This is a genomic window from Microbacterium protaetiae (assembly GCF_004135285.1).
Lineage (GTDB): Bacteria > Actinomycetota > Actinomycetes > Actinomycetales > Microbacteriaceae > Microbacterium > Microbacterium protaetiae.
This window is the reverse complement of record NZ_CP035494.1, coordinates 632,048-745,537: the sequence shown is the minus strand read 5'-3', so window position 1 is coordinate 745,537 and position 113,490 is coordinate 632,048. Positions and strand designations below refer to the sequence as shown.

The 113,490-nt window shown below is 67.4% G+C and carries 104 protein-coding genes and 3 rRNA genes (2 of these 107 only partly in view); 73 read left to right on the top strand and 34 right to left on the bottom strand.

Features of this window, described 5'->3' with window-relative positions:
• Together ET475_RS03305 and ET475_RS03300 are read right to left on the bottom strand one after the other, a co-directional pair.
• A protein-coding gene (locus ET475_RS03305; RefSeq protein ID WP_129385993.1) for a rhamnulokinase crosses the window boundary here: on the bottom strand, positions 1–735 show its 5' portion. Its footprint begins 675 nt before the window's first position; only the first 735 of its 1,410 coding nucleotides appear in the window; it begins with the start codon at positions 733–735; its stop codon lies off the left edge, out of view.
• Positions 732–2,768 carry a bifunctional aldolase/short-chain dehydrogenase gene (locus tag ET475_RS03300; RefSeq protein ID WP_129385991.1) on the bottom strand — a complete coding sequence of 679 codons (2,037 nt, stop codon included), beginning with the start codon at positions 2,766–2,768 and terminating at the stop codon, positions 732–734. Before ET475_RS03300 ends, ET475_RS03305 begins: the two co-directional genes overlap by 4 nt.
• Before the next feature lie 104 nt (positions 2,769–2,872).
• Between ET475_RS03300 and ET475_RS18375 the strand changes: the two genes are divergently transcribed.
• Both ET475_RS18375 and ET475_RS03290 read left to right on the top strand, forming a co-directional pair.
• Positions 2,873–3,142, top strand: coding sequence for a DUF4160 domain-containing protein (locus tag ET475_RS18375; RefSeq protein WP_129385989.1), 270 nt, complete (start codon positions 2,873–2,875; stop codon positions 3,140–3,142).
• The gene (locus ET475_RS03290; RefSeq protein ID WP_129385987.1) at positions 3,093–3,332 is read left to right on the top strand and encodes a DUF2442 domain-containing protein; all 240 of its coding nucleotides are present in this window, start codon (positions 3,093–3,095) and stop codon (positions 3,330–3,332) included. The genes ET475_RS18375 and ET475_RS03290 overlap by 50 nt, the downstream gene beginning before the upstream one ends.
• Before the next feature lie 4 nt (positions 3,333–3,336).
• Here the strand turns inward: ET475_RS03290 and rhaI are convergent, their stop codons facing one another.
• Genes rhaI through ET475_RS03260 form a run of 6 tightly spaced genes read right to left on the bottom strand, consistent with a single transcriptional unit; the run spans position 3,337 to position 9,609 of the window.
• On the bottom strand, positions 3,337–4,503 hold the full coding sequence (rhaI, locus tag ET475_RS03285) for an L-rhamnose isomerase (RefSeq protein ID WP_129385985.1): 1,167 nt from the start codon (positions 4,501–4,503) through the stop codon (positions 3,337–3,339).
• The gene (locus ET475_RS03280) at positions 4,500–4,895 is read right to left on the bottom strand and encodes an L-rhamnose mutarotase (RefSeq protein ID WP_129385983.1); all 396 of its coding nucleotides are present in this window, start codon (positions 4,893–4,895) and stop codon (positions 4,500–4,502) included. Before ET475_RS03280 ends, rhaI begins: the two co-directional genes overlap by 4 nt.
• A 59-nt stretch (positions 4,896–4,954) precedes the next feature.
• Positions 4,955–5,995, bottom strand: coding sequence for a rhamnose ABC transporter substrate-binding protein (rhaS, locus tag ET475_RS03275; RefSeq protein WP_129385981.1), 1,041 nt, complete (start codon positions 5,993–5,995; stop codon positions 4,955–4,957).
• 58 nt (positions 5,996–6,053) lie between these two features.
• Positions 6,054–7,088, bottom strand: coding sequence for an ABC transporter permease (locus tag ET475_RS03270; RefSeq protein WP_129385978.1), 1,035 nt, complete (start codon positions 7,086–7,088; stop codon positions 6,054–6,056).
• A complete protein-coding gene (locus tag ET475_RS03265) occupies positions 7,085–8,107 on the bottom strand; it encodes an ABC transporter permease (RefSeq protein ID WP_129385976.1) in 1,023 nt (340 codons plus the stop codon). The genes ET475_RS03270 and ET475_RS03265 overlap by 4 nt, the downstream gene beginning before the upstream one ends.
• A complete protein-coding gene (locus ET475_RS03260; protein ID WP_129385974.1) occupies positions 8,104–9,609 on the bottom strand; it encodes a sugar ABC transporter ATP-binding protein in 1,506 nt (501 codons plus the stop codon). Before ET475_RS03260 ends, ET475_RS03265 begins: the two co-directional genes overlap by 4 nt.
• A 161-nt stretch (positions 9,610–9,770) precedes the next feature.
• Between ET475_RS03260 and ET475_RS03255 the strand changes: the two genes are divergently transcribed.
• Positions 9,771–10,775 carry a LacI family DNA-binding transcriptional regulator gene (locus ET475_RS03255; protein WP_129393607.1) on the top strand — a complete coding sequence of 335 codons (1,005 nt, stop codon included), beginning with the start codon at positions 9,771–9,773 and terminating at the stop codon, positions 10,773–10,775.
• 122 nt (positions 10,776–10,897) lie between these two features.
• Positions 10,898–13,288 carry a rhamnogalacturonan lyase gene (locus tag ET475_RS03250; protein ID WP_165310710.1) on the top strand — a complete coding sequence of 797 codons (2,391 nt, stop codon included), beginning with the start codon at positions 10,898–10,900 and terminating at the stop codon, positions 13,286–13,288.
• Positions 13,289–13,359: 71 nt separating this feature from the next.
• Here ET475_RS03250 and ET475_RS03245 read toward each other — a convergent pair whose 3' ends face one another.
• From ET475_RS03245 to ET475_RS03235, 3 genes are read right to left on the bottom strand one after another with little or no spacing between them, the layout of a single operon-like run.
• On the bottom strand, positions 13,360–14,298 hold the full coding sequence (locus ET475_RS03245) for a TAXI family TRAP transporter solute-binding subunit (RefSeq protein WP_129385972.1): 939 nt from the start codon (positions 14,296–14,298) through the stop codon (positions 13,360–13,362).
• Positions 14,295–15,701, bottom strand: a complete 1,407-nt coding sequence (locus ET475_RS03240; protein ID WP_129385970.1) for a sensor histidine kinase — start codon at positions 15,699–15,701, stop codon at positions 14,295–14,297. The genes ET475_RS03245 and ET475_RS03240 overlap by 4 nt, the downstream gene beginning before the upstream one ends.
• 2 nt (positions 15,702–15,703) lie before the next feature.
• Positions 15,704–16,360 (bottom strand): response regulator transcription factor, encoded by a 657-nt coding sequence (locus ET475_RS03235; RefSeq protein ID WP_129385968.1) that lies wholly within the window; start codon positions 16,358–16,360, stop codon positions 15,704–15,706.
• A 100-nt stretch (positions 16,361–16,460) separates the two neighbouring features.
• Here ET475_RS03235 and ET475_RS03230 point away from each other — a divergent pair, with 100 nt between their 5' ends.
• Complete coding sequence (locus ET475_RS03230; RefSeq protein WP_129385966.1) at positions 16,461–18,608, top strand: TRAP transporter permease; 2,148 nt, start codon at positions 16,461–16,463, stop codon at positions 18,606–18,608.
• A 70-nt stretch (positions 18,609–18,678) separates the two neighbouring features.
• Positions 18,679–19,686: a TAXI family TRAP transporter solute-binding subunit gene (locus ET475_RS03225; RefSeq protein ID WP_242497749.1), complete on the top strand. Its 1,008-nt coding sequence runs from the start codon at positions 18,679–18,681 to the stop codon at positions 19,684–19,686.
• A 34-nt stretch (positions 19,687–19,720) separates the two neighbouring features.
• Here the strand turns inward: ET475_RS03225 and ET475_RS03220 are convergent, their stop codons facing one another.
• From ET475_RS03220 to ET475_RS03210, 3 genes are read right to left on the bottom strand one after another with little or no spacing between them, the layout of a single operon-like run.
• Positions 19,721–21,880 (bottom strand): beta-galactosidase, encoded by a 2,160-nt coding sequence (locus tag ET475_RS03220; RefSeq protein WP_129385964.1) that lies wholly within the window; start codon positions 21,878–21,880, stop codon positions 19,721–19,723.
• 50 nt (positions 21,881–21,930) lie between these two features.
• On the bottom strand, positions 21,931–22,914 hold the full coding sequence (locus ET475_RS03215; protein WP_129385962.1) for a serine hydrolase domain-containing protein: 984 nt from the start codon (positions 22,912–22,914) through the stop codon (positions 21,931–21,933).
• Positions 22,914–24,671, bottom strand: a complete 1,758-nt coding sequence (locus tag ET475_RS03210; protein WP_129385960.1) for a glycoside hydrolase family 35 protein — start codon at positions 24,669–24,671, stop codon at positions 22,914–22,916. The genes ET475_RS03215 and ET475_RS03210 overlap by 1 nt, the downstream gene beginning before the upstream one ends.
• A 248-nt stretch (positions 24,672–24,919) precedes the next feature.
• Between ET475_RS03210 and ET475_RS18235 the strand changes: the two genes are divergently transcribed.
• The gene (locus ET475_RS18235) at positions 24,920–28,414 is read left to right on the top strand and encodes a rhamnogalacturonan lyase family protein (RefSeq protein ID WP_207205396.1); all 3,495 of its coding nucleotides are present in this window, start codon (positions 24,920–24,922) and stop codon (positions 28,412–28,414) included.
• A gap of 137 nt (positions 28,415–28,551) precedes the next feature.
• Here the strand turns inward: ET475_RS18235 and ET475_RS03200 are convergent, their stop codons facing one another.
• The 6 genes from ET475_RS03200 to ET475_RS03175 form a co-directional block, all read right to left on the bottom strand.
• Positions 28,552–29,982, bottom strand: a complete 1,431-nt coding sequence (locus tag ET475_RS03200; protein ID WP_129385956.1) for an aldehyde dehydrogenase (NADP(+)) — start codon at positions 29,980–29,982, stop codon at positions 28,552–28,554.
• Positions 29,982–31,070 (bottom strand): mandelate racemase/muconate lactonizing enzyme family protein, encoded by a 1,089-nt coding sequence (locus tag ET475_RS03195; protein ID WP_129385954.1) that lies wholly within the window; start codon positions 31,068–31,070, stop codon positions 29,982–29,984. The genes ET475_RS03200 and ET475_RS03195 overlap by 1 nt, the downstream gene beginning before the upstream one ends.
• Positions 31,067–31,966 carry a 5-dehydro-4-deoxyglucarate dehydratase gene (locus ET475_RS03190; RefSeq protein WP_129385952.1) on the bottom strand — a complete coding sequence of 300 codons (900 nt, stop codon included), beginning with the start codon at positions 31,964–31,966 and terminating at the stop codon, positions 31,067–31,069. Before ET475_RS03190 ends, ET475_RS03195 begins: the two co-directional genes overlap by 4 nt.
• On the bottom strand, positions 31,963–32,877 hold the full coding sequence (locus tag ET475_RS03185; RefSeq protein ID WP_129385950.1) for an NAD-dependent epimerase/dehydratase family protein: 915 nt from the start codon (positions 32,875–32,877) through the stop codon (positions 31,963–31,965). The genes ET475_RS03190 and ET475_RS03185 overlap by 4 nt, the downstream gene beginning before the upstream one ends.
• Positions 32,874–34,205 (bottom strand): Gfo/Idh/MocA family protein, encoded by a 1,332-nt coding sequence (locus ET475_RS03180; protein WP_129385948.1) that lies wholly within the window; start codon positions 34,203–34,205, stop codon positions 32,874–32,876. Before ET475_RS03180 ends, ET475_RS03185 begins: the two co-directional genes overlap by 4 nt.
• 69 nt (positions 34,206–34,274) lie before the next feature.
• The gene (locus ET475_RS03175; RefSeq protein WP_129385946.1) at positions 34,275–35,276 is read right to left on the bottom strand and encodes a LacI family DNA-binding transcriptional regulator; all 1,002 of its coding nucleotides are present in this window, start codon (positions 35,274–35,276) and stop codon (positions 34,275–34,277) included.
• Positions 35,277–35,346: 70 nt separating this feature from the next.
• Between ET475_RS03175 and ET475_RS03170 the strand changes: the two genes are divergently transcribed.
• The 13 genes from ET475_RS03170 (at position 35,347) to ET475_RS03110 (ending at position 52,007) form a co-directional block, all read left to right on the top strand.
• A complete protein-coding gene (locus tag ET475_RS03170) occupies positions 35,347–36,399 on the top strand; it encodes a M24 family metallopeptidase (RefSeq protein WP_340638597.1) in 1,053 nt (350 codons plus the stop codon).
• 507 nt (positions 36,400–36,906) lie between these two features.
• Positions 36,907–38,787 (top strand): alpha-amylase family glycosyl hydrolase, encoded by a 1,881-nt coding sequence (locus ET475_RS03165; RefSeq protein ID WP_129385944.1) that lies wholly within the window; start codon positions 36,907–36,909, stop codon positions 38,785–38,787.
• Positions 38,788–38,856: 69 nt separating this feature from the next.
• Positions 38,857–40,524 carry a glycoside hydrolase family 13 protein gene (locus ET475_RS03160; RefSeq protein WP_129385942.1) on the top strand — a complete coding sequence of 556 codons (1,668 nt, stop codon included), beginning with the start codon at positions 38,857–38,859 and terminating at the stop codon, positions 40,522–40,524.
• A 59-nt stretch (positions 40,525–40,583) separates the two neighbouring features.
• Positions 40,584–41,858 (top strand): ABC transporter substrate-binding protein, encoded by a 1,275-nt coding sequence (locus ET475_RS03155; protein ID WP_242497747.1) that lies wholly within the window; start codon positions 40,584–40,586, stop codon positions 41,856–41,858.
• Positions 41,859–41,879: 21 nt separating this feature from the next.
• The gene (locus tag ET475_RS03150) at positions 41,880–42,824 is read left to right on the top strand and encodes a carbohydrate ABC transporter permease (RefSeq protein ID WP_129385940.1); all 945 of its coding nucleotides are present in this window, start codon (positions 41,880–41,882) and stop codon (positions 42,822–42,824) included.
• On the top strand, positions 42,821–43,642 hold the full coding sequence (locus ET475_RS03145) for a carbohydrate ABC transporter permease (protein WP_129385937.1): 822 nt from the start codon (positions 42,821–42,823) through the stop codon (positions 43,640–43,642). Before ET475_RS03150 ends, ET475_RS03145 begins: the two co-directional genes overlap by 4 nt.
• A 6-nt stretch (positions 43,643–43,648) precedes the next feature.
• A complete protein-coding gene (locus ET475_RS03140) occupies positions 43,649–44,974 on the top strand; it encodes a glycoside hydrolase family 13 protein (RefSeq protein ID WP_129385935.1) in 1,326 nt (441 codons plus the stop codon).
• Positions 44,974–46,038, top strand: a complete 1,065-nt coding sequence (locus tag ET475_RS03135; RefSeq protein WP_129385933.1) for a LacI family DNA-binding transcriptional regulator — start codon at positions 44,974–44,976, stop codon at positions 46,036–46,038. The genes ET475_RS03140 and ET475_RS03135 overlap by 1 nt, the downstream gene beginning before the upstream one ends.
• 156 nt (positions 46,039–46,194) lie before the next feature.
• On the top strand, positions 46,195–47,715 hold the full coding sequence (locus tag ET475_RS03130) for a glycoside hydrolase family 43 protein (RefSeq protein ID WP_129385931.1): 1,521 nt from the start codon (positions 46,195–46,197) through the stop codon (positions 47,713–47,715).
• 2 nt (positions 47,716–47,717) lie between these two features.
• Positions 47,718–48,734 (top strand): LacI family DNA-binding transcriptional regulator, encoded by a 1,017-nt coding sequence (locus ET475_RS03125; protein WP_129385928.1) that lies wholly within the window; start codon positions 47,718–47,720, stop codon positions 48,732–48,734.
• Positions 48,731–49,546 carry a DUF6807 domain-containing protein gene (locus tag ET475_RS03120; RefSeq protein ID WP_129385925.1) on the top strand — a complete coding sequence of 272 codons (816 nt, stop codon included), beginning with the start codon at positions 48,731–48,733 and terminating at the stop codon, positions 49,544–49,546. The genes ET475_RS03125 and ET475_RS03120 overlap by 4 nt, the downstream gene beginning before the upstream one ends.
• Entirely contained in the window at positions 49,543–50,688 is a 1,146-nt protein-coding gene (locus ET475_RS03115) for a Gfo/Idh/MocA family protein (protein ID WP_129385923.1), read from the top strand. The genes ET475_RS03120 and ET475_RS03115 overlap by 4 nt, the downstream gene beginning before the upstream one ends.
• Entirely contained in the window at positions 50,685–52,007 is a 1,323-nt protein-coding gene (locus tag ET475_RS03110) for a serine hydrolase domain-containing protein (RefSeq protein ID WP_129385921.1), read from the top strand. The genes ET475_RS03115 and ET475_RS03110 overlap by 4 nt, the downstream gene beginning before the upstream one ends.
• Here ET475_RS03110 and ET475_RS03105 read toward each other — a convergent pair.
• From ET475_RS03105 to ET475_RS03075, 7 genes are read right to left on the bottom strand one after another with little or no spacing between them, the layout of a single operon-like run.
• Positions 51,995–52,642, bottom strand: coding sequence for a rhamnogalacturonan acetylesterase (locus ET475_RS03105; RefSeq protein WP_129385919.1), 648 nt, complete (start codon positions 52,640–52,642; stop codon positions 51,995–51,997). The two genes, ET475_RS03110 and ET475_RS03105, sit on opposite strands and share 13 nt — an antisense overlap.
• Before the next feature lie 3 nt (positions 52,643–52,645).
• Positions 52,646–53,587, bottom strand: coding sequence for a carbohydrate ABC transporter permease (locus ET475_RS03100; protein WP_129385917.1), 942 nt, complete (start codon positions 53,585–53,587; stop codon positions 52,646–52,648).
• Entirely contained in the window at positions 53,584–54,048 is a 465-nt protein-coding gene (locus ET475_RS03095) for a hypothetical protein (RefSeq protein WP_129385914.1), read from the bottom strand. The genes ET475_RS03100 and ET475_RS03095 overlap by 4 nt, the downstream gene beginning before the upstream one ends.
• Positions 54,045–55,313, bottom strand: a complete 1,269-nt coding sequence (locus ET475_RS03090; RefSeq protein ID WP_129385912.1) for a glycoside hydrolase family 28 protein — start codon at positions 55,311–55,313, stop codon at positions 54,045–54,047. Before ET475_RS03090 ends, ET475_RS03095 begins: the two co-directional genes overlap by 4 nt.
• A gap of 26 nt (positions 55,314–55,339) precedes the next feature.
• Positions 55,340–56,845, bottom strand: coding sequence for a type 2 periplasmic-binding domain-containing protein (locus ET475_RS03085; RefSeq protein ID WP_129385910.1), 1,506 nt, complete (start codon positions 56,843–56,845; stop codon positions 55,340–55,342).
• Positions 56,842–57,522: a YesL family protein gene (locus ET475_RS03080; RefSeq protein WP_129385907.1), complete on the bottom strand. Its 681-nt coding sequence runs from the start codon at positions 57,520–57,522 to the stop codon at positions 56,842–56,844. Before ET475_RS03080 ends, ET475_RS03085 begins: the two co-directional genes overlap by 4 nt.
• Positions 57,522–58,559: an ABC transporter permease gene (locus tag ET475_RS03075; RefSeq protein ID WP_277985762.1), complete on the bottom strand. Its 1,038-nt coding sequence runs from the start codon at positions 58,557–58,559 to the stop codon at positions 57,522–57,524. The genes ET475_RS03080 and ET475_RS03075 overlap by 1 nt, the downstream gene beginning before the upstream one ends.
• 234 nt (positions 58,560–58,793) lie before the next feature.
• Here ET475_RS03075 and ET475_RS03070 point away from each other — a divergent pair, with 234 nt between their 5' ends.
• From ET475_RS03070 to ET475_RS03005, 14 genes are all read left to right on the top strand, one after another.
• Complete coding sequence (locus ET475_RS03070) at positions 58,794–59,909, top strand: Gfo/Idh/MocA family protein (RefSeq protein WP_129385905.1); 1,116 nt, start codon at positions 58,794–58,796, stop codon at positions 59,907–59,909.
• Complete coding sequence (locus ET475_RS03065) at positions 59,906–60,805, top strand: DUF6807 domain-containing protein (protein WP_129385903.1); 900 nt, start codon at positions 59,906–59,908, stop codon at positions 60,803–60,805. Before ET475_RS03070 ends, ET475_RS03065 begins: the two co-directional genes overlap by 4 nt.
• Positions 60,802–61,500, top strand: coding sequence for a cupin domain-containing protein (locus ET475_RS03060; protein WP_129385901.1), 699 nt, complete (start codon positions 60,802–60,804; stop codon positions 61,498–61,500). The genes ET475_RS03065 and ET475_RS03060 overlap by 4 nt, the downstream gene beginning before the upstream one ends.
• Entirely contained in the window at positions 61,497–62,597 is a 1,101-nt protein-coding gene (locus tag ET475_RS03055; protein WP_242497745.1) for a Gfo/Idh/MocA family protein, read from the top strand. The genes ET475_RS03060 and ET475_RS03055 overlap by 4 nt, the downstream gene beginning before the upstream one ends.
• Positions 62,594–63,544 (top strand): family 43 glycosylhydrolase, encoded by a 951-nt coding sequence (locus ET475_RS03050; RefSeq protein WP_242497744.1) that lies wholly within the window; start codon positions 62,594–62,596, stop codon positions 63,542–63,544. The genes ET475_RS03055 and ET475_RS03050 overlap by 4 nt, the downstream gene beginning before the upstream one ends.
• Before the next feature lie 154 nt (positions 63,545–63,698).
• Positions 63,699–65,000, top strand: a complete 1,302-nt coding sequence (locus ET475_RS03045) for an ABC transporter substrate-binding protein (protein WP_129385898.1) — start codon at positions 63,699–63,701, stop codon at positions 64,998–65,000.
• 65 nt (positions 65,001–65,065) lie between these two features.
• On the top strand, positions 65,066–66,055 hold the full coding sequence (locus ET475_RS03040; protein WP_129385896.1) for a carbohydrate ABC transporter permease: 990 nt from the start codon (positions 65,066–65,068) through the stop codon (positions 66,053–66,055).
• On the top strand, positions 66,052–66,975 hold the full coding sequence (locus ET475_RS03035) for a carbohydrate ABC transporter permease (protein WP_129385894.1): 924 nt from the start codon (positions 66,052–66,054) through the stop codon (positions 66,973–66,975). The genes ET475_RS03040 and ET475_RS03035 overlap by 4 nt, the downstream gene beginning before the upstream one ends.
• Complete coding sequence (locus tag ET475_RS03030) at positions 66,972–67,649, top strand: hypothetical protein (RefSeq protein WP_129385892.1); 678 nt, start codon at positions 66,972–66,974, stop codon at positions 67,647–67,649. Before ET475_RS03035 ends, ET475_RS03030 begins: the two co-directional genes overlap by 4 nt.
• A 103-nt stretch (positions 67,650–67,752) precedes the next feature.
• A complete protein-coding gene (locus ET475_RS03025; protein WP_129385890.1) occupies positions 67,753–68,925 on the top strand; it encodes a Gfo/Idh/MocA family protein in 1,173 nt (390 codons plus the stop codon).
• A 1-nt stretch (position 68,926) separates the two neighbouring features.
• Positions 68,927–70,129 carry a dihydrodipicolinate synthase family protein gene (locus tag ET475_RS03020; protein WP_129385887.1) on the top strand — a complete coding sequence of 401 codons (1,203 nt, stop codon included), beginning with the start codon at positions 68,927–68,929 and terminating at the stop codon, positions 70,127–70,129.
• A complete protein-coding gene (locus tag ET475_RS03015; RefSeq protein WP_129385885.1) occupies positions 70,126–70,989 on the top strand; it encodes a sugar phosphate isomerase/epimerase family protein in 864 nt (287 codons plus the stop codon). The genes ET475_RS03020 and ET475_RS03015 overlap by 4 nt, the downstream gene beginning before the upstream one ends.
• 20 nt (positions 70,990–71,009) lie before the next feature.
• Positions 71,010–72,050 (top strand): LacI family DNA-binding transcriptional regulator, encoded by a 1,041-nt coding sequence (locus ET475_RS03010; RefSeq protein WP_129385883.1) that lies wholly within the window; start codon positions 71,010–71,012, stop codon positions 72,048–72,050.
• Positions 72,047–73,159 (top strand): glycerate kinase, encoded by a 1,113-nt coding sequence (locus tag ET475_RS03005; RefSeq protein ID WP_129385881.1) that lies wholly within the window; start codon positions 72,047–72,049, stop codon positions 73,157–73,159. The genes ET475_RS03010 and ET475_RS03005 overlap by 4 nt, the downstream gene beginning before the upstream one ends.
• Positions 73,160–73,187: 28 nt before the next feature.
• Here the strand turns inward: ET475_RS03005 and ET475_RS03000 are convergent, their stop codons facing one another.
• Genes ET475_RS03000 through ET475_RS02985 form a run of 4 tightly spaced genes read right to left on the bottom strand, consistent with a single transcriptional unit; the run spans position 73,188 to position 77,012 of the window.
• Positions 73,188–74,195: a LacI family DNA-binding transcriptional regulator gene (locus ET475_RS03000; protein ID WP_129385879.1), complete on the bottom strand. Its 1,008-nt coding sequence runs from the start codon at positions 74,193–74,195 to the stop codon at positions 73,188–73,190.
• A gap of 27 nt (positions 74,196–74,222) precedes the next feature.
• Positions 74,223–75,164: an alpha/beta hydrolase fold domain-containing protein gene (locus ET475_RS02995; protein ID WP_165310707.1), complete on the bottom strand. Its 942-nt coding sequence runs from the start codon at positions 75,162–75,164 to the stop codon at positions 74,223–74,225.
• Positions 75,165–75,177: 13 nt separating this feature from the next.
• Positions 75,178–76,557, bottom strand: coding sequence for an MFS transporter (locus tag ET475_RS02990; protein WP_129393593.1), 1,380 nt, complete (start codon positions 76,555–76,557; stop codon positions 75,178–75,180).
• A gap of 5 nt (positions 76,558–76,562) precedes the next feature.
• Positions 76,563–77,012, bottom strand: a complete 450-nt coding sequence (locus tag ET475_RS02985) for a MarR family winged helix-turn-helix transcriptional regulator (protein ID WP_242497743.1) — start codon at positions 77,010–77,012, stop codon at positions 76,563–76,565.
• A 284-nt stretch (positions 77,013–77,296) separates the two neighbouring features.
• Here ET475_RS02985 and ET475_RS02980 point away from each other — a divergent pair, with 284 nt between their 5' ends.
• A complete protein-coding gene (locus ET475_RS02980; RefSeq protein WP_129385875.1) occupies positions 77,297–78,145 on the top strand; it encodes an alpha/beta fold hydrolase in 849 nt (282 codons plus the stop codon).
• A 538-nt stretch (positions 78,146–78,683) separates the two neighbouring features.
• On the opposite strand, the gene ET475_RS02975 is transcribed toward ET475_RS02980, so the two are convergent.
• Positions 78,684–80,378: a DEAD/DEAH box helicase gene (locus ET475_RS02975; protein ID WP_129385873.1), complete on the bottom strand. Its 1,695-nt coding sequence runs from the start codon at positions 80,376–80,378 to the stop codon at positions 78,684–78,686.
• 191 nt (positions 80,379–80,569) lie between these two features.
• Between ET475_RS02975 and lplAB the strand changes: the two genes are divergently transcribed.
• Genes lplAB through ET475_RS02960 form a run of 3 tightly spaced genes read left to right on the top strand, consistent with a single transcriptional unit; the run spans position 80,570 to position 83,668 of the window.
• Positions 80,570–81,619, top strand: a complete 1,050-nt coding sequence (lplAB, locus tag ET475_RS02970) for a lipoate-protein ligase LplAB (RefSeq protein WP_129385871.1) — start codon at positions 80,570–80,572, stop codon at positions 81,617–81,619.
• Positions 81,598–82,677: a DNA-methyltransferase gene (locus ET475_RS02965; RefSeq protein WP_422879933.1), complete on the top strand. Its 1,080-nt coding sequence runs from the start codon at positions 81,598–81,600 to the stop codon at positions 82,675–82,677. The genes lplAB and ET475_RS02965 overlap by 22 nt, the downstream gene beginning before the upstream one ends.
• Before the next feature lie 4 nt (positions 82,678–82,681).
• On the top strand, positions 82,682–83,668 hold the full coding sequence (locus ET475_RS02960) for an LLM class F420-dependent oxidoreductase (RefSeq protein WP_129385869.1): 987 nt from the start codon (positions 82,682–82,684) through the stop codon (positions 83,666–83,668).
• A 504-nt stretch (positions 83,669–84,172) separates the two neighbouring features.
• On the opposite strand, the gene ET475_RS02955 is transcribed toward ET475_RS02960, so the two are convergent.
• Both ET475_RS02955 and ET475_RS02950 read right to left on the bottom strand, forming a co-directional pair.
• Complete coding sequence (locus tag ET475_RS02955) at positions 84,173–85,636, bottom strand: carboxylesterase/lipase family protein (protein ID WP_129385867.1); 1,464 nt, start codon at positions 85,634–85,636, stop codon at positions 84,173–84,175.
• Positions 85,629–86,255 (bottom strand): TetR/AcrR family transcriptional regulator, encoded by a 627-nt coding sequence (locus tag ET475_RS02950; protein ID WP_129385864.1) that lies wholly within the window; start codon positions 86,253–86,255, stop codon positions 85,629–85,631. Before ET475_RS02950 ends, ET475_RS02955 begins: the two co-directional genes overlap by 8 nt.
• Positions 86,256–86,443: 188 nt before the next feature.
• Between ET475_RS02950 and ET475_RS02945 the strand changes: the two genes are divergently transcribed.
• The 35 genes from ET475_RS02945 to ET475_RS02775 all read left to right on the top strand — a co-directional run.
• On the top strand, positions 86,444–87,754 hold the full coding sequence (locus ET475_RS02945) for an MFS transporter (RefSeq protein ID WP_242497742.1): 1,311 nt from the start codon (positions 86,444–86,446) through the stop codon (positions 87,752–87,754).
• A gap of 82 nt (positions 87,755–87,836) precedes the next feature.
• Positions 87,837–90,086, top strand: a complete 2,250-nt coding sequence (locus ET475_RS02940) for a glycoside hydrolase family 3 C-terminal domain-containing protein (RefSeq protein WP_129385862.1) — start codon at positions 87,837–87,839, stop codon at positions 90,084–90,086.
• Between the two features lie 593 nt (positions 90,087–90,679).
• A 16S ribosomal RNA gene (locus ET475_RS02935) occupies positions 90,680–92,204 on the top strand.
• A gap of 433 nt (positions 92,205–92,637) precedes the next feature.
• Positions 92,638–95,746 (top strand): 23S ribosomal RNA (locus ET475_RS02930).
• A gap of 80 nt (positions 95,747–95,826) precedes the next feature.
• Positions 95,827–95,943, top strand: a 5S ribosomal RNA gene (gene rrf, locus ET475_RS02925).
• The 16S, 23S and 5S rRNA genes sit together here, the layout of an rRNA operon.
• A gap of 453 nt (positions 95,944–96,396) precedes the next feature.
• Positions 96,397–97,254, top strand: a complete 858-nt coding sequence (locus ET475_RS02920) for a hypothetical protein (protein WP_165310705.1) — start codon at positions 96,397–96,399, stop codon at positions 97,252–97,254.
• A 541-nt stretch (positions 97,255–97,795) separates the two neighbouring features.
• Entirely contained in the window at positions 97,796–98,104 is a 309-nt protein-coding gene (gene rpsJ / locus ET475_RS02915) for a 30S ribosomal protein S10 (RefSeq protein WP_029145857.1), read from the top strand.
• An 8-nt stretch (positions 98,105–98,112) separates the two neighbouring features.
• Positions 98,113–98,772 carry a 50S ribosomal protein L3 gene (rplC, locus tag ET475_RS02910; protein WP_129385858.1) on the top strand — a complete coding sequence of 220 codons (660 nt, stop codon included), beginning with the start codon at positions 98,113–98,115 and terminating at the stop codon, positions 98,770–98,772.
• Between the two features lie 4 nt (positions 98,773–98,776).
• Entirely contained in the window at positions 98,777–99,433 is a 657-nt protein-coding gene (gene rplD / locus ET475_RS02905) for a 50S ribosomal protein L4 (RefSeq protein ID WP_129385856.1), read from the top strand.
• Positions 99,430–99,729: a 50S ribosomal protein L23 gene (rplW, locus tag ET475_RS02900; RefSeq protein ID WP_129385853.1), complete on the top strand. Its 300-nt coding sequence runs from the start codon at positions 99,430–99,432 to the stop codon at positions 99,727–99,729. The genes rplD and rplW overlap by 4 nt, the downstream gene beginning before the upstream one ends.
• 25 nt (positions 99,730–99,754) lie before the next feature.
• Positions 99,755–100,594 (top strand): 50S ribosomal protein L2, encoded by an 840-nt coding sequence (gene rplB / locus ET475_RS02895; protein ID WP_129385851.1) that lies wholly within the window; start codon positions 99,755–99,757, stop codon positions 100,592–100,594.
• Between the two features lie 13 nt (positions 100,595–100,607).
• A complete protein-coding gene (gene rpsS, locus ET475_RS02890) occupies positions 100,608–100,889 on the top strand; it encodes a 30S ribosomal protein S19 (protein ID WP_129385849.1) in 282 nt (93 codons plus the stop codon).
• Between the two features lie 21 nt (positions 100,890–100,910).
• Positions 100,911–101,303 (top strand): 50S ribosomal protein L22, encoded by a 393-nt coding sequence (gene rplV, locus ET475_RS02885; protein WP_129385847.1) that lies wholly within the window; start codon positions 100,911–100,913, stop codon positions 101,301–101,303.
• Positions 101,303–102,046 carry a 30S ribosomal protein S3 gene (gene rpsC, locus ET475_RS02880; RefSeq protein WP_129385845.1) on the top strand — a complete coding sequence of 248 codons (744 nt, stop codon included), beginning with the start codon at positions 101,303–101,305 and terminating at the stop codon, positions 102,044–102,046. Before rplV ends, rpsC begins: the two co-directional genes overlap by 1 nt.
• Entirely contained in the window at positions 102,046–102,465 is a 420-nt protein-coding gene (rplP, locus tag ET475_RS02875) for a 50S ribosomal protein L16 (RefSeq protein WP_129385843.1), read from the top strand. The genes rpsC and rplP overlap by 1 nt, the downstream gene beginning before the upstream one ends.
• Positions 102,465–102,779, top strand: a complete 315-nt coding sequence (rpmC, locus tag ET475_RS02870) for a 50S ribosomal protein L29 (RefSeq protein ID WP_129385841.1) — start codon at positions 102,465–102,467, stop codon at positions 102,777–102,779. The genes rplP and rpmC overlap by 1 nt, the downstream gene beginning before the upstream one ends.
• On the top strand, positions 102,779–103,114 hold the full coding sequence (gene rpsQ, locus ET475_RS02865) for a 30S ribosomal protein S17 (protein WP_129385839.1): 336 nt from the start codon (positions 102,779–102,781) through the stop codon (positions 103,112–103,114). The genes rpmC and rpsQ overlap by 1 nt, the downstream gene beginning before the upstream one ends.
• Positions 103,114–103,482 carry a 50S ribosomal protein L14 gene (rplN, locus tag ET475_RS02860; protein WP_129385837.1) on the top strand — a complete coding sequence of 123 codons (369 nt, stop codon included), beginning with the start codon at positions 103,114–103,116 and terminating at the stop codon, positions 103,480–103,482. Before rpsQ ends, rplN begins: the two co-directional genes overlap by 1 nt.
• Positions 103,483–103,484: 2 nt before the next feature.
• The gene (rplX, locus tag ET475_RS02855; RefSeq protein ID WP_129385835.1) at positions 103,485–103,826 is read left to right on the top strand and encodes a 50S ribosomal protein L24; all 342 of its coding nucleotides are present in this window, start codon (positions 103,485–103,487) and stop codon (positions 103,824–103,826) included.
• Positions 103,826–104,416, top strand: coding sequence for a 50S ribosomal protein L5 (rplE, locus tag ET475_RS02850; RefSeq protein ID WP_129385833.1), 591 nt, complete (start codon positions 103,826–103,828; stop codon positions 104,414–104,416). Before rplX ends, rplE begins: the two co-directional genes overlap by 1 nt.
• A gap of 101 nt (positions 104,417–104,517) precedes the next feature.
• Entirely contained in the window at positions 104,518–104,916 is a 399-nt protein-coding gene (gene rpsH, locus ET475_RS02845; protein WP_129385831.1) for a 30S ribosomal protein S8, read from the top strand.
• Between the two features lie 6 nt (positions 104,917–104,922).
• Positions 104,923–105,459: a 50S ribosomal protein L6 gene (gene rplF, locus ET475_RS02840; RefSeq protein WP_129385829.1), complete on the top strand. Its 537-nt coding sequence runs from the start codon at positions 104,923–104,925 to the stop codon at positions 105,457–105,459.
• Positions 105,460–105,461: 2 nt separating this feature from the next.
• Positions 105,462–105,821: a 50S ribosomal protein L18 gene (gene rplR / locus ET475_RS02835; RefSeq protein WP_129385827.1), complete on the top strand. Its 360-nt coding sequence runs from the start codon at positions 105,462–105,464 to the stop codon at positions 105,819–105,821.
• Positions 105,818–106,525: a 30S ribosomal protein S5 gene (gene rpsE / locus ET475_RS02830; RefSeq protein WP_129385825.1), complete on the top strand. Its 708-nt coding sequence runs from the start codon at positions 105,818–105,820 to the stop codon at positions 106,523–106,525. Before rplR ends, rpsE begins: the two co-directional genes overlap by 4 nt.
• The gene (gene rpmD, locus ET475_RS02825) at positions 106,525–106,710 is read left to right on the top strand and encodes a 50S ribosomal protein L30 (protein WP_129385822.1); all 186 of its coding nucleotides are present in this window, start codon (positions 106,525–106,527) and stop codon (positions 106,708–106,710) included. Before rpsE ends, rpmD begins: the two co-directional genes overlap by 1 nt.
• The gene (gene rplO / locus ET475_RS02820; protein WP_129385820.1) at positions 106,710–107,315 is read left to right on the top strand and encodes a 50S ribosomal protein L15; all 606 of its coding nucleotides are present in this window, start codon (positions 106,710–106,712) and stop codon (positions 107,313–107,315) included. Before rpmD ends, rplO begins: the two co-directional genes overlap by 1 nt.
• A gap of 135 nt (positions 107,316–107,450) precedes the next feature.
• The gene (gene secY, locus ET475_RS02815) at positions 107,451–108,773 is read left to right on the top strand and encodes a preprotein translocase subunit SecY (protein ID WP_129385818.1); all 1,323 of its coding nucleotides are present in this window, start codon (positions 107,451–107,453) and stop codon (positions 108,771–108,773) included.
• A complete protein-coding gene (locus tag ET475_RS02810; protein ID WP_129385816.1) occupies positions 108,770–109,372 on the top strand; it encodes an adenylate kinase in 603 nt (200 codons plus the stop codon). The genes secY and ET475_RS02810 overlap by 4 nt, the downstream gene beginning before the upstream one ends.
• Position 109,373: 1 nt before the next feature.
• Positions 109,374–110,207: a type I methionyl aminopeptidase gene (gene map / locus ET475_RS02805; RefSeq protein ID WP_129385814.1), complete on the top strand. Its 834-nt coding sequence runs from the start codon at positions 109,374–109,376 to the stop codon at positions 110,205–110,207.
• Between the two features lie 44 nt (positions 110,208–110,251).
• The gene (locus ET475_RS02800; RefSeq protein WP_129385812.1) at positions 110,252–110,941 is read left to right on the top strand and encodes a DsbA family protein; all 690 of its coding nucleotides are present in this window, start codon (positions 110,252–110,254) and stop codon (positions 110,939–110,941) included.
• A gap of 172 nt (positions 110,942–111,113) precedes the next feature.
• Entirely contained in the window at positions 111,114–111,335 is a 222-nt protein-coding gene (gene infA, locus ET475_RS02795; protein WP_116648310.1) for a translation initiation factor IF-1, read from the top strand.
• A 68-nt stretch (positions 111,336–111,403) separates the two neighbouring features.
• Positions 111,404–111,520 (top strand): 50S ribosomal protein L36, encoded by a 117-nt coding sequence (rpmJ, locus tag ET475_RS02790; RefSeq protein ID WP_129385810.1) that lies wholly within the window; start codon positions 111,404–111,406, stop codon positions 111,518–111,520.
• 264 nt (positions 111,521–111,784) lie between these two features.
• Positions 111,785–112,159 carry a 30S ribosomal protein S13 gene (gene rpsM, locus ET475_RS02785; protein WP_129385807.1) on the top strand — a complete coding sequence of 125 codons (375 nt, stop codon included), beginning with the start codon at positions 111,785–111,787 and terminating at the stop codon, positions 112,157–112,159.
• 35 nt (positions 112,160–112,194) lie between these two features.
• A complete protein-coding gene (rpsK, locus tag ET475_RS02780) occupies positions 112,195–112,593 on the top strand; it encodes a 30S ribosomal protein S11 (protein ID WP_129385805.1) in 399 nt (132 codons plus the stop codon).
• A 148-nt stretch (positions 112,594–112,741) separates the two neighbouring features.
• Positions 112,742–113,490 carry the 5' portion of a DNA-directed RNA polymerase subunit alpha gene (locus ET475_RS02775; protein WP_129385803.1) on the top strand. 247 nt of this gene lie beyond the right edge of the window, so 749 of the gene's 996 nt are visible here — the first part of the coding sequence; its start codon is at positions 112,742–112,744; its stop codon lies off the right edge, out of view.

Below are 113,490 nucleotides of genomic sequence, written 5' to 3'. Positions count from 1 at the left end.
CATGGGCACCGCCACAACGGCCGATGCTGTGTCGTGCGTGCCCACCGCGGTCACGGGCAGGCCCGAACCCGCGCCGAGAGCGGCGGCCACGTCGGGGCGCAGCATCCCGATCCGGTCCCCGGGTGAGACCAGCTCGGGCAGGATGCCGCGCGGAAACCCCAGCCCGCCGATGAGTTCGTCGTCCCATTCGCCGCCCCGCAGCAGGCCGGTGGTCGACGCGTTTGTGCGTTCGGCGACCGCGCGACCGGTGAGCCAATACGCGACCAGGTCGGGGATCAGCAGCGCCGTGTCGGCGACCCGGAGCACCGCCGGGTCTTCGGCGGCGAACTGGTAGAGCGTGTTGAACGGCAGGAACTGCAGCCCGTTGCGAGCGAACAGTTCGGGATGCGGCATCCGCTCGTGTACCTTCGCGACGCCGCGTTCGCACCGCTCGTCGCGGTAGTGGAACGGGTTGCCGAGCATGCGTCCCTCGCGCAGCAGCGCGTAGTCGACCGCCCACGCGTCCACGCCGATGGAGGCGATCTCGGGGTGCGTGCGCAACGCCTTGCGCAGCCCATCGACGGCGCCGCCGTACAGCGCAAGCACATCCCAGTGCAGGCCGTCGCCGGCGTGCACCGGGGTGTTCACGAATCGCGCGACCTGGGATGCCTCGAGCACATCGGCGCCGACGCGGCCGACGATGACCCGTCCGCTCGTGGCGCCCAGGTCGATAGCGGCGAGATCGCCCACGCTCATCGCAGGAACGCGGCGGCCACGCCCGAGTCGACGGGGATGTGCAGCCCGGTCGTTCGCGAGAGCTCGGGGCCGGTCAGCACATACACGGCGTCAGCGACGTTGGAAGGCACCACCTCGCGCTTGAGGATCGTGCGGTTCGCGTAGAACTGGCCGAGGTCCTCTTCTTTCACGCCATAGGTCGCCGCGCGCTGCGCGCCCCAACCGCCGGCGAAGATGCCCGAGCCGCGCACGACCCCGTCGGGGTTGATGCCGTTGACCCGCACGCCGTACTCGCCGAGCTCGACCGCCAGCAGCCGCACCTGGTGCGCCTGGTCGGCCTTGGTCGCCGAATAGGCGATGTTGTTCGGGCCGGCGAACACGCTGTTCTTCGACGAGATGTAGATCACGTCGCCGCCCATGCCCTGCTCGATGAGCGGCTTCGCGGCCGCGCGCGAGACAAGGAACGAACCCTTCGCCATGACGTCGTGCTGCAGATCCCAGTCCTTCTCGGTGGTCTCCAGCAGCGGCTTCGACAGCGAGAGCCCGGCATTGTTCACGACCAGGTCGATGCCGCCGAACGCAAGCAGGGTGGCGTCGATCGCGGCCTGCACGCCGTCGGCGTCGGCCACGTTCGCGGCCACGCCGATGGCGACGTCGGTGGAACCCAGCTCGGCCGCAGCCGCCTGGGCCGTGGCTAGGTCGAGGTCGGCGACCACGACGCAGGCGCCCTCGCGGGCCAGGCGCGTCGCGATGGCCTTGCCGATGCCCGATGCCGCACCCGTGACGAACGCTATGCGCCCCTGGTGCGACTTCGGCTTCGGCATCCGCTGCAGCTTGGCCTCTTCCAGAGCCCAGTACTCGATGCGGAACTTCTCTGACTCAGCGATCGGCTGGTAGCTCGACAGCGCCTCGGCGCCGCGCATGACGTTTATCGCGTTCACGTAGAACTCGCCCGCCACGCGCGCGGTCTGTTTGTTCGCGCCGTAGCTGAACATGCCCACACCGGGCACCAGGACGATCAGCGGGTCGGCGCCGCGCATGGCCGGGGAGGCGGCATCCGCGTGCCGTTCGTAATAGGCGGCGTAGTCGGCGCGGTAGGCCTCGTGCAGTTCCTTGAGCCGGTTGATGGATGCCTCGACAGTGGCATCGGCGGGAAGATCCAGCAGCAGCGGCTTGACCTTGGTGCGCAGGAAGTGGTCGGGGCAGCTGGTGCCCAGCTCGGCCAACGCGGGTGCCTTCTCGGAGGCGAGGAAGTCGAGCACCGCATCGCTGTCGGTGTAGTGGCCGACCATCGGCTTGTCGGTCGACGCGAGTCCGCGGATGGTCGCCGCCAGAGCGGCGGCCTTGGCGTGCCGTTCGGGTTCGCCCAGCGCCCCGTACCCGGGGCGGACGCCGCCGAACGGGTCGGTCTTGCCGTGCTCGTCGATGTAGGCCTGCGCAGTGGAGATGATCCACAGCGAGTTCGCCTCGGCCTCGTCGGAGCTCTCGCCCCAGGCGGTGATCCCGTGTCCGCCGAGGATGCAACCGATCGCCTGCGGGTTCTGCTTCTTTATCTCGGCGATGTCCAGGCCGAGCTGGAAGCCGGGCCGGCGCCACGGCACCCACATGACCTTGTCGCCGAAGATGGTGGCGGTGAGCTCTTCGCCGTCGGCGGCCGTCGCGATGGCGATGCCGGAGTCGGGATGCAGGTGGTCGACGTGCGCGGCATCCACCAGTCCATGCATGGCGGTGTCGATCGAGGGGGCAGCTCCCCCCTTGCCGTGCAGGCAGTAGTCGAAGGCGGCGACCATCTCGTCTTCGCGGTCGACGCCCGGGTAGATGTCGGCGAGGGCGCGCATGCGGTCCAGGCGCAGCACCGCGAGGCCCTCGGGCTTCAGGGTGCCCAGGTCGCCGCCCGAGCCCTTGACCCAGAGAAGCTCGACGGGGTGACCCGTCACCGGATCGATCTCGGTGCCCTTGGCAGAGGTGTTTCCGCCGGCATAGTTCGTGTTCGCGGGGTCGGCGCCCAGGCGGTTGCTGCGCGCGATCAGGTCGGTGACGGTGGGGTTGGTCATTGGTTCCTCCACAGGAAGGGGGTACGGGTCAGTTGTCCACGGATCGAGGCGGGCGCGGGCCGCGCCGGGCGGCAGGTGGGTAGCGTCGTCCGAATGAGGTCATCATGACGCCGACGGTGATGCGCACCGGAAGGTATCGGTTGCTCTTCCATAGTCGTGAGAACGGTGAACCGCCGCACATTCACGTGCTCGCGGATCGGTGCGAAGCGAAGTACTGGCTGGCGCAGGTCGCGCTGGCGCGGAATGATGGATTCGCCCCGCACGAGTTGCGTCGGATCCGTGGGATCATTGTCGCGAACCGCGAGTATCTGTGGGAGGTGTGGCATGAGTTCTTTGATCGAGACGATCGAGGCGGTCGATGTGCGTGTCTCTGACGATGCGCTCATTGTCACGTTGAAGGATGGGCGGGCTGTCTCGGCACCGCTGAAATGGTTCCCGCGATTGCAGGCCGCGACGCCGGTGCAGCGCAGTAAGTGGGAGATCCTCGGGCCCGGCACCACGCTCCACTGGGAAGAGATCGACGAAGACATCTCCGTGCGCTGGTTGCTCACGGGAACTGATTGATCCGTCACGCGCCCCACCCGGCTTGTACGCCGCCGACGCGGTCGGCCTCGATCTGCTCCTGGTAGCCGGATGCCGCGTACTCGGCCATCGGGTCTGCCGGCAGTCCGCGTGAGACGCGCCATTCGGCCAGTGCGGGGCGCACGTCGACCTGGAACGCGTCCATGAAGATCGCGTTGGCGGCGAGCACGTCGTTGGCCGTCTGCGCCTGCGCGAGAGCCTCGCGGTCGAGAAGCAGCGCACGGGCGGTCATCTCCTGCACGTTGAGCACCGAGCGGATCTGCCCGGGGATCTTCTTCTCGATGTTGTGGCACTGGTCGAGCATGAAGGCCACGTCGGGGTTGTTCAGCCCGCCGCCGCGCACGACCTCGACGAGGATGCGGAACAGCTGGAACGGGTCGGCGGCGCCCACGATGAGGTCGTCGTCGGCGTAGAAGCGCGAGTTGAAGTCGAACGAGCCGAGCTTGCCCAGGCGCAGCAGCTGCATGACGATGAACTCGATGTTGGTGCCGGGGGCGTGGTGCCCGGTGTCCAGGCACACCTTCGCCTTCTCGCCGAGCGCGGCCACCTGCACGTAGGAGGTGCCCCAGTCGGGAACGTCGGTGTGGTAGAACGACGGCTCGAAGAACTTGTACTCCAGCACGAGGCGCTGGTTCTCGCCCAGGCGCGCGTAGATCGTGGAGAGCGAGTCGTGCAGGCGGTCCTGCCGGGCGCGCATGTCATTCTGCCCGGGGTAGTTCGAGCCCTCGGCGAGCCAGATCTTCAGATCGCGCGACCCCGTCTGGTCCATGATGTCGATGCACGCGAGGTGGTGGTCGATGGCCTTGCGGCGAATGCGGTCGTCTTCGTGCGTGAGGGCGCCGAACTTGTAGTCGTCGTCCTGGAACGTGTTCGAGTTGACGGTGCCCAGGGCCACGCCCAGGTCTTCGGCGTGCCGGCGCAGCGCCGCGTAGTCGTCGACGACGTCCCACGGAATGTGCAGGGCGACAGTCGGCGCCAGCCCGGTGTGTTTGTGCACCTGCGCGGCATCCGCGATCTTCTCGAACGGATCACGCGGCGTGCCGGGCGTGGCGAACACCTTGAACCGGGTGCCCGAATTGCCGAATGCCCAGCTGGGCAGCTCAATGGCCTGCTTCTCGAGCGCGTCGAGGATCTCGGGGGACAGGGTGGTCATGATGCGTCGCTTTCGTCGTCGGTGGATGCTTCGCCGTGTGTGTGCTGAATGGGCACGGGTGCCGCGGCCAGCTGGTCGGCGAGATGGAAGATCTCAGTGAGGGGCGTGGCGTTCTGATCGGGGCGTCCCTCGAGCCCCTCGAAGAAGCGGGCCATCTCGGCCTCCCACTTCGCCGCGACCGGGGATGCCGCCAGGTAGGCCTGCGCCGCGGCGTCATCGTCGGTCTCGTAGTAGCCGATGAGCCGACCGCCCTCGCCGAGGAAGATCGAGTAGTTGCGGCGGCCGGCCGCCGCTATCTCGGCGAGCATCTCGGGCCAGACCGGGCTGTGCCGGGCGACGTACTCGTCGAGCAGCTCGGGCTTGACACGCAGCTCGAAGCAGACGCGGGTCATGAGGGGGTGCCTTTCGGATGGGGCCCGGCCGGCACGAGGCCGGCCGGGCCGTGGCTCGACTAGAAGTCGAACTGGTCGATGTTGTCCTTGTCGAACACGTACGGGTCGCCCAGCAGAACGGTTCCGTCGGCGCCCACCTTGTACTCGCCGAGCTTTCCGGCGGTGAAGGTGTCGCCTTCCTTACCGGTGATCTCACCGGTGATCAGCGCTTTGGCGGCGAAGGCGGAGAGATAGCCGAGGTCTTCGGGGTTCCACAGTGCGAACTTGGCGACGGTGCCGTCCTTCACGTACTCGCGCATCTGGTTCGGCGTGCCCAGACCGGTCAGCGCGACCTTGCCCTTGAACGACGAGGTCGACAGGTAGCGGGCGGCAGCGGCGATGCCGACGGTGGTCGGCGAGACGATGCCCTTCAGCTTCGGGTGCGACTGCAGCAGGGCCGCCGTCTTGTCGAACGATGTCTGGTCGTCGTCGTTTCCGTAGACGACGTCGACGAGCGAGATGTTCGGGTGGTCCGAGGCCAGCAGGCTCTTCATCTTGTCGATCCAGGCGTTCTGGTTGGTCGCGTTCGCGGCCGCCGACAGAATGGCGATCTCGCCTTCGTCACCGATCTGGTCGGCGATGAGGTCGACCTGCACCTTGGCGATGCCGTCGGCGCTGGCCTGGTTCACGAACAGGTCACGGCACGAGGCATCGGTGTCGGAGTCGAAGGTGACCACCTTGACGCCGTTCTGACGTGCCTGGTTCAGCGCATCGCAGATGGCCTTGGGGTCGTTGGCCGAGACGACCAGCGCACCCACCCCCTGCTGGGTGGCGGTGTTGATGTAGCTGACCTGGGCGTCGGGCGATGCCTGAGCGGGACCCACCTGGTTGAAGGTGCCCTTGAACTCCTCGACCGCGGCCTTGCCGCCCTTTGCCGAGGTGTCGAAGTACGGGTTGCCGAGGTTCTTGGGCAGGAACGTGATGGCGAGGTTGTCGGAGTCGCCGCCGGTGTCACCGGTGGAGCTGGTCGCCGGGCCGGTGTCGGCGCAGCCGGTGAGCGCCAGGGCGGCGGTCACCGCGATCGCGGCCAGGGCCGCGACACGCTTGTGTGCAAACGTCATTGTTCTGTTCCTTTCATCGGGATGCCGCAACTTATGTCGGCGGCGGTGGGACGGCCGGTCATCCTGCTGTGGTGGCCGTCGCGTTCGGGCGCCGTCGCTTCTTCTGCAGCCATGCGAGCACGCTCGCGGCGACGACGGAGATCACCAGCAGCACGCCGGTGATGATGTTGATGACATCTGAGGTGACATTGGCCAGGCGCAGCGCGCTGGAGAGGGCACCGATCAGAAGCACGGCGGCCACCACCCCGTACAGCTTGCCGCGACCGCCGAACACCGATACCCCGCCGAGCACCACCGCCGCGATCACCTGCAGTTCCAGGCCGGTCGCGTTGTCTCCACGGGCGCTGCCGAAGCGCAGCGTGTAGAAGATACCGGCGAAGGCCGAGACCACCCCGGTGAGCACGAACAGGATCAGCTTGGTGCGCTCGACGTTCACGCCCGAGAAGCGAGCGGCGTCTTTCGAGAGGCCGACGGCGTAGATGCCGCGCCCGAACGGCGTGAAGTGGAGCACTATCGCGAAGACGGCCAGCAGGATGAGGAACGGGATCATCACATAGGGGATAGTGGTTCCCGAGATGCGCGCCTGGGCCAGGGCGGTCCACTGCTGCGGAAAGTCGGTGACCGCCGTGGTGCCCAATGTCCCCACCGCGATGCCGCGGAACAGTGCCAGGGTGCCGATGGTGACCGCCAGCGAGGGCAGGCCGACGACGGTGACGAGCAGTCCGTTCACTGCGCCACCGAGAACACCGACCAGCAGAGCCACAAGTGCCGCGACGCCGAACGGCCAGTGCGCCTGCACCAGGGCACCGGTCACCACGCTGGAGAGTCCGACCATGCTGCCCACCGACAGGTCGATCTCACCGGTGATCATGACCAGCGTCATCGGCAGGGCGATGAGCAGGATCGGAGTGACATCCAACAGCAGGTAGGTCAGGGTGATCGGCTGACTGAATCCGCGCACCGTGGTCGCAGCGACGACGGCGACGATGATCAGCAGGCCGACGATGGCCGACTCGCGCGTGGCCAGCAGCCGACGCCAGAGGGGATGGGTGTAGTCGCGCACCGAGCGCGGGGACGCCGTCGTGGTGGTCATGATTCGTCCCTCGCTTCGATGAGGCGGCGTCTCTGCCGCACGGCCAGCACGCGGTCGAGCACGATGGCGCCGATGATGAGGGCACCCACCACGGCCCCTTGCCAGAAATCGGGGATGCCGAGCACCGGAAGGGCGCGGTTTATCGTCATCAGCAGCACGGCGCCCAGTGCGGCGCCCCAGACGGTGCCGACGCCGCCCATGATGGCCACGCCGCCGATGACGGCCGCCCCGACCGCCTGCAACTCCCAGCCCGAACCCGCCTGCGAGTCGACAGTGCCGTAGCGGGCGGCGTAGAACACACCGGCCAGCCCGGCCAGAGCGCCCGAGAGCACGAAGGCGAGCAGCACGCGGCGGGTCACGCGCAGCCCGTACAGGTGTGCGGCGGCGGGGTCCGATCCGATCGCATAGTGCTCGCGTCCGCTGCGCGCGTTGCGCATGTACCAGCCGGCGGCGACGAGCACGACCACGGCGACGATGGTCAAGATCGGGATCGACAGCAGCTGCCCGGTTCCGAGGGCCAGGAAGGAGCGCGGCAGGTCGGACGCGTTCACCCGGTTGCTGCCGGCCCAGACGACATCGATACCGCGGAAGGCGTAGAGCGTGCCCAGCGTGATCACCATCGACGGCACGTTCGCGAAGGCCACCAGGGCGCCGTTGATGAGACCGAGAAGGCCGCCCAGCACTATCGCGGCGAGCACGACGAGCACAATGGGGATGCCGGGGATGTCGCTGAACAAGCGGCCGGTGAGGTACGCGGTCAGACCGACCACCGAGCCCACCGACAGGTCGACGTTGCGGGTGATGATCACGACCGCCTGTCCCACGGCCACCAGCAGCAGGATCGACGGCGTCAGCAGCAGGTCGCGCCAGCCGTCGTGGCTGAACAGGAACGCCGGGTTCTTGATCGTGGCCGCCACAACGACCAGCACCACGGCCAGCAGGATGCCGAGTTCTCGGGCACGCCCGAGCGCACCGAGCGTCTTGGTCAGTGAGGAGGTGCGGATCGCGATGGTGGTCACTTCTGCTGCTCCGTTGCATGAGTGGCCGCGAACATGACGTTTTCGGATGTCGCCTGTTCGCGGGGGATGTCGGCGGTGATGCGCCCCTCGCGCATGACCAGCACGCGGTCGGCCATTCCGAGCACCTCCGGCAGCTCGGACGAGATCATCAGCACCGCCATGCCCTGCCCCGCCAATTCGGACAGGAGTCGATGGACCTCTGATTTCGTGCCGACGTCGATGCCGCGGGTCGGTTCGTCGATGATGAGCACGCGTGGTCCGGTGGCCAACCACTTCGCCAGCACGACCTTCTGCTGGTTGCCGCCCGAGAGTGTCGCCGCCACGGTGTCCAGTGCATGCGTTTTCACTTCGAGCCGGCTCGCCCACTCGGTCGCGGCGCGGTTCTCAATTCCGGTGGTGATCAGCCCGAAGCGCGACAGCCGACGGCGGATGGCCAGCGTGATGTTGTGCGCGACGCTGGATTCGGTCACCAGTCCTTGCTTGCGCCGGTCTTCGGGCACGAGCGCGATACCTGCGCGCATGGCCTCGGAGGGGTTGCCGGGAGCGACCCTTTTTCCCGCGACCTTCACAGTCCCCTCGTCGTAGGGGTCGACACCGAAGACGGCACGCACCACCTCGCTGCGACCGGCGCCGACCAGCCCTGCGAGCCCGACGATCTCGCCAGCGCGCACCGTGAAGCCGATGTCATGGAAGACGCCTGGGCGGGTGAGTCCTTCGACCTCGAGCAGGGGCTCGCCGATCTCGGTCTGCTGCTTGGGGAACAGCTCGGTGATCTGCCGGCCGACCATCTGGCGCACGATCTGGTCGGGATCGGTGTCGGTGATGGCGCTGGTGGCGATGTATGCGCCGTCTCGCATGACGGTGACGGTGTCGCAGAGAGCGAAGACCTCATCGAACCGGTGTGAGATGAAGATGAGCGCGCGCCCCTCATCACGCAGGCTGCGTGCGATGGCGAAAAGTCGCTCGACCTCGGTGCCGGACAGCGCGGCGGTCGGTTCATCCATGATCAGCAGCGAGGCATCCAGCGAGACCGCCTTGGCGATCTCGATGACCTGCTGGTCGGCGATCGACAAACCCTCGGCCGGGCGGTCGGGGTCGATGACCACACCGAGCCGGGTGAACAGCTGCTCGACCTCGTGACGCATCGCTTTGCGATCGATTCTGCCAAGGCGGCCGGTGGGCTGGCGGCCCATGAAGATGTTCTCGGTGACGGACAGATCGGGAAAGAGCGTGGGCTCCTGGTAGATGACGGCGATGCCCGCTGCCTTCGACTGCGCCGTGGAGGTGAAATCGACCTCTTCGCCCTTCAGCCGGAAGGTTCCGCCGTCGCGCTGGTAGAGCCCGGCGACGATCTTGACGAGGGTGGACTTGCCGGCGCCGTTCTCGCCCACGAGGGCATGGATCGAGCCGGCATCCACGCGAATGGTGGCCGCGCGCAGCGCGATGACGGCACCGAACGCCTTCTGCACGTCTTGCAGTTCCAGCACCGGCGTGCTGCTCATGGGCGCCCCTCTCCGTTGAAGGAAATGAATCGTTTCAGAAGATCGGGTCTCAGAATATGTCGGCGGTCGATTTGCTGTCAAGCGAGTATGCGGCGTTGTGATGCAATCGAAATTGATTCGTTTCAGTGGCGTCCAGTAGAGTATTCGCCAAAGGGGGCGCGATGACGGCGAGCGTGCGCGATGTGGCCGAGGCCGCCGGTGTCTCGGTGGGTACGGTCTCCAACGTGCTCAACGCGCCCGACAAGGTGTCCGAGGCGACCGCGCAGCGGGTTCATGCCGCCATCGAACGCCTCGGCTTCGTTCGCAACGACGCTGCCCGCCAACTACGCGCGGGACGCAGTCGCGCGATAGGCATGGTGGTGCTCGACCTGCGCAACCCGTTCTTCACGGATGTCGCCCGAGGCGCAGAAGACCGGGCGGCCGAGCGCGGGCTGTCGGTGTTCCTGGCCAACAGCGACGAGCGGGCCGAACGAGAGCAATCCGCGCTCGAGCTGTTCGAGCAACAGCGTGTGTCGGGAGTGCTCGTGACGCCGATCGCCGAAGATCTTCCGGTGTTGCGCCGCATGCGCGATCGCGGCACGCCTGTCGTGCTGGTGGACCGCGAGTCGCAGCAGAGCCATTTTCCGTCGGTCGCCGTCGACGATGTCGAAGGCGGCAGGATGGCGGCCGAGCACCTGCTGGCCATCGGTCGGCGCAAGCTCGGTCTCGTGGGTGGGCCGACGACGCTTCGCCAGGTGACCGACCGGCTCGACGGGGCGCAGCAGGCGGTCGCCGCCGTCGCAGACGCCACCCTCGAGTTCATCGGGACGGCCGCACTTACGGTGGATGAGGGGCGCGCTGCAGGTCGACGCATCGCTCAGCGGGCTCCCGCACAGCGTCCCGATGCCATCTTCGCCGCCAACGACCTCGTGGCGTTGGGACTTCTTCAGGGATTCGTGATGGCCGGGGCTGTGCGCGTTCCCGACGACATCGCTCTCATCGGCTATGACGACATCGATTTCGCGGCAGCCGCCGTGGTGCCCCTCAGCTCGGTGCGTCAGCCGGCGCGACTGATCGGCTCCACGGCCGTCGACCTGCTCTCTGCGGCATCCGACGGCGGGGCGGCACGCGAGCAGGTGCTCTTCCGCCCCGAGCTCGTGGTTCGGGCATCCACCGTCTCTGTGTGACGGAGAGGAGACATCGCAGATGAGCGATGTCTCATGCGGACACCGTTGACGCTGGGTCGCCGCAGTCAATAGGCTCGCTCACGCTGCTGGGAAAACGCTATCCCTATGATTGGAACGATTCAATGCTGAAGAGATCCCCTGTTCGCCTGCGCAGGACGCTCGCCGTCCTCACGACCGGTGCGTTGCTGGCCGGCGGCTTCGCGTTGACCGCGACCACCGCCGCACGTGCGACCACCAAGGGCGGGTCGTCGCATGCGCAGACCCCGACGATGGAGAAGCTCGACCGAGGCCTGGTGGCCGCCCAGACCGGCAACGGGGTGTTCCTCAGCTGGCGGCTGCAGGCATCGGAGGCCACCGGAGCCACAGCATCCGGGCTCACCGGCACCGACTTCGCGGTGTATCGCAACGGTCGGCGCATCGCCACGGTCACCGACAGCACGAACTACCTCGACGCGGCCGGTGACAGCGGCGACCGCTACCGTGTGGCGCCGGTGACCCGGGGCAAAGTCGGCAAGGCCAGCGAGACCGTGAAGCCGCTCGCTGAGAACCACATCGACATCCCGCTGCGCAAGCCCGCCGACGGCGTGACGCCGGCTGGTGAGAGCTACACCTATTCGGCCAACGACACCTCGGTGGGCGATGTCGACGGCGACGGCGAGTACGAGTACATCGTCAAATGGGACCCCTCGAACTCCAAAGACGTCTCGCAGGTCGGCTACACCGGCCCGGTCTACATCGACACCTATGAGCTCGACGGCACGCTGCGCAGTCGCATCGACCTCGGGGTGAACATCCGGGCAGGTGCGCACTACACCCAGTTTCTCGTCTACGACTTCGACGGCGACGGCCGCGCCGAGATCATGATGAAGACCGCGCCCGGCACCAAGACGACGCAGTACGCGGCCAACGGCAAGGTGAAGTCGTCGTCGTACATCACGATGCTGCGCGATGACGTGAAGGCCGGGTACTCCAACACCGATGACTATCGCCTGAGCGCCGATGACTATGCGGCGCACCTGGCCGATGTGTTCCAGGGATGGAGCACGCGCGACGAGGTGACCTCGGGCCAGTGGCCGGCCACGATCGAAGAGGCGCTCGGGATTCCCGTGACGCACGAGTACCCGCTCTCGCGCGCAGACGCGGAAGACCTCGTCGACTACTTCATCGACGTGTATGCGCCCGCACGCAGCGCGAACAACAAGCTGCGCAACTTCGAGGGCTTCATCATCGACGGCCCCGAGTACCTCACGGTGTTCGACGGCGCCAGCGGCAAGGAACTCAAGACCGTGCGCTACCAGCCGGGACGCACCGACGACGGACTGCTGTGGGGCGACTACGCGATGTCGCGCATCGAGCCGGGCAACCGGGTCGACCGCTTTCTCTCGGGTGTCGCCTACCTCGACGGTGAGCACCCCTCGGCCGTCTTCGCCCGCGGCTACTACACGCGTGCCACGATCGGCACCTACGACTGGGACGGCAAGAACCTGACCCAGCGCTGGTTCGTCGACAGCGGCTGGGTGCCGATGACGAACCCATTCAACGACTCGCCACATGGGCGTGATGGCACCGACCCGGTGTATGGATCGATCACGACGCAGGGCTTCCACAGCCTGAGTGCAGCCGATGTCGACGGCGACGGCAAGCAGGAGATCGTCTATGGTTCGGCGACGCTCGACGACGACGGCAGCCTGCTGTATTCGTCGTTCGACACGCTTCCCGCCGGCAGTGCCGACCCGGGCGCCGACGCGCGCCTCGGGCACGGCGATGCCATGCACGTGGCCGACATCGACCCTGACCGCCCGGGGCTGGAGATCTTCACCGTGCACGAGGGTGCCAGCGGCGCGCCGTACGGCACCGCGATGCGCGACGCGAAGACCGGCGAGGTGCTGTTCGGTGCGTACTCGGGCAAAGACACCGGTCGCGGCATGATCGGCGACGTGCGTCCCGACGTTCCCGGGATCGAGGTGTGGTCCAGCATGCCGGCGGGAACGGATGCCTCGGGCCTGCTTTCGGCGAAGGGCGAGGTGTTGTCGGCGACGAATCCGGGCACGAACCAGTCCATCCGCTGGGCCGGTGACATGACCACGCAGATAGTGAACGGCGCCGGAGATGTGACCCCGACGATCGACGACTGGACGCGTGGCACGATGCTCACCGCGACCGGAACGCTGACCAACAACGGCACGAAGGGCAACCCGAGTCTGGTCGCCGATGTGCTCGGCGACTGGCGTGAGGAGATGCTCGTGCGCACCGCCGACTCCAGCGCGCTCCGGCTGTATGTGAGCACCGAGCTGACGACGCACAAGCTCTACACGCTCATGGCCGACCCGCAGTACCGGGCCGAGGTCGCACGTCAGCAGACGACGTACAACCAGCCGAGCTATACGAGCTTCTACCTGGCCTCGGACATGGACTTCCGCAACGTGCCGCTGTACGCGTCGCGCAGTGACCAGTGTCAGAAGAGCGGCTCGGGCCACGGAAACGCTTCGGGCTCGCACTGCCGATTCCGTTGACCGCACGGGGCGGGGCAGGGTCACACCTGCTCCGCCCCTGCGCGTGACGGCGTTGCGCCGTGCTGTTCGAGTCAGCCGTAGCGTTCCAGATAGCGCCGCCGGGCGGCGGGGTGCAAGGGCATCGCCCCGGTGTCGATGAGGCTCGACGGCGTCAGATACTGCAGGCCCGCTGAGCGCTCGGGAACGAGTCGCACCGCGTCGTCGATCAGGATGTCCACGAGCGCGGTGGCGATGGCATCGGGAAGATCTGCGCGGGAGAGGAGAAAATTGGGAACGCCGATCGTCGGCATCGGCTCTGCCAGCCCGTACATCCCGGCCGGAACGACGGTCGGCTGGTACGCGGGGGAGGTGGCCCCCAGCCGCGCCATCGCCCCGCTCAGATCCACGAGAGTCACCGGCATGACGCCGTCGAGCCGGTCGAGTTCGGGCACGGGGATTCCTCCCGACCACATCAGGGCATCGATGCGACCGGTCTGAAGTGCGGTGACCGCATCGGCGAGGTTGAGCTCCACCACTGTGGCGGCGTGTTCGCCCGAGGTCAGGCCGAGCGCATCAAGAACCCGGCGCGAAGTCTCGGCGGTTCCCGATTCCGGGGCGCCGATCGACACGGTACGCCCGGCGAGATCGGCGGCCGCTGTGACGGGACCCCCGATCGGCACTATGCACTGGAGGTAGTTCTGATAGACCCGACCGATCGAGACGAGTCCGTGCGGGTCGATCGCCGCTGAGTCGGCAAGGGCGATCGCCAGATCGACATCGCCGGCACGAAGCAGGGCGATGTTCTCGATGCTGCCGTCCGTGGGCACCGCCGTCATCGATCGGGCCACGCCTTCGGCCACGACGGCACTGCCCAGGAGGTGGCCGAAACGGATGTAGGTGCCGCCGGGTTCTCCGCATGCCATGCGCATGTTGGTCGGTGTCTCACCCGGGCCGCACCCGGTCAGAACGACTGCCGTGGCCCCGACGAGAGAGAGCAACAGGGCGCGACGTGACAGGAGCACACCCGTCATACGATCGCCTCGAATCGCATGACGATACGCAGCCCGCCCTCGGCAGCCCGGTCGATGCGCAGTGTTCCGCCGTTCGCACGCACGAGTTGTCCGACGATCGCCAGGCCGAGTCCGGTCCCGGGCTGCCCGCGGTGCCGCGCTGAGCGCCAGAACCGCGTGCCTGCCTGCGCGAGTTCGGCGTCGTCGAGCCCCGGCCCGTCATCACTGACACTCACCGAGACGACATCGCCGTCGGGATGCGACTCCTGGGCAAGGCAGAGTCGCACGATGGCGCCCTCGCCGGCATATTTGCCGGCGTTCTCGAGGAGGGTCGCCACGATCTCTTCCAGATCCGATCGCCGGCAGGCCAGGCGCACCTCCGTTGTGCCTTCGGTGATGAGCGTCTGACCCGCGGCGTCCACGAGCGGCCGGAACGGTTCGGCCAGCGCAGCCGCTGACGGTACGGTGTGCTCGCGGAACGAGGCGTCGATGGTCGTCGTGTCACCGCTCGCGCGCGCCGTCGCCCGATGTTCGACATCGGCGAGCACCAGCATCCGTCCGACCGTCGACTCGAGGCGATCAAGATCGGCGTCCACCGTCTCGAGGCTGCGGGCACCGTGGCCAACGCCTGCCAGCGCGTCAATGCGCAGGCGAATGGCCGCGAGCGGGTTTCGCAACTGGTGGGAAGCATCGGCGACGAAGTTGCGCTGCTGCACGAGGGTCTCTTCGATGCCGCGTGCCATGCGTGAGAAGGATGCCGCGAGTCGGCGCAGCTCGGGTGGACCGGTCGCGGCGACCAGTCGTACGTCGTGATGCTCGCCGAACGCGTTCGTCGCTTCATCCAGCGCCCGCACCGGGCGCAGTACCCAGTTCGTCCACCACAGCGAGGCGCCGACGAGCAGACCGATGACCAGCAGCGCAACCAGGGCGACCAGCAGCCAGGCTGCGGCGACATCGTGACGTGCCGCAGTCGTGTTGACCTGCAGCACCACGACACCCATGCTGAGTTCCCCGCTGCCGAGAATCGGCTTGGACACCAGGGGTGCACCCACACTCCACGGTGTGAGCGTCGGCAGTTGCCACTGCGGCAGGTTGCGTGAGGACGCGAGGGCATGAGAGCGCACAGCGGGATCGTCTGCCGAGAGCACGCCGACCTTCGCTATCTGGTCGCCTTCGCCGTCGAGGACGATGACCGACTCGTGAGAAACGCTGCCGAAGCGCGCGAGGTAGCGCGCGAGTGATGTGGTGTCGCCGGAGGTGAGCGCATTCTCTCCGAGCCGCACGATGTGGTCCATCGAGGATGCCCGCGCGAGTTCGAGTTGCTGGGTGCGTGAGACAGCTATCGACTCGCCCACCGGAATGACGATGGCGAGCACCGCCAGCAGGCTGAACAGCACGAGCGGCAGCAGCACCTGGACGCGCATCGCTACCGTGCTTCCAACCGGTACCCGTAGCCGCGAATAGTGGTGATGACGTCGGCCTCGGGCAACTTCTGACGCAGCTGGGCGAGATGCACGTCGAATGCCCGCGACGTGGCGGCATAGGCGTCTGCCCACACTTCGTCGAGTATCTGCTCACGGCTCACTGCTGCACCGACTCTGCGGGCCAGAACACCCAGCAGCGCGAACTCGGTCGGAGTCAGCGCGAGTTCCTCGCCTGCCGCGCTCACGCGCCGCGCCACGAGATCGACTTCCAGCGTGCCGGTGCGCACGAGCGCGGGTGATTCCGTGTGGTGTCGCCGGCGTGCTACCACATCCAAGCGCGCCAGCAGCTCCCGTAGGCGCACGGGCTTGACGAGATAGTCGTCGGCGCCCAGGCGCAGCGCCAGCACTGTCGAGCGCTCATCGCCCCGTGCCGTGACCACGAGCACCGGCAGATCGGTCACGAGCCGGAGACGCCTGATGACGTCGAATCCGTCGGTGTCTTCGAGGCCGAGGTCGAGCATGAGCGCGTCGAAGTCGTGATGGCGCAGCAGCACATCGCCGCCGCGCGCCACCGGCTCGGCCCGGTGGCCGCTCTGCGTGAGCGCTGCCGCCAGCGCCGTCGCGACCGAGGCGTCGTCCTCAGCGATGAGCACCCGCATCCTCGCAGTCTATTGATCAGGATCGGCCCGAATGTAAAGGGGATGTAAGGATTGCACCCGACCGGGGTGCGGCATCCTGCCCCCGGCCTACCGTGTCGGCATGTCCTACGACGAAGTAGAACCCACGACCGCCACGGCGGCCACGACCGGCACGCACGATGTCGCATCACCGACGGCGGTCCCCGACGACATCATCGCCGAGTTCGATGAGGAGCGCCCGGCGCGACGCCTGCAGGCACGCCTTGACCGCGCGATCACGGCGTACTGCTTCGTCGTGTCGCTGTTCGTGCTGTATCAGGTGTTCTATCCGCTGCCCCAGGGAAAGCAGTTCTCGCTGATCGTCTTCCTCTCGGTCACGCTGCCGCTGACCTTCCTTCTCTATCGAGGGCGCAAGCATCGTCGGAACCCGCTGCGCTCCGACGCGCCCACCGGGTGGGACTGGGCGCTCACGGCGGTCACCCTCTTCGTGTGCACGTACCCGATCCTTCCCCTCGTGATCGGCGATGGCGGTGGTGGGTTCGACGCGTTCCTGAATCGTCAAGGCATGCTCGGGGTCGTCGATGTGATCGCTGGCACCGCGCTGACCGTGCTCATTCTCGAGGCGACCCGCCGCACCACCGGCCTCGTGCTGCCGATCTTCTGCATCGTGTTCTTCCTCTACGCGTACTATGGCGGATTTCTGCCGATGGACTGGGCCATCAGCCACGCCGGCGTGGACTTCGACCAGATCATCAACGGGTTCTACAACGACCAGTCGGGATTCTTCGGCACGCCGCTGGGGGTGGCCGCCACCTACATCGTGCTGTTCATCATCTACGGCGCGGTGCTCTCGGCGACCGGGGCGGGGCGCTTCTTCATCGACTTCTCGTTCTCGCTGTTCCCCAGTTCGCGGTCGGCCTCGGGGCGAACCGTGGTCACCAGCGGCTTTCTGCTGGGCACCGTGTCGGGATCGGGCACGGCGACGGCCGTGACCCTCGGGTCTCTTGCCTGGCCGATCCTGCGCCGTGCCGGATATCCCCGCAACAATGCGGGCGGCATGCTGGCGGCTGCGGGCATCGGCGCGATCCTCTCGCCCCCGACGTTGGGGGCGGCCGCTTTCATCATCGCCGAGTACCTGCAGGTGTCGTATCTCGAGGTGATGATCTGGGCCATCATCCCCACGATCCTGTACTACGTCGGCATCTTCTTGGCCGTCGAGATCGACGCCCGGCGCTTCGCGACCCAGGCGGTGGACGTGCCGCGTAAGCATCTCGGCAAGCTGGTCGCCCGCTTCGGGTACCACTTTCTGTCGCTGGCGGTGATCATCTTCTTCCTGGCGGTCGGGCTGCCGCCGTTCCGGTCGATCGTGTATGCGACGCTGGTGGCCGCGTTGTTCGGGCTGGTCGAGCGCACGGTGTCGCGGCGTGATCCGCTCGACGACGACGCAGTCGTCCAGCGACTTCCCGCGGCGGTGCTCAGCTACCTCGGCGAGCTGTACCGCAGTCTCGCCAGCGGCATCCGCAGTGCGATGCCGGTGGTCGCGGTGTGCGCGGCAGCCGGCATCATCACGAGCGTCATCGTGAAGACCGGCATCGGACTCACGTTCGCCCGCCTGCTCGTCTCGCTCGCCGAGGCCATCAGCGACGAGCCGGCCGTCACCCTGATCATCACCTGCGTGCTCGCGGCGATAGCGATCATCCTGCTCGGCCTGGCCGTGCCGGTGACCGCGTCGTTCATCATCTCGTGGGTGATCATCGGCCCGGCGCTTATCACGCTGGGCGTGGCGCGGCCCGAAGCGGCGATGTTCATCTTCTACTACGCGGTGCTCTCCGAGGTCTCGCCGCCCACCGCGCTGGCCGCCGTCGCCTCGGCGGCGATCACCGGCGGAGACACGATCAAGACGATGTGGCAGGCGGCCAAGTACACCCTGCCGGCGTTTCTGGTGCCTTTGGCGTTCGTTCTTACCCCGGCCGGCGGTTCCCTGCTGCTCAAGGGTGCACTTGTCACCTCGCTGTGGACCGCTGTCGTCTCGCTCATCGCCGTCGCAGCCCTTGCCGGCGCCACCGGTGGGTGGGTGCTGGGTCCCGCCTCGTGGCCCGAGCGCACTCTGCTGCTTCTGGGTGCGCTGTGCTGCCTGTACCTCGTGCCGGCCTCGATCGGCATCGGCCTGGTCTTCATCGCTGCGGCCGTGGTTCTCAACGGGCTGCGTCGGCGCCGTGGCCGTCGGCGGCTCGATTCCCCGGCGGGCATGATCGCGTCGGCGTCGTGAGCAGTTGCCGCGGCATCCCATCCGCTTCTGACCGCGTGACAGTCCTGACCATCATCGAGAGGAAAAACAGATGACCACTTCCAAACTCCGGATCTCAGCGATGTTCGCCGTCGCGGCGGCGTCGGCGCTGCTGATGACAGCGTGCGGAGGCCAGCAATCGCGCGAGCCGGTGGCAGCCGGCTCGGGCGAGGCCTGCGTCGCCCCAGCCCAGCAGCTGACGATCGCCACCGGTAACTCCACCGGCGTGTACTACGTTCTGGGCGGGGCGATCTCTGACGTGCTCAGCACCGAGACAGATCTGCGTGTCACCGCCGCCGAGACCGGAGCCTCGGTGCAGAACATCGAGCAGCTCGTCGCGGGTGATTACGACATCGCGTTCTCGCTTGCCGATACCGCATCGGACGCGGTCAACGGCACCGGATCATTCAGCGAACCACAGCCGGTGAAGGCGCTGGGGCGAATCCACTCGAACTACACGCAGGTGATTGTGCGAAAGGACAGCGGCATCCATACGGTCGCCGACATGGCAGGCAAGACGGTTTCGACCGGGTCGCCGAAGTCAGGCACCGAGGTGATAGCTCTTCGACTGCTCGAGGCCGCGGGCCTTGACCCCGACACCGACGTGACGACGCAACGGCTCGATCTCGCCACGAGCGTCGATGAGCTGCGCAACGGCACTCTCGATGCCATCTTCTGGTCGGGGGGACTGCCCACCCCCAATCTCACGGAGCTTTTCACGATGGACGCCGGCACGGTCGAGTTCCTCGATGTCACGCCGGAACTGGCGGGAATGCAGAAGATCAGCCCGGTCTATCAGAAGGGGGCGATTCCGGCCGACACGTACGGTCTTGACGCCGATGTGCCGACGATCATCGTGCCGAACATGTTGCTGGTGCGGGGCGATATGGACGATGCGACCGCGTGCGACATCACCGACACCATCTGGAGCAACGTCGACAAGCTAGCACAGGTGCATGCGGCCGCAAGCGAGTTCGATGCCGCCACGGCGACACAGACCGATCCGATCCCCCTGCACCCGGGTGCCAAGGAGGCCCTGGAAGCGCTCGCCGGCAAGTAAGGCTGATCGGGGGTGGAGGCAGCCCCGGTCGTTCTCAGCCGGCGGGCACCTGTTCCCATGCGCCCCTCCGGCGCAGCGTGGCCCCGCGCAGCTCGACGAGCTGCGCGGGGCCACGCTGCCGGTGGGCGGCAGCAGGCAGCCAGGTGGTCGCGTCGGGCGAGAGGGGCAGGATGTGCACGGTGACCCGGTCGCCCGGGCCGATGCCGACTTCCCGCACCGCCACTGACCAGCGCGTGCCGTCCCAGAACCGATCGTCGACGATCCGGTCGTTCACACGCAGCTGTGCGACATCCCCCGCCCAATCGATGTCGATGACGGCATCGGCCTCGAACGCGGCCGCCGGGATCGACAGGGTCCAGACACCGGCGAGGGACTCGAAGCGCGCTGCCGTGGGCGCGGAATGGCGGCGCCCGCGCAAGCCGTAGTCGGGCGGGACGATGCCCGGCTCACGCAGCGGCTGCGCGGCGAGTTCCTCGACGGGGTCAGCGCCCCGGCCGGCTCGCAGCATCCGCCATTCGCCGGCTTCGTACGCCTCGATCCCATCGCCGCCGCGGGCGAAGAGGCATCCCGTGCCGTCCCACGCCAGCTCGGCCGAGGACAGCAGCAAGCGCCGCTGCCCGCCAGCGCAGGGCTGCACCCACGGCTGCGCGTCGTGCGGCAGAGTGAGCACGGCCAGGCTGCCGAACACCCGGGTTTTCCGGCCCGGCGTCAGGGGGTGGGTGACGCCGTCGATGCTGATGCGCGCGGGGATTCCCGCATCTTCGACGAGCACGAGGGTCGGTCGCCGGCCCGGTATGACGGTGAGGGCGGATGCCGTGGCCCAATCCACTATCGCGTCGCCGAGCGGCAGCCGCACCGGCCAACGCGCGAGCGTTCCCGCCGGAACCGTCATCGCCGGAAAATCGACCGTCGCCTCGTCGAGCTCGACGCGCAGCCGTACCTCGGGAACATCGGCGAGCTGTGAGTAGGGCTGATGATGCGAGACCACCACAAAGCCGCTGGCGCCGTCGGAGCGCAGCGCCCAGCGCAGGGTCGTACGGTCGTCGACGCCGTCGGGTCGCGTGTCGGGCAGCGTCGATGACATGTCGCCGAGCAGCGGGCCGAAGGCGTCGAGGAACGCATGCTGCATCCGCAGCAGGCCGGCCGAGGCTGCCAGATCACCGGACTGGGCGATGGGGGCGTGAAAGTCGTATCCGAGCTGCGGCAGATCGTTGGGATACCCGGTGTCGTGTGATTCCTGCAGTCCGGGCCCGGGGTTCACTCCGCCCGCATACATGTAGTAGCCCTGCCACGCCGATCCGTTGCCGATCTTCACGTGCGCGAGTGCGGCGATGTCGCGCGCTGCCAGCACCGGTCGCCGGTGATAGGCCGCGGCCATGCCGCCGCCCAGTTCGCAGGTGGCCGGAGGGAAGCCGGCCAGCCCCGCGCTCGCCGTGGATCCGAATCCCTGCGCCCGGCGCACGTCGATGCCCACGCCCGGGTCGTCCCACTGGTGGGAGGGGAGGAAGTGCGCGCGGAAGTTCGGCTGCCAGCCGTCATCGGGATCGACCCAGAAGCCGTCGGCGTAGCCGCCCCAAAGGGGGAAGACCTCGCCATCGGGCAGCTCGGCGCCGCCCCAGGCCGTGGCGGTCCACAGTGGGGCGGCGATCCCCGCCTCCTGCGCGAGACGCTTGAGAGTGCGCAGGTGATCGGGGCGGTCGTACAGTTCGTTCTCCAGCTGGATCGCCAGCACGGGCCCACCGGGGCGGGCCCTGCCGTCAAGAGCCTCGGCGAGCTGCGCGAACCATTCGCGCACCAGCGCGAGATAGCCCGGGTCATCGGTGCGGTGTGCCACCGGGGTGCGCTGCACCCAGTCGGGGAATCCGCCGTTTCGGGCCTCGGCATGAGCCCAGGGACCGATCCGCAGGGCGACCTGAAGACCGGCATCCGCGCATTCGTCGATGAATGCGGCCACATCGAGATTGCCGTCGAAACGTGGATGCCCGCGCTCGGCGACATGATGCAGCCAGAGCACATAGCTCGAAGCGACGGTCACGCCGTTCGCCGTCAGTTGGCGCAGTCGTTCCCGCCATCGGTGACGAGGCACGCGACTGAAGTGGATCTCACCCGAGATGGGAATCCACGCGGCATCTCCCCGCCGCAGCGCCCGGTCGGTGACAGTGAGCGCGTGCGCGGCCTCGGCGGCGGTCGGCATCGGTGCCGTGTGCGGGGGATGATCCCACCCGCGGTGACGCACCCGGTGGCTCACCTCGCCCCGACGATCGCGTTGTCGAGTTCGTCAACGTCGACGCCCGGGCGCATCGCCTGGTTCGTCAGCAGCACCCAGGCGATGCCCGCCGTCGGGTGCACCCAGAACTCGGTGCCCGACCAGCCGCCGTGGCCGTAGGTGTCACGGTCGATCAGACCCGGTGCGCGCGAGCGCAGATTCCAGGTGAAGCCCCAGTCCTGTCCGCGGGCGGCCGGGTATGGTTCCAGGCGCGGGATGTCGCCGGTCAGCGGGCGTCGCATCATCTGAAGCGTTGCCGGCTTGACGATGCTGTCGGCCGCGCCCGCGCCGATGCGCAGCAGCTCGCGTCCGACACACAGCAGGTCGTCGGCGCGACCGGCGAGTCCGGCGCCGGGGGAGCGGGTCGCGCGGAAGCGCGCCATGTCCAGACCCGCCTGTGCCGCATCGATGACCGGGACGGGATGCTCGGGGTCAAGGGTCAGGCCGCCGGCGCCGATGCCGGCCGCCCACTCGCCGAGTGCGGCATCCCAGGTTCGTCCTTCGGCGTGCTCGATCAGCGCGGCGATGCCCTCGGAGGCGAGGGTGGAGTAGCGTGACGCGGTGCCTGCGACGAAGTCACGCCCGCGGGTGAGCAGTTCTTCGCGCAGCGGCAGCGGGGTGTCCAGCGGCGGCTCGGAGATGCCCGAGGTATGGCTGCCGAGGTGCCACAGTCGTACGGTGTCATCTCGAGCGACGCCGAAGCCCGGCAGGGCATCGGACAGGGGCGTGTTCAAGGTCAGCAGCCCGCGTTCGACAGCCCGTGCGGCGGTGATCCCGGTGAGCACCTTGGTGATCGAGAACAGCGGGTAGACATCGTCGGTGCGCGTGGCACGACCGTGCACCTGGCCGAACGCCTCGAGCGCGGTCGCACCGTGCGCGTCGGTCACGCCGAGCACGGCACCGGGCAAGCGCCCCGCGTCGATGTGCCGGCGCACCCATGCGAATGCGGCGTCGAACACCATCACTCCACCTCGTGTCCCAGATCGGGGCGCGCGACGAAGCGCGCCGTGGCGTCGGTCATCGTCTCCAGTTCGACGATGACGATGTGGTTCTGCCCCGCGCGCGTCGCGGGGACCGGAACGTACAGCGTACGCTGCGGGCCCCGCCGCCAGTAGCGTCCGAGGAAGAATCCGTTGACCCAGGCGTATCCCTTGCCCCAGCCTCGGGTGTCGAGGAAGAGATCGGCCGGCTCGTCGAGCGCGAAAGTGGCGCGCAGCCCCGCCGGGCCGGCAATCGGGCCGCTGGCCGCGGCATCGTCGGCTGCGGCATCCCGCACCGCACTCTCGAGAGCGAAGACATCGATCGTGCGCACCCGCCAGGGGCCGTCGATCGGCTCGCCGTTCAGCCGCGGGGTGCCGATGAGCCCCTTCGGCTCGCCGATCTTGGTGTCGTAGTTCACGCGGCCGGTCTCTTCGACGCGCAGGGTGAGCGTGTCGCCGGCCGGCAGCGCCAGGCTGTGGTCGCCGAGCGTGCGCTGCAGGGTGCCGACCGACGTGCCGTCACGCGAGATCCACGCGATGTCGCGCACGTCGGCGGCGAGCACGCCGCTGCCGGGAACGGATGCCGTGTACTCGGCGAGCGCGATGTCGGGGCCGAGCTCGTCGAAGGTCGGGGGAGCGGGGAACTCGCCCCGGTCGGTCGTGGCGTCGGCCAGCGGGTTCGAGACGAGATGCAGGGCCGCAGCCAGCACGGGTGCGTCGTGCGGCTCGGGCAGCGGCTCGTCGGGCACCGGCGCGTGCCGGGCAATCACCTCGCGGAAAGCGCGGAACTTCTCGGTGATCTCGCCCGCCTCGCTGATCGGGGCGTCGTAGTCGTAGCTGGTGGTCATCGGCAGGTAGCGCCCCGAGTCGTTCGCGCCGGCGGTCAGGCCGAAGTTGGTGCCGCCGTGCACCATGTAGATGTTCACCGAGGCGCCGGCGGCCAGCAGCAGTTCGAGGTCGGCGGCGCTGTCTTCGGCCGAGGTCGTGTGGTGCTTCTCGCCCCAGTGGTCGAACCAGCCGCACCAGAACTCCATGCACATCAGCGGGCCGGTGCTCTGGTGCTCGCGCAAAGTGGCCAGACGTTCGTGGATGCGGCCGCCGAACGAGCCGGTCTTGTGCAGGGCGGGGTGGGCGCCGTTCTCGAGCATGTGCGCGATGGGCTGGTCGACCTGGGTGAGCGGCACCGTGATGCCCGCGGCCCGGGTGAGGCGCACGAGGTGGTCGAGGTAGGCGGTGTCGCTGCCGTAGGCGCCGTATTCGTTCTCGATCTGCACGAGGATCACCGATCCGCCGGTGTCGATCTGGCGTGGCGCGATGATCGCGTTGACCTTCTCGAGGTATCCGGTGATTTCGGCGAGGTAGCGCGGGTCGGAACTGCGCAGGCGGATGCCGGGCTCGGCCGTGAGCCAGGTGGGCAGGCCGCCGTTGTGCCACTCGGCGCACACGTATGGGCCGGGGCGCACGATCGCGTGCAGTCCCTCTTCGGCGACGATGTCGAGGAAGCGGCCGAGGTCGACGTCACCGTCTTCTCGCCACTGGCCGCGCACCGGTTCGTGGGCGTTCCAGGCGACATAGGTCTCGATGGCGTTCAGGCCCATGAGCTTGGCTGTGCGGATGCGGTCGCGCCAGAGGTCGGGGTGGATGCGCGGGTAGTGCATCGCGCCGGAGATGATGCGGTGTGCGCGGCCGTCGAGCAGGAAGTCGGTCTCGCCGATCCGGAAGCGTGAGGTTTCCGTCATGTGATCACCCTATCCGGCAAGCGCTTTCCCCGCCCCTCCCGCTCCGCGGGTGCCGGGGAAATTCGATATGGAATTCGCGAGACCACATCAATTTTCCGGCAGTTTGATGTGGGTTGGGAAATTCCATATGGAATTTCCCCGCTGGACCGGTGTCTTGAGCGGAGGGTTGACGCGACGCGGCGGGGTGGGGAAAAATAGAGATGCGCGTCTGGTAAGCGCTTTCCCATCCCATGATCGAAGGAGATCTTGTGCGAGATCAGCACCGCCGCATCCGGCCGCTCGTCGCGGCACTGACGAGCGTCGTCGTCGTCACCGGAGGGCTCGCGCTGGCAGGCCCCGCCGCAGCAGCCGACGACATCGACCTCGCGTTCGACTTCGGCGGGCCCGCCTCGCCGATCGCCGACGGATGGATCGGCGTCAACCCCGGCACGACGTACTCCGCCGACGCCGGCTACGGGTTCACGGTCGCGCCGGCCTCGAACGGCTTCCGCGACCGCGGCGGTGACGACGCGATGAAGGGCGACTTCACGATCAGCGCGAACCAGTCGTTCGCCGTCGATGTGCCCGACGGCACCTACGAGGTCACCGTGTGGGCGGGCGACCTCATCGCCGGCAACACCACGAGTCTCGACGTCGAGGGCACCGCCTATGCCGGGCCGCGAACGAACTCCGGTGTCATCAATGAGAAGTACTTTCCCGCCATCGAGGTGACCGATGGGCAGCTGAACGTCACCGTCACCGGAGGCGACGGGCGCATCAACGGCCTCACGGTGCAGACGCCGTTGGCCGCTCCCACCGCGCTGCATGCCGCCGTTGCGGCATCCGTTCCGGCCGTGGATCTGAGCTGGGATGCCGCGGCCGACGCGACCGGATACGCGGTGTACCGCGCCGACGGCGACGACCTCACCGAGATCGGCCGCACCACGGGGGAGCTCGCGTTCCGCGACACCGATGTCGAGATCGGCGAGAGCTATGACTACGCGGTGGCGACGGTGAAGGGGGCGCGGGTCTCGCAGCCGAGCGAGCGGCTGACGGTCGATGTCATCGACGCGAGCGTGGCCAAACCAGTGGTGCCCACCGGTGTCGCGGCATCCACGGTCGAACGCAACAGCATCACCCTCACCTGGGATGACGCCGGCGACGCGCGGCAGTGGAAGGTCTACCGCAGCACCCGTGCCGACATCGCCTACGACCTCGTCGGAACTGTCTCGGCGCCGACGTTCACCGATGACGACGTGCTGACCACGCGCCCCTACCTGTACCGGATCGCCGCGGTCAACGACGGCGGCGTCTCGGAGCGCTCCGCTGTCTTCTCGACCCCCGTTGCGACCACCCTCGTGCGTCAGGTGGAGTACCTCGACCGGGCGCCGGTGGCCGTCAAGGTCGACGACGGCGTGTACCTGAGCTGGCGGCTGCTGGGTCTGGATGATCGCAAGCTGGGCTTCAACGTCTACCGCGACGGCGTGCGGGTCAACGACAAGCCGATCACCGACTCGACGAATCTTCTCGATGCGGGCGGTACCGCCGATTCGACCTACTTCGTGACAGCTCTCGTCGACGGTGCCGAGGTGCCGGCCACCGACGAGTTCGCCGTGCACCCCGATCAGTTCTTCGACATTCCGCTGGACAAGCCCGCCGACGACGTGCTGCCCGACGGGCAGACGGTGACCTATGCGCCCGGCGACGCGAGCGTGGGCGACCTCGACGGTGACGGCCAGTACGAGCTGGTGTTCTTGTGGAGCCCGTCGATCTCGAAGGACAATTCGCAGTCGGGCTACACCGGAAAGGTGTACATGGATGCCGTCGAGTTGGACGGCACGAAGCTGTGGCGCATCGACCTCGGGGTGAACATCCGTGCCGGAGCGCACTACACGCAGTTCGTGGTGTTCGACCTCGACGGCGACGGCAAGGCCGAGGTGCTCTTCAAGACCGCCGACGGCACAGTCGATGGCACCGGCACGGTCATCGGCGACAAAGACGCCGACTACCGCAACGCCAGCGGATACATCCTCGACGGTCCCGAGTACCTCACCGCCTTCGATGGGCGCACCGGCGCCGCCATCGACACCGTCGACTACGACCCCGGTCGCGGCGACGTCTCGGCGTGGGGCGACTCGTACGGAAACCGCGTCGACCGGTTCCTGGCCGGCGTCGGCTACTTCGACGGCGAGCACCCGAGCGCCGTGTTCAGCCGCGGCTACTACACCCGCACGGTCATCACGACCTGGGACCTCATCGACGGCAAGCTCGTCGAGCGCTGGAAGTTCGACTCGAACGACGCGGGCAAGCAGTACGAGGGGCAGGGCAACCACCAGCTGGTGACCGCCGATGTCGACCGCGACGGCCTCGACGAGATCGTGTTCGGCTCGATGACGATCGACGATGACGGCACTCCGCTGTACAACACGAAGCTCGGGCACGGCGACGCCCTGCACGTGGGTGACTTCGTCACCGATCGCCCCGGTCTCGAGGTGTTCGCCGTGCATGAGGATGTCTCGGGCAACGGTGGCATCGGCGCCACGATGCGCGACGCCGAGACCGGCGAGGTGATCTGGCAGACCGCTGCCACCGACGACACCGGGCGGGGCGTCGCCGGCGACATCGACCCGACAAGTCCGGGTGCCGAAGCGTGGAACGTGGGCGGCAACGTCTGGAACTCGCCGACCGGGTCGCTGAAGTCAGAGCACGGCGAACTGCTGTCCACCAGCATCCCGGCAGCGAACTTCGTCATCAACTGGGACGGCGACCTCTCGCAAGAGATCTTCGACCACGACTACGACGAGGCCAGCGCGGCCGGCGTGCCGACGATCTCGGAGTGGAACCCTGCCACGCAGAGCTCCGACCAGCTGCTGCGGATGGATGGAACCCTCACGAACAACACGACCAAGGGCAACCCGTCGCTGCAGGCAGACCTGCTCGGCGACTGGCGCGAAGAGGTCGTGGTGCGCACCGATGACGGCAACGCGCTGCGCGTGTACACGACGACGGATGTGACCGATCAGCGGATTCCCACCCTGATGCACGACTCGCAGTACCGCCAGTCGGTCGCGTCGCAGAACAGCGCGTACAACCAGCCGCCGCACACCAGCTATTACCTCGGCGCGGGCATGGACGAGGTTCCGGCGGCGAGCATCGCGTACACGAACGCGCCCTCGAGTGCGGTCGCGGCTGCTCCGTCGGCGGCGACGCTGTCGAACACCAGCGGATGGGCGAGCGGGCTGCACGACGGAACGTACGACGTCGACATGAACCTGTGGTGGGGCACGCCCGGGTCGTTGTTCCGGCTGTATGAGAACGGCGCGCTGGTGGCGACGCGGCTGCTGGATGCCTCGGGCACATCGCAGAGCGCGACCGTGTCGTTCAACGGCAAGAAGAACGGCACCTACGTCTACACGGGCGAGCTCGTGAACGCGAAGGGCGTGACGAAGACCGGCTCAACGACCGTGAAGGTGACGGATGCCGCACCCGGCAAGGTCGTCGTCTCGCACGACAATTGGGACGGAGATGGATCGTTCACCGCGACCGCCGATCTGTGGTGGGGGACGAACGCCACCTCGTACCGGTTCGAGCTCGATGGCGAAGTGGTCGGCTCGGGCGACCTTGTCGCGGCGTCGCCGAACGGGCAGCGGGCGAGCGTGTCGCTGACCGGTGTCTCGCGCGGCACGCACACGATCGTCGCTGTGTTCGCGAACGCGGCGGGCGAGACGACCTCGGCCCCGGTGACGGTGAAGGTCACGAAGTAGCGCCGAGTGGTTTCGGCAATTCCCTGTGGAGGAAATTCCATATGGAATTGCCGAAACCACACCAATTTGCCGGCGGTTTGATGTGGCCTGGGAAAATCCATATGGAATTTCCCGAGGCGGGGCGGGCGCGACAGGGGTCAGGGCGCCACGAGGATGCCGTTGCGGCGGTGCGGCAGCCGCGCGAGCGCCTCGTCGCGCAGCACCGGCGGCAGCAGGCGGGCCGGGGCGTCCTGATAAACGACCGGGCGCAGGAAGCGGCGGATCGCCGTGGCGCCCACCGAAGTGTGCAGCGAAGTGGTGGCCGGCCACGGTCCGCCATGGTGCTGCGACCACGTCACGGCGACGCCGGTGGGCCACCCCGCGAAAAGCACGCGACCGGCCCGCTGCTCGAGCAGCGTGAGTGTGGCGGCCACATCGTCGTCGGGCTCGGCGTGCAGCGTGGCGGTCAGGCTTCCCGGCACCGCGCGCAGGGCCGCGTGCAGCTCGTCCTGCCCCTCGTAGCGCACCAGCAGCGTGACCGGGCCGAACACCTCGGCCAGCAGCACCTCGGGGTCGGCGGCCACAGCGGCGGCGTCCGTGGCCAACACGACCGGCTGCGCGCCGTTCTCGGTCGGCGCCCCGCGCCCGACAAGTTCGACCGAGGGCTCGGCCACCAGCGCATCGACTCCGGCGGGGAAAGCGTCGGTGATCCGATCGGTCAGCAGCGGGCCGCCGCCGGCCTCGGCGACGGCGGCGGCGAGGGATGCCTCGAACCCGGCGCCGCGCGGAATGAAGACCACGCCCGGCTTGGTGCAGAACTGGCCGACGCCCAGGGTGAACGATCCGGCCAGGCCCTGTGCGAGCGCGTCGCCGCGGGTGGCGGCCGCTGCCGGGGTGATCACGACCGGGTTGATGCTGCCGAGCTCTCCGTAGAACGGGATCGGGTCGGGCCGGCCGCTGGCCAGATCGAACAGGGCGCGGCCGCCGGCGAGCGACCCGGTGAACCCGGCCGCCTGCACGACCGGATGCTGCACGAGCGCGTTGCCGGCCTCGCGGCCCTCGACGAGCGCCAGCGATCCCTCGGGTGCCCCGGCCGCGGCCAGCGCCTCGACGGCTATCGCAGCCGTACGGCGGGAGAGCTCGGGATGCCCGGAGTGCGCCTTCACTATCACCGGGTTGCCGGCCGCCAGCGCCGAGGCCGTGTCACCGCCGCACACCGAGAAGGCGAACGGAAAGTTCGAGGCCGAGAACACGGCGACCGGTCCGACGCCGGTGAGCATGCGCCGCAGTTCGGGGGCAGTGGCCGAGGCGTCGTCGACGATGAGCTCGAGGTACGAGCCCTCTTCGACCACGTCGGCGAACAGCCGCAGCTGCCCGGTGGTGCGCCCGACCTCTCCGGTCAGGCGTGTGGTGCCCAGCCGGGTCTCGCGGTCGGCGATCGCGACGAGCTCGTCGCGGTGCGCGTCCAGGGCGTCGGCCAAGGCCCGCAGCCATCCGGCGCGGGTGGCGGCGTCGGCGGCACGCCACACGGGTGCCGCGGCAGCCGCGGATGCCGCAAGCGTCTCGAGCTGTTCGGCGGTGGTGGTCATCACGATGTCCTTTCGTCGCGGAAGCGCATGCCCAGACCGAGGTGGTCGTTCTCGGTCAGGCGCCCGTCGGCGATGGCGACGGGGCTGAGGCCGGTGAGCGCGCCCAGAGCGGCGAACCCGGCGTCTTCGACATCCTCGACGAGCGCGTCGGAGTCGAGGGTGAGGGCGAGTTGGCCCGACAGTTCGGGCAGCAGGTGCGGGTGCACGCCGACGCCGGCGGCGGACAGGGATGCCGCAATCCGGCGGAACGGCGTGATGCCGCCGACCCGCACCACATTCGGCTGCAGGATCTGCGCCGCACCGGCGCGCAGAAAGTCATCGAACCGGTACCGGTTGTGCAGGTTCTCGCCGAGCGCGATCGGCACGCCACTGGAGGCGCGCAACCGGCGCGCCAGCTCGGTGTGTCCGGCCAGGTCGTCGGCGCGCAGCGGCTCTTCGATCCAGGCGAGGTCGAACGCGGCGAGGGCCTCGATCGATCGGGTGGCGCGGTCCAGGTCCCAGCGCTGGTTCGCGTCGATCATCAGTGCGCGGTCGGGCCCCAGCGCGTCGCGCACCGCAGCGATGCGCTCGAGGTCCTCATCGAGCGAGGGCTTTCCGACCTTGACCTTCACGGCGTCGAACCCGGCATCCACCCAGCGCCGCACCTGGGCGACGAGGTCGTCCTGCGAGTAGTGCAGGTTGACGCCTGACCCGTAGGCGCGCACCGCCGTGCGGCGGCGGCCGAGCAGTTCCGAGACCGAGGTGTCGGCCGCGCGGGCCGCGGCATCCCACAGTGCAAGGTCAAGCCCCGCCAGCGCTATCGTCGTGATCCCGCCGCCCCCAGCCTCGTGCAGGTGCTCCCACGCCGGCTGCCACAGCTGCTCGGGGTCGGCGGTGCGCCCGACGGTGAATGCGCAGATGTCGTGCTGCAGCAGCGCGAGCACGGCCTCGGCGCCGATCTGCGGCGTCCACGAGAAGCCCCACCCCTCGGCACCGTCGCTGCGCACGACGTGCGTGGCGATCACCCCGAGCGCGGTGACGTCGGCGCCCCACGGCCGCGTGAGCGGCACGCGCAGAAGGCGGGCATCGAAGGCCGCGATGGTGGTCATACCAGCGCGCGCCCCGCCTCGAGGATCGCCGCCAGCCGGCTCTGCTGCTCGGGTGTCGGGTCGACCAGCGGCGGCCTTACCGACCCGACCGGCACTCCCGAAACGCGCAGGCCGGTCTTCACGAGCGAGACGCCGAAGCCGGGCGTCTCATCGCGCAGGGCCACCAGCGGGGCGTAGAACCCGTCGAGCAGCCGCAACCGGCGGTCTTCGTCGCCATCGACGTAGGCGCGGTAGTACGCATTGGCGACATCGGGCGCCATCGCGAACGTCGACGACGAGTACAGCGGAATGCCGATCGCCCGGTACGCGGCCTGGGTCAGCTCGGCGGTCAGAAGCCCGTTGAAGAACGCGAAATCATCGCGGCCGGCTGCGGCCACCGCCCGCACGATCAGCTGCGCGGCCCCGATGTCGCCGGCGCCGTCCTTGAAGCCGACGATCTTCGGGTTCTCGGCGAGCCGGCGCATCGACGCGGCTGTGAACTGCGCGTTGGCGCGGTGATAGACGATGACGGGAAGATCGGATGCCGCAGCCACGGCCTCGATGTAGGCGATCAGACCCTGCTGCGGGGCGCCCACGAGATACGGCGGCATCACGAGCAGTCCGTCGGCGCCAGCATCCGCCGCCTGCTTCGCCACGTCGATGGCGTGCCCGAGCGGTCCGCCCGATCCGGCCACGACCGGCACCGCGCCGCGCACGGTCTCGACGGTCGTGCGCACGACGGCGGCGTGCTCGGCGACGCTCAGAGCGTGGAACTCTCCGGTGCCGCAGGCCGGGAACACCCCGCCGGCCTCATGCGCGAGCCCGTTCGCCACGTGCTGCGCGAGCAGCTCGGTGTCGACGGCTCCGGCCGTGTCGAACGGGGTGACGGGGAAGAACAGGATGCCGCGGAAGTTCATGCGAGCTGCTCCTTTCGAGCTGTCTGCAGCTGGTCGCGCCAGAGGTACTGCGGGTGCCAGCCGAGCAGTCGCCCGGCCTTGGCGTTCGAGAATGCGGGGGAGGTGCCGGTCAGCACGGCGGCGACCTCGTCGGTGCCGGGGAAGAACCGCGGCACGAGCTCGGCGAGCGGTTCACGGGCCAGGGCGTCGTCGGCGCCGACGAAGAACGTCTCGCCGTTGGGAATCTCGCCCAGCGCCGCCAGCAGCGTGTCGACGAAGCCGGCCACATCGCGGGCGTCGACGTAGTTGAACACGGCGGGTGCCGACAGGGCCGGGTCGTCGAGCCGTTCGTGCACGGTGTGTCCCTGCTGCGTGGGCGCGCCCGCCCATTCCTCGGGGGCGATCACGTAGCACGGGCGGAACGCCGCATAGCGCACGTCGTCGCCGGTCTGCCGGCGCAGCATCGCCAGGGTGTCTTCGATGACGAGCTTCGAGAGCGCATAGGCGTTGCCCGGCTGCGGCGGCGTCTGCTCGTCGAGCGGAAAACGGTCGGGCACCCACCCGCGGTTGCCGTAGCCGAGCACGGTCGGGCTCGAGGCCGCGACGATGTTCGGGATGCCGGCTGCCACCGCTCCGCCCAGCACCGACACCGCCAGCCCCGCGTTTGTCCGCATGATGACGTCTTCGGGGGCACTGAACGGCACGGCTATCGCCGCCAGATGGATCAGCGCGTCGGCGGCGGATTCTGCCAGCGCCTGAGAAGTGGCATCCGCGTCGCAGAGGTCGATGGCGCGCTGCTGGGCGCCGCGCAACTCTGGCGCGGCCGAGAGGGCACGGTCGAACGAGAGCACCTCGTGGCCGCGGGCGGTCAGACCCGCCACGAGACTGCGGCCCAGGCGCCCGGCGCCCCCGGTGATGACGATGCGGGTCATGATGCCTCCAGCAGCCGGATGCCGAGCCCATCCACGCGCTGCGGCAGGCCGGTCTGCAGTGATCTGTTGCCGGCGATGCCCACGGCGATCGAGCGCATGCCGTCGGTCCAGTCGGCGGGGCGGGCCAGCGGGTCATCGCCGGGTCCGACGAACACGTCACGCAGCAGCAGCGCATCACCGCCGCCATGGCCACCGGCCGCGTCGACGATGGGCACCTCGACCGGCTGCTCCCAGTGTCGCTGCACAAGCAGGCGCTCACCGATCGGCCGTAGCGCGCCCGCGTCGTCGGCGGCGACGGCGCTCGGGTCGAGCACGGGATGCAGACCCTCGTCGACCAGCACCGCTCCCCGCTCGACGACGTCGAGCTCGGCGCGACCTTCGGTGCCGTTCACGGCGACCCGGTAGCCCTCCCACGGCGAATGCGCATTCAGTGAATACGACAGCGTGGCGCCCGAGGCGTAGTCGACGACCAGCGCCAGGTTGTCTTCGATCGTGATGCCGCTGCCGAACACATCGCGGTCGCGCAGGTAGCCGTCGTGCTGCTCTGCGTCGAGGTAGAGCTCTTTCAGACCAAGGTCGTCGCGCAGGTCGAGTTCGAACGGACCGTGCGCGCCGTCGTGCGTGCCCCGCGTCGCGCGCTCGCCCAGTCCCCGCTTCGCGGCGTTCTCGTCGCCGTAGAACCGCAGCCCGCCCGACGCGAACACGCGCGTGGGGGTGGAGTGGATCCACCAGTTGACCAGATCGAAATGGTGGCTGGCCTTGTGCACGAGCAAGCCGCCGGAGTTGCGCTTCTCGCGGTGCCACCGGCGAAAATAGTCGGCGCCGTGCTTGGTGTCGAGCATCCAGTGGAAGTCCACCGACGTGACCTCGCCCACGGCCCCGTCTTGGATGAGGCGGCGCAGGGCGCTGTTGCGCGGCGAGTAACGGTAGTTGAAGGTGAGCACGACCTCGCGCCCGGTGCGCGCCACGGCGTCTTCGATGGCTGCGGCGCTGGCGGCGTCGATCGTCAGAGGCTTTTCGACCACGACATCGGCCCCGGCCTCGAGTGCCCGCACTATCAGCGGTGCGTGCTGATCGTCGCGGGCGCAGATGATCACCCGGTCGATGCGCTCGTCAGCGATGAGCTGTTCGAGCTGCTCGGGCTGCCACAGCGAGGGCGCCGGCAGGCCGGCGGCGGTGACCAGGTTCGCGTGGTGCGCGGCACGCACCGGGTTCGGCTCGCAGATGGCGGCGAGCTCGGCGCGGTCGGCATAGGTCGACACAAGGGCGCCCACGTACAGGTGTGCGCGCGCGCCGGCGCCCACGAGGGCGTATCGGGTGCGGGGCATTGCTCTCCGAATCTCAGGAAACGTTTTCTCAGATTAGCACGCGCCGAGACGACGGGTGCCGTCCATCCCTCAGTGCGACGGCGCGGGGCCCGTGCTCTCGCGCACGACGAGCTCGGGGGTCAGCACCGCCGAGGCGGGCTCATGGTCGTGAAGCAGCGCCCGCATCGCCGCCCAGGCGCGCTGCCCGAGTTCGGCGGCCGGCACCGCTGCGGTGGTCAGCGGCGGGGTGGTGTATCGGGCGAAGGGGATGTCGTCGAATCCGGTCACGGAGATGTCGTCGGGCACGCGGATGCCGCGCTCGGCCAGCGTGGAAAGGAGCCCCATGGCGACCAGGTCGTTGAAGGCGAGCACGGCGGTGGCGCCGGTGGCCAGCACGTCGTCAGCGACGGCGGCGCCGCTGTCGAAGCCCACGCCCGCTGCCAGCTCGACGATGTCGAGGTCGCCGTGCCGCGCGCGCGCTGCCTCGAGTGCCGCTCGACGCGCGCTGCCCGAGGCACTGCCTGCGACGCCGGACAGATACGCGACCCGACGGTGCCCGAGCCCGTGGATGTGCTCGATGATCTGGGTCATAGCGGTGCCGTAGTCGGCCGAGACCGTCGGGGCGGCCTCCTGCGGCAGCCTGTTGATCACGACGGCGGGCGTCACCGACGGCAGCAGTGCGGCCAGGTCTGCGGCAGACATGCGCGGCGCGCACAGCACCACCCCGTCGGTGCGACGCCGGGTCGTGCCCACCAGGCCCACCTCGACATCGACCTGTTCGGCGCTGTCGGCGATGAGCACGTGATAGTCGTCGTCGGCGGCCGCGCGGCTGAGCCCGCGCAGAATGCCCTGGAAGGTCGGGTTGGCGAGGTCGGGGATGACCACGGCGACCGTCTGCGTGCGGCCGAGCACGAGGCTGCGTGCGACGGGATCGGCCGTGTAGCCGAGATCGGCGGCCACGGCGCGCACCCGGGCGGCCAGCGTGGCATCGACGGTGGGATTGCCGTTCATCACCCGCGACACGGTCGCCAGTGAGACCCCGGCGACCCGCGCGACGTCGGTGATCCGCGCGCGAGAAGAGGACTTGGTCATCGGCACCGCCTTCCGATCTGGTCAATACTATCCAGAAAGCGTTTTACGAGAACTTTTCCGGGGGAGAGCCATGTCATCGAGTCCGCACGATCGTCGCATCAAACGTGAACGTGTCGCAGCCGTGCGGCGTCAGGTCGGCGATGCGCCGCTGCTGCTGACCTCGCACGAGGCGGTGAGCTGGTATCTCGACGGCGTACGCACGCACGTCTCGCTGGCCGGCCCGCCCGTTCTGGCCGTACGCGTCGACGACCGGGGTGACACCCTCTACGTCGCGGTCAACGAAGCCGAGCGGCTGATCGCCGAAGAACTGCTGCCCGACGACGCCGATAGCATCGTGCGCGTGCCCTGGCAGATTCCGCCCGCGGTGGCAGCGGGGGAGGCCGGGCCCGCGGCATCCGAATCCGAGCTCGCAGGTGCCCTGCGGGCCGCGCGCGCCGCCCTGCTGCCGGCCGAGACCGATCGCTATCGTGCGCTGTGTCGCGAGACCGCCGAGGCGATGACGGATGCCGCAGCCTCCCTGGGCCCGCACAGCACCGAGCGCGACGCGGCGGCGGCGCTGGCGGCGGGGCTGGTCGCGCGCGGCATCGATCCGCTTGTCGTGCTCGTGGCCGGCGCGCAGCGGCTGGGCTTTCGGCATCCCCTGCCCACCGATGCCCCGCTGGGTGAGCGGGCGATGCTCGTGGTGTGCGGGCGGCGGCACGGGCTCATCGCCAACGCGACGCGATGGGTGGGGGCAGCCGGTGACGACGACGAGAAGATTCTCGCCCTAGAGGCGGCATTCTTCGCCGCCACCCGGCCGGGTGCGCGCCTCGACGACGTGTTCGCCGCCGGGTGCGCCGCCTATGGCGCCGCTGGGTTCGATGTCGACCAGTGGCAGCGCCATCACCAGGGCGGACCGACCGGTTATGCCGGCCGCGACCCACGGGCGACCGGTGACAACGGCGATCTCGTGCACGAGAACCAGGCCTTCGCGTGGAACCCGAGTGCGCCCGGGGTCAAGGTCGAAGACACCGTGCTGGTCACGTCTACGGGCATCGAGGTGCTCACCGTCGACTCGCGGTGGCCGGTCGTTGAGGTCGCAGGCCTGAGCCGGCCGGACGCGCGGGCCTGGTCCGAGGGCTGATCCTCCGGGGCGCTCAAGCTCACGCCTGTTGGAGTCGGCCTTGACAACGCGAGGGTTTAGCGATTTGGACCACGTCATTGTGTGGGCCGCATGGGGCGAACGGCTTTGACCCAGTGCACACCGATGGCGCGGTCAGGCCGCCGCGTACACGTGCCATGATGCGTCGGTTCACGTGGCTGTCGAGTGGGGCGTCCGTGTGGTCCGCACGCGTCCAATGAGGTGAATCCACAGCGCCGAGGATGTCGTGAGCGCAGGAAGGCGGGTGCCCCGATCGCCGGTCATCTCCGCAGGACATCCTGCGTCCCGCGATAGAGACGTCGATCGTTGATGGCGCCGGTCCGGAGCAGGATCTTGCTAAGCAGATGCGCGACGGCGCCCAACTTGCTACATGCTCCATCGCACAAAGACGCTCTTGACAAGTCGATCGGGTCACTGTTGGATCGGTCTAGTAAACGTGCTACTAGGCGGCAGATGCACATCAAGACAGAGAAGTCAGGATGGAATCTCATGGGTACGACACTCTCGACGATCGCACGATCCACGGTCGCCCGGCGAACCGTCGGCGCGCTCGGCGGTGCCGGTCTGCTGGCGAGCCTTCTGTTGGCACCGGTCCTCGCCGCGCCAGCGGCGCATGCGGACCCGCCGCCCTCCCCCGGGCCGCTGGAAGAAGGCGATGTGATATACCAGGTGCTTGTCGATCGCTTCTACGACGGAGACCCGACGAATAACGACCAGGGCGACGGTGAGTATGACCCCACGGATCTTGGGTTCTATCACGGGGGTGATTGGGCAGGGCTGAGCCAGAAGCTTGAATACATCGCAGATCTGGGCGTTACCGCGATTTGGATATCGCCGGTGTCACACCAGGAGCCCCTCTCTCGTGACGGCAACGAGGCGAGCTATCACGGCTATTTCACGAATGAGTTCGCCACGCCCAACGAGCACTTCGGCGACGCGACCGAGCTGCAGGACCTGATCGATACCGCCCACGGTCTGGGCCTGAAGATGATCCTCGATGTCGTTCCCAACCACACCGCTGACTATCTAGCGGGGACGTCGACCACCTACTCGCCGACCACGTACAAGCCGGCAAGTCCCCTCGACAACTCCGCGTACTTCCACCATGACGGCGACTGCTTGTTCGATGGGTCTGAGACGCAGGCTCAAATCGAGAGCTGTGATCTCGGCGGGCTCGACGACCTCGACCAGTCCAACGCGACCGTCTCGGACTATCTCACCGACACATACAAAGACTGGGTCGGCATGGGTTTCGACGGGATTCGTGTGGATGCGGCTCGCTCGATCCCGAAATCGTGGCTCGAGGACTTCGAAGACGAGATGGGCGTGCCGACGTTCGGCGAAGTCTTCGTCGGTGATGTCGACTACGTGTCCGACTATCAAGATTACGAATGGGGTGTCCTGGACTTCCCGTACTTCTTTACGGCTAGGAGCGCGTTCGCGGCCGACACGGATATGAACGCGCTCGGCGACCTCTTCGATCAGGATTACAAGTACGCGAACCCGAACCGGCTCGAGACCTTCCTGGACAACCACGATCGCGCACGATTTCTCACCTGGGCGGATGACAACTACCAGAGGCTGCGCTCGGCACTGACGTTCCTACTGACATCTCGCGGGGTCCCCGTGATCTACTACGGAACCGAGCAGGCCGACGACGGCAACGGCAACGCGAGCGAGGTGCCTATAGCCAACAAGGATAATCGCAAAGACATGTCGTCCTTCGACGAGAACGCACCGATCTACAAGCACATCCAGCGGCTGACCACGATCAAGAAGGCCTACCCCGCGCTCCAGATCGGTACCCAGCGCGAGATGTGGTCGGACACGAACGTGTATGCGTTCTCGCGCCGAGTGGACACCACCGGCGCCGAGGCGATCACGGTTTCGTCCAACTCATGGGATACGCAAACGCGGACGATTCCACTGCGCGCCGAGAGCAGTATCACGATTGGTGCGACGCTGACCAACCTGATGAACACCGGCGATACGGTGACCGTCGCCTCAGGAGGCGTCACCGGCAAGCAGATCACCGTCGCGATGGGAGAGCACGAGAGCAAGGTCTATGTGACCGGGACCCCGGTCTCGACCTACACGCCGGTGGCGCGCAACACGACGAAGATCCGGGTGCACTACGACCCCGGCTACGGACACTCCATTTCCCTTCGCGGGGATGAGTATCCGTTCAGCTGGACCGCCGGTCGGGGCGCCCGCAACGTCGCCAGCGACGTGTGGGAGTTCGAGGTAGAGCGGATCCCCGACGGCGAGACGTTCGAGTTCAAGCCGCTGATCGACGATGCGACGTGGTCCACCGGGAGCAACTACACGGGCACCGGCGGCGACGTCATCGACATCTACCCGACGTTCTAGCGGCAATCGAGGTCCGGGCGGTGCGGCCGCCATGACACCGCCCGGATTTCCCCATTGAAGGAGCAAGGAATGACCGTTAGTCGAACGGATCTAGCGCGGACTGACATGGCTTCACCCAGGTCATGGGAGGAGGCGGTTGTGTACCAGGTGTACCTCCGTTCGTTCCGCGACGGCGATGGAGACGGAATCGGTGACCTCGCGGGGCTCACCGCCGGCCTGCCGGAGATCGCGCGCCTGGGCTGCGATGCGGTTTGGCTGAACCCCTGCTATGTCTCGCCTCAGCGCGACCACGGCTACGACATCGAGGACTACTTCTCGATCGATCCTGGCTACGGATCGCTCGCCGACTTCGACATGATGATCGCCGAGGCCCACGGGCTTGGGCTGCGGGTGCTGATGGATATGGTTGCCAATCACTGCTCCATCGCTCATCCGTGGTTCCGCGAGGCACTCACGTCCGGGCCGGGCAGTGAGGCGCGAGAGCGTTTCCTGTTCCGTGACGGCCGCGGCCCCGCGGGCGAAGAGCCTCCGGGCAACTGGCAGAGCGTGTTCGGCGGTTCGGCCTGGACACGCGTTGTCGAGTCGGACGGGGCGCCGGGACAGTGGTACCTGCACTCTTTCGACGCTGGCCAGCCCGACTTCAACTGGCGTAATCCCGAAGTTGCTGCATACTTCCTTGACGTGCTTCGGTTCTGGTTCGACCGGGGAGTGGACGGGTTCCGCATCGACGTCGCACACGGCCATGTGAAGGCCGAGGGGCTACCCGATAACCACGTCGCGGGCGGGAACGGTCACAACGCCGCGATGTGGGACCAGCCGGAGGTGCACGAGATCTACCGTGCTTGGCGCCGGTTAGGGGACGCGTATCCAGAGCCGAAGTTCTTCGTGGGGGAAGTCTGGGTTCCCACGGCTGAGAGTCTCGCGCGCTATCTGCGCCGGGACGAGTTGCACCAGGCGTTCTGTTTTGACCTGCTCGTCCAGCCCTGGGATGCAGCCCGGATGCGCGCGGCGATCGACAGGGGGTTGGAGACCGGGGACGGGGCGCCCGCATGGACGCTCGCGAACCATGATGTCCACCGCGCGGTGACGCGCTACGGACAGCAGCAGTCGTTCGACGCACCCTCACCTACCGACATGATCGCGGCCGCGCGACAGAACGGCCCCGTCGACGTCGCCACGGGGATGCGGCGCGCTCGCGCGGCTGCGGCGTTGCTTTTTGCTCTTCCTGGCAGCGCCTACCTCTATCAAGGGGAGGAACTGGGGCTGCCCGAGGTGCTTGACCTTCCCGCCGAGGCCCGTCAGGACCCGATCTGGCATCGTTCGGGAGGATCGACGCTCGGGCGCGACGGATGCCGTGTCCCGCTGCCGTGGCAGGCCGAGGCGCCAGCCTTCGGCTTTGGCGGCGACCCGGCGATGAACTGGTTGCCCCAGCCCTCCTGGTTCGGCGACTTCGCTCGCGACCGGCAGCAGGAGGATCCGCACTCGATGCTCACGCTCTACCGCGAGTTGTTGGCCGGGCGAGAGACATTCGCCGCGGGCGAACCATTGCAATGGCTCGATACGCCGCGGGATGTCCTCGCTTTTTCCCGGGCAGATGCCGTTTGCGTCGTTAACCTGGGGCCCGAGCCGTTCATCATCCCGTCCCGTTGGGGCCCGGTCGACGAGACGGTCTCGACGGCCCCGCATTCGCCTGGCTGCGTCCCCCCTGACTCGGCGACCTGGCTGCGCCGTTCATGACTTCTCACCTGGTTCACCACCCGCCGGCGCTCCAGCGTCGCCAAACACAGCAAGGAGCAATGATGCACCGCAAAATCCTCGTCCTCACCGCAGCCGGCGCCGCCGGACTGTTGGGCATCTCCGGATGCACATCGTCCGGGGGCGAAGCGGGCGGTTCGAGTCCCATCGAGGTGTCAGTCTGGCACTATTGGGACGGCACTAACGCCGACACGTTCGATGCGATGGTCAAGGACTACAACTCGTCGCACCCGGATGTGAAGATCACCACGTCCAACGTCCCGAACGCCGACTTCCTCACCAAGCTGCGAGCGGCAGCGACATCCAAAACGCTCCCCGACATCGCCATCGGCGATCTCGTCTGGGTTCCGCAGATCGCGCAGATCGGCACGCTCGCAGATCTGGCGGGAAGCATCCCCGAGAGCACCCTCTCGGATGTGAACCCGGCCCTCACCTCGTTCGGCACTATTGCCGGCAAGCAGGTGTCCGTCCCCGTCTCCGCCAACAACCTCGCCTACATGTACAACAAGACGCTTTTCGAACAAGCCGGACTTGACCCAGAAGACCCGCCGACGACATGGGACGAGTTGATGGCAGACGGTAAGAAGATTCTGCAAACGACGGGCAAGCCCGGCTACGACCTGTATACCGAGGCGGGCGACAACGGCGAGGGGTTGACGTGGAACTTCCAAGTCAACCTGTGGCAGGCGGGAGGTGAATTCCTCTCGTCCGACAATTCTGCGGCGGCCTTCAACACTACGGAAGGGAAGAAGGCACTGCAGTTCTGGGTCGACCTCATCAACTCGGGCGTCAGCCCGTACGCCAAGTGGGGCGAGTTCGAAAAGGGTCAGGGGGGGTCCGCTCAGGAGGGCTCCTGGATGGTGGGTATCTGGGCGCCTGATCCTCCGTTCGAGTTCGGTGCGGCTAAGGCCCCCTATCCCGCGGATGGCGTGCCGGCGACCAACCTTGGCGGCGAGCAGGCCATGGTCTTCGACAATTCGGACGACACTACCGAGGCCGCCGCGGACTTCCTCACGTGGTTCCTTCAGCCTGCGCAGGTCACTAGCTGGAGCGAGACGACGGGTATGCTGCCGGTGCTCGACTCCGTTGCAACCGGGTCCGAGTACCTCGACTGGGTGAAGTCAACCGAGCCCCGTCTGCTACCGTTCGTGGAGCAGATGGCCGATGCACACGCCCGGCCCAATACCCCGCTCTACCCGAAGATCTCACTCGCGTTCGCACAGCAAATCGAGAAGGCTCTCGCGGGCGAGTCCAGTGTCGACGATGCACTTGCCGCCGCGGAAGCCGCGGTCAACGACGTGATCGCCAAAGGCTGAACGGGTGCACGATTGACTATCATGCACAGCACGGTCCGGCCGGGGCGCCACGCACCGGCCGGACCGGCCCCGTACGCCGAGCGCAAGCACGCACGCTGGGACAGGGAGCAGGTGCTGACAGCGGCGGCGTTCCTGACTCCTGCGCTTTTGATCCTTGGTGTATTCGTCCTGTATCCAATCGTCAATGCCGGATACATCAGCCTCACCTCCTGGAACGGGTTCGACCCTGTCAAGCAGTTCGCTGGCCTCGACAACTACGTCCGGCTCGCCTCTGACCCTGAGTTCTGGAACAGCCTCCTCGTCACGGCGGTCTACGCGACGGGGGTCTGTGTACTGTCGGTCGTCTCCGGCCTGGCGATCGCTCTCTTGCTGGACGCACCGCTGCGCGGTCGTGGCTTCTATCGGGGAGTGTATTTTCTCCCGGCGGTGACCTCCTCGGTGGCCGCGGCCATTGTGTGGAAGTACATGCTCGATCCCGCCGGCTTCGTCAATGCCGTCCTTGCGCAGTTCGGCATCGCCGGTCCGGACTGGCTCCAGGATCGCTGGCTCGCGCTCGGCGCGCTGACTCTGCTCACGGTATGGAAGAACATCGGGTTCAACGCAGTCCTTTACCTTACGGCGATGCAGGCGCTGCCAGTCGGCGTATACGAGGCAGCCCAGCTGGACGGAGCATCGTTCTGGCAGCGGTTGCGATACGTGACAGTGCCGTTGCTTTCGCCGATGACCTTCTTCGTGGTCGTGCAGGCCTTGATCACCAGTTTTCAGGCGTTCGACCTCGTCTACGTCCTCACTGGGGGTGGGCCGCGCGGAGGCACCGAAGTGCTGGGCATGTTCACCTACCGCACAGCCTTCCGGATCGGCGACTTCGGCTACGGTACCGCGATAGCATTCGTGACGCTCCTGCTCGTCCTCGGAGTCACGCTCGTGCAGTGGCGGGCATCCGGATCAGGGAGGGCGGACCGATGAGACAGCCCCTCGCCACGCGCGTTGGACGCCACGCGATCCTGCTGATCGGGTCGGCGGTCGTGATTTTGCCGTTCCTATGGATGTTCACGACCTCATTGCAATCCAGGGCAGAGACCTACACCAACAGCTCAGTGCTTCCCACCTCGTGGCATTGGGAGAACTATGTCCATGCGTGGCAGGCGGCGCCATTCGGGCAGTACTACCTCAACAGCATCGTGATGGCCATTGGCATCGTCGGAGGCCATCTCGTGTTCGACTCACTTGCCGCCTACGCGTTCGCCCGGCTACACTTTCCGCTGCGCAACACGCTGTTCGTCGTGCTCCTTGCGGCACTGATGATCCCTACGTTCGTGACCATCATCCCCGCCTACACGATTGTGGCGAATCTCGGATGGATCGACTCCTATGCGGGCCTGATCGTGCCCCGCATGGCCGACGTATTCGGTATCATCCTCCTGCGTCAGTACTTCTCGTCGATCCCCGTTGAGCTCGACGACGCGGCGCGTATCGACGGGTGCAGTCGAGCAGGGACCTTCTTCCGTATCATCGTCCCGCTGTCCCGACCTGCCTTCGCGACGTTGGCGATTTTCAGTTTTCTCTTCGCGTGGAACGACTTCCTCTGGCCGCTGTTGGTGACCAACACCGATGACGTTCGGACGATCCAAATCGGTCTGTCTGCCTTCGTCGGCCGCTATGGGACGAGCTGGAACTACCTCATGGCCGGTACCCTCACCGCGACGATCCCGAGCATCGTCGTCTTCCTGTTCTTCCAGCGCGCCCTCGTGCGCGGCATCGCCACCACCGGACTGAAAGACTGATCGCCGATGACCGCACCAGACTGGCTCGCCGACGCCATCTTCTATCAGATCTTCCCCGAGCGCTTCGCCGACGGTGATCGCTCCCTTGATCCGCTCGATACTGTGCCATGGGACTCGGAACCTACGCCTGAGAACTTCTTCGGCGGCGATCTTCAGGGCATCATCGACCATCTCGATCACATCCAGGATCTAGGCGCCAACGCCCTGTACCTCACTCCAATCTTCGAAGCTCAGACCAACCACCGCTACGACACCGTGGACTACTTCTCGGTGGACCACCGCCTCGGAGACCTCGGCACCTTTCGCCGACTACTCTCGGAGTGCCATGAACGTGGCATGCGTGTCGTGCTCGATGCCGTGCTCAATCACTGCGGAGATGGTCATCCTGCCTTCCAAGACGTCGTCGCGCGTGAGGCGGAGTCGCCCTACGTGAACTGGTTCTCGGTAGAAGGCTTCCCCGTGGTGGCTGCGCCGGAGCCGAACTACCGCACGTGTTCCGGCTGTCACTACTTGCCCAAATGGAACGTCTATAACCCGGAGGTACGTGCGCATCACTTCGACGTGGCACGCTATTGGATCGACCAGGGCATCGACGGGTGGCGTCTCGACGTGCCATATTTCATCAACCGTACTTTCTGGAGGCAGTTCCGCGACGTGGTGAAGTCTCGCAACGAGCAGCTATACATCGTCGCCGAGGAGTGGCACGAGCCGGAGCAGTGGCTCCAGGGGGACACGGCGGACGGCACGATGAACTACACGCTGCGGGACTTGGTCCTGGGCTTCACCGCTGACCGGACTCTCGACGCGGCGGATTTCGCTGCGGGGATGAACGACCTCTCGGCCCGGATCCCGCATGGCTTCCACCCCGGGATGCTGAACCTTCTGAGCAGCCACGACACCGAACGGGTCCTCACCCGACATGGTGGCGATGCCGACGCGACGCTCCTGGCATACGCGCTGATGTACGCCGCTGAGGGTGTGCCGATGGTGTACTACGGTGACGAGGTTGGCATGACAGGGGAAAATGACCCTGGATGCCGAGCTGGGATGGTGTGGGATCGCGCGCGATGGAACGCGGCCTTGTTTGAGGGGCTGCGGGATCTCGCTCGACTGCGCAGCGGCAGCCCCACGCTGCGCCGAGGGACGCAGTGGGTGACCGCCCTCGATCCCGATACAGCGCTTGTCATTCGTACGCTCGGTGGTGCGTCCACCGCGATCATTGTGCACCGGGGTGCTGGCGTTGTGCTTCGTCCTGACACCCATGACCTGCCAGAGGGAGTCGGTGAGCTTGTCCTAGGACCGCGCCAGCATCTCGTGATTGAGTGCGCCTGATGCCCGCGCGCCGCCGTGCGACTATGCAGGACGTTGCTCACAAGGCCGGCGTGTCGAAGTCAGCTGTCTCCCTGGCGTACAACGACTCGAAGAAGCTGTCGGATGCAACACTCCAGCGCATCCTCCGTGTCGCTGACGAACTTGGCTTCAGCCAGGATCCCGCTGCGCGGATGCTGCGCACCCGCCGGACCGACAGCCTTGGACTCCTCCTGCCACAACAACTCGACAAAGTGCTCGAGAACCCGTACTACTCGCTGTTCCTCCAGGGAATCGGGCAGACCTGCTACCAGGAGGGCTTCACGCTCCTGTTGGCACCGCCGTTGAGGGGGTCCATGCTCAAGACGATCCCGTATGCGGCAGTCGACGGATTCATCGTCTCGGGACTGGAGTACGACAGGGGTGAGGTCACAGCGCTACGGCAGCGCGGAATCCCTTTCGTGCTCGTTGACAGCGAATGGCATGAAGGCGTGCCGAGTGTCGATATCGACGAAAGCGAGGGGATCGCGGAGCTCGTCGAGCACCTGCTTCGTCAGGGACACCGCCGGATCGCTATCGTCGCGTTCGAGACGGGGGTCGACGGCGGATACCGAAATTGGAAGGGCCCCGTTCTGCGGCGGATGCAGGGTGCCACACGGGCTCTGGCGGCCGCGGGACTCGCTCCCGACAGCGACGGCATTACCATCCTCGAGGTGCCGTGCACCCGGCCGGGTGGCGCCGATGCGTTCAAAACGCTGTGGGGACTGCCTGAGCGTCCGACCGCAATCGTCGCATTCAGCGACATCATCGCCTACGGGGTGCTCGACGCGGCGCGCGAGGCGGGTCTCGTCGTCCCAGATGATCTCTCCGTCTCGGGCTTCGACGATCTCACCGAGTCGAGCTGGACGACCCCAACGCTCACCACGATCCGCCAGCCCATCGCGACCAAGGGCCGTCTGGCCGCCGAGTATCTCATCGAGGCGATCGCCGGCTCGGGCGCGGGGCACCCGCATCAACAACGTCTGAGCACCGCACTGCTCATCCGTCACTCCACCGGTCCCGCACCCACGCCCGGCCCGCGTTCGTAAAGAAACTGCATTCGCGCCGAATACCCTGCGAGGCATCCAGGCCGGTGGTGCGGGCCTGGTCGAGGTGCTGATCCACCCTCAGAACTCGCGTGCGAGCGGTGCGTGACGGCGCGGCGCAAATGGACAGGAACCGGTTTCTCACCTAGGCTGAAAGCGATGGAACTCGTCGCCGAAGCGAGCATGTATCGCAACCCGATCATCGATGCCGATGTGCCGGATCCCGATGCCATCCGCGTGGGAGACCGGTTCTACCTCGTCGCATCGAGCTTTCATCGCGCCCCCGGTCTGCCGATCTTCGCCTCGAACGATCTGGTCACGTGGGAGCGCATCGGCTATGCGCTCGAGCGCAACGAGCCCGCTGCGTGGTTCGCGCTGCCGCGGCACGGCGGCGGCGTGTGGGCGCCATCGATCCGTCATCACGACGGCCGGTTCGTCGTGGTGTATCCCGACCCCGATCAGGGCGTGTTCGTCGTCACTGCCGAGGACGCGGCCGGCCCCTGGTCGGCCCCGCACCTGCTGCTGCCCGGACTCGGGATCATTGACCCGTGCCCGCTGTGGGACGACGACGGCGCTGCGTATCTCGTGCACGGTTGGGCGCGTTCGCGCGCGGGCCGCAAGAACGTGCTCACCGTCGTTCCGGTCGATGCCGGGCTGCGGCATCCCGCGGGCTCTGCCGTCGACGTCATCGACGGCGACGCGCTCGAGGGGTTCACCACGCTGGAGGGCCCCAAGTTCTACAAACGCGACGGCGCGTACTGGATCTTCGCACCCGCCGGTGGCGTGGCCACCGGGTGGCAGACGGTATTCCGTTCCGACACCCCGTACGGCCCGTACGAACATCGCGTCGTGCTGGCGCAGGGCGAGAGCCCGGTCAACGGTCCGCACCAGGGCGCCTGGGTCGACGACGGCGCCGGGGGCGACTGGTTTCTGCATTTTCAGGACCGCGGGGTGTATGGCCGGGTGCTGCACCTGCAGCCGATGGCGTGGGGCGATGACGGCTGGCCGCTCATGGGCGCGGCCGTCGACGGCGGGCCGGCGCAGCCGGTGCTCGCGCACCGCTCGCCCCGGGGCCGCTTGCAGGGCGCCCGCACTCTCGCGCGCTCCGATGACTTCGCACAGGGGCGCCCGGGCATCCACTGGCAGTGGGAGGCAGACCCCGACCCCGGGGTCGTGCTCGGCACCGGGCCGGGGCTCGCACTGCGTGGCGGCTGTGACGGGGGCAGCATCCGCACTCTTCCCACCGTGCTCTCCCAGGCCCTCCCCGGCCAGCCGTGCACGGCCGCCGTCGACATCACCTGGGATGCCGCAGCCCCCGGCGGCCGCGCCGGGCTGGCCGTGCTCGGCCGTGCCTACGCCTGGGCCGGACTGCGGCGCACCGCCGAAGGGGTCGAGGCCGTCGTCGCGGTGCGTGGGGCAGACGAGCAGCACGAACGCGTCGTGGCGGCGGTGCCGCTGAGCGAGCCGCGCGTGCACGTCGCCGTCGCCGTCGACGCCCAGGCCCGCGTGCGGGTGCAGCTGACGACGGCGCAGGGCATCATCGACGTCGACCCGGGATTCCACGCTGTCGAGGGGCATTGGGTCGGGGCATCCCTCTCCTTGTTCGCCGCCGGCCGGTACGGGGCCGAAGAGACGATAGCGCGGTTCGAGCGGTTCACGGTCGACGTGAGGAATGAGTGACCATGGCAGCCAGACGCGCGCGCACCACCCACACTCGTGACACGACGATCAACGACATAGCGAAGGCGGCCGGGGTCTCCAAGGCCACCGTCTCGCGGGTGATCAACGGCGTGCCGACCGTGAACGAGCAGATCGCCCAGCGTGTACGCGATGTCATCGACGAGCTCGGGTACACGCCGAGCCAGACGGCGCGTTCGCTCTCGCTCGGGGTGAGTCGCACGGTGGGTGTTCTCGTGCCCGACCTGGGCAACCCGATGTTCCACCAGGTGCTCAACGGCTTCAACCGCGCGGCGGCGCGCGACGGCTACCACGTCGTGGTCACCGACTCGTTCGAAGACGCCGACCGTGAAGCGGCGCTGGCCAAAGACCTGCGCGATCGTACCGATGCGGTGGCGCTGTTCGCCCCGCGCATGACCCGCGAGAACCTTCTGGCGCTGCTGCCGAAGGTCGCCCCGGTCGCGGTGTTCAACCGCACCACCGGCAAGAACGCCGGTTCGGTGCTGATCGACTACCACGAGGGCATCCTGCTGCTGGCCCGTCACCTCATCGACCTCGGCCACCGGCGCATCGCCTTCTTGTCGGGCCCCGCTTACGCCCGCTCGAACTGGGAACGCGAGCGCGGGCTCGCCGAGATGCGTGAGGCCGTGCCCGATGTCGAGATCATCGACGTGGCCTGCGGGCACTCGTTCGAAGACGGGTACAACGCCTGGCCCGCGGTTCGCGAGATGGCTGCCACTGCCGTCATAGCGTTCAACGACGTGGTGGCGCTGGGGCTGCTCGGCCGACTGGCCGAAGAGGGCGTCTCGGCGCCGGCGCAGCTGTCGGTGGCCGGGTTCGACGACATTCCGTTCTCACGGTATTCCTCGCCGTCGCTGACGACGGTGACCTCGCGGCTGAGCGAGATCGGCACCCGCATCTGGGAGGTCTTGCGTGCCGAGATGACCGATACGCCGATTCGCGAACCGATCATGTTCTCCCCCGAACTGGCAGCCCGGGGCAGCACGAAGGAGATCCGATGATGATCGACCTGTTGCGCAGCGGCGAGGCGCAGGTGGTGTATCACGACGGTGCCGGGCTCGACCGGGTGCTGGCCCCGCGGCCGTTCCTGACGGCGAGTTCCCCGTCGGGGGTGGCCGTCACCGAGGTGAGTCCCGACGATCACCCCCATCACCTCGGTCTGAGTCTGGCGCTGCCCGACGTGAACGGCGTGTCGTTCTGGGGCGGCAACACGTTCGTGCGTGGGCACGGACCGGCACTTCTCGACAACCACGGGGTGCAGCGGGTCGACGAGCGCGAGATCAGCGAGGGACGCATCGCCGAGCGGCTGTCGTGGCTCGACCCGAAGGGCGCCGTGCTGCTCGACGAGGAGCGCGTCATCACCGCGCGTGCGGCCGACGAGGGGTGGGAGCTGGTCTGGACGACGCGACTGACCGCTGTCGCCGGCTCGGTCGGCTTCGGCAGCCCGCAGACAAACGGTCGCGTGGGCGCTTTCTACGGGGGCCTCTTCTGGCGCACACCGTTCGCCGACGCGCGCGTGCGCACCGCCGATGGCGAGGGCATCGCCGCGGCGCACGGGTCGGACTCGCCGTGGCTGGCAGTCGACACGCCCGCGGCATCCCTGGTCGCTGCCTCCACGACGCGGATGCCGTGGTTCGTGCGGCACCGTGGCTACGTCGGATTCGCCCCGGCCGTGGCCGTCACCGGGCGGCGCACGCTGGCCGCGGGCGAATCCTTGCATCTCGACCTGGCCGTCGCCGTGCGCGACCGGCCGGCGCCTCATCCGGCCGAGATCGCCGACGGCCTGTTGGCCGGCGTCGGAGACGCGGTATGAACGCGCCGCGCCTGGCCGTCATCGGCACCGGCGGACACGGCGGCAAGCACCTGGCCCGGGCTGTGCGCCTGCACGAGGAAGGGCGGGTTCGGCTTGTCGCAGTGGGCGACCCGAACCCACCCGGGCCCGAGCTGATTCCCGCCGACACCCGGTGCCACCCCGACGGCCTGAGCCTGCTCGCTGCCGAAGACGTCGATGTCGTCATCGTGTCCACGCCCATCCACACGCACTTCTCGATAGCGGCGGCGGCGGTGCGCGCCGGCGCCGATGTGCTGCTCGAGAAGCCGACCACGGCCACTCTCACCGAGTACGACGAACTCGTCGCGCTGACCGCTGCCCACCGTGCGCGGGTGCAGATCGGCTTTCAGAGCCTCGGCTGCGCCGCCGTCGACGTCGTGCGCCGGCGGATCGCCGAGGGTGTGATCGGCGAGGTCATGCGCTTTTCGGCCACCGGCGCCTGGGTACGCGATGAGCGGTACTGGGCTCGGGCACGCTGGGCGGGACGGCGCACTCTGGACGGCGTGGTGGTCGCCGACGGCGTGCTCACCAATCCGCTGGCCCACGCCACCGCCACTGCTCTGGCCCTCTCGGGTGCGACCGGTCGTGACGCCATCGCAGAGATCGAGCTCGATCTGCACCGGGCCAACCCCATCGAGGCAGACGACACCTCGGTCGCGATTCTGCGGCTGACCGACGGGCGCCGGCTGACCACGGCGGTCACGTTGGCCGCTGCCGCGACCCACGAGCCCTTCGTCGAGGTCGTCGGCGAGAGCGGCACCCTGCGCCTGTACTACAAGACCGGAAAGCTGGTCACGCTCGACGTGCACGGCACCGTGCGTGACGAACAGACCTTCGGCTTCGGCGATCTGCTCGACGATCTGCTGTCGGCGCGCGCGAACGGGCACCCGCTTTTCGCGCCGATCGAACAGACCGGCGCCTTCATGCGCCTGGTCGATGCGGTGGTGCGTGCACCCGTACCGCGGGCCATCGCGCCCGAGCACATCGAACGCCATGACGACGCGGCCGGCGTGCACCTTGTCGTGCGCGGTGTCGAAGCGGCCATCGATCGGGCTCTGCGTGCGCAGAAGACATTCACGGCGTTGGGTGTGCCCTTCGCCGCCCCTGTCGCCGCCGCGCGATGAGCGGTGCGCTGCACGATTTCACCGCGCAGGCGAGCGCAGCCGGCATCAGCCTGCATTCTCTCGAGGTCAGCGTCGAGGGGCACACCATGGTCCGCAGCGGCGTCGCGCCGTTCGGAGTAGAGGTGCCCCACCGCCTGTACTCGGTGTCGAAGTCGTTCACGGGCCTGGCGATCCTGCTGCTGGCACAGGAGGGGATGCTGCGCCTGACCGACGGCATCATGCAGTATTTCCCTGAGATGGCGCCGGTGCACCCCTGGCTGGCGCAGACCCGTATCGACGACATGCTGGCCATGACCGGTCCGCACAGCCGCACGAGCTATGTCGAGGGCGCGGGCGACTGGCTCGCCTCCTACTTCCGCGTGCCGCCCACCCACAGACCGGGCACCCTCTTCACCTACGACACGAGCGCGAGTTATGTGCTGGCCGCGCTCGTCGAGCGGCTGAGCGGCACGGCGCTGCTGGACTATCTGCGCCCGCGCCTGCTCGACCCGCTCGGCATCAGCGGCGGCGCGCGCATGCTCACCGGTCCCGAGGGCATCGCTCACGGGGGTTCGGGGTTGATAGCGGCACCGGCCGGGATGCTGCGCCTCGCCGAGACGCTCAATGGCGCCGGCCTGTGGCGGGGCAAGCGGATTCTTCCCGCAGCAGTCGTCGACAGGCTGCGCGAACCGCGCAGCGACCCGGGTCTGCAGACCTGGGGTGCACCGTTTCGCGCGGGCTACGGGCGGCAGCTCTGGCTGCCCGGCGGCGACAGCTGGATGATGTTCGGTCTGGGCGGTCAGGTGGTCTACGGCGACCCCGCCCGTGCGCTGGCGGCCGTGGTCACCGCCGACACCACACCGCTGGCCAGTGGCGACCAGCGGTTGGTCGAACTGCTGCTGCGCGCTCTGTCTGTCGACGAGTTCGGCGCACAACCGCACGCGGCCCTCACGCTGCAGCCGGTCACGCCCGCCCATCGGGTCTCGCACGCCCGCACGCTGGCCGGTCGGTACGCCGCCGTCACCGGCGAGCGCGCCCCCGCGACCCTCGAGCTCGCGGTCGACGCCGCGGGAGGAAGCGTGCGGACGGCAACGTACACGCTGCCGTTCTCGATCTCTGCCCCCACGATCACCACACTCAGTCTCGGCGCGGCGGTGGTCACGGCGGGCTGGTCATCGCCCGGGGTGCTCGACGTGCAGGTCAGCGCGCTCGGCGATGACATCGCCTCGGTGCGTCTGCGGCTCGTGGCCACCGATGACGAGGTCGTCACGGTGCAGTCGCAGGGGTTCGGCCCCGCGATCGACGCGTCGTGGTCGTGGCGGGGCAGCTACCGAGCCTGAACCACCGCGGTCTCGATCAGGCCGGCGTGCACGATGTCGGCGACCAGGGCCGCTCCTGCCGCCGACAGATGAGTGTCATCGTGCGCGCCCGCCGGATGCCCGGGCCACTGGCCGGGCTCGAGCCAGAGGAACGATGACTTGCTGCCTTCCACACCTTGGCGCTGCCACACCTCGGCGGTCGCAAGCGTGAGATCGATGAGCGCTGTGCCTTCGTCGCGGGCCACCGCGCGGGTCTGGTCGGGATACCGCCCGTGCGTGGAAACCAGTCGCCCGTCGACAAAGTGGCGTCGCTCGATCGGGGTGAGCAGCACCGGTGTGGCGGCGCGCTCGCGCGCGCCGGCGACGAAGCGCCGGAGGTTCGCCGGGAACGCGGCATCCGGGTCGCTGTACCGCTCATCGGGTTTGCCGTCGTTGTGCCCGAAGCACACCAGCAGCAGATCATCGGGGCCAAGATCGCCCAGGGCGGCATCGAGAAGACCGGCCGCGATGAAGCTGCGGGTGCTGGCCCCCGACAGCGCGTGATTGACCACATCGAGACCCTCATGGGTCGCCAGCGCCTGGCCCCAGCCGGTACGCGGCGCCAGCTCGGCAGGGTAATCGCAGGCCGTCGAGTCGCCGGTGATGACGATGCGCACCGGTCAGCCCTTGACCGAGCCGACCAGCGCGCCCTTGACGAAGAAGCGCTGCACGAACGGGTAGACCAGCAGCATCGGCATGGTGGCCACGAAGATCACGGCCATGCGCACCGATTGCGCGGGCGGCACGACTTCGACCGCCGACTCGTCGGCGTTCAGGCCACTGGCCACGATCACTATCTGGCGCAGCAGCACCTGGATCGGCCACTTCTCAGAGCTGTTGATGTACAAGATCGCGCTCTGGTAGGTGTTCCAGTAGTACACCGCGTAGAACAGCCCGATGGTGGCGATCGAGGCCAGCGACAGCGGCAGCACGATGCGCCAGAACACACCCAGTTCCGAGCATCCGTCGATGCGAGCTGCCTCTTCGAGACTGTCGGGAATGCCCTGGAAGAAGCTGCGCATGATCACGAAGTTGAAGGCGTTGATGGCGACCGGGATGATCAGCGACCACAGCGAGTCGATCATTCCGAGGCTCTTGACCACGATGAACGTCGGGATCATGCCGCCGCTGAAGAGCATCGTGAACACCACGAGGAAGTTGATGACGCGTCGGCCCTTCAGGTGTCGCTTCGAGAGCGCATAGGCCATGAAAGCCGTGAGGATCAGGCTCACCAGCGTGCCGCCCACCGTGACGATCGTCGAGACCCCGAGCGCGCGGAAGATCGTCGGCGTCGAGAGGATGTAGCGGTACGCCTCCAGCGAGAACGTGCGCGGCCACAGGACGAACGGGCGCGTGGCCAGTTCGCCGGGGGTTGCCAGCGAACTGGCGAGCACGTTGACGAACGGCAGCAGGCACACCAGCGCGAACGCCGTGAGCACCACGACGTTGACGACGGTGAACACCCGGCGGCCGGGTGTCATGCCGCGCTTGGCGCGCGAGACGCGACGCAGCTGGATCGGGATCGTCTCGTTGGTGACCGGACCTGATGTCGTGCTGCTCATGTCGAACTCCGGGGGTGAGGCGGCCGCACCGCGAACAGCGCTGCGGAGAGGAAGAAGAAGAACGCTATCGGGTACAGGATCAGCTGCGTGCCGAACAGGCACACCAGGCCCGCGGCCAGAAACCACCATCCGGTGCGGCGCCGGCGCGGACGGTGTGCGGCGAAGAAGAATCCGATGGCGCACAGCAGTGCGGTGAGGATCAGCGAGAATCCGAACCAGCCGGCCAGAGTGCCCAGGATCACCTCGGCGTCGCCGGCGGCGAAGTTCAGGCCGGCCGCGCGCAGTCCCGGAACGATCGTGGATTGCAGGGTCGCCTCGTCGCTGCGCGTGACCACCAGCACGAATCCGCCCTGCAGCACGGCCGCGCCGGCCATGCCGATGCCGGCGATCCACCGTTCCGCACGCCGGCGCACGGGTGCGGCATCCCGGCTCTGCACCTGCTCGGTGCCCACGGCGCTCACCCCGACACTCCCTCGTGCTGCTGCAGGCGGGCGGTGTCATCGATGACCAACGCCGGACCCGAGGCCCCCGTCACCCGCACGTCGGTCAGGCGCAGTCCCGTCGTGAAGCGGGCGTGGATGCCGGCGCCGGCCATCATCGGCACTCCGTCGGCCATCGCGGGGACCGCCGCGGTCGGATCGGGCGCGAACGAGACAGCGACATCGTCGAGGGTGATCTCCTCGAGCGGGGCCTCGGGAAGTCCCGAGACCCATGCGGCGCACGCGTGCACATTCGTCGCGGTGACGTGGGAGAGATGGATGCCGCTGATGCGCGGGGTCCCGGCGTCGACAGGATAAGCTGCGCGGTCTGAGACGGCGGGCAGCTTGCCATCGGGGCCGCAGAAGTAGAACGGGTTTATCACCAGGGGGCACGAGACCTCGTCCATGACGATGTTCGACCCCCGCACGTCGGAGACAGTACCGCCGCGCCCGCGCCGGGTCTTGATGCGGATGCCACGGTCGGTGCCGGCGAAAACACAGTTCGAGATGACCACCCCGCGCACGCCGCCGCTCATCTCGCTGCCGATCACCACGGCGCCGTGCCCGTGGATCATGGTGCAGTTGGTGATGGCGATGTTCTCGCAGGCCACGCGCTGCGGCGAGCGCTCGCTGCCGGCCTTGATGGCGATGCAGTCGTCGCCGACGTCGATGTGACAGTCGCTGATGCGCACGTTGCGACACGACTCGGGGTCGATGCCGTCGGTGTTGGGCGATGCGGGCGGGTTGAGAATGCGGATGCCGCTGATGCGCACGTCGTCGCACAGCAGCGGGTGCACGGTCCAGGCGGGGGAGTTGCGCAGCGTCACTCCGGTGATCTCCACGCGTGTGCACTCGTGCAGACCGAGCAGGGTGGGACGGGGGTAGGCGAGCGCTCCGTCTCGGAACCGGCTCCACCACCATGCGCCGCCGCCGTCGATCTCGCCGCGACCGGTGATGGCGATGTCGTTCTCGCCACGCGCATAGACGCACGGGGAGTGGATGGTGGTCGAGGCGCCCTCCCACCGTGCACCCACCGGGGGATACAGCGCGGGGTCGGCGACGAATCGCAGCACCGCCCCCGCTTCGAGGTGCAGCTCGACGCGGGAACGCAGGCGCAGAGCGCCGGTTTCGTGCACGCCGGGCGCGACCGACACGCGCCCGCCGCCGGAATCGGCCGCCCGGTCGATGGCATCCTGCAGCGCGCGGGTCGTCCGCTTCGCCTCAGAGGTGTCGCTCCGGGTGATCATGCTCTGCACCTGCGTCCCGCTCTCACTCACTTGCTTGCGTTGTACGACGCGGTGAACTCATCGATCACCTTGTCCAGGCCCTGCCCGTGCAGTTTCTCGATCGCCGCGTTGTAGCCGTTCATGTCGAGCTGGCCGACCATGAACTTGTTGTAGGCGTCGGTTGCTCCCTGAAGGATCGTCGACCAGTCGCGGTCGAAGGTCTCCGACGACAGCGGAAGGGAGGGGTCGACCACCGCGTACTGGGTGTTCTCATCCATCAGCTTCTGTGCTTCGTCGACGTAGGGCGTGGTGCTCTTGAACGTCGTGACGATGTCGGAGGGACGCGACGACGAATACGGCTCCACTTCCTGCTCCCACAGTGACTGGTCCTTGATCGTGACGACGCCCTGATCGTCGAGCGTGTAGTGCGTGCCTTCGATCCCGTTCGTCATGAGCGAGAAGGCGTCCTTGTCCAGCAGCTTGTCGATGAAGCCCAGGATGGATTTGAGTTCGTCCTCGCTCTTCACCTTCGAGGTCGAGATGGCCAGCCACCCGCCGAAGCCGCCGTTGGTGTCGGACAGAATGCGACGCGGAACACTGCCGTAGGTCATGTCGTTGACCAGCGCCCACGCCATCGGCGTGTTGGGGTCGGCGCTCTGGGCCAGTGCCATGTAGTTCTTGGCCTCGAACAGGCCGGTGACCACGATGCCGCCCTTGCCCTGGGCGATGGCATCCTGCTGGTTCTTCTTCTGCACCGTGACGAACTCGTTGTTCACGGCGCCCTGCTCGTAGAGGCCGTGGTACCACTGCATGGCCCGCCGGAAAGCGTCGGTGTCGAACGACGGCACGATCTTGCCCTCATCGTTGAGCTCGAAGTTGTTGCCGGCGCCGAAGTATCCGGCCAGCATCTTGAAACCGAGGTTGAAGCTCTCGGCGCGGTCGAGGAAGCCGGTCGTGTCGTCCTTGCCATCGCCGTCGGGGTCGTCGTTGGTGAACGCGACGGCGACCTTCGCGAGATCCTCGATGGTGTGCGGCACCTCCAGGCCCAGCTTGTCGAGCCAGTCCTGACGGATGAGCACGCCGTAGCGGGCCATCTGCTTCTGGAACGGGATGCCGTACAGGTGCCCGTCGACGCGGGCCGAGGCGATGGTGTCCTGATTGATCTTGGCGAGGTTGGGATAGTCCTTCAGGTACTTCTCGACATCCCAGAACTGCCCCGACTTCAGCGCCTGGCGCACCGAAGTGTTGGTGATGTTCGTCAGCGAGGTGATGTCGGCGAGCGAGTCAGACGCGAGGGCGGCGTTGATCTTCTCGTCTTTGGAGGCGTCGGGCACCCACTGGAAGTCGACGCTGCGACCGGTGTAGTCCTCCAGAGCCTTTTGGACCGGCCCGTCGGCTTCCGGTGTGGTGGCGGTGTGCAGCATCGCCATCCACGTGATCGTCTTATCGGTCTTGCCGGTCGCGTCGTCGTCCGACGACCCGCACGCGGTGAGCGCGAGCGCGGCGACGGCGACGGAAGCGACGGCGATTCCGAGCCTGCTGTGGTTCCTCATTCTGTTGTTCCTCTCGCAAGGTGGAGATGGGTCCGCGAGGTTTCGCGCGCCCGGGGGGAAGGAGAAGTCTGTGCATCACTCGCGCTGAGCTGCCCGAAGACGATGCGGGTCACGAACCCGACGGCGGCGGCGGGGATGCCGACGCCGAACAGCACGAGCAGGGGCAGCGCGCACGCGTACAGCAGCCACACCAGGCCCGCCACCACGGCGCCGGCCACGATCGTCCAGTGCAGCGAGCCGACGCCGAGCATCAGTGCCGCGGCGATCTGGCGGGGGATGCCGCGTACGTCGGTGGCCGCCATCACCGGGAACACATAGGCGGCGATGACGGCGATGACGGCGAGGGCGACGATGTTCGCGAACTGCAGCAGCCAGGTGCCCACCGAGAAGATGTTCGTGACGACGATCACGGTCGCGCCCGACAAGATCACCCCCATCGCCACCGAGCGCCAGTACTGCGTGCGCACGTGGCCGAAGAAGGCACGGGTCACCGGCGGCGTCTGGCCCCGGCGGAACCAGCCGTCGATGTAAGCGGCCATCGCATACGACGCGGGGCCGATGCCGAACACGACCAGCCCGAGCACCGTCGTGGCCAGCCACAGTAGGTTCAGATAGGCGAGGCGATACACGCTGCGCAGAGCGGTGTTGATGCGCATCATGCCCTCGTAGGAGAACATCAGAACACCCCCTCCTCGCCGAAGCGCTTGGCGAGTCTGTTCGCCGCGACGACCAGCACGAGCCCCACCAGGCCCTTGAACATGCCGACGGCTGCGGCGTAGCTGAGCTGCCCGTTCTGGATGCCGGCGGTGAACACATAGGTGTCGAAGATCTCGCCGACCTGTCGGTTGAGCGAGTTGAGCACCAGGAACATGTGCTCGAAGCCGAGTTCGAGGAAGTCCCCGATGGCCAGGATGAACATCACGATGATGGTCGGGCGAATGGCCGGCAGGGTGATGTGCCAGGTCTGCAGCCAGCGTCCGGCGCCGTCGATCTCGGCGGCCTCATACAACTGCAGGTCGACGGCGGTCATCGCGGCGAGGTAGATGATCGTCCCCCATCCGGCGGTCTTCCATACCTCTTGCATCACATACAGGGGACGCAGCCACGTCGGATCGGTGAGGAACGGGATCTTGCCCAGTCCCCACGACTGCAGAAGGTTGTTGATACTGCCGCCGTCGGTGGTCAGCAGTACATAGAACAGCGAGACCACGATGACCCACGACATGAAGTGCGGCAGGTAGATGATCGTCTGCACACTGCGCTGGAACATCTTCGTGCGCACCTCGTTCAGCAGCAGCGCGAGGATGATCGGCACCGGGAACGAGAAGACCAGCAGCAGCAGCGACACCGTGACGGTGTTGCCCAGCAGCATCAGGAAGGTGTCTTCGGTGAAGAACCGGATGAAGTGCGCGAACCCGACCCAGGGGCTGGCCAGGATGCCGCGGAAGGGCGAGTAGTCCTGGAACGCGATGACCAGGCCCCCCATCGGCAGGTACTTGAAGACGAGGAAGTACACGATGCCGGGCAGGGCCATCAGGTACAGCGCCCGGTGGCGCCAGAGTGCGTGCCAACGAGAATGCTTGCGGCGCGGCGGCAGGGGTGCCGCGGGCAGGTCTGCGACCGCCTCGGGCGGTGAGGCCAGCACGGTCATTCCGCCGCCTTCGCGGTCGCGATATCTGTTGCCATCGGCATGCTTCTTCCTGTAACTCCTCATCGAGTCCGAGACCACGGAAGGTCAGCGTCGACCCGTTCGGTAACCGGTTTCTCACGAGGGTAACACGCAAGCTCTACCGCGACAAGCACTGATTGGACAACGGTTTCCCATAGATGCCGACAGGGCTTCGCGGTCAGCGGGGGTGGCCCTTTCCACCTCGGGGCTCGTACGATGGACAACGGACGGATAGCGCTTTCCCACCTCCGTCATCGTACGTCGCCTCAGGAGGACCGCATGCCTCATCCACCCGCCCACCGTGCGCGCACCGCCATCATCGGCACCGGCGCGATAGCCCACGCACACGCCGAGGCGCTGCGGGTGCTGGCCGACCGCGCCGAGCTGGTCGCGGTGGTCGACGTCGACGTCGACCGCGCGCGTGCCTTCGCGGCGCAGTTCGGTGCGGCCACGGTGTACGAGAACGCGGGGCAGCTGCTGGCGCACGAGCGACTCGACCTGGTGCACGTGTGCACGCCGCCGCAGACGCACGCGCCGCTGGCGATCCAGACGCTGCACGCGGGCGTGCCGGTGCTGGTGGAGAAGCCGACTGCGCTCAGCCTGCGCGAGATGGATGAGATCATCGCCGCCTCGGATGCGACCCGCGTTCCCGCCCTCACGGTGTTCCAGCATCGCTTCGGCGCGGCCGCGCAGCGGCTGAGGGGGCTCGTGGCGCAGGGCGCGTTGGGCCGCCCGCTGGTGGCCACGTGCGAGACGCTGTGGCATCGCACCGCCGACTACTTCGATCTGCCCTGGCGCGGAAGGTGGGACATCGAGGGCGGCGGACCTACGATGGGCCACGGCATCCATCAATTCGATCTGCTGTTGGCGGTGCTGGGTCCCTGGCGGCGCGTGTCGGCGTTCGCTGCGCGGCAGGTGCTGCCCACCGACACCGAAGACGTCTCGACCGCGGTGGTGGAGTTCACATCGGGAGCGTTGGCCACGGTCGTGAACTCGATCGTCTCGCCACGTGAGACCTCACGTCTGCGCTTCGACTTCGAGTACGCCAGCGTCGAGGTGGAGCATCTCTACGGCTACACCGACGCCGATTGGCGGTTCACCCCGGCTGCCGGCCACGAGGCGCTCGCCGCGCTCTGGGAGGGGCCTGCCGCCGCGCATCCGAGCGGGCATCGTGACCAGCTCGCGGCCATTCTCGACGCCCTCGCCGACGGTCGCGTTCCCGCCGTCGATGCGCACGAGGCCCGGCGTACGCTCGAGTTCGCCGCGGCGACCTACGCCTCGGCGTTCCGCGGCGAGATCGTGCACGCCGGCGACATCGCCGGATCCCACCCGTTCGCCTCGTCGATGCACGGCGGCGCCGTTCCCTGGCAGCCCCACAAGGAGATAGTCCGATGACCCTCGTCCTGGCCCCCAGCGATGGATCGTTCGGTGTGGCCGACGGCGACATCGAGCTGTTCCACTATGTGTACCGGCCCGACACGCCGCAGCTCGAGTCACCCAAGCCCTATCTGCACCCGATCCGCACGCGCGCCGGGCGAGAGCTCACTCTCTTCCGGCCGTGGGACCACGTGTGGCACAAGGGCCTGTCGTGGTCGCTGCCGGTCGTCGACGACGAGAACTTCTGGGGTGGACCCACCTTCGTGCGCGGTCAGGGGTACGTGCAACTGCCCAACGACGGCTCTCAGCGGCACCGCTCGATCGTGCGGTGCGACCTCGTCGACGGTGTGGTCACCTTCGCCCATGACCTGGACTGGATCACCCAGGACGGCCGCACGATGTTCGACGAAAGACGCACGCTGACCGCACGCGTGCTGGGTGACCGGGCCTGGGCGCTCACCTTCGCGACGAAGATGACCAACACGACCGACGCCGACATCACGATCGGATCGCCGACCACCCGAGGTCGTGAGAACGCCGGCTACGGCGGGCTCTTCTGGCGCGGGCCGCGCTCGTTCACCGAGGGACTGCTGGTCACCCCCGACGGCAGCGGCAGCGGCGACGAGGTGCGCGGTCAGCGTCACGAATGGATGGGGTTCGCCGGGCGCCACGACGTGATCGACGCCTCGTCGCTGGTGGTGATGGTGGATGCCGCGGACAACCCGCAGCATCCGCCGCAGTGGTTCGCACGCTCGACCGAGTTCGCCGCGCTGAACCCAGCCCCCTTCTTCAGTGATGAGATCGTCGTCCCCGCCGGTGGCACGGTCGGGTTCCGCTATGCGGTGGGCCTGGCCGATGCCGACGCCGGCGCAGCTGCCGAGCTCGCTGGCGTGCTGCGGGAGGTGCTCGGATGAACTCCTTCCCGGGCGGTGTGGCCGTCACCGACCTCGAGGTGTACGACACGGCGGCCTGCGATGGCCGCGTGGGCGGCAGCCCACACCTGCACACCGCTTCGAGCGAGGCGTACATCGTGATCGCCGGCACCGGGGCGGTGCACACGCTCAGCGCCCAGGGTTACGCCGAGCATTCTCTCGAGCCCGGCGACACGCTGTGGTTCACACCGGGCACCATCCACCGCCTGATCAACGGCGGCGGGCTGCGACTGCTGGTGGTGATGTCCAACGCCGGACTTCCCGAAGCGGGCGACGCCGTGTTCACCTTTCCCGCGCACGTGCTCGATGACCCCGACGCGTACCGGGCGGCCGCGACGCTGCCCGACGGACCCGATATCGCCCAGGCCGTACAGGTGCGGCGCGATCTGGCCGTCGAGGGTTTTCTCGCACTGCAGCGCGGCGGGGCCGAGGCGCTGGCTGCCTTCCACACGCAGGCGGCCCGGCTCGTGGGCGGCCGGATCGCGCGGTGGCAGAAGATCTGGGAACGGTCCGTCGCGGCGCCGGCCGCGGCGACCCGGGATCAGCTGACCGCGCTCGCCGCCGGTGAGCCGGGAGCGCTCGGTGCGGCATCGGTCACCCGCGCGGTGAGGGAGCCGGGGGAGCGTGCATGGGGCATGTGCGGCCGGTTGCGGACGTGGAGCGAGGACGTGCGATGATCGAGACCATGCCCGAACGACTGCGCTGCGCGATCGTCGGCACCGGAGGGGTCGCGCAGCTGCATGCCCGCGCGGTGGCCGCGCATCCGCGCGCCGAGCTTGTCGCCGTCACCGACCTGAGTCGCGAGCGCGCCGACGAGTTCGCCGCCCGCTGGAGCGTGCCCGCCGTCTACGACACCCTCGACGAGCTGCTGGCCACCGAACACCCCGACGTCGTGCTGGTGTGCACCCCGCCGGTCGCCCACCACGACCAGACGCTGGTCGCGCTGGCCGCCGGCGCCCACGTCGTGGTCGAGAAACCGCCGGCGTCGTCGCTGGACGAACTCGACGAGATGCGCCGTGCCGCCGACGCTGCCGACCGGCGCCTGGCGGTCGTCTTCCAGCAGCGCACCGGAACGGCCGCCGCGCACGTGAAGCGGCTGCTGGCCGACGGCGCTCTCGGCCGTCCGCTGCTGGCCGTGTGCCAGACGCTCTGGTACCGCGGCGACGACTATTACGCGGTGCCCTGGCGGGGCAAGTGGGCGACCGAGGGCGGCGGGACCACGCTGGGTCACGGCATCCATCAGCTGGATCTGCTCGGATACCTGCTGGGCGACTGGGCGAGCGTGCAAGCGCGGCTGTGGCGCCTGGACCGTGACATCGAGGTGGAGGATGCTTCGACGGCCACGGTGACATTTGCAAACGGCGTCGTCGCCCAGGTCGTCACCAGTGCCGTCTCGCCCCGCGAGGTGAGCGCCATCCGCATCGACACCCAGAAGGCGACAGTGACCGTCGAGCACCTCTACGGGCACGGACACGAGAATTGGAAGATCACTCCCGCGCCGGGGTTCGAGGCCGAGGCCGCCGCCTGGGCGCTGCCCGAGATCGAGGAGCGCAGCGACCACGCGCCGCTGCTGCGTGACGTGTTCGATGCGCTGCTGACCGGGGCCCCGCTGCCCGAGACCGCCGACGAGCCGGCCCGTACCTTCGAGCTGGTCGCGGGGATCTACGCGTCGGCCGCCGCCGACGGCGCCGTGCTGACCCCGGCCGACATCGCCGTCCATCCCACGCACCGCCGGGGCTTCGCAAGCCCGGTCACCGACATGCGCGAGGGATGAGTGTGCACGAGCTGTATCGCGACCCGGTCTATGACGGAGCGACCGATCCGACCGTCGTGATCGCCGACGACGGGTGGTGGATGTTCTACACGCAGCGGCGTGCCGGCCACCCCGATCCGGGACCGGGGGTGAGCTGGGTGCACGGCAGCCGCATCGGCGTCGCGCGCTCGGCCGACGGCGTCGCGTGGTCGTACGCGGGCACGCTGGAGCCGGATGCTGCGGGGCTGAGGCTGAATGCCGACGGTCCGCCGGTGGTGGTGGATGCCACACACTGGGCGCCCGAGGTGGTGCACGACGGTGCCCGCTGGCGGATGTACCTCACCGAGATCGACGGCGTTCCCGACCGATGGCCCGGCCATGCCCGGCGCATCGTGGAGTACTCCTCGGCCGACCTGCGCGACTGGCGTCGCGTCGCAGAGCTTGCGCTGGACAGCGACCGCGTGATCGACGCCGCCGTGACGCGGTGCCCCGACGGCCTCTGGCGGCTGTGGTACAAGGATGAAGCGGCCGGCTCGGTCACCAAGGTGGCGACCTCGACCGATCTGCGTCGGTGGGATGCCGCGGGCACAGCGATCGGCGGCCGCGCGCATGAAGGCCCCTTCGTGTTCGCGCTGGGCGGCTGGTGGTGGATGATCACCGATGAGTGGCGGGGTCTTGCTGTGCACCGCTCGCCCGACGCGGTGACCTGGGAGCGGCAGGGTGGACCCGACGATGTCATCCTGGCCGGCGACGACGGCGCACCGCGTGCCCACCATGGCGCAGCCGTGCGCGAGGGCGACCGGATGTGGTTCTACTGGTTCGGGCACCCGCTGGCCGCACCCGACCGCGGCGCCGAGGCGACCTCGCTTGACGACCGGCGCAGCGCCGTCTATCGCAGTCGGCTGACGGTGGTCGACGGTGTGCTCACCGCGACCGTTATTGAATCGTCTCAAATTGATGACCGCTGAGTGTTGCTATTCGCTTGCCGGTGGATTAGTCTGACCGGGCAAGCGCTTTCCCACACCCGGTGTCCCACCTCGGAACCGTGAGCGCCTGCATCCCTCGCACGACCGACAAGGGCGTCCCGCAGGATCACGCGACGACGCACAAGAGAGGACAAGGATGTTCAGCAAGAGAAAGCTCGCGGGCGCCGTCGCCATGGCGGCCAGCGCTGCGGTATTGCTCGCCGGATGCGCCGGCGGCGGCGGTGGCGATGACAAGGGCGCTGCCACGCTCGACCCGAACGAGAAGGTCACGCTCGACCTGGCCTTCTGGGGCAACGACGTTCGCGCCAAGCTCTACGACCAGGTGATCGCCGAGTTCGAGAAGAAGTACCCGAACATCACGGTGAACTCCACCTTCTTGGACTTCCCCGCCTTCTGGGAGAAGCGCCAGACCGAGGCCGCCGGCGGCGGCCTGCCCGACGTGATGCAGTTCGACTACTCGTACCTGCGTCAGTACTCCGAGAACGGGCTGCTGCTCGATCTCGACCCCTACCTGGGCAACATCATCCAGACCGAGCCGCTGGGAGACAACATCCTCTCGATCGGCGTCGTGAACGACACCACCTACGCGATTCCGACCTCGACGAACGCGTGGGGTCTGTTCACGAACCCGAAGCTTCTCGAGCAGGCCGGTGTCGACGACTTCGCCGGTGGCAGCTGGGCCGACTACACCGATTGGATGGGCAAGGTCACCACGGCCGCCGACGGCGAGTTCTACGGTGGCAGCGACTACACGGGGCGCATCCAGAACTTCGAGCTGCAGCTGCGCTCTGAGGGCAAGAACCTCTTCAACGACGACGGCACCGCCGGTTTCGACGAGGCCCGCCTGAAGCAGTTCTGGGAAGAGGGCGCCACAGCCCGCGACGGCATCGTCGTTCCGCAGAAGACCGTGGAAGAGCTCTCCCCCCTCGGCCCCTTCGACACCGCCAAGACGGCGAGCGAGCTGACCTGGGACAACTTCGGCGCCGGCTACCTGGCAAACCTCGGTGAGGACTTCACCTCGCTGAACCTGATCGCCCCACCGGTCACGAAGGAGGGCGCGAAGGACCTCTACCTGAAGCCCTCGATGCTGCACGCCATCTCGGCGAAGACGAAGCACCCCGCCGCGGCGGCGACGCTGGTGGACTTCCTTATCAACTCGCCCGAGTCCGGCAAGATCTTCGGCACCAACCGGGGCCTGCCGGCCTCGACCACGGCCCTCGAAGCCGCCGAGCTCGACCCGCTGAGCCAGCAGATCAAGGACTACGAGGCATCCATCCAGGACCGCCTGGGAGATGCGCCGCCCGTGCCGATCGTCGGCTACGGCACGCTCGAAGAGAAGTTCCGGGTGCTGGGCACCGAGCTGAACTTCGGCACGATCTCGGTCGATGACGCCGTCAAGGAGTTCTTCTCCGAGATGGACGTCCAGCTCAACCAGTAGTGCACCGTCTCCGGGCCGAGGGTACCCTCGGCCCGGAGACCGCGAGCCCAGCGAGGGGAGAGACCGTGAGCACCACGGCCACCAGGGTCATCGTCACCGACAAGCCGGCGCGCCGGCTGTACCGCCGGCGTCGACCCGAGTACAACAACCGTCCGCAGCAGCGGGCGCGCGCACGACGCGAGACCCTGGCGGGGTACGGCTTTCTCATCCCCTGGCTGGTGGGCTTCTTCGGCCTGACGCTCGTGCCGATGGTGTACTCGCTCTACCTCTCCTTCACGAAGTACAACCTTTTCGCGGCGCCGAAATGGATCGGCCTGGACAACTATGTGCGGCTGTTCACGAACGACCCCAACTTCGTCCAGTCCGTGTGGATCACGCTCATCTACGTGTTCATCGGCACCCCGATCAGCCTGGCCGCCGCACTGGCGGTGGCCATGCTGCTGAACTACCGCGACCGCGGCGCCGGGTTCTTCCGCTCGGCCTTCTACGCCCCCTCGCTGATCGGCGCCTCGGTGTCGGTGGCCATCGTGTGGCGGGCGATGTTCTCCACCGACGGCCCGGTCGACGCCGCGCTGAACTCCATCGGCATCCATCTGGGCGGCTGGATCGGGAATCCCGCCATGGTGCTGCCGATGATGATCCTGCTGCACGTGTGGCAGTTCGGCTCGACGATGGTGATCTTCCTGGCCGGCCTCAAGCAGGTTCCCAAAGAGCTCTACGAAGCCGCCGAGATGGACGGCGCGGGCGCCTGGCGCCGCTTCACGGCCGTGACCATCCCGATGCTCTCGCCGGTCATGTTCTTCAACCTGCTGCTGGGCCTGGTCGGCGCCTTCCAGGTCTTCGCCTCGGCCTACATCATCTCCAACGGCACCGGGGGCCCGGCCGGCATGACGAACTTCCTCACCGTCTACCTCTACAAGCGCGGCTTCTCCGACGGTCAGATGGGCTACGCCGCCGCCATCGCGTGGGTGCTCCTGGTGGTCGTCGCGCTCATTGCCTTCATCCTCTTCCGCACTCAGAGATCGTGGGTGCACTACGCAGGAGACGACCGATGACCACTGCATCGCTGAACGAACCCGGCCTGGACATCGTCGCGCAGCAGCTCGAGGGTGCCGGCCCCCGCCGCCCCCGTCGCGTCACGCGCAAGACGTGGCAGACGGTGATCTGGCTGGTCGGCCTCCTGGTGCTGACCGTGATAGTGCTGTATCCGCTGGTGTGGCTGTTCCTGTCGACGTTCAAGCCGAACGCCGAGTTCGGGCAGAACCCGGGCCTGCTGCCGCAGAACCCCACGTTCGAGAACTACGGCAAGGTGATGGAGGGCATCGCCGGGGTGCCGATGTGGCGGTTCTTCGCGAACTCGCTCATCCTGGCCGTCTCGGCCGTGGTCGGCACGGTGTTCTCGTCGGCCCTGGCCGCCTATGCGTTCGCGCGCGTGCAGTTCAAGGGCCTGGGCATTCTTTTCGCGGCCATGATCGGCACGCTGCTGCTGCCCGTGCACGTGCTGATCATTCCGCAGTACATCATCTTCAACAAGCTCGATCTGATCGACACCTTCGTGCCGCTGATCCTGCCGAAGTTCCTGGCCACCGAGGCGTTCTTCGTCTTTCTCATCGTGCAGTTCATCCGTCAGATGCCGCGTGACATGGATGAGGCGGCACGTATCGACGGCGCCGGGCATTTCCGCATCTTCTGGTCGATCATCCTGCCGCTGATAAAGCCGGCCCTGATCACCTGCGCGATCTTCGCCTTCATCTGGACGTGGAACGACTTCCTCGGCCCGCTGCTGTACCTGACCAGTCCCGACAACTATCCGCTGCCCATCGCACTGCGGCTGTACAACGACCAGACATCGTCGAGCGACTACGGTGCGACGGTGACCGCGTCGTTCATCGCGCTGATCCCGATCCTGTTGTTCTTCATCGTGTTCCAGCGCTTCCTCGTCGAGGGCGTGGCCACGCAGGGGCTGAAGGGATGAGCCTGGCCACGGCTCGCCGCCGCGAGCGCACCGCCCGCCGCCGCGATCGCGACGGCAGCGGGCCCACCGTCGGCGACGGCCCGATCGCCCGCTTCCCGGGGGCTACCGGGGCCTTCGCGTTGCTCGGCGAAGTGCTGATGACGGGCATGCTCATCACTCTGGTCGCTCTGCCGATCGTCACTGCTCCCACGGCGCTGGCCGCCGGCATCCGCCATCTGCGGCGCTACGTCGCCGCCGATGACTCCCGCCTCGCGCACTTCTGGGCCGATGTGCGCTCAGGCATCGTGCCCGGTCTGGGCGTCGGCGTCGGCGCGGTGGTGATCGCCGTGCTGCTGGCCGCCGACATCCGCGTGGCGACGATCGCCGAGCTGCCGGGAGCCTGGCTCGTCGGCGCGTTCGGCTGGGTCGCCCTGGCCGTGCTGGCCGGTGCGCTGCTGCTGATCGCCGGTGCCTGGTCGCCCGAACTCGGCTGGCGCGGCGCCGTGCGCGTCGCACCGCGGCTGGTCGCCCGCGACCCGCTCGGTGCCGTCTATCTGCTGGTGACGGTGGGCGTCGTCGCCGTCGTCACGTGGATGCTGACCCCGCTGCTCGTCGCGATCATCGGTTGCGCTGCCCTGGCGGTCGTGGCCGTTCCGGTGCGCGGTCGGCGCCGCGGCGCCGATGCGAGCCGGTGAGTGTGGCCGGCTCGTGCCCGTGACTGCTTGCGCGGGTGGGCATCGCATGGCACGATAGACGGGAAAGCGCTTACCGCCCGCACTCATCGATCCGAAGGAAGACATGTCAGAGTCGACAACACCGACCGTCCGCGAAGTCGGCATCATCATGAACGGCGTCTCGGGCCGCATGGGCTACCGCCAGCACCTGCTGCGTTCGATCCTCGCGATCCGTGAGCAGGGCGGCATCGAGCTGCCCGACGGCAGCCGCCTCACCGTCAAGCCGCTACTGGTGGGGCGCAGCGAAGCGAAGCTCGCCGAGATCGCCGAGCGGCACGGCATCGCCGACTACACCACCGACCTCGACGCGGCTCTGGCCGACCCTCGCTGGGAGATCTACGGCGACTTCCTGGTCACCAAGGCGCGCGCGGCGGCGCTGCGCAAGGCGATAGCTGCGGGCAAGACGATCTACACCGAGAAGCCCACCGCCGAGACCGTCGACGAGGCGCTCGAACTTGCCCGCCTCGCTGCCGAGGCCGGGGTGAAGACGGGGGTCGTGCACGACAAGCTCTACCTGCCCGGCCTGCTCAAGCTGCGCCGGCTCATCGACTCGGGCTTCTTCGGCCGCATCCTGTCGGTGCGCGGCGAGTTCGGCTACTGGGTGTTCGAGGGTGATTGGCGCCCCGCCCAGCGCCCCAGCTGGAACTATCGCGCCGAAGACGGCGGCGGCATCATCGTCGACATGTTCCCGCACTGGAACTACATTCTCGAGAACCTGTTCGGCGGTGTGCGCAGCGTCTACGCCCAGGCATCCATTCACATCCCCGACCGCTGGGACGAGAACGGCGAGCACTACGACGCGACCGCCGAAGACGCCGCCTACGGCGTGTTCGAGCTCGACGGGGGAGTGATCGCCCAGATCAACTCGAGCTGGACGACCCGGGTCAACCGCGACGAGCTCGTCGAGTTCCACGTCGACGGCACCCACGGGTCGGCCGTGGTGGGACTGTTCGGCGCGAAGATCCAGCATCGCAACGGCACGCCGAAGCCGGTCTGGAACCCCGACATCCCCGACGAACACGACTACGACGCGTTCTGGTCGCAGGTACCGGTCGACGACGTGTTCCAGAACGGCTTCCGTCAGCAGTGGGAGGAGTTCCTCACCTCTTACGCGACCGGCACCGACTACCCATACGACCTTCTCGCCGGCGCCCGTGGGGTGCAGCTGGCCCAGGCGGGCCTGCAGTCGGCGCGCGAGGGACGCAAGGTCGAACTGCCGACGCTGAGTCTTCACTGACATGGCATGGCTGACACTCCTGGGCGCCGACGGCGCCCTCACCCGCACCGAGCTGGTCGACAGCTCAGGCTACACGCGGCCGACCGCGCCGCTGCGCAGCCGGGTCGCCTACGCGGCCGCGCACGTCGTACCGGTCGCGTGGGGCCAGAACACGCCCGGCCAGCCGGCGCAGATCGACTGGGACGCCACCCTCGCCTTTCGGCGCAACGTGTACTCCTGGGGGCTGGGCGTCGCCGACGCCATGGACACCGCCCAGCGGAACATGGGGCTGGATGCCGCAGCCACCCGTGAGCTCATTTCGCGGTCGGCGCAGGTGGCCCGTGAAGAGGGCGGCTCGGTGGTGGTCGGGGTCAACACCGACCACATCGACGACGAGCACCTGAGCCTCGAGCAGATCATCGACGCCTATAAGGAGCAGCTGCATTTCACCGAGGAGCAGGGGGCCGGCCCCGTGCTGATGGCCTCGCGCCACCTCGCGCGTACGGCGACGAGCCGCACCGACTATCTGCGCGTGTATGCGGCCGTGCTGCAGTCGGCGAGTGTGCCGGTGGTCATCCACTGGCTGGGCACAGCGTTCGACCCTCAGCTCGAGGGGTATTTCGGCTCGTCCGACTGGCGCGAGGCCTCTGAGACGCTGTTGCGCATCATCGCCGAGAACCCGGGCAAGATCGCCGGCGTGAAGATGAGTCTGCTCAACGCCGAGTCCGAGGTGGCAGTGCGCGAGCGCCTTCCCGAGGGCGTGCGCATGTTCACCGGCGACGACTTCAACTATGTGGGCCTCATCGGTGGGGCGGACGTGCCCGACGCGCCGCAGCCGGCGCGGGATCCGGCATCCCCGCGCCAGCACTCCGACGCTCTGCTGGGTGCCTTCGCAGCGATCACCCCGGTGGCCTCGGCGGCGATCCAGGCGCTCGATGCCGGCGACCCGGCGCGCTACCTCGAGATCCTCGGGCCGACCGAGCAGCTCTCGCGTCAGGTGTTCGCGGCGCCCACGTTCTACTACAAGACCGGCGTCGCCTTTCTGTCGTGGCTGAACGGACACCAGAGCGCCTTCCAGATGGTGGGCGGACTGCACTCCGCACGCAGCCTGCCGCACCTGGCACGCATCGTCCAACTCGCCAACGCCGCCAAGGCGTTCGAGCGCCCCGAGCTTGCCGCCGCCCGGTGGCACGCACTCCTGACCCTGAACGGAGTCGACGCATGACCGCTCCCGACCCGCGCCTGTCGATCAACCAGGCCACGATCAAGCACGCCGATCTGGCCACCGCGCTGCGGGTGACCGCGCAGGCAGGCGTGCAGGCGATCGGACTGTGGCGCGAGCCGGTGCAAGAGGTGGGGCTGGATGCCGCTGCCCGCATGCTCGCCGATTCGGGCCTGCGCTTCTCGACGCACTGCCGCGGTGGCTTCTTCACCGCGCCCGAGGGGCCGGCCCGCCGCGCATCGCTGGATGACAACCGCGTCGCCATCGAAGAGACCGCGACACTGGCCACCGCCGGGGCACCCGGCTCCACCGCCGTGCTGGTGCTGGTCGCGGGTGGTCTGCCCGAAGGCTCGCGTGACTTGGCCGGTGCCCGCGAACGTGTGCACGATGCCATCGGCGAACTCGCACCCGATGCCGCCGCCGCCGGCGTGACGCTGTCGATCGAGCCGCTGCATCCCATGTATGCGTCCGACCGCTGTGTGATCTCGACCCTCGGGCAGGCCCTGGATGTCGCTGCCGACTTCGATCCGGCTGTGGTCGGGGTCACCGTCGACACCTTCCACATCTGGTGGGATCCCGACGTGCTGCCCCAGATCGAGCGTGCCGGCCGCGAGGGGCGCATCGCCACCTACCAGGTCTGCGACTGGCAGACGCCGCTGCCGGCCGATGTACTGCTGGGCCGGCATTACCCGGGCGACGGAGTCATCGATTTCGGACCGATGACCCGGGCCGTTCTCGCGTCGGGATACGACCGCGACATCGAGGTGGAGATCTTCAACGAAGACGTCTGGGCCACCGATCCCCTCGAGGCGGTGCGACGCACCGCGGCCGGTTTCGGCGCGGCCGTCTCGCCGCATCTGTGACCGACCGTAGACTTCCAGAGATGTCCGATACCAGGGTTGCTCGGGTGCGCACCGCGGCGCCGACGCTGCATGATGTCGCGCACGAGGCGGGCGTGTCTCTCGCCACAGCGTCGCGGGTGCTGAACGGATCGACCCGCAAGGTCGCCGAGTCATACCGCGAGCGGGTGCAAGATGCGGCATCCCGCCTCGGCTACACGGCCAATCTCTCCGCCCAGGCCACCGCGCGGGGCACGAGTGCGATCATCGCGCTGCTGGTGGCCGATATCGCCGACCCGTACTTCGGCCAGATCGCCGCCGGTGTCGCCCGCGGCGCCGACGAGGCCGGGCTGGTGGTGACGATCGCCACGACCGAGCGCGACGCCGAGCGCGAGCAGCGGGTCATCCACGCGCTGCGCGGACAGCGCCCGCGGGGCATCATCCTCGCGGCATCCCGCACCGCAGAATCGGCGCGCGACGAACTGCAGGCAGAGCTCGAGGCCATCGCCGATGCGGGCAGCCGCATTGTGGTGGTCGGGCCTCCGGCCGACGGCCTGCGGGCGGTCACCGTCGACAACCGCGGTGGCGCCCGCGCCCTGGGCGCGGCCCTGGCCGAGCGCGGATACCGCGAGGCCGTCATCCTCGCCGCGGCAGAGGGCGTGCGCACCTCCGACGACCGCATCGTCGGGTTCACCGAGGGGTTCACGGCCGAAGGCGGCACCGTGGCCCGCATTCACCGGGGCGACTTCAGCCGCGAAGCCGGCGAACGGCTGGCCGCCGAGGCTCTCGCGGCGGGTGTCGCCCCCGGCACCGTGCTGTTCGGCGTGAGCGATGTCGTGGCCATCGGGGCGATGTCGGGCATCCGCGCCGCCGGGCGCGAGGTCGGCGCCGATGTCGCCGTGGCCGGCTTCGATGACATCCCGACCGGCCGCGACGTCACCCCGTCGCTGACCACGGTGCGGGTTCCGCTCGACGCCCTGGGATTTGAGACGTTCCGTGCGGCCACCCTCGACGACTGGAGCGGCCAGGCCGCGTTCGACCTCGAGGTCGTGGTGCGCGAGTCCACGCCCACGCGCGCGGCATGACCCAGATACTGCTCGCGCCCGACAGCTTCAAGGGATCGATCACGGCTGCTGCCGCCTGCGATGCGCTCGCCGCCGGGTGGCGCGAGGTCGCCGGCAACGCCCGGCTCGTGGCCCGCCCGATGGCCGACGGGGGCGAGGGCACGCTCGACGCCTTCGCGGCCGCCGTGCCCGCGGCGCAGCGCATGCCGGTGGTCGTCACCGGCCCCGACGGGCGTGAGGTCGACGCCGCCTGGATGCTGCTTCCGCCCACCCCCGAGGCCCCCGGCGGCACCGGCGTCGTCGAACTCGCCTCGACGAGCGGCATCGAGCTGCTCGGCCGGGCCCGTCTGCCCTTCGACGCGCACACGATCGGTTTCGGTCAGGCGATCGCCGCCGCCCTCGACCGGGGCGTCTCACGGCTGGCCCTCGGCATCGGCTCGAGCGCTTCGACCGACGGCGGTGCCGGAATGCTGCGGGCTTTGGGGGCGCGCTTCGACGCCGCCGACGGCCTGCGCTCTCTCGCGAGCGTCACCACCGTCGATGTCGCCGACCTGCGCCCGCCCCCGTCTGGCGGGGTGATAGTGCTCTGCGACGTCACCAATCCGCTTCTCGGACCCGCCGGCGCCGCCGCGGTGTTCGGCCCGCAGAAGGGCCTGAGCCCCGACGAGGTGCCGGGGGCGGATGCCGCGCTGCGGCACTGGGCCGACGTGCTGGCCACCGCGCTCCCGGCCGCCGACCCGAACGCTGTGGGTGCGGGCGCCGCGGGCGGCACGGGTTTTGCCCTGCAGGCGTGGGGCGCACACATGGTCTCGGGCTCGGCCGAGGTCGCCGAACTCATCGGACTCGCCGACGCGGTGGCTGCGGCATCCCTCATCGTCACGGGGGAGGGGTCGTTCGACGCGCAATCGGCCGGCGGAAAGGCGCCGGCGCAGGTCGCGGCATTGGCCACCGCCGCCGGCGTGCCGGTCGCCCTCGTGGCCGGGCGCATAGCGCCCGACGCCGATCTCGCGGGGTTTTCGGCCACGGTGTCGCTCAGCGAGCTCGCGGGGAGTGCCGCGGCTGCGCTGGCCGATCCGGCGCGCTGGCTGCGCGCGGCGGGCCGGGTGCTGGCCGCCCGCAACGCCGTGTGACCCGGCTCGAGCGCAGAGGGCGCGCCGCTCAGTCTGCGCGCGGCGGCGGTGCGGTCGACTCGCGCACCTCGAGGCGCGGCTGGAACAGCACGTCGTGTTTGGGTGTGGTCCCCTCGATGAGCGCGCGCATGCGCTCCCAGGCCAGCACGCCGAGTTCTTCGTGCGGCACCGAGACCGTCGTCAGCGACGGCGACATGAACTGCGCGAAGGCGATGTCATCGAATCCGGTGACCGAGATGTCGTCGGGCACGCGGATGCCGCGGCCCAGCAGCCCGTGCACGAGCCCGATCGCCACCAGGTCATTGAAGGCCAGCACGGCGGTCACCTCAGCCTCGGCCACCGCGGCGGCGGCATCCAGCCCATCGCGGCTGCCGGCGCCCCCGGCGATCCGGACGATCTCGATGCCCGAGGTGGCCTCGGTGACATCGGCGATGCCCTTCAGCCGGTTCGCGTTGGCGACGCCGGCCGGTCCCTCCAGGTAGGCGATGCGGCGGTGGCCGAGGTCGTACAGGTGGCGTGCCAGGCGCTCGATGCCCGCATGGGAGTCGACGGCGATGGTGGGGGCGCTGACGCGGGGGCTCGAGCGGTTCAAGAGCACGACCGGGGCGAGCTCTTCGGTCACCCGCACGAGGTCGTCTTCGTCCATGCGCGGGGCGCACAGCACGAGCGCATCGCAGCGCCCGCGCAGCTCGGTGGCCAGCAGTCGCTCATCGTCGGCCGACTCGGCCGAATCGGCCACCAGCGCCCGATACGCGTCTTCGGCGGCCGCCGAGCTGAGCCCGGTCAGGGCGGCATGGAACGCGGGGTTGCTCAGGTCGGGCACGAGAAAAGCGACGGTGTTGGTCTTTCCCAGCGCGAAGCTGCGCGCGCGAAAGTTCGGCCAGTAGTTCAGCTCTTGGGCGACCGAGCGCACCCGCTGCTCGACATGCGGCTCGCCCAGGAACCGACCGTTCATCACTCGAGAGACGGTCGCGGGAGACACGCCTGCCTGGCGTGCGACTTCGGCGATGGTGGTCGCCCGAGACCCCGTGCTCATCGACACTCCTTATCGATGTCTCCCATGCTAGTGATCGCCGAAGGCGTCGATCCACGCGCGGATGCGCGTCAGGCTGCGCTGGGCCGAGTTCGCCTCGGGGTGGTTGAGGTACCCGTGCGTGGCACTGCGCTCGGCGAACAGCTCGACCCGCACGCTGGCGTCGCGCAGCTGGCGGGCGAACATGTCGCCCGACGAGCGCAGATCGTCGATGGCGGCCACGAGAATGTAGGTGGGCGGCAGCCCGCGCAGATCCTTCGCGACACCCGCGAAGGCGTATGGGTCGCGCAGTCCGGCCCGGCCCGCGTAGTGCTTCGCGAGCGCGTGCACGACCGAGGGGTGAAAGCGCAGCCGGGCGGGCATCTTGGCCATGAGCTCTTTCGTTGCGGCGGTGTTCGGTGGCAGGTCGGGGTGCATCAGCGGGTAGGCGAGCACGAGGGATGCCGGCATCCGGCCGCCGTCGTCGCGCAGGCGCAGGCTCACCCCGGCCACGATCGCGCCACCGGCGCTGGCTCCGCCGAGGTGCACGCGGTCGGATGCCGCGCCGAAGAGCGCCTCGGCATTGCCGGTCGCGTGCTCCCACGCCGCCTGCACGTCGTCGATGGGAACGGGATGCCTCACCCCGCGCAGCGCCTTGCGGTAGTCGACGGCGAGGGTGGGGATGCCGTGCGCGGCCAACTCGAGACCGACCCAGTTCGACTCGGGCATGTCGAGCGTGCCGCCGAAGAAGGCTCCGCCGTGCACCCAGACGAACGCGTTGCGGGCCGGCTGGGCCGGGTCGCGGTACAGCCGGGCCGGCACCGCGCCGTGCGGACCGCTCACCGGCACGTCGGTCACCGCCACCGGTGCGAGATGCGCGAAGCGGCGCTGCAGCGATGCCGTATCGACGTCGGGTCGTGAGTCGGCCGGCTCGCCGCGCCGCGCGATGTACCAGGCGGTCGCCCGCACACCGATGTCGGCGGGGGTCAGCATCCGCCCTCCGGCGTCATGAGAGCTGGTCCTCCACCCGGCGACGCGGCCGCGCCGCGGCATCCCGTTCCTCGTCATCGGACGGAAGAGCTATCGGCGTCGTCTGCGCGATCTCGTCGCTGAACTCCTCGGGGATCTTCGGCTGCACCACCTGGATGGGGCGCGTCTCGTCGAGGGTGAGCGTGAACCGGCTCGACTCACTGCGATGCACCCGGCCCGAACTGATGAACCACGCGGCGCCGATCGCGCACGCGATGATCCCGGCGGCCGCGCCCACGTCGATGGCCGTACGCGGGCCGAAGGCGGTGGCCACCCACCCGACGATCGGCGCGCCGATGGGGGTCGACCCCATGATCACCGCCATGTAGAGGGCCAGTACGCGCCCGCGCAGTTGCGGGTCGGTGGTGGTCTGCACATAGCCGTTCGCCGTGGTCAGCATCGACACTGTCGTGAAGCCGACGAACACCACGACCACGCCGTACATCCAGTACTGCGGCATCAGGGCCGAGACAAGTGAGGCGATGCCGAATCCGCCGGCGGCATAGATCACAACGCGGATGCGGGCGCGCTCGCGCCGCGCAGCCATGAGCGCGCCCGCCAGTGAGCCGATCGCCAGCAGCGAGCTCAAGGCCCCGTAGCCGTCGGCCTTCATCCCGAACTCCAACGCCATCGTCGAGGCGAAGATCGGAAAGTTCATCCCGAACGCGCCGATGAGGAAGACCATGACGAACAGCACCAGCAGATCTTTGCGGCGGGCGACATAGCGGAAGCCGTCGGCCAAACGTGTGGCATCCGTCGCCTTCACCCGGGGCTCGAGCTCGTCACGGCGCATCATCGAGAGGGCGACGAGCATCGCGATGAAGGTGACCGCGTTGATCATGAACATCCAGCCGGTGCCCACCAGCACGATCATGATGCCGCCGACGGCGGGACCGATCAGGCGTGCGGTGTTGAAGGATGCCGAGTTCAGGGCGACCGCGTTGGCGGCGTTCTCGCGCGAGACGACGTCGGAGACGAACGCCTGGCGAGCCGGGCTGTCGAACGCGTTGGCGATGCCGAAGAGTCCGGCGAACATCCACATCAGGGGCAGCGTCATGACGTGCGTGAGCAGCAGCACGCCGACGGTGATCGCCAGCAGGCCCAGCGCCGTCTGCGTGCACATCAGCAGCTTGCGCCGATCGAAGTGGTCGGCGACCCAGCCGGTGAAGCTGACCAGCACCAGGGGCGGACCGAACTGCAGCGCCATCGTGACGCCCATCGCGGTCGCGTCGTTGTTCGTCAGCTCGGTGAGCACGACCCAGTCCTGGGCCGTGGACTGCATCCAGCCGCCGATGTTGGAGATGAGGGCGCCGATGAACCAGACGCGGTAGTTGAAAAGGCCCAGGGAGCGGAACATCGATTTCATCGGGTGGCCACCTCGTTCATGATCGCGGCGGCTTCGGTGAGCGTCTTGCGCTGCCGGGGGGTCAGCTCGGCCATGGCGGCGGCCAGCCACCGGTCGCGACGGCGCAGCGCGGCGGTGACGAGGGCCTGTCCCTCGTCGGTGATCTCGATGTTGACCTTGCGGCGGTCGACCTCGTCGGGCGTGCGGGTGACCCAGCCTTCTTCTTCGAGGCAGTTCACCGTGCGGTTCATCGAGGGCGCCGTCACCCGCTCGCGGTCGGCGAGCTCGCCGAGCGTGTGCGGACCCGATGCCTTGAGCGTGTGCAGCACGGTGAACTGGCCGTCGCTCATCGAATCCAGGGCGCGCTCTGAGCGCAGCCTTCTGCCGAGCCGGAACGTCGCCATCCGCAGATCGCGAGCGGTTTCAGCATCCTCTTCCGTGGGGGTGGTGTCTCTGTCGTCAGCCATACAGATCGTTAGTTTAGCTTATTAGCCTCGCTAAGTAAATATCGCGTGCGCGGTGCGGGCGCGGTGCGGGCTGGCGCGGGTGCGGGTGCGGGTGCGGGTGCGGCAATTCCATATGGATTTTCCCCGTCCACATGAAATTGCCGCAAAAATGATGTGGGCTGGGAAGTTCCATATGGAATTGTCGCTGGTCGCGGGCGGGCGGGCGGGCGGGCGGCGGCGCGGCGGAGCGGTGTGGACGCCGCGCACCCAGGCGAACCGGCGCGCCGAGCGGCTATGCTCCGGGCATGCCCGAGTTCATCGACGCACACGGCGTCGCCATCGTCTACGACGTGCATCCCGCACAAGGCACCGCCCGCGCGGTCGTGCAGCTGCTGCACGGCGTCGGCGAGCACGCCGGCCGCTACGGCGCCCTGATCGCCGCGCTCACCGCCGACGGCTACACCGTCTACGCCGACGACCACCGCGGCCATGGCCGCACCGGCATGAGGCAGCATGGCGACGCCGCACGCCTGGGCCATCTCGGACCGGGCGGGCACCCCGCCGCGGTCGACGCCTGCTGGAAGTTCACCGAACTCATCCGCGCAGAGAACCCCGACCTGCCACTGGTGATCCTGGGCCACTCGTGGGGGTCGTTCCTCACCCAGATCCTCATCAACCGGCATCCCGAGGCCTATGACGCGATGATCCTGTCGGGCTCGGCCCTGCGCCTGCCCGGAACGCTCAACGCCGGCGACCTCAACGCCCGGTGGAAGACGAAGGATGCCTCGGGCCTGGAATGGCTCTCGACAGATCCGCGCGTCGCTGACGAGTTCCACGCCGATCCGCTCACGGTCGATGTACCGCTGCTGCGGCTGTTCGGACCACTCGATGCGGCGCGACTGTTCGGTCGGCCGCGCAAGGACCCTGGCCGCGACATCCCGACTCTGCTCATCGTCGGCCGCGATGACCCGGTGGGCGGACCGCGCAGCGTGCACAAGCTCGCCGACGCCTACCGCCGCCGCTCGAAGTTCACCGACGTCACGACTCTCGTCTACCCCGACGCCCGGCACGAGCTGTTCAACGAGCTGTGCCAGGCCGACGTGCGCGCCGACGTGCGCGCGTGGCTCGACGCGCGGTTCCCCCTGCGCGACTGAGCGACGGGATGCCGCGGCCCGGCGCCGGCCGGTCCTGCGCCCCCGCTCGCCCGCGCTTCGCGCTCCGCCGGGCCCTGCGCTCCGCTCGCCCCGCACCGCGCTCGCCCGCGCTCCGCCGCGTCCCGCTCGCCCCGGTGCCGGCCGGTCCTGCGCCCCCGCTCGCCCTCGCTTCGCGCTCCGCCGGGCCCTGCGCTCCGCGCGCCCCGCACCGCGCTCGCCCGCGCTCCGCCGCGTCCCGCTCGCCCCGCCCCGGCGCCGGCCGGTCCTGCGCCACCGCGCGCCCTCGCTCGGCGCTCCGGCGCATCCCGCGCTCCGCTCGCCCCGCCCCGGCGCGCACCGAGCCCATCTCTCGTCGAGACAAGGGATTCGCGGCGAAACAAGTGGCGTGGCCCCTTGTCTCGACGAGATTCCCTTGTTTCGGCGGCGAAGAGCCCGGCGTAGAGCTCGGCGAAACGCTCGGCGAAGAGCTCGGCGAAGAGCTCACTGAGCGGTGCCGGGCAGCGGCGCGGCCGATGCGGTCGGGGTGAGCGGCGTCGGCTCAACGACCGCCAGGGTATGACGCGCGACGCGAGCCCTGACCACGGGCACTGCCGACCGTGGCACCGATCGTCGGCTTGCCCGATGCCGTGCGTCCGCTCTGCGGCGTGGCAGTGCCTTGCCCGCCGTGCTGCCCGCCGGAACGCTTCTGACCATCGCGCTGGCCGGCGGCGCGCTGCTGCCCGCCGCTGCGGCGCGACGCATTCGCTCGCTCGCGCCGGGCCTCACCATCTGAACCGCTGGGCGAATCAGATGGTGAGGCGCCGGAGCGCTGGTTCTGGCTGCGCTGGGTTCGGTTCGACGATTCCGCGCCGCCGGCCGACCCGCGACCGCCCTGCGACCCGCGACCGCCCGCCGACCCGCCGGCCCCGCGACCGCCCTGCGACCCGCCGCCCCCGCGACCGCCGGCCGACCCGCCGCCGGCCCCGCGACCGGCTCGGGAACCGCCTCGGCTCGAACCCCCGCTCGCGCCACGGCCGCTTCCCGAGCTGGCCGGCGCGGCCGGCGCCGGCTTCACATGCGGGGCGGGCTCGCCCACCAGCTCCGACACCGTCGCGTCACCGGCGGCGACCGACTCGAACGGAACCTTCAGCTTCGCGCTGCGCAGCAGATCGACCACGTCACGGCGCTGCTCATCGAGCGCGACCGTGACGACAACTCCCTCGGCGCCGGCACGGGCGGTGCGGCCCGAGCGGTGCAGGTATGCCTTGTGCTCCACGGGCGGGTCGACGTGCACGACCAGCTCGACGTCATCGACGTGCACGCCGCGGGCTGCGACATCCGTCGCCACCAGCACGCGCACCCCGCCGGCAGCGGGGTCGGCGCCGAACGCGGCGAGATTGCGCTCGCGGGCGTTCTGCGACAGGTTGCCCTGCAGGTCGACAGCGGGCACGCCCGAAGCCGTCAGCTGCTTGGCCAGACGCTTGGCCTGGTGCTTGGTGCGGGTGAACAGGATGCGCCGTCCGTGCCCCGAGGCCAGGTGACGCACGAGCTCGGTCTTCGCGCCGCCATCGGGCACCAAGAACACCCGGTGCGTCATCATGCCCTGCGGCACCGAGGCCTCATCGACCGAGTGCGAGACGGCATCGTGCAAGAAGCGCTGCACGAGCTTGTCGACACCGCGGTCGAGCGTCGCGCTGAACAGCAGGCGCTGCCCGGTCTGCGGCGTGGCCGCGAGAATCCGGGTGACGCCGGGCAGGAATCCCAGATCGGCCATGTGATCGGCCTCATCGAGCACGGCGACCTCGACACCGCCCAGGTCGATCACGCCCTGGTTCTTCAGATCTTCGAGTCGGCCCGGGCAGGCGACGACGATGTCGACGCCGCGCCGCAGCGCCTGCTCCTGCGGTTTCTGGCTGACACCGCCGAAGATCGTGGTGACGGTCAGGCCGGCGGCATCCGCCAGCGGCTGCACGGTCGCGGCGATCTGCGACGCCAGCTCGCGGGTCGGGGCGAGCACGAGGCCGCGCGGGCGACCGGCGCGGGTGGAGGTACGGGATGCCGCGAGCCGGGCCACCAGCGGCAGCGCGAACGCGATCGTCTTGCCGCTGCCGGTGCGGCCGCGGCCGAGCACGTCGCGCCCGGCCAGTGAGTCGGGCAGCGTGTCGCGCTGGATGGGGAACGCCTCGGTCTTGCCATCAGAGGCGAGAACAGCGGCGAGGGGCTCGGGCACGCCGAGCGAGAGGAAGGAAGTCAAAGGGATGCTTTCAGCAGGGCGCACACGAAGCGGTGCGCGGGGCGGCGGCGCCGGATGGCGCATGTGCGGAACTGCACGGGATCGCCGTTCGAGGAAGAATCGCGGCGGGCTGGGGCCCGGGCCGCAAGAGCGCATCGACGACGCAGCGGCCTGAGCCGCAGCATCCACACTACCGGTCATAGGCTGGGAGCATGCACGGTGAGTACAAAGTCCCCGGCGGAAAGCTCGTCGTCGTCGACCTCGAGGTGCGCGACGGCCGCATCGCCGACTTCCATCTCGCAGGCGACTTCTTTCTCGAACCCGACGATGCTCTCGCCGACATCGATGCGGCCGTGAACGGCCTGCCCGACACCGCCGACACGACAGCGATCGCCGCGGCGGTGCGCGCGGCACTGCCCGAGGGGGCGACGCTGCTGGGGTTCACCCCCGAGGCGGTGGGCGTCGCCGTGCGCCGGGCGTTGATCACGGCACCGGGCTGGCGCGATTTCTCGTGGGAGGTCGTGCACGACAAGCCGGTCTCGCCGCGCATGAACCTCGCCCTCGACGAAGTGCTCACCACGCGCGTGGGCGACGGGCGACGCAATCCGACGCTGCGCATGTGGGAGTGGAACGAGTCGGCCGTCGTCATCGGGTCGTTCCAGTCGGTGCGCAACGAGGTCGATCCCGAAGGCGCGCGCGCACACGGCTTCGACATCGTGCGTCGCATCTCCGGTGGCGGTGCGATGCTGATGGGCGCGAACTCGATCGTCACCTATTCGCTGTACGTGCCCGCTTCGCTCGTGGCGGGCATGACGTTCGCCGACTCGTACGCCTTCCTTGACGACTGGGTGCTGCAGGCGCTGCGCTCGCTCGGCATCGACGCCGTCTACCAGCCGCTCAACGACATCACCGGACCCAGCGGCAAGATCGGTGGGGCCGCGCAGAAGCGCCTGGCCAACGGGGGAGTGCTGCACCACGCAACCCTCAGCTACGACATGGACGGCCAGGTCATGAGCGAGGTGCTGCGCATCGGGCGCGAGAAGCTCAGCGACAAGGGCACGGTCTCGGCGGCCAAGCGCGTCGACCCGCTGCGCAGCCAGACCGGGCTGCCCCGCGACGCCATCATCGACCGCTTCATCGACACCTTCACACACCTGTACGGGGCTGTGACCGGGCATATCACCGATGAGGAATACGCCGAGGCCGAGGCGCTTGTCGCGTCGAAGTTCGCGACCGACGCGTGGCTGTATCGGGTGCCGTGACCGGAACGGATGCCGCACCCCGAGGCCGCGTCGAGATCCACCACGGCGACAACCTCGCCGTGGCCGCAGCACTGCCCGACGCATCGTTCACGCTCGTCTATCTCGACCCGCCGTTCAACACCGGACGCAAGCGGCAACGCGCCGTCGAGACCGCCCGCACCGCGGCATCCGCGTTCAAAACTCAGCCAAAATCGTCGCTCGACGTCGAAACCGGGCCGATTCAGGCGGTGGGGAGCCCAGAAGGGCTGAGTTCTGAACAGCTTCGGCCCGAGCCGGCGTGGCCCGAGCCGGCGCCCACACCGCCGGCGCCCGAGCCGGCTCCGACCGAGCCAGCTACCGAGCCGGCTCCGCCCGAGCCGGAGCCCGCGCCGCCGGTGCGGCGCGGCTTCCACGGCCGCGAATACGCGCGGTTGCGCGGCGACCTGCGTGCGTACGACGACCGGTTCGACGACTACTGGGGTTTTCTCGAACCGCGCCTGCGCGAGGCGTGGCGGCTGCTGGCCGATGACGGCACGCTGTATCTGCATCTGGATTTCCGTGAGGTGCACTACGCGAAGGTGCTGATGGATGCCCTTTTCGGCCGTGAGCGCTTTCTCAACGAGATCGTCTGGGCCTACGACTACGGTGCCAAGACGCGGCGCCGATGGCCCACCAAGCACGAGACGATCCTGGTGTATGTGAAGGATCCGCAGCGTTACTGGTTCGACTCGTCGGCCGTCGATCGCGAGCCGTATATGGCGCCGGGGCTCGTCACGCCCGAGAAGGCCGCCCGCGGCAAGCTGCCCACCGATGTGTGGTGGCACACGATAGTGCCCACCACGGGCAGCGAGAAGACCGGATACCCGACGCAGAAGCCCGAGGGCATTCTGCGGCGCATCGTGCAGGCCTCGAGCCGCCAGGGCGATCGGGTGCTCGATCTTTTCGCCGGAAGCGGCACCACCGGCGCGGTGGCCGCCGCTCTCGGCCGCCATGCGGTTCTCGTCGACGACAACCCCGACGCGATAGCGGTGATGCGGGCGCGGATGCCATACGCCGTCGTGCACTCGCCCCTAGGCTGAGCGCATGCGATTCGGAACATTCCTTCCTCAGGGCTGGCGCTTTGACCTCGTTGGCATCGACCCTTCTGAACAGTGGAACACCATGCGCTCCCTCGCGCGGCGGGCGGATGCCGGACCCTGGGAATCGCTCTGGGTCTACGACCACTTCCACACGACGCCGGTGCCCAGCCAAGAGGCCACGCACGAGGCATGGACGTTGATGTCGGCCTTCGCCGCGTCGACCGATCGCATCCGACTCGGGCAGATGTGCACGTGCATGGGCTACCGCAATCCCGCGTATCTCGCGAAGGTCGCCGCCACGGTCGACCACGTCTCGAACGGCCGGCTCGAGATGGGCATCGGCGGCGGATGGTACGAGCACGAGTGGCGCGCCTATGGTTACGGCTTTCCGGAGGTGCCGCAGCGCCTGCGGATGCTGCGCGAGGGCGTGGAGATCATGCACCAGGCATGGACGACCGGCACCGCGACCCTCGATGGGCGGGAGTACCAGGTCGACGGCGCGATCGTGCAGCCGCTGCCGGTGCAGTCCGGGGGCGTGCCCATCTGGGTCGCGGGCGGTGGCGAGAAGGTCACGCTGAAGATCGCCGCGCAGTACGCGTCGTACACGAACTTCGCCGGGTCGCTTGAGGAGTGGGACCGGAAGGATGCCGCGCTGCGCGCGCACTGCTCCACGCTCGGGCGTGATCAGTCCGAGATCGTGCGGTCGTCGAACTTCAACACGATCGTCGCGCCGACCGAGGCCGAGGCGCACGAGCGCCTGGCCGCGGTGAAGGCGCGGCTGCTGCCGCACCTCGGTCAAGAACGCGCGGACCGGGCCGAGCGGGAGTATCTGACCTCGCCCGCCTTCGGCACGCCCGAGCAGATCGTCGAACGGCTCGGTGAATATGCCGCGCACGGCATGGGCTACAGCATCCACTACTTCCCGGAGCTGGCCTACGACATCACCGGCTGGGAGCTCTTCGAGCGCGAGGTCATCCCCGCCCTGTCCTGACCTGACCCCTCGCCCCGCGAGTTGTCCCCGCCCTACGCCGAGTTGTCCCCGCGTTGCCCGAGTTGTCCTCGGGTTGCCCGAGTTGTCCTCGGGTTGCCCGAGTTGTCCCCGGGTTGCGCGAGTTGTCCTCGGGTTGCCCGAGTTGTCCCCGAGTTGTCCTTGGGTTGCCCGAGTTGTCCCCGAGTTGCCCGAGGTGTCCTGCCGTTGCGCGGGTTGTCCTTGGGTTGCCCGAGTTGTCCCTTTGTTCCCCGAGTTGTCCTGTCGTTGCCTGAGTTGTCCTCGCGCGCCCCGGGTAAAGTCGCGCAACGCGAGGTAAAGTCGCGCAACCGGGGGACAACTCGGCGAGGAGAGCGTGGCACCCGGTGGCACCGCACCCGGCGGCGCACCCCGGGTAAAGTCGCGCAACTCGGGGTAAAGTCGCGCAACTGGGGGACAACTCGGCGACGAGAGCGTGGCACCCGGCGGCACCCCACCCGGCGGCACCCCTCCCGAGGGCAGCGCGCGTCAGGGGGCGACGAGCGGCTCGACCGCCGCGTACCCGTCGGGCACCACGTCGCGCGCCGACGGCCCCGCGCCGAAGAGTCGCGTCGTGCCCGGATGCGCCGACCACGGCGTCCATCCGACCTCGCCCGACCGCACGAACGACACGGCGGCGCCGTGCAGCGCGTCGGCCAGGGCGCGCGGCGGGTTCGCTCCGGCGAGGGAGGCCACTCCCACCAGAGAATCAAGCCAGTCCCACCAGAACGGCACGTCGAGACAATGGCACGCCCATCCCACCGTGGGCGAGGCCCAGACGAACCGGTAGACCCAGGTCGCGGCATCCCCCCGCGCCTGCACGACCCGCACCGTCGGCGCGCGGAAGATCGTGTCGGTGACGAAACGTCCGACCACCGCGGCGGTCCCGCGCACGCGGTTCGCGGCCAGGTACGCCGACCGCCGGGCTCCGCGCAGACCCAGCCCGCCCAGCGCCAGCGCGGCCGGCACGAACCGCAGCTTCGCGCGCATCGAGTCGGTGGCCATCGTGAATTCGTCGTCGGTCGTGCCGATCACCAGCGGCTTGTCCGCGCCGATGCCGGCCGTCAGCGCCTCCAGCGTCGGGCGCTCCAGCACCTCGCCGTCGAGCATCGGGCCCCACGACAGCCCGTCGGTGAGCAGCTCGACGATGCCATCGAGTGGCTTGCCGGATGCCGGTTTCTCGGCCTGCTCGCGCAGCTCGAGCAGCCGCATCTCGTCCACCGAAGCCAAACCGTCGCGCGTCGCCGGCACTCCGGCGAGCCGTGCGAGCTTCGCCGACAGTGTGCCGGCCCGCTCGACGGAGACGTTCACCAGCGCGGGCGAAAGCGCCCACACCGCATGGAACAGATGCTGGGCCTGCGGCATCCCGAGCAGTGTCAGCACGGCTCCGCCACCGGCCGACTGTCCCGCGATCGTGACCCGCGACGGGTCGCCGCCGAACGCCGCGATGTTCTGCTGCACCCATTCCAGACCTGCGAGCCAGTCGCGCACGCCGCGGTTCGACATGGCGCCGTCGATCAGCCCGAACCCGTCGAAGCCGAGTCGGTACGACAGCGTGACGGTCACGACGCCGTCGCGGTTGAACTTCTGCCCGTCATACCAGGGGCTGGCCGGCGACCCGGCGATGTACCCGCCGCCGTGGATCCACACGAGCACCGGCAACGCGGCATCCTGCCCCGGCGCCGGCGTGAACACGTTGACATTGAGGGTCGCCTCGCCGGGCACCGACGGCTCAGGGATCAGTGTCTGCCCGGGGTCTCCGCGCTGCGCGGTCGCGCCGTACTCGACGGCATCGCGCACCTCGGTCCACGGCTCGGGCGGCACGGGTGCGCAAAAGCGCAGCGCGCCGACCGGCGCCTGCGCGAAGGGAATGCCCAGGAACGCCGCCGACGAGTCGCGCCACACTCCGCGCACGGGGCCCGATGCCGTGTGTACCACGGGCGCCTCACTCATCGCTGTCTCCTTCTGTCGTGCTCAGCCCCCGGAACAGCGCCTCGACGATAGCCGCCATGTCCACGTCGGGCTCCAGCATCCACTGCACCTGCAGCCCGTCGGCCACCGCCTGAAGAATGCGCGCGAGCGTGTCGGGGTCGATGGCGTCGGTGAGCCGCCCCGCGCTTTGTGATTGCCGGACGACGTCGGCGAACACGCCGCGCAAGGCGCGGTTGCGATCGAGGAAGAAGCGGTGGGCGGGATGCCGCGGGTCGGCCGCTTCCACGCTCAGGCGCGAGAACAGCTCGACGACGCCGGGCACCTGGCTGTTGTGCCGGATGACCTGCAGATATCCGTCGCGCACCGCCTCGACGTCGGTGGACACCGCCTCGACGCCGCCGAACGCTGCCATGTCGATCTCGTCGCGCTTGCGCAGGATCTCGGTGAAGAGCTCCTCTTTCGAGTCGAAGTAGTGCAGCAGTCCGGCCTGGCTCAGCCCGACCGCGGCGGCGAGCTCTTTCACCGACGCGCCGCGATATCCCTCCCGGGCGATGACCTCGAGCGCGCGGGTGAGGATCTCCTCGCGCTTGGCGATGCCCTTGGCGTAGGAACCACGGCGTCCCTCTTGGTTCTTCGGCATGAGATCACGATAAACCGAGTAACGCTTGATTTCTCAAAACCAACTGTCGTATGGTTTCTGCACCGCCACGCACCGTCACGCACCGTCACGAACCACCACACGCACTATCACCCACCACGCACCACCCACACACACCGCGTGCACCGGGACTCAACGCCGAGCATCCCTTCACCCGACAGGATCCGCCCATGACAATGTCGTCAGAATCTCCGACTCCACCCGCAGCGCCGATCACCGCGAACACGTTCGTCGCGACCGCCGCCGGCAACATCGACCCGCCCGCCCCGCTGACCGGACTGCGCCGGTTGATGACCTGGATCATCCCGGCAAACCTCGGAATCTTCCTCGTGTGGGGCGCCGTGCCCGGCATCCTGCTGCCGCAGCAGATCACCCAGCTGGTCGGCAGTGCCGACAAGAGGGATGTCGCGGTCTTGGCGATCGTCTCCACGATCGGTGCGTTCGCCGCGATGGTGGCCCAGCCCATCGCGGGGCAGATCTCCGATCGCACCCGCTCGAGGTTCGGCCGACGCACGCCATGGATCGTCATCGGCGCGCTCGCCGGGGGTCTGTCGCTGACCGGCCTGGCCTTCGCGAACTCGGTCGTGGGCATTGTCATCGCCTGGACCCTGGTGCAGATCACTCTCAACATCGCCCAGGGGCCGCTGTCGGCGATCATGCCGGATCGCGTTCCGATCGCGCGGCGCGGCACCTTCGCCGCGCTGTCGGGCATCGGACTCATGGTCGGGTCGCTGGGCGGGGCGATGCTCGGCTCGCTGTTCTTCCACAGCATCGCCGCCGGCTACCTCGTGTTCGCGGTCGTCGCGATCGTGATCCTCTGCCTGTTCGTGCTGTTCAACCCCGATCGGCCCAGCAGCGGCATCCCGCTCGAACCCTTCCGCCTTCGCGAGTTTCTGGGCACCTTCTGGATCAACCCGGTCGCCTACCCCGATTTCTTCTGGGCGTTCACCGGCCGTCTGCTGCTGTACACCGGCTACTTCATCGTCGTCGGTTACCAGCTCTATCTGCTGCGCGATTACTTCCACGTCGCCCAGCCCGAGACGATCATCCCGGTGCTGAGCCTTCTGAGCATGGTCGGCCTTGTCATCACGACGCTCATCGCCGGACCCCTCTCCGACAGAGTCGGACGCCGCAAGCCGTTCGTCTTCGCGTCGGCCGTCGTGATGTCGCTGGCCCTTCTGCTGCCGTGGTTCTGGCACGACCTGACCGCCTGGTATCTCACGGTCGTCATCGTCGGGTTCGGGTTCGGCATCTTCCAGGCCGTCGACCAGGCGCTCATCAGCGAAGTGCTGCCCTCGGCGCGCTCGTTCGCGAAAGACCTCGGCGTCGTCAACATCGCAGCGACGCTTCCGCAGACTCTCGCCCCCGGCGTCGCCGGTGTCATCGTGCTCAGCTTCGGGTATGCGGGCCTGTTCCCGGTGGGCATCGTCCTCGGTATCCTCGGCGCGTGCGCGGTATGGCCCATCACGGCAACCCGATGAACGGCGTCGAGACGTCGACGAGGAAGGATGCCGCGGCCGCGGCATCCCCTCGCTTCAGAACTCCTCCAGAAAGGTGATCCCCATGACTGACACGACCGACCTGACTCTCGAGCAGAAGGCGGCGCTGACCAGCGGCGCCGACTTCTGGACCACCAAGGCGGTGCCCGACGTCGGCATTCCCGCACTCATGCTCACCGACGGGCCGCACGGACTGCGCAAGCAGGCGGGCGCCAGCGATCACCTCGGCCTCGCCGACAGTGTGCCGGCGACGTGCTTTCCCCCGGCGGTGGGACTCGGCGCCTCGTTCGACCCCGAACTGGCCGAGCGGGTCGGTAAGGCGCTCGGCGTCGAGTCGGCGATCGAAGATGTCGCTGTGATCCTCGGCCCGGGCATCAACATCAAGCGGTCGCCGCTGTGCGGGCGCAACTTCGAGTACTTCTCTGAAGACCCGATCGTCGCCGGAGTCATGGGTGCGGGGCTGGTCCGCGGCATCCAGTCTCAGGGCGTGGGCTCGTCGCTGAAGCACTTCGCGGCCAACAACCAGGAGTTCGACCGCATGCGCGCCTCGAGCGACATCGACCCGCGGCCGCTGCGCGAGATCTATCTGCGCGGGTTCCAGCGCGTGGTCCAAGACGCACAGCCGTGGACGGTCATGTGCTCGTACAACCGCATCAACGGCGTGTACGCGTCGGAGGACCCGTGGCTGCTCACCACTGTGCTGCGCGGGGAGTGGGGCTTCGAAGGGCTGGTCGTCAGCGACTGGGGCGCGGTCAATGACCGGGTCACCGGGCTGGTCGCGGGACTTGACCTGGAGATGCCCGGTGGCGGCGGCCGCACCGACGCGCAGCTGGTGGCGGCGGTGCGCAGCGGCACGATGGATGAGAAGGCGCTGGATGTCGCGGCCGGGCGCATGCTCGACCTGGTGCGCAAGGCGCAGGCCCGTCCGGTGATCGCCGGGCCGCTCGACGTCGATGCGCACCACGCGCTGGCACGTGAGGTCGCCGGTCGTTCCATCGTGCTGCTGCGCAACGAAGGCGAGCTGCTGCCGCTGCGTCGCGACGCGAAGCTGGCAGTGGTCGGTGCCTTCGCCGCGCAGCCGCGGTACCAGGGGGCCGGCTCGTCGCTGATAAACCCGACGAAGCTCGATACCGCGCTCGATGCGATTCGGGATGCCGCTGCCGGCGAGGTCGCGTACGCAGCAGGGTTCGCCCTCGACGAGGCGGGCGACACCGCGGCTCTGCGCGACGAGGCCGTGGCCGCGGCATCCGCCGCCGACGTCGTCGTGGCGTTCCTCGGCCTGCCCGCCGCAGCAGAGTCGGAGGGATACGACCGCGAGCACATCGATCTGCCGGCCGTGCAGCTCGAACTGCTCGAGGCGGTACTCACCGCCAACCCGAACACCGTCGTCGTGCTCTCGAACGGCTCGGTTGTCGCCCTGCCGTTCCGCGATCGGGTGCCGGCGATCGTCGAGGGGTGGCTGCTGGGCCAGGCCGGCGGATCGGCCACCGCCGATGTGCTGTTCGGCGACGTGAACCCGTCGGGCAAGCTCACCGAGACGATTCCGCTGCGGCTGGAGGACAACCCGTCGTTCGGCAACTTTCCCGGATCGTTCGGGCATGTGCGCTACGGCGAGGGGATCTTCGTCGGATACCGCTGGTATGACGCGCGCAAGATCGAGGTAGCCTACCCGTTCGGTCATGGCCTGTCGTACACGAGCTTCGCCTATGGGGATGCCGCAGCCGCCGTCGATGCCTCCGGCGACGTGGTGGTCACCGTGCCGGTGACAAATACCGGAGAGGTGCCCGGGCGTGAGATCGTGCAGGTGTACACGGCACTGGCCGACTCGGCCGTCGAGCGCGCCCCGCGCGAGCTGAAGGCGTTCGCCTCGGTCGAGGTGCAACCGGGCCAGACCCGCGATGTCGAGCTGGTCGTGCGTCGAGCAGACCTTGCGTACTGGGACGTGCGCGTCGACGCGTGGATCGTGGAAGGGGGCACCTACACCGTCGATGTCGCCGCCTCGAGCCGCGACATCCGCTCCACCACCACCGTGACGGTGACCGGGGATGCCGTGAACCTGCCGTTGACGATGCAGTCATCGATCGGCGACCTGATGGCAGACCCGGTGGCCGGGCCCGTCGTGCAGCAGGCGATCGCCGCCATGATGAGCGATGCCGGCGGTGATGCCGCGGGGGCCGGCATGATGGCCGACGCAGACGGGCTGCAGAAGATGATGGCGTCATTCCCGGTGGGGCGGCTGGCCGGCTTCGGATCTCTGCCGGTGTCGATGGAGCAGATCGAGGGACTCATAGCGATGGCCAACGCCGCGCGGTGACCGGGGCGTTGATGCGGCGGCGCGGGCTCTCGCGGGCGTGCTCAAGCGCGTCTTTGCGGGCCTGCGCCGTCGCCGCCGTGCCGGGCTGAGGGTGCGACGCGCCCGGGATGCACAAAATCGGCCTCCGAATTTGGCGGCCGCCGCGATCTCGCGTACAGTATTACTTGTTCGCCCCAAAGGGTTGAGCGAAGAGCCGAAAGGCCATCGCCCCCCTCAAGCAGCGAACCGCCTCCCACCTCAGGACCTCTTCAGAGGGCCGCGGGGGAGAACCTTTCCGATCGGCAGTCGCCGAGTGGATGTCACGGCCTTCGGGACGGTCCGCTCCGGTTTGCACGAAAGATCGGATCGGGTATGATTGTGAAGTTGCCCTGTGTGCTGGCCTTGGTTGGTTGGTTGGTGTGTGGGTGCGTCCGATCCTTGAGAACTCAACAGCGTGCACTTGTCAAATGCCAAATAACCTCGTCCTGACCTTTTTGGTTGGGTGAGATTCCTTTGGATCAATTTATGGATTGTCAGTGATGGCATCCTTTTTGGTCATGGTTGAACTCGCTGCAGCTTTCACTTTTTTCCGGTGTGGTTGTGGCTTCTGTTTTTTTACGGAGAGTTTGATCCTGGCTCAGGATGAACGCTGGCGGCGTGCTTAACACATGCAAGTCGAACGATGAACCTGGTGCTTGCACTGGGGGATTAGTGGCGAACGGGTGAGTAACACGTGAGCAACCTGCCCTGGACTCTGGGATAAGCGCTGGAAACGGTGTCTAATACTGGATATGAGATGTGACCGCATGGTCGTGTTTGGAAAGATTTTTCGGTCTGGGATGGGCTCGCGGCCTATCAGCTTGTTGGTGAGGTAATGGCTCACCAAGGCGTCGACGGGTAGCCGGCCTGAGAGGGTGACCGGCCACACTGGGACTGAGACACGGCCCAGACTCCTACGGGAGGCAGCAGTGGGGAATATTGCACAATGGGCGCAAGCCTGATGCAGCAACGCCGCGTGGGGGATGACGGCCTTCGGGTTGTAAACCTCTTTTGGTAGGGAAGAAGCCTTTGGGTGACGGTACCTGCAGAAAAAGCACCGGCTAACTACGTGCCAGCAGCCGCGGTAATACGTAGGGTGCAAGCGTTATCCGGAATTATTGGGCGTAAAGAGCTCGTAGGCGGTTTGTCGCGTCTGCTGTGAAATCCCGGGGCTCAACTTCGGGCGTGCAGTGGGTACGGGCAGACTAGAGTGCGGTAGGGGAGATTGGAATTCCTGGTGTAGCGGTGGAATGCGCAGATATCAGGAGGAACACCGATGGCGAAGGCAGATCTCTGGGCCGTAACTGACGCTGAGGAGCGAAAGGGTGGGGAGCAAACAGGCTTAGATACCCTGGTAGTCCACCCCGTAAACGGTGGGAACTAGTTGTGGGGTCCTTTCCACGGATTCCGTGACGCAGCTAACGCATTAAGTTCCCCGCCTGGGGAGTACGGCCGCAAGGCTAAAACTCAAAGGAATTGACGGGGACCCGCACAAGCGGCGGAGCATGCGGATTAATTCGATGCAACGCGAAGAACCTTACCAAGGCTTGACATGCACCGGTAACGGCCAGAGATGGTCGCCCCTTTATGGTCGGTGCACAGGTGGTGCATGGTTGTCGTCAGCTCGTGTCGTGAGATGTTGGGTTAAGTCCCGCAACGAGCGCAACCCTCGTTCTCTGTTGCCAGCACGTTATGGTGGGAACTCAGGGGATACTGCCGGGGTCAACTCGGAGGAAGGTGGGGATGACGTCAAATCATCATGCCCCTTATGTCTTGGGCTTCACGCATGCTACAATGGCCGGTACAAAGGGCTGCGATACCGTGAGGTGGAGCGAATCCCAAAAAGCCGGTCCCAGTTCGGATCGTAGTCTGCAACTCGACTACGTGAAGTCGGAGTCGCTAGTAATCGCAGATCAGCAACGCTGCGGTGAATACGTTCCCGGGTCTTGTACACACCGCCCGTCAAGTCATGAAAGTCGGTAACACCTGAAGCCGGTGGCCCAACCCTTGTGGAGGGAGCCGTCGAAGGTGGGATCGGTAATTAGGACTAAGTCGTAACAAGGTAGCCGTACCGGAAGGTGCGGCTGGATCACCTCCTTTCTAAGGAGCTACTGAGCTGCTGGGTTCGCCTGGTGGTTTTAGTGCCCGGTTCCACACCGAATGTGTGTGGTCGGGGCTCATGGGTGGAACGTTTGACATGGCATCTGGTTGGTTGGCTCTCGTTAGTACGCCGTTTTTGGACGGTGGGAAGGTGGGGGTTGGTTGGCGGGGGTGTCTGCACGCTGTTGGGTCCTGAGGGACCGGGTGTCCTTCCCTTTTGGGGGAGGGTGGCTGAACCTCTGGGCCTTTTCTGTTTGCTGGTGTTGTGCTGGCAGGTGGGGGAGGTTCCGCCCGTACTTTGAGAACTACACAGTGGACGCGAGCATCTTTGAATCAGTCTTTTTGGCTGGTTCTTGATGATCTTAAAGATCATTTTTTGTCAGCATTGTGCCGGGTTTTGCCTGGTGTGGTGTTGGTGATGAAACTCATGTGATTTCAAGTCTTTAAGAGCAAACGGTGGATGCCTTGGCATCTGGAGCCGAAGAAGGACGTGGCAATCTGCGATAAGCCTCGGGGAACTGGTAAGCGAGTTTTGATCCGAGGATTTCCGAATGGGGAAACCCCGCCAGGCGGCGTGCTGACCTGGTGACTCCCGCCTGAATGTATAGGGCGGGTAGAGGGAACGTGGGGAAGTGAAACATCTCAGTACCCACAGGAAGAGAAAACAATAGTGATTCCGTGAGTAGTGGCGAGCGAAACCGGAAGAGGCTAAACCTAGTGTGTGTGAGAGCCGGCGGGCGTTGCATGCTGGGGGTTGTGGGACTTTCTTGACTGTTCTGCCGGACAGTCGGCGTGACAAGAGCGTATAGGCGAATCGTCTGGGAAGGCGGGCCGTAGCAGGTGATAGCCCTGTAGCCGAAATGCGTGTTCTTGGCGTGGAGAGTATCCCGAGTAGCACGGGGCCCGAGAAATCCCGTGTGAATCTGTCAGGACCACCTGATAAGCCTGAATACTCCCAGATGACCGATAGCGGACAAGTACCGTGAGGGAAAGGTGAAAAGTACCCCGGGAGGGGAGTGAAATAGTACCTGAAACCGTTTGCTTACAAACCGTTGGAGCCTCCTTAGTAGGGGTGACAGCGTGCCTTTTGAAGAATGAGCCTGCGAGTTAGTGATACGTGGCGAGGTTAACCCGTGTGGGGGAGCCGTAGCGAAAGCGAGTCTGAACAGGGCGTTCAGTCGCGTGTCCTAGACCCGAAGCGAAGTGATCTATCCATGGCCAGGCTGAAGCGACGGTAAGACGTCGTGGAGGGCCGAACCCACTTAGGTTGAAAACTGAGGGGATGAGCTGTGGATAGGGGTGAAAGGCCAATCAAACTTCGTGATAGCTGGTTCTCTCCGAAATGCATTTAGGTGCAGCGTTGCGTGTTTCTTGCCGGAGGTAGAGCTACTGGATGGCCGATGGGCCCGACCAGGTTACTGACGTCAGCCAAACTCCGAATGCCGGTAAGTGAGAGCGCAGCAGTGAGACGGTGGGGGATAAGCTTCATCGTCGAGAGGGAAACAACCCAGACCACCATCTAAGGTCCCTAAGCGCGTGCTAAGTGGGAAAGGATGTGGAGTTGCCTTGACAACCAGGAGGTTGGCTTAGAAGCAGCCACCCTTGAAAGAGTGCGTAATAGCTCACTGGTCAAGTGATTCCGCGCCGACAATGTAACGGGGCTCAAGCACGCCACCGAAGATGTGGCATTCACACTTGCGATAGGCCTTTGTGGTCCAGTCGTGTGGATGGGTAGGAGAGCGTCGTGTGCCGGGTGAAGCGGCGGGGTGACCCAGCCGTGGACGGCACACGAGTGAGAATGCAGGCATGAGTAGCGAAAGACGTGTGAGAAACACGTCCTCCGGAAGACCAAGGGTTCCAGGGTCAAGCTCATCTTCCCTGGGTAAGTCGGGACCTAAGGCGAGGCCGACAGGCGTAGTCGATGGACAACGGGTTGATATTCCCGTACCGGCGAAGAACCGCCCCAGTCAATCCAGTGGTGCTAAGAGTCCTAGCCAGGACGTGCCGGATCCCTTCGGGGTGATGGTGTTTTGGTGAACGCTCGACCCCATGCTGGTGCGGCTAGCGTATTAACAGGTGTGACGCAGGAAGGTAGCCCAAGCCAGGCGATGGTTGTCCTGGTGCAAGTGCGTAGCCCGACTCCTAGGCAAATCCGGGAGTCATTGAGGGTGAGACACGATGCGGATGAAAAGTGGGTGATCCTCTGCTGCCAAGAAAAGCATCGACGCGAGGTTCTAGCCGCCCGTACCCCAAACCGACTCAGGTGGTCAGGTAGAGAATACCAAGGAGATCGAGAGAATCGTGGTTAAGGAACTCGGCAAAATGCCCCCGTAACTTCGGGAGAAGGGGGGCCATCCACTTATTAGGTTTTACACCGAAAGGGTGTGGTGGCCGCAGAGACCAGTGGGTAGCGACTGTTTACTAAAAACACAGGTCCGTGCTAAGTCGCAAGACGATGTATACGGACTGACGCCTGCCCGGTGCTGGAAGGTTAAGAGGAGCGGTCAGCCTTTGGGCGAAGCTGCGAATTTAAGCCCCAGTAAACGGCGGTGGTAACTATAACCATCCTAAGGTAGCGAAATTCCTTGTCGGGTAAGTTCCGACCTGCACGAATGGCGTAACGACTTCCCAACTGTCTCAACCGCGAACTCGGCGAAATTGCATTACGAGTAAAGATGCTCGTTACGCGCAGCAGGACGGAAAGACCCCGTGACCTTTACTATAGCTTGGTATTGGTATTCGGTGTGGCTTGTGTAGGATAGGTGGGAGACTGTGAAGCCCGGACGCCAGTTCGGGTGGAGTCATTGTTGAAATACCACTCTGGTCACTCTGGATGCCTAACTTCGGACCGTAATCCGGTTCAGGGACAGTGCCTGGTGGGTAGTTTAACTGGGGCGGTTGCCTCCCAAAGAGTAACGGAGGCGCCCAAAGGTTCCCTCAACCTGGTTGGCAATCAGGTGGCGAGTGTAAGTGCACAAGGGAGCTTGACTGTGAGACTGACAGGTCGAGCAGGGACGAAAGTCGGGACTAGTGATCCGGCAGTGGCTTGTGGAAGCGCTGTCGCTCAACGGATAAAAGGTACCTCGGGGATAACAGGCTGATCTTGCCCAAGAGTCCATATCGACGGCATGGTTTGGCACCTCGATGTCGGCTCGTCGCATCCTGGGGCTGGAGTAGGTCCCAAGGGTTGGGCTGTTCGCCCATTAAAGCGGTACGCGAGCTGGGTTTAGAACGTCGTGAGACAGTTCGGTCCCTATCCGCTGCGCGCGTAGGAAGTTTGAGAGGATCTGACCCTAGTACGAGAGGACCGGGTTGGACGAACCTCTGGTGTGTCAGTTGTTCCGCCAGGAGCACCGCTGATTAGCTACGTTCGGGATGGATAACCGCTGAAAGCATCTAAGCGGGAAGCCGGCCTCGAGATGAGACTTCCATCCCCGTGAGGGGGAGAGGCTCCCAGCCAGATTACTGGGTTGATAGGCCGGATGTGGAAGCACGGTAACGTGTGGAGCTGACCGGTACTAATAAGCCGATGACTTGATAACACTTCAACGTTTTTGATGTACGCGTCCACTTTGTGGTTCTCGATGTGCGGTCGGGAATCTGATTGACATATCCATATTGTTTCGGCGGCCATAGCGAGAGGGAAACGCCCGGTGACATTCCGAACCCGGAAGCTAAGCCTCTCAGCGCCGATGGTACTGCAGGGGGGACCCTGTGGGAGAGTAGGACACCGCCGAACACTTTTCACAAAGAGACCGACCCTTCGGGGTCGGCCTCTTTGCGTTGCCCGACTTGTCCCGCCGTTGCGCGAGTTGTCCCCGCGTTGCGCGAGTTGTCCTCGGGTTGCGCGACCTGCCCCCGGGTTGCGCGAGTTGTCCTCGGGTTGCGCGAGTTGTCCTCGGGTTGCGCGAGTTGTCCTCGGGTTGCGCGAGTTGTCCCCGCCCCAGCGCCGAGTTGTCCCCGGGGTGCGTGAGTTGTCCCGTCGTCGTTTCCTCCCCAACGGGGGGAGGCGGTCGAGTTGTCCACAGAACTGGATGACGCCGGCTGAAAGCTACCGATGATGCATCACAGTGGGGACATGCAGCATGAGACGGCCCACGCGCAGATCATTCGCTCCGACCGAAGCAGCGCGTTCTCCCGGCGAGTCGATCACGACGAGTCGCGGTTTACGATGCTCGGTCGCGGAGCATACGTGCGCAGCGACGAGTGGAACGATCTGTTCAGCGAGGCTCGGCTGCGCACTCTGGCGTCTGCGGTGCATGCCCGGAGCACAACGCCAGAGCGATCGACCGACTCCCACTGCACTGCTGCGGCATGGCATGGCCTACCGCTGTATATGATCCGTGACTCTCGCGTCGACGTGATCGTGTCGGGCCGTCATCCGCGACGGAGCAGCGCCGACATCCGTCGACACTATTGCCCGCTGCCCGAGAGCGATGTCGTGGTGATCGACGGTATGCGCGTGACCTCTCTCGAGCGCACGGTATACGACGTGGTCCGAACGGTGTCGTTGGAAGCAGCGGTCGTCGTCTTCGACGCGGCGTTGCGGTCGGTGGCATGGGACGACGAGACCCGGACGTACGACGAAGCAGCTGCAGAGCGCTTCCGTACAGCGATTCGCGAGCGAGTCCGTGCGCATTCGGGGGCGCGCGGCATCCGACAGGCGCGCTTCGTGACTGAGTTCGCTGATGGGCGCGCGCAACTGGCTGGCGAGAGCATCATTCGTCTCTGGTGCTATCAGCTGGGGCTTCCGGCTCCCGAACTGCAGTACCGCGTGAATTTTGCGGACGGGGGATACGCTCTGCTCGACCTGTGCTGGCCGGCGCTTCGGCGGTGGCTCGAGTTCGATGGGCTCTTCAAATACACCGACGCCGAACTCATGGCTGGCCGCAGCGTCGAGGAGGTGTTCGCGGACCAGAAGTCTCGTGAGTTGCGCGTCCGTGCCGCCACGGGCTGGGACTGCGATCGGTGTGGTTTTGCGGAAGCGCGGACCATCGCCGACTTCGCCGACTTTCTGCGCGGCATCGGCATGTACCCGTTTATCGGTTGAGTCGTCACCCTTGGCGGGGACAACTCACGCAACCCGAGGACAACTCGGGCAACCCAGGGACAACTCGGCGTTGGCGTGGGGACAGGTCGTGCAACGCGGGGACAAGTCGGCGTTGGGGCGGGGACAGGTCGTGCGACGCGGGGACAAGTCGGCGTTGGGGTGGGGACAGGTCGCGCAACGCGGGGACAACTCGCGGGGCGAGGCGGGGTGCGGTGGGGCGGGTGGATTTGCGACACGCCCGGGATGCACGTAGACTGTTGAGGTTCCACATTCCGGCGAGCGCGCTCAGGTGCGCCCCGGATCACTACCAGGGCAGTGCATAGGCGAGATCCTAGGCCGCGGGTAGCAGAACGAACATCCCACACACCATCTTCCTCCGGGGGAGACGTGCGCGTGGGAGCCGGATGCCCGGCATCCGGCCTGACAGAAGAACAGTGGTGCAGCATCACCGGAACAGCCGGTGCACGTGCCAAGGCGCGCAAGCGTCGTCGTGCGTCCAATGCGCGAAAGCGTAAGACGCGAGAAAGAGAGTGAGCAGACAATGGCGGGACAGAAGATCCGCATTCGCCTGAAGTCGTACGATCACGCGGGGCTGGACAGCTCGGCGCGCAAGATCGTCGACACCGTGACCCGAGCCGGCGCCTCCGTCGTGGGCCCTGTGCCGCTTCCGACCGAGAAGAACGTCGTGTGCGTCATCCGGTCGCCGCACAAGTACAAGGACAGCCGCGAGCACTTCGAGATGCGCACCCACAAGCGTCTGATCGACATCATCGACCCGACGCCCAAGGCCGTCGACTCGCTGATGCGCCTTGACCTGCCGGCCGATGTCAACATCGAGATCAAGCTCTGAGGTTCGACATGGCTGACATCAACAACAAGACTTCCAAGGGGTTGCTGGGCACCAAGCTCGGCATGACCCAGGTGTGGAATGACCAGGGAAAGCTCGTTCCCGTCACCGTGATCGAGATCGCGCCCAACGTGGTCACCCAGGTCCGCACGCCCGAGAAGGACGGCTACAACGCCGTTCAGATCGCCGCCGGCCAGATCGACCCGCGCAAGGTGACCAAGCCGCTGGAGGGCCACTTCGAGGCCGCCGGCGTGACGCCGCGTCGTCACGTCACCGAGATCCGCACTGCGGATGCTGCTGACTACTCACTCGGTCAGGAGCTCACCGTCGACGGCACCTTCGAAGCCGGCCAGCTGGTCGACGTCGTGGGCACGAGCAAGGGCAAGGGCACCGCCGGTGTCATGAAGCGCCACAACTTCAAGGGCGTCTCGGCCTCGCACGGTGCGCACCGCAACCACCGCAAGCCCGGTTCGATCGGCGCCTCGTCGACCCCGAGCCGCGTCTTCAAGGGCATGCGCATGGCCGGCCGTATGGGTGGCGAGCGCGTGACCGTCCTCAACCTCACGGTGCACGCCGTCGACGCCGAGAAGGGTCTGCTGCTCGTCAAGGGCGCCGTCCCCGGCGCGCGCGGCCGCATCGTCTACGTCCGCAACGCAGTGAAGGGTGCCTGAGTCCATGGCTGAGAAGACCCTCGACGTCCGCAAGGCGGATGGCAAGAAGGCAGGCGCCGTCGAGCTGCCCGCCGCCATCTTCGACGTCAACACCAACATCCCGCTGATCCACCAGGTGGTCGTCGCGCAGCTCGCCGCCGCCCGCCAGGGCACTCACTCGACCAAGCGTCGTGGTGAGGTTTCGGGCTCGGGCCGCAAGCCGTTCAAGCAGAAGGGAACCGGTAACGCCCGTCAGGGTTCGATCCGGGCCCCCGAGCACACCGGTGGTGGCATCGTCCACGGCCCGAAGCCGCGCGACTACTCGCAGCGCACGCCCAAGAAGATGATCGCCGCCGCCCTGCTGGGCGTGCTCAGCGACCGTGCGCGCGGCGAGCGTCTGCACGTGGTCGAGTCCTTCGGACTGAAGGATGCCCCGTCCACGAAGAACGCCGTCTCGGTGCTCAACGACCTGGGCGCCGTCAAGAACGTGCTCGTGGTCGTCGACCGCGACGACGAGGTGACGGTCAAGAGCGTTCGCAACCTCACCGAGGTGCACGTGCTGACCTTCGACCAGCTCAACGCCTACGACGTGGTCGTCTCTGACGACATCGTCTTCACCAAGGCCGCCTTCGACGCCTTCGTCGCGTCCAAGAGCGGTGCCACCGAGGAGGTCTCGGCATGAGTGCCGTCAACAAGGACCCGCGCGACATCATCCTGAAGCCGGTCGTCTCCGAGAAGAGCTACGGTCTGATCGACGAGGGCAAGTACACGTTCACCGTGGACCCCCGCGCGAACAAGACCGAGATCAAGCTCGCCATCGAGAAGATCTTCGGCGTCAAGGTCGCTTCGGTCAACACGCTCAACCGCGTCGGCAAGGCCCGTCGCACCCGCTTCGGCACCGGCAAGCGCAAGGACACCAAGCGCGCCGTCGTGACTCTGAAGTCGGGCACCATCGACATCTTCACGGCAGTCGGCTGACGGCCGGAACGAAGGACGAGAGAACATGGCTATTCGCAAGTACAAGCCCACGACTCCGGGTCGCCGCGGCTCGTCGGTGGCCGACTTCGCCGAGATCACCCGATCGACGCCGGAGAAGTCGCTGCTGAAGCCGCTCGCCAAGACCGGTGGTCGTAACAACCAGGGCCGCATCACCACCCGCCACATCGGCGGTGGGCACAAGCGCCAGTATCGCGTGATCGACTTCCGTCGTAACGACAAAGACGGCGTGAACGCCAAGGTCGCCCACATCGAGTACGACCCGAACCGCACCGCGCGCATCGCACTGCTGCACTTCGTCGACGGCACCAAGCGCTACATCCTGGCGCCGAACAAGCTGTCGCAGGGTGACATCGTCGAGTCGGGTCCCTCGGCTGACATCAAGCCCGGCAACAACCTGCCGCTGCGCAACATCCCCACCGGTACCGTGGTGCACGCCATCGAGCTGCGCCCGGGCGGTGGCGCCAAGCTGGCCCGCTCGGCCGGTGCCAGCGTGCGTCTGGTCGCCAAGGACGGCCCGTATGCGCAGCTGCGTCTGCCCTCGGGCGAGATCCGCAACGTGGATGCACGTTGCCGCGCCACGATCGGCGAGGTCGGCAACGCCGAGCAGTCGAACATCAACTGGGGCAAGGCGGGCCGCAACCGCTGGAAGGGCATCCGCCCGACCGTGCGCGGTGTCGTCATGAACCCGGTCGACCACCCGCACGGTGGTGGTGAGGGTCGCACCTCTGGTGGTCGTCACCCCGTGACGCCGTGGGGCAAGCCTGAGGGCCGCACCCGCCACGCGAACAAGGAAAGCGACAAGTACATCGTGCGTCGTCGCACCGCCGGCAAGAAGCGCAAGTAGGTAGGAACAGAAGATGCCACGCAGTCTTAAGAAGGGCCCCTTCGTCGACGAGCACCTGCTTCGCAAGGTCGCTACGCAGAACGAGGCGGGTACGAAGAACGTCATCAAGACCTGGTCGCGTCGCTCGATGATCGTCCCGGCCATGCTGGGTCACACGATCGCCGTGCACGACGGCCGCAAGCACATCCCCGTGTTCGTCAGCGAGAGCATGGTGGGCCACAAGCTGGGCGAGTTCGCGCCCACCCGCACCTTCCGCGGCCACGAGAAGGACGACAAGAAGGGCCGCCGTCGCTAAGGCGCCGGCAGAGGAGAAGAAATGGTGGAGTCCATCGCACGTGTGCGACACATCCGCGTGACCCCTCAGAAGGCTCGTCGCGTCGTCGCACTCATCAAGGGCAAGCAGGCCGAAGAGGCCCTTGCCATCCTGAAGTTCGCCCAGCAGAGCGCCAGTGAGCCGATCTACAAGCTCGTGGCATCCGCTGTGGCCAACGCTCGCGTGAAGGCCGACCAGAACAACGAGTTTCTGGACGAGCAGGATCTGTACGTGAAGAACGCCTTCGTGGACGAGGGGACGACGCTGAAGCGTTTCCAGCCTCGTGCGCAGGGTCGTGCGTTCCAGATCAAGAAGCGCACCAGCCACATCACCGTCGTGCTGGCGACCCCTGAGGTCGCCGAGGCCGGCGCAGCAACGAAGAAGGCGAGCAAGTAATGGGACAGAAAGTAAACCCGTACGGCTTCCGCCTCGGCATCACCACCGACCACGTGTCGCGGTGGTTCTCCGACTCGACGAAGCCGGGTCAGCGCTACGCCGACTACCTAGCCGAGGACATCAAGATCCGGCAGCTGCTGACCAAGCAGCTCGACCGTGCCGGTGTCAGCAACATCGAGATCGAGCGCACCCGTGACCGCGTTCGCGTCGACATCCACACCGCCCGTCCGGGCATCGTGATCGGTCGTCGTGGCGCCGAGGCCGAGCGCATCCGTGGCGAGCTCGAGAAGCTCACCGCCAAGCAGATCCAGCTGAACATCCTCGAGGTGAAGAACCCCGAGGCCGATGCTCAGCTGGTCGCCCAGGGCATCGCCGAGCAGCTCTCGGCGCGCGTGGCCTTCCGCCGCGCCATGCGCAAGGGCCTGCAGGGTGCCCAGCGCGCCGGCGCCAAGGGCGTGCGCGTGCAGGTGTCGGGCCGCCTCGGCGGCGCCGAGATGAGCCGGTCGGAGTTCTACCGCGAGGGCCGGGTGCCGCTGCACACGCTTCGCGCGAACATCGACTACGGCTTCTACGAGGCCCGCACCACCTTCGGCCGCATCGGCGTGAAGGTCTGGATCTACAAGGGTGACCTGACGAACAAGGAGCTTGCCCGCGAGCAGGCCAATCAGAAGTCGTCGCGCGGCGACCGTCAGCGTCGTGCCCCGCGCAGCGAGGCGCCCGTCGCAGAAGGAGCATCGGCGTAATGCTTATCCCCCGTAAAGTCAAGTTCCGCAAGCAGCACCACCCCGGGCGCAGCGGCCAGGCCACCGGTGGCACGAAGGTCTCCTTCGGCGAGTTCGGCATCCAGGCGCTCACCCCGGCGTACGTGACGAACCGGCAGATCGAGTCCGCTCGTATCGCCATGACCCGTCACATCAAGCGTGGCGGAAAGGTGTGGATCAACATCTACCCCGACCGTCCGCTGACCAAGAAGCCGGCCGAAACCCGCATGGGTTCCGGTAAGGGCTCGCCCGAGTGGTGGGTTGCCAACGTCAAGCCGGGCCGCGTCCTGTTCGAGGTCGCGGGCGTCGACGAGCAGCTTGCTCGTGAGGCGCTGACCCGTGCGATCCACAAGCTGCCGCTGAAGGCACGCATCATCAAGCGCGAGGAGGGCGACGCGTAATGGCGATCGGCACCAAGGAGCTCGCCTCAAGCGAGCTCGACACGTTCGAAGACCAGCGCCTGACCGAGGAGCTGCGCAAGGCGAAGGAAGAGTTGTTCAACCTGCGCTTCCAGTCGGCTACCGGTCAGCTCGAGAGCCACGGCCGCATTCGTGCGGTCAAGCGCGACATCGCGCGGCTGTACACCGTGATCCGCGAGCGCGAGCTCGGCATTCGTGCCACGCCCGCTCCGGTCGAGACGGGCAAGGCGAAGAAGAGCAAGGCGAAGAAGGCGGATGCCGCTGACTCCGCCGAACCGAAGGAAGAGGCGCAGTAATGGCCACCGCGAAGAAGGCCGAGGCCGAGGTCGCTCAGACCTCCGGTCACGAGCACGCCGAGCACGATGTCCGTGATGCGGGCACGCGCGGCTACCGCAAGTCGGCGCGCGGCTACGTCGTGTCCGACAAGATGGACAAGACGATCGTCGTCGAGGTCGAGGACCGCGTGAAGCACCCCCTCTACGGCAAGGTCATCCGTCGCACCGAGAAGCTCAAGGCGCACGACGAGAACAACACGGCGGGTGTAGGCGACCTCGTCGTCATCCACGAGACCCGACCGCTGAGCGCCACCAAGCGCTGGCGTCTGGTCGAGATCCTCGAGAAGGCCAAGTAATGATTCAGACAGAATCCCGACTGAAGGTCGCCGACAACACCGGCGCCAAGGAGCTGCTCACCATCCGTGTGCTCGGCGGATCCAACCGCCGTTACGCGGGCCTGGGTGACACCATCGTCGCCACGGTCAAGGACGCCATTCCCGGCGGCAACGTCAAGAAGGGCGATGTCGTCAAGGCCGTGATCGTGCGCACCGTGAAGCAGACCCGTCGTGCCGACGGCTCGTACATCAAGTTCGACGAGAACGCCGCCGTGCTGCTGAAGAACGACGGGGAGCCCCGCGGCACCCGCATCTTCGGCCCGGTCGGTCGTGAGCTTCGTGACAAGAAGTTCATGAAGATCGTCTCGCTGGCCCCGGAGGTCATCTGATCATGGCGAACATCAAGAAGGACGACCTGGTTCAGGTCCTGTCCGGCAATGACCGCGGCAAGCAGGGGAAGGTCCTTCAGGTCATCCCCGAGACCAACCGCGTCATCGTCGAGGGCGTGAACTACGTCACCAAGCACACCCGCGTGGGTCAGACCCAGCGCGGTACCAAGACCGGTGGCATCGAGACGATGGAAGCTCCGATCCACATCTCCAACGTCGCCGTCGTCGACCCCTCGAGCAAGAGCGCGAGCCGTGTCGGCCACCGCATCGAGGAGCAGATCAAGAACGGTGAGAAGCGCACGGTTCGCGTGCGCTACGCCAAGAAGAGCGGTAAGGACCTCTGATGAGCACCACCACTGCTGCGGAGGCTGGCAAGATCCAGCCCCGCCTGAAGCAGAAGTACAAGAGCGAGATCCAGCAGAAGCTGCAGGAGGAGTTCGGGTACCAGAACGTCATGCAGATCCCCGGCCTGGTCAAGGTCGTGGTCAACACCGGTGTCGGCGAGGCAGCTCGCGACAGCAAGGTGATCGATGGCGCGGTCGACGACCTCACCAAGATCACCGGCCAGAAGCCGGTCGTGACCAAGGCCCGCAAGTCCATCGCGCAGTTCAAGCTGCGTGAGGGCCAGGCCATCGGCGCGCACGTCACGCTGCGCGGCGACCGTGCCTGGGAGTTCCTGGACCGCCTGATCAGCCTCGCGCTGCCGCGCATCCGCGACTTCCGTGGCCTGAGCGACAAGCAGTTCGACGGCCACGGCAACTACACCTTCGGTCTCGAGGAGCAGTCCGTGTTCCACGAGATCGACCAGGACCGCATCGACCGCGTGCGCGGCTTCGACATCACGGTCGTCACCACCGCGAACACCGATGACGAGGGGCGTGCGTTCCTGCGTTACCTCGGCTTCCCGTTCCGTGCCAAGGATGCCGCAGCCTGATCTGCGGCATCCCGCACGGTCCTACAACTGAAGATCGTCGTCATAGAAGGTCGGCCGTCGTGTAACGGCGTTCGAAACCTTATGAACAAAGGAAGAACCACATGACAATGACAGACCCGGTCGCAGATATGCTGACCCGTCTGCGCAACGCGAACTCGGCGCACCACGACTCCGTGTCGTTGCCGAGTTCGAAGCTCAAGAAGAACATCGCCGAGATCCTCAAGCGTGAGGGCTACATCGCCGACTGGGCCGTTGAAGACGCCCGCGTCGGTCAGACGCTGACCCTCACGCTGAAGTACGGTGCGAACCGCGAGCGCTCCATCGCCGGCATCAAGCGGGTTTCCAAGCCCGGTCTGCGCGTGTACGCACGCTCGACCGAGCTGCCGAAGGTCCTCGGCGGCCTGGGCGTTGCCATCCTGTCCACCTCCTCTGGGCTCCTCACGGACCGCCAGGCTGAGCAGAAGGGCGTGGGCGGGGAAGTTCTCGCCTACGTGTGGTGACCCGCCATGTCACGAATCGGACGTCTTCCCATTGACATCCCTGCCGGTGTGACCGTCACGGTCGCCGGGCAGGAGGTGCAGGTCTCCGGCCCCAAGGGTGAGCTCTCGCTCACCGTGGCGCGCCCCATCGAGGTCAAGGTCGAGGAGGGCCAGGTTCTGGTCTCCCGTCCCGACGACGAGCGCGAGTCGCGTTCGCTGCACGGCCTGACCCGCACCCTCATCAACAACAACATCATCGGTGTCACCCAGGGCTACACCAAGGGCCTTGAGGTCGTCGGCACCGGCTACCGCGTGGCGCAGAAGGGCGGCTCGGTCGAGTTCGCCCTCGGGTTCTCGCACCCGGTGCTGGTAGACCCGCCGGCCGGGATCACCTTCACGGTCGAGGGCAACAACAAGCTCACCGTGAGCGGCATCGACAAGCAGGCCGTCGGCGAGGCGGCAGCGAACATCCGCAAGATCCGCAAGCCCGAGCCGTACAAGGGCAAGGGCGTGCGCTACGCCGGCGAGATCGTTCGGCGCAAGGCCGGAAAGGCTGGTAAGTAAGCATGGCTGTGAAGTCGAAGTCCGACGCCCGTGCGCGTCGCCACGCCCGTCTTCGCAAGAAGGTCGTCGGCACCGCCGAGCGTCCGCGCCTGGTCGTGACCCGCTCTGCGCGTCACGTCTTCGTTCAGGTCGTGGACGACAGCAAGGGCCACACGGTGGCAAGTGCCTCCACTCTCGAAGCCGACCTGCGTGCGTTCGATGGTGACAAGACCGCCAAGGCCCGCAAGGTGGGCGAGCTGGTCGCCGAGCGTGCCAAGAGCGCCGGCGTCGCCGAGGTCGTGTTCGACCGTGGCGGCAACCGCTACGCCGGTCGTGTCGCGGCCATCGCCGAGGGCGCCCGCGAAGGAGGGCTCAACCTGTGAGTGACAACAAGGAGACCGAAGTGACCGCCGACCAGGCAGCGCCGGAGCAGGCCACCGAGGCCACCGAGGCGAACACCAACGAGCGCGAGCAGCGCCGTGGCGGTCGTGGTGACCGCAACTCGCGCAGTGGCGGTCGTGACCGCAACTCGCGTGACCGCGGCGACAACCAGTTCCTCGAGCGCGTCGTCACCATCAACCGCGTGTCGAAGGTCGTCAAGGGCGGCCGTCGCTTCAGCTTCACGGCCCTCGTGGTCGTGGGCGATGGCAACGGCGTGGTCGGTGTCGGCTACGGCAAGGCCCGCGAGGTGCCGCTGGCGATCTCGAAGGGCGTCGAAGAGGCCAAGCGCAACTTCTTCCGCGTGCCGCGTGTGGGCAAGACCATCCCGCACCCGGTGCAGGGTGAGGCTGCCGCCGGCGTCGTGCTGCTGCGTCCGGCTGCCGCCGGTACCGGTGTGATCGCCGGTGGTCCGGTGCGCGCCGTCCTGGAGTGCGCCGGCATCCACGATGTGCTCTCGAAGTCGCTGGGTTCGTCGAACACGATCAACATCGTGCACGCGACCGTGGCGGCGCTGAAGAGCCTCGAGGAGCCCCGCTCCGTTGCCGCCCGTCGTGGCCTGGACTTCGATCAGGTCGCGCCGGCCCGTCTTGTGCGTGAGGAGGCCGCTGCGGCGGCCGCCGCGCGTGAGCAGAAGGTAGGTTCCTGATGGCGTCCCGACTGAAGGTCACGCAGATCAAGTCCAAGGTGAGCGAGAAGCAGAACCAGCGTGACACGCTGCGCAGCCTCGGCCTGAAGCGGATCGGCGACTCCGTCGTCCGTCCCGACGACGCGCAGACGCGCGGTTACGTGAAGGCCGTCGCCCACCTCGTCCAGGTTGAGGAGATCGACTGATGGCTGAGAACGCCGAGAAGACAGAGGCCGTCGAGGCGGAGAAGGTCGAGAAGAAGGCCCCCGCCAAGAAGGCCGCCGCCAAGCCCGCCGCGAAGGCCGACAAGGCCCCCGCGAAGAAGGCCGCTGCGACCAAGGATGCCGCACCCGCGCGTCCCGACGTCGTCAAGGTGCACCACCTGCGCCCGGTTCCCGGCGCCAACACCGCGAAGACCCGTGTGGGTCGCGGTGAGGGTTCGAAGGGCAAGACCGCCGGTCGTGGCACCAAGGGCACCAAGGCCCGTTACCAGGTGCGCCCCGGCTTCCAGGGCGGTCAGCTGCCGCTGCACATGCGCGCGCCGAAGCTGCGCGGGTTCAAGAACCCGTTCCGCGTCGAGTACCAGGTCGTGAACCTGGGCAAGCTCGCCGAGCTCTACCCGCAGGGTGGAGACGTCACGGTCAGCGACCTCGTCGCCAAGGGTGCGGTTCGCAAGAACGAGCGTGTCAAGGTGCTGGGCACCGGCGACATCGCCGTGAAGCTGAACGTGTCGGTCGACAAGATCTCCAGCTCTGCCGAGCAGAAGATCGTCGCGGCCGGCGGCACCGTCGCGGTCGCCACCGCGGAGTAATCAGGCAGACGGGGCCGGGGGAGAACCTCCGGCCCCGGCTCGCATCCCGGCCGTCCCGCCCCGTGGGCGCGCTGAGATACGCTGGTTGTCTGTGCGCACCGCGTGTGCGCCGGGAACCCTTCTGGAGGAATCCACTTGTTCAGCGCCATCGTGCGGGTCTTCCGCACCCCCGACCTGCGTCGGAAGATCGGCTTCACCCTTGCGATCATCGTTCTGTATCGCCTGGGCGCTCATATCCCGACGCCGTTCGTCGACTACTCGAACGTGCAGCAGTGTCTGAGTGACAGCAGCGGCACGCAGGGTCTGCTGTCGATGGTGAACCTGTTCTCGGGCGGCGCGCTGTTGCAGCTGTCGATCTTCGCCCTGGGCGTCATGCCCTACATCACCGCGACGATCATCGTGCAGCTGCTGCGTGTGGTCATCCCGCACTTCGAGACCCTGTACCAAGAGGGGCAGGCCGGGCAGGCCAAGCTCACGCAGTACACGCGCTACCTCACCATCGCGCTGGCACTGCTGCAGTCCACCACTCTTGTCACGGTCGCCCGCAGCGGTCAGCTGTTCGGTTCGTCGGCTGCGGCATCCTGCCAGCAGCTGCTCACCAACGACGTGTGGTGGGCCCAGCTGCTGATGATCCTCACGATGACCGCCGGTACCGGCCTGATCATGTGGTTCGCCGAGCTGATGACCGAGAAGGGCATCGGCAACGGCATGTCGATCCTTATCTTCACCTCGATCGCGGCCACCTTCCCGTCGGCCATGTGGGCCATCAAGCAGGCCCGCGGCCTCGAGGTCTTCTTGATGGTGCTCTTGGTGGGCATCGTGATCATGGTCTTGATCGTGTTCGTCGAGCAGTCGCAGCGGCGCATTCCGGTGCAGTACGCGAAGCGCATGGTGGGCCGGCGCACCTATGGCGGAACGAACACATACATTCCGATCAAGGTGAACATGGCCGGTGTGATCCCGGTGATCTTCGCCTCATCGCTGCTGTACATCCCCGCGTTGATCGCGCAGTTCAACCAGCCCGCCGCCGGCGAGTCGCCGGCCGGATGGGTCACCTGGATCAACAACTATCTGGTCAAGGGCGATCACCCGCTGTACTGGCTCTTCTACTTCCTGCTGACCATCGGCTTCACCTACTTCTACGTCGCCATCACGTTCAACCCGACCGAGGTCGCCGACAACATGAAGAAGTACGGCGGGTTCATCCCCGGCATCCGTGCCGGCCGGCCCACCGCCGAGTACCTCGACTACGTGCTGACCCGCATCACGCTGCCGGGTTCGCTGTACCTGGGTCTGGTGGCGCTGATCCCGCTGATAGCCCTGGCCACCGTCAGCGCGAACCAGAACTTCCCGTTCGGCGGCACGTCGATCCTCATCATGGTGGGTGTCGGACTTGAGACGGTCAAGCAGATCGACGCCCAGCTGCAGCAACGCCACTACGAAGGACTCTTGCGATGACCTCATCCGCTCGCCTGTTGATCGTCGGACCCCAGGGATCGGGCAAGGGCACGCAGGGCGCGCGCATCGCGCAGGCGCTCGGCGTTCCCGCCGTCTCCACCGGAGATGTGTTCCGTGCGAACATCCAGGCGGGTACGGCTCTGGGCGAGCAGGTCAAGGCGATCACCGCGGCGGGCAACCTCGTCTCCGACGAGCTGACCGGGCAGATCGTGCGCGACCGGCTGAGCGAGGCGGATGCCGCGACCGGCTTTCTGCTCGACGGCTACCCGCGCAACATCCAGCAGGTGAACGATCTCGACGCGTTCCTGACCGACCGCGGCGAGAGCCTCGACGCCGTCATCGAGCTGAGCGTGCCGCGCGAAGAGAGCATCGCCCGGCTGGCGCTGCGTGCGCAGGAGCAGGGCCGCACCGACGACACCGACGAGGCCATCGCCAAGCGTCTGGCCATCTACGAGAGCGAGACAGCGCCGATCCTGGACGTGTATCGCGAGCGCGGCATCGTCGATCAGGTCGACGGCGTGGGAACTCTCGACGAGATCACCGAGCGGATCACCGCGGCCCTGACCGCGCGCGACATCACCCGCCCGGCCACGGTCTGACGTGGGTCTTCGACGCGGCATCTACAAGTCGCCCGCGCAGCTGCGGGCGATGGTCGAGCCCGGCCAGATCACCGCGGCGATGCTCGAGGCGGTGCGCGCGCTGATCGTTCCCGGAACCACGACTCTGCAGCTGGATGCCGCAGCCGCCGCGGTCGTGAAGAGCCGGGGTGCGCTCTCCAATTTCCAGATGGTGCGCGGGTATCGGCACACCATCTGCGTCTCGGTGAACGACGAGGTCGTGCACGGGATCCCGGGCGCGCGCGTGCTGGCACCCGGCGACATAGTGTCGGTGGATGCAGGGGCCGAATACCGCGGCTGGAACGGCGACTCCGCGATCACGGTCGTGGTTCCCGACCCCACCCGGCCCGAGCTGGTCGCCGCCCGCGAAGAGCTCTCCCGCGTCACCGAAGGCTCGCTGTGGGCCGGTATCGCCGCGCTGGCCACGGCGAAGCACCTGGGCGAGGTCGGCGGGGCGGTACAGGATTTCATCGAGGCATCCGGCCACGGCTACGGCATCCTTCGTGACTATGTCGGCCACGGGATCGGACGCCGCATGCACGAGTCACCTTCGGTGTTCAACTATCGCGTGCCCGCCCCTGGGCCCGAGGTCAAGCCGGGACTGGCCGTGGCGATCGAGCCGATGGTCGTCGGCGGCAGCGACGAGACCGTCGTCGGCGATGACGACTGGACCGTTTCGACCGTCGACGGCACCGATGGTTCACATTGGGAACATAGCGTCGCCGTGCATGATGGCGGTATCTGGGTGCTCACCGCGCCCGACGGAGGAGCCGCGGGGCTGGCGCCGTTCGGCATCACCCCCGTTCCCCTCACATAGAGTCCCCTTCACGAAAAGCTCCGATCGACAAGAGCGAGGAATCAATGGCCACCGCTGTGCGCAAGACGAACTGGTTCGCCATCTGGGTGAGCATCGCGGCCGTCGTGGTGCTGGTCGCCGTGACCGGCATCGTGATCGCCATCAACAACAAGGCATCGGCGCCCGGTGCCGCCCCTTCGGGCAGCATCATCGACACCGACGCAGGCGCGGTGGTCTTCGGTGACACCGGGGCCGCCAACGTGATCGAGACGTACGTCGACTTCCTCTGCCCGTTCTGCAACCAGTTCGAGCAGAGCGAGGGCGAGCAGATCAAGCAGCTCGTCGACGACGGCACTGCCGTGCTCAAGGTGCACCCGGTCACCATCCTCGACGAGTACACCTCGCCGGCCGGATACTCCAGCCGTGCGGCCAGTGCGTTCTTCGCGGTGGCCGCCGCCGACCCCGACAATGCCTACGCGTTCATGCAGGCGATGTACGAGAACCAGCCCGAAGAGCAGTCGGCGGGCCTGACCGCTGACCAGATCGTGCAGGTCGCCCAGAACGCCGGCGTGAACGTGACCAGCGACCTGAAGACGGCGATCACGAACAACAGCTACCAGTCGTTCGCGCAGTCCAAGGGGCTGCCGGCCGACGCGCAGGGCACGCCGACCGTCATCGTCAACGGCACCTCGGTGAAGTGGGCGCAGGGCGCCGGCTTCGACTTCGCCACCGACATCACGCCGCTGTTGAAGTAGCCGCACCGCCCGGCTCGGGATGCCGCTCAGCGGCCGAGTTGCCGGGTGGCGCCGAGGCGCATATACTAATTCTTTGGTGCCTTGCGCCTGTTCTCGGCGTGTCTCCTTGCGAGTCCGGCACCATCATCCCACCCACGCAGACCGACCGGTCCGCAGAATCGATAGCGAGGCTATGGCGAAGAAAGACGGTGTCATCGAGATCGAGGGCACGATATCCGAGGCTCTGCCCAACGCGATGTTCCGCGTTGAGTTGACCAACGGACACAAAGTGCTCGCCACCATCTCGGGCAAGATGCGGCAGAACTACATCCGCATCATCCCCGAAGACCGCGTGGTCGTCGAGCTCAGCCCGTACGACCTGACCCGTGGTCGCATCGTCTACCGCTACCGCTAGACCGGTCGAGAAGTAACGCCCCGGGCACTGTCGTGCCCGCCCGGCGAAGACAGCGAACAGGAAAAATCATGAAGGTTCAGCCGAGCGTCAAGCCCATCTGCGATCACTGCAAGGTGATTCGCCGCCACGGGCGTGTCATGGTCATCTGCAAGGCCAACCCGCGCCACAAGCAGCGTCAGGGTTGACGTGATGCGGATCAATGCGGCGAAGCCGTGTTGATGCGCATCAGGTCAAGGTTGAGCGAGGCGGCGAAGCCGCCGAGTCGAAACCTGCACGACAACACAACTCAATATCGCCGGTCGAGTGGCGCGCGTTTCGACTCGCTTCGCTCGCTCAACGACCGGCATCCCGAACAGGCAGCATCAGAACCTTTCACGAGGGGACACCCCGGGGCGGAGGCCCGGGCACCGATTCTGCTCCACACCTCCACCAACTCCTAGGAGAAGCGCATGGCACGTCTTGCCGGCGTCGACATTCCGCGCGACAAGCGCGTGGTGATCGCACTCACGTACATCTACGGCATCGGCCGTACCCGTTCCAACGAGATCCTGGCGGCGACCGGGATCGACGAGAACATCCGCGTCAAGGACCTCAGCGACGACCAGCTCATCGCTCTGCGTGACCACATCGAAGGCACCTACAAGGTGGAGGGTGACCTGCGCCGCGAGGTGGCCGCCGACATCCGCCGCAAGGTCGAGATCGGTTCGTACCAGGGCCTGCGTCACCGCCGTGGCCTTCCGGTGCGCGGTCAGCGCACCAAGACCAACGCGCGCACCCGCAAGGGCCCCAAGCGCACCGTCGCCGGCAAGAAGAAGGCGCGCTAAGCGCGCCCGCGTCACGGATTCAGGAGAACACACACATGGCACAGGCCAAGTCCGCTGCGCGCAAGCCGCGCCGCAAGGAGAAGAAGAACATCGCGTTGGGTCAGGCCCACATCAAGTCGACGTTCAACAACACCATCGTCTCGATCACCGACCCCTCGGGCGCCGTCATCAGCTGGGCGTCGTCGGGTGGCGTGGGCTTCAAGGGCTCGCGCAAGTCGACCCCGTACGCGGCCGGCATGGCCGCCGAGTCGGCTGCCCGTCAGGCCGCCGACCACGGCGTCAAGAAGGTCGACGTCTTCGTGAAGGGCCCCGGCTCGGGTCGTGAGACCGCGATCCGCTCGCTGCAGGCCGCAGGCCTGGAGGTGGGCTCGATCCAGGACGTCACCCCGCAGGCGCACAACGGCTGCCGCCCGCCCAAGCGTCGCCGGGTCTGAGATCTCGTTGCCGGATGCCCTTGCGTGGGGCATCCGGCACCATCGTGCTTTCGGATGTCGGCTGTCTGCGGCATCCCTCGGAGAAAACTCAACACCTCACCAACTGCACGTGTCATATAGCGGGCACGTCGCACGAAAGGAACACATAGTGCTCATTGCACAGCGTCCCACTCTGACCGAGGAGAAGATCGGGGAGTTCCGCAGCCGCTTCGTCATCGAGCCGCTGGAGCCCGGCTTCGGCTACACGATCGGCAACGCGCTGCGTCGCAGCCTGCTCTCGTCGATCCCGGGAGCAGCGGTCACCAGCATCCGCATCGATGGCGTCCTCCACGAGTTCAGCACCATTCCCGGTGTCAAGGAGGATGTCACCGAGATCATCCTGAACATCAAGCAGCTCGTCGTTTCGAGCGAGCGCGATGAGCCCATCACCGCCTACCTGCGCAAGACCGGCGCCGGCGAGGTCACCGCGGCTGACATCTCGGCCCCGGCCGGTGTCGAGGTGCACAACCCCGACCTGGTCATCGCGACCCTCAACGACACCGCACGCTTCGAGCTCGAGCTGACCATCGAGCGCGGGCGCGGCTACGTCTCGGCCACCCAGAACCGCAACGAGTACGCCGAGGCCGGCCAGGTGCCGATCGACTCGATCTACTCGCCGGTGCTCAAGGTCAGCTACCGCGTCGACGCCACCCGCGCCGGTGAGCGCACCGACTTCGACAAGCTGGTGCTGGATGTCGAGACCAAGGCCGCGATCTCGCCCCGTGACGCCGTCGCCTCGGCCGGACGCACGCTGACCGAGCTGTTCGGTCTGGCGCGCGAGCTGAACGTCGACGCCGAGGGCATCGAGATCGGCGCGGCTCCCGTCGAGACCGTCGCCTCGACCGAGCTGTCGATGCC

What these genes read in the sequence shown, in the direction of transcription:
- ET475_RS03300 (WP_129385991.1), bottom strand. Translation starts at nt 2,768, where the DNA reads ATGACCAACCCCACCGTCACCGACCTGATCGCGCGCAGCAACCGCCTG.
- ET475_RS18375 (WP_129385989.1), top strand. Translation starts at nt 2,873, where the DNA reads ATGACGCCGACGGTGATGCGCACCGGAAGGTATCGGTTGCTCTTCCAT.
- ET475_RS03290 (WP_129385987.1), top strand. Translation starts at nt 3,093, where the DNA reads ATGAGTTCTTTGATCGAGACGATCGAGGCGGTCGATGTGCGTGTCTCT.
- rhaI (WP_129385985.1), bottom strand. Translation starts at nt 4,503, where the DNA reads ATGACCACCCTGTCCCCCGAGATCCTCGACGCGCTCGAGAAGCAGGCC.
- ET475_RS03280 (WP_129385983.1), bottom strand. Translation starts at nt 4,895, where the DNA reads ATGACCCGCGTCTGCTTCGAGCTGCGTGTCAAGCCCGAGCTGCTCGAC.
- rhaS (WP_129385981.1), bottom strand. Translation starts at nt 5,995, where the DNA reads ATGACGTTTGCACACAAGCGTGTCGCGGCCCTGGCCGCGATCGCGGTG.
- ET475_RS03270 (WP_129385978.1), bottom strand. Translation starts at nt 7,088, where the DNA reads ATGACCACCACGACGGCGTCCCCGCGCTCGGTGCGCGACTACACCCAT.
- ET475_RS03260 (WP_129385974.1), bottom strand. Translation starts at nt 9,609, where the DNA reads ATGAGCAGCACGCCGGTGCTGGAACTGCAAGACGTGCAGAAGGCGTTC.
- ET475_RS03255 (WP_129393607.1), top strand. Translation starts at nt 9,771, where the DNA reads ATGACGGCGAGCGTGCGCGATGTGGCCGAGGCCGCCGGTGTCTCGGTG.
- ET475_RS03250 (WP_165310710.1), top strand. Translation starts at nt 10,898, where the DNA reads ATGCTGAAGAGATCCCCTGTTCGCCTGCGCAGGACGCTCGCCGTCCTC.
- ET475_RS03245 (WP_129385972.1), bottom strand. Translation starts at nt 14,298, where the DNA reads ATGACGGGTGTGCTCCTGTCACGTCGCGCCCTGTTGCTCTCTCTCGTC.
- ET475_RS03240 (WP_129385970.1), bottom strand. Translation starts at nt 15,701, where the DNA reads ATGCGCGTCCAGGTGCTGCTGCCGCTCGTGCTGTTCAGCCTGCTGGCG.
- ET475_RS03235 (WP_129385968.1), bottom strand. Translation starts at nt 16,360, where the DNA reads ATGCGGGTGCTCATCGCTGAGGACGACGCCTCGGTCGCGACGGCGCTG.
- ET475_RS03230 (WP_129385966.1), top strand. Translation starts at nt 16,461, where the DNA reads ATGTCCTACGACGAAGTAGAACCCACGACCGCCACGGCGGCCACGACC.
- ET475_RS03225 (WP_242497749.1), top strand. Translation starts at nt 18,679, where the DNA reads ATGACCACTTCCAAACTCCGGATCTCAGCGATGTTCGCCGTCGCGGCG.
- ET475_RS03220 (WP_129385964.1), bottom strand. Translation starts at nt 21,880, where the DNA reads ATGCCGACCGCCGCCGAGGCCGCGCACGCGCTCACTGTCACCGACCGG.
- ET475_RS03215 (WP_129385962.1), bottom strand. Translation starts at nt 22,914, where the DNA reads ATGGTGTTCGACGCCGCATTCGCATGGGTGCGCCGGCACATCGACGCG.
- ET475_RS03210 (WP_129385960.1), bottom strand. Translation starts at nt 24,671, where the DNA reads ATGACGGAAACCTCACGCTTCCGGATCGGCGAGACCGACTTCCTGCTC.
- ET475_RS03200 (WP_129385956.1), bottom strand. Translation starts at nt 29,982, where the DNA reads ATGACCACCACCGCCGAACAGCTCGAGACGCTTGCGGCATCCGCGGCT.
- ET475_RS03195 (WP_129385954.1), bottom strand. Translation starts at nt 31,070, where the DNA reads ATGACCACCATCGCGGCCTTCGATGCCCGCCTTCTGCGCGTGCCGCTC.
- ET475_RS03190 (WP_129385952.1), bottom strand. Translation starts at nt 31,966, where the DNA reads ATGAACTTCCGCGGCATCCTGTTCTTCCCCGTCACCCCGTTCGACACG.
- ET475_RS03185 (WP_129385950.1), bottom strand. Translation starts at nt 32,877, where the DNA reads ATGACCCGCATCGTCATCACCGGGGGCGCCGGGCGCCTGGGCCGCAGT.
- ET475_RS03180 (WP_129385948.1), bottom strand. Translation starts at nt 34,205, where the DNA reads ATGCCCCGCACCCGATACGCCCTCGTGGGCGCCGGCGCGCGCGCACAC.
- ET475_RS03175 (WP_129385946.1), bottom strand. Translation starts at nt 35,276, where the DNA reads ATGACCAAGTCCTCTTCTCGCGCGCGGATCACCGACGTCGCGCGGGTC.
- ET475_RS03170 (WP_340638597.1), top strand. Translation starts at nt 35,347, where the DNA reads ATGTCATCGAGTCCGCACGATCGTCGCATCAAACGTGAACGTGTCGCA.
- ET475_RS03165 (WP_129385944.1), top strand. Translation starts at nt 36,907, where the DNA reads ATGGGTACGACACTCTCGACGATCGCACGATCCACGGTCGCCCGGCGA.
- ET475_RS03160 (WP_129385942.1), top strand. Translation starts at nt 38,857, where the DNA reads ATGACCGTTAGTCGAACGGATCTAGCGCGGACTGACATGGCTTCACCC.
- ET475_RS03155 (WP_242497747.1), top strand. Translation starts at nt 40,584, where the DNA reads ATGATGCACCGCAAAATCCTCGTCCTCACCGCAGCCGGCGCCGCCGGA.
- ET475_RS03150 (WP_129385940.1), top strand. Translation starts at nt 41,880, where the DNA reads ATGCACAGCACGGTCCGGCCGGGGCGCCACGCACCGGCCGGACCGGCC.
- ET475_RS03145 (WP_129385937.1), top strand. Translation starts at nt 42,821, where the DNA reads ATGAGACAGCCCCTCGCCACGCGCGTTGGACGCCACGCGATCCTGCTG.
- ET475_RS03140 (WP_129385935.1), top strand. Translation starts at nt 43,649, where the DNA reads ATGACCGCACCAGACTGGCTCGCCGACGCCATCTTCTATCAGATCTTC.
- ET475_RS03135 (WP_129385933.1), top strand. Translation starts at nt 44,974, where the DNA reads ATGCCCGCGCGCCGCCGTGCGACTATGCAGGACGTTGCTCACAAGGCC.
- ET475_RS03130 (WP_129385931.1), top strand. Translation starts at nt 46,195, where the DNA reads ATGGAACTCGTCGCCGAAGCGAGCATGTATCGCAACCCGATCATCGAT.
- ET475_RS03125 (WP_129385928.1), top strand. Translation starts at nt 47,718, where the DNA reads ATGGCAGCCAGACGCGCGCGCACCACCCACACTCGTGACACGACGATC.
- ET475_RS03120 (WP_129385925.1), top strand. Translation starts at nt 48,731, where the DNA reads ATGATGATCGACCTGTTGCGCAGCGGCGAGGCGCAGGTGGTGTATCAC.
- ET475_RS03115 (WP_129385923.1), top strand. Translation starts at nt 49,543, where the DNA reads ATGAACGCGCCGCGCCTGGCCGTCATCGGCACCGGCGGACACGGCGGC.
- ET475_RS03110 (WP_129385921.1), top strand. Translation starts at nt 50,685, where the DNA reads ATGAGCGGTGCGCTGCACGATTTCACCGCGCAGGCGAGCGCAGCCGGC.
- ET475_RS03100 (WP_129385917.1), bottom strand. Translation starts at nt 53,587, where the DNA reads ATGAGCAGCACGACATCAGGTCCGGTCACCAACGAGACGATCCCGATC.
- ET475_RS03090 (WP_129385912.1), bottom strand. Translation starts at nt 55,313, where the DNA reads ATGATCACCCGGAGCGACACCTCTGAGGCGAAGCGGACGACCCGCGCG.
- ET475_RS03085 (WP_129385910.1), bottom strand. Translation starts at nt 56,845, where the DNA reads ATGAGGAACCACAGCAGGCTCGGAATCGCCGTCGCTTCCGTCGCCGTC.
- ET475_RS03080 (WP_129385907.1), bottom strand. Translation starts at nt 57,522, where the DNA reads ATGTTCTCCTACGAGGGCATGATGCGCATCAACACCGCTCTGCGCAGC.
- ET475_RS03075 (WP_277985762.1), bottom strand. Translation starts at nt 58,559, where the DNA reads ATGAGGAGTTACAGGAAGAAGCATGCCGATGGCAACAGATATCGCGAC.
- ET475_RS03070 (WP_129385905.1), top strand. Translation starts at nt 58,794, where the DNA reads ATGCCTCATCCACCCGCCCACCGTGCGCGCACCGCCATCATCGGCACC.
- ET475_RS03065 (WP_129385903.1), top strand. Translation starts at nt 59,906, where the DNA reads ATGACCCTCGTCCTGGCCCCCAGCGATGGATCGTTCGGTGTGGCCGAC.
- ET475_RS03060 (WP_129385901.1), top strand. Translation starts at nt 60,802, where the DNA reads ATGAACTCCTTCCCGGGCGGTGTGGCCGTCACCGACCTCGAGGTGTAC.
- ET475_RS03055 (WP_242497745.1), top strand. Translation starts at nt 61,497, where the DNA reads ATGATCGAGACCATGCCCGAACGACTGCGCTGCGCGATCGTCGGCACC.
- ET475_RS03050 (WP_242497744.1), top strand. Translation starts at nt 62,594, where the DNA reads ATGAGTGTGCACGAGCTGTATCGCGACCCGGTCTATGACGGAGCGACC.
- ET475_RS03045 (WP_129385898.1), top strand. Translation starts at nt 63,699, where the DNA reads ATGTTCAGCAAGAGAAAGCTCGCGGGCGCCGTCGCCATGGCGGCCAGC.
- ET475_RS03035 (WP_129385894.1), top strand. Translation starts at nt 66,052, where the DNA reads ATGACCACTGCATCGCTGAACGAACCCGGCCTGGACATCGTCGCGCAG.
- ET475_RS03030 (WP_129385892.1), top strand. Translation starts at nt 66,972, where the DNA reads ATGAGCCTGGCCACGGCTCGCCGCCGCGAGCGCACCGCCCGCCGCCGC.
- ET475_RS03025 (WP_129385890.1), top strand. Translation starts at nt 67,753, where the DNA reads ATGTCAGAGTCGACAACACCGACCGTCCGCGAAGTCGGCATCATCATG.
- ET475_RS03020 (WP_129385887.1), top strand. Translation starts at nt 68,927, where the DNA reads ATGGCATGGCTGACACTCCTGGGCGCCGACGGCGCCCTCACCCGCACC.
- ET475_RS03015 (WP_129385885.1), top strand. Translation starts at nt 70,126, where the DNA reads ATGACCGCTCCCGACCCGCGCCTGTCGATCAACCAGGCCACGATCAAG.
- ET475_RS03010 (WP_129385883.1), top strand. Translation starts at nt 71,010, where the DNA reads ATGTCCGATACCAGGGTTGCTCGGGTGCGCACCGCGGCGCCGACGCTG.
- ET475_RS03005 (WP_129385881.1), top strand. Translation starts at nt 72,047, where the DNA reads ATGACCCAGATACTGCTCGCGCCCGACAGCTTCAAGGGATCGATCACG.
- ET475_RS03000 (WP_129385879.1), bottom strand. Translation starts at nt 74,195, where the DNA reads ATGAGCACGGGGTCTCGGGCGACCACCATCGCCGAAGTCGCACGCCAG.
- ET475_RS02995 (WP_165310707.1), bottom strand. Translation starts at nt 75,164, where the DNA reads ATGCTGACCCCCGCCGACATCGGTGTGCGGGCGACCGCCTGGTACATC.
- ET475_RS02990 (WP_129393593.1), bottom strand. Translation starts at nt 76,557, where the DNA reads ATGTTCCGCTCCCTGGGCCTTTTCAACTACCGCGTCTGGTTCATCGGC.
- ET475_RS02985 (WP_242497743.1), bottom strand. Translation starts at nt 77,012, where the DNA reads ATGGCTGACGACAGAGACACCACCCCCACGGAAGAGGATGCTGAAACC.
- ET475_RS02980 (WP_129385875.1), top strand. Translation starts at nt 77,297, where the DNA reads ATGCCCGAGTTCATCGACGCACACGGCGTCGCCATCGTCTACGACGTG.
- lplAB (WP_129385871.1), top strand. Translation starts at nt 80,570, where the DNA reads ATGCACGGTGAGTACAAAGTCCCCGGCGGAAAGCTCGTCGTCGTCGAC.
- ET475_RS02960 (WP_129385869.1), top strand. Translation starts at nt 82,682, where the DNA reads ATGCGATTCGGAACATTCCTTCCTCAGGGCTGGCGCTTTGACCTCGTT.
- ET475_RS02955 (WP_129385867.1), bottom strand. Translation starts at nt 85,636, where the DNA reads ATGAGTGAGGCGCCCGTGGTACACACGGCATCGGGCCCCGTGCGCGGA.
- ET475_RS02950 (WP_129385864.1), bottom strand. Translation starts at nt 86,255, where the DNA reads ATGCCGAAGAACCAAGAGGGACGCCGTGGTTCCTACGCCAAGGGCATC.
- ET475_RS02945 (WP_242497742.1), top strand. Translation starts at nt 86,444, where the DNA reads ATGACAATGTCGTCAGAATCTCCGACTCCACCCGCAGCGCCGATCACC.
- ET475_RS02940 (WP_129385862.1), top strand. Translation starts at nt 87,837, where the DNA reads ATGACTGACACGACCGACCTGACTCTCGAGCAGAAGGCGGCGCTGACC.
- rpsJ (WP_029145857.1), top strand. Translation starts at nt 97,796, where the DNA reads ATGGCGGGACAGAAGATCCGCATTCGCCTGAAGTCGTACGATCACGCG.
- rplC (WP_129385858.1), top strand. Translation starts at nt 98,113, where the DNA reads ATGGCTGACATCAACAACAAGACTTCCAAGGGGTTGCTGGGCACCAAG.
- rplD (WP_129385856.1), top strand. Translation starts at nt 98,777, where the DNA reads ATGGCTGAGAAGACCCTCGACGTCCGCAAGGCGGATGGCAAGAAGGCA.
- rplW (WP_129385853.1), top strand. Translation starts at nt 99,430, where the DNA reads ATGAGTGCCGTCAACAAGGACCCGCGCGACATCATCCTGAAGCCGGTC.
- rplB (WP_129385851.1), top strand. Translation starts at nt 99,755, where the DNA reads ATGGCTATTCGCAAGTACAAGCCCACGACTCCGGGTCGCCGCGGCTCG.
- rpsS (WP_129385849.1), top strand. Translation starts at nt 100,608, where the DNA reads ATGCCACGCAGTCTTAAGAAGGGCCCCTTCGTCGACGAGCACCTGCTT.
- rplV (WP_129385847.1), top strand. Translation starts at nt 100,911, where the DNA reads ATGGTGGAGTCCATCGCACGTGTGCGACACATCCGCGTGACCCCTCAG.
- rpsC (WP_129385845.1), top strand. Translation starts at nt 101,303, where the DNA reads ATGGGACAGAAAGTAAACCCGTACGGCTTCCGCCTCGGCATCACCACC.
- rplP (WP_129385843.1), top strand. Translation starts at nt 102,046, where the DNA reads ATGCTTATCCCCCGTAAAGTCAAGTTCCGCAAGCAGCACCACCCCGGG.
- rpmC (WP_129385841.1), top strand. Translation starts at nt 102,465, where the DNA reads ATGGCGATCGGCACCAAGGAGCTCGCCTCAAGCGAGCTCGACACGTTC.
- rpsQ (WP_129385839.1), top strand. Translation starts at nt 102,779, where the DNA reads ATGGCCACCGCGAAGAAGGCCGAGGCCGAGGTCGCTCAGACCTCCGGT.
- rplN (WP_129385837.1), top strand. Translation starts at nt 103,114, where the DNA reads ATGATTCAGACAGAATCCCGACTGAAGGTCGCCGACAACACCGGCGCC.
- rplX (WP_129385835.1), top strand. Translation starts at nt 103,485, where the DNA reads ATGGCGAACATCAAGAAGGACGACCTGGTTCAGGTCCTGTCCGGCAAT.
- rplE (WP_129385833.1), top strand. Translation starts at nt 103,826, where the DNA reads ATGAGCACCACCACTGCTGCGGAGGCTGGCAAGATCCAGCCCCGCCTG.
- rpsH (WP_129385831.1), top strand. Translation starts at nt 104,518, where the DNA reads ATGACAATGACAGACCCGGTCGCAGATATGCTGACCCGTCTGCGCAAC.
- rplF (WP_129385829.1), top strand. Translation starts at nt 104,923, where the DNA reads ATGTCACGAATCGGACGTCTTCCCATTGACATCCCTGCCGGTGTGACC.
- rplR (WP_129385827.1), top strand. Translation starts at nt 105,462, where the DNA reads ATGGCTGTGAAGTCGAAGTCCGACGCCCGTGCGCGTCGCCACGCCCGT.
- rpmD (WP_129385822.1), top strand. Translation starts at nt 106,525, where the DNA reads ATGGCGTCCCGACTGAAGGTCACGCAGATCAAGTCCAAGGTGAGCGAG.
- rplO (WP_129385820.1), top strand. Translation starts at nt 106,710, where the DNA reads ATGGCTGAGAACGCCGAGAAGACAGAGGCCGTCGAGGCGGAGAAGGTC.
- ET475_RS02810 (WP_129385816.1), top strand. Translation starts at nt 108,770, where the DNA reads ATGACCTCATCCGCTCGCCTGTTGATCGTCGGACCCCAGGGATCGGGC.
- ET475_RS02800 (WP_129385812.1), top strand. Translation starts at nt 110,252, where the DNA reads ATGGCCACCGCTGTGCGCAAGACGAACTGGTTCGCCATCTGGGTGAGC.
- infA (WP_116648310.1), top strand. Translation starts at nt 111,114, where the DNA reads ATGGCGAAGAAAGACGGTGTCATCGAGATCGAGGGCACGATATCCGAG.
- rpmJ (WP_129385810.1), top strand. Translation starts at nt 111,404, where the DNA reads ATGAAGGTTCAGCCGAGCGTCAAGCCCATCTGCGATCACTGCAAGGTG.
- rpsM (WP_129385807.1), top strand. Translation starts at nt 111,785, where the DNA reads ATGGCACGTCTTGCCGGCGTCGACATTCCGCGCGACAAGCGCGTGGTG.
- rpsK (WP_129385805.1), top strand. Translation starts at nt 112,195, where the DNA reads ATGGCACAGGCCAAGTCCGCTGCGCGCAAGCCGCGCCGCAAGGAGAAG.